The sequence below is a fragment of the Dokdonia sp. R86516 genome, assembly GCF_044596715.1.
GTDB lineage: Bacteria > Bacteroidota > Bacteroidia > Flavobacteriales > Flavobacteriaceae > Dokdonia.
This window is the reverse complement of record NZ_CP138998.1, coordinates 2,279,449-2,394,791: the sequence shown is the minus strand read 5'-3', so window position 1 is coordinate 2,394,791 and position 115,343 is coordinate 2,279,449. Positions and strand designations below refer to the sequence as shown.

At 36.9% G+C, this 115,343-nt stretch carries 94 protein-coding genes (2 of these 94 only partly in view); 48 read left to right on the top strand and 46 right to left on the bottom strand.

The features are described 5' to 3' along the window. On the top strand, positions 1-912 hold the 3' portion of the coding sequence (locus tag SJY23_RS10760; protein ID WP_396596341.1) for a serine hydrolase. Its footprint begins 204 nt before the window's first position; only the last 912 of its 1,116 coding nucleotides appear in the window; the start codon falls outside the window, past its left edge; its stop codon occupies positions 910-912. 101 nt (positions 913-1,013) lie between these two features. After that, the gene (locus SJY23_RS10755; protein WP_396596340.1) at positions 1,014-1,577 is read left to right on the top strand and encodes a PhnA domain-containing protein; all 564 of its coding nucleotides are present in this window, start codon (positions 1,014-1,016) and stop codon (positions 1,575-1,577) included. 76 nt (positions 1,578-1,653) lie between these two features. On the opposite strand, the gene SJY23_RS10750 is transcribed toward SJY23_RS10755, so the two are convergent. The 4 genes from SJY23_RS10750 to SJY23_RS10735 all read right to left on the bottom strand — a co-directional run bounded on the left by SJY23_RS10750 (position 1,654) and on the right by SJY23_RS10735 (position 6,307). Beyond that, positions 1,654-2,601 carry an NAD(P)H-dependent flavin oxidoreductase gene (locus SJY23_RS10750; RefSeq protein WP_396596339.1) on the bottom strand — a complete coding sequence of 316 codons (948 nt, stop codon included), beginning with the start codon at positions 2,599-2,601 and terminating at the stop codon, positions 1,654-1,656. Continuing rightward, a complete protein-coding gene (locus tag SJY23_RS10745; protein WP_396596338.1) occupies positions 2,601-4,217 on the bottom strand; it encodes a S8 family serine peptidase in 1,617 nt (538 codons plus the stop codon). Before SJY23_RS10745 ends, SJY23_RS10750 begins: the two co-directional genes overlap by 1 nt. A 42-nt stretch (positions 4,218-4,259) precedes the next feature. After that, complete coding sequence (gene mnmA / locus SJY23_RS10740) at positions 4,260-5,453, bottom strand: tRNA 2-thiouridine(34) synthase MnmA (RefSeq protein WP_035337546.1); 1,194 nt, start codon at positions 5,451-5,453, stop codon at positions 4,260-4,262. 161 nt (positions 5,454-5,614) lie between these two features. Then, on the bottom strand, positions 5,615-6,307 hold the full coding sequence (locus tag SJY23_RS10735; protein ID WP_035337548.1) for a toxin-antitoxin system YwqK family antitoxin: 693 nt from the start codon (positions 6,305-6,307) through the stop codon (positions 5,615-5,617). Positions 6,308-6,381: 74 nt separating this feature from the next. Between SJY23_RS10735 and SJY23_RS10730 the strand changes: the two genes are divergently transcribed. Beyond that, on the top strand, positions 6,382-7,782 hold the full coding sequence (locus SJY23_RS10730; protein ID WP_396596337.1) for a fasciclin domain-containing protein: 1,401 nt from the start codon (positions 6,382-6,384) through the stop codon (positions 7,780-7,782). Positions 7,783-7,930: 148 nt separating this feature from the next. Here the strand turns inward: SJY23_RS10730 and SJY23_RS10725 are convergent, their stop codons facing one another. After that, on the bottom strand, positions 7,931-9,955 hold the full coding sequence (locus tag SJY23_RS10725) for a dihydrofolate reductase (RefSeq protein ID WP_396596336.1): 2,025 nt from the start codon (positions 9,953-9,955) through the stop codon (positions 7,931-7,933). Between the two features lie 88 nt (positions 9,956-10,043). Here SJY23_RS10725 and SJY23_RS10720 point away from each other — a divergent pair, with 88 nt between their 5' ends. Both SJY23_RS10720 and crcB read left to right on the top strand, forming a co-directional pair. After that, on the top strand, positions 10,044-11,075 hold the full coding sequence (locus SJY23_RS10720; protein WP_035337556.1) for a GyrI-like domain-containing protein: 1,032 nt from the start codon (positions 10,044-10,046) through the stop codon (positions 11,073-11,075). A gap of 6 nt (positions 11,076-11,081) precedes the next feature. Beyond that, a complete protein-coding gene (gene crcB, locus SJY23_RS10715) occupies positions 11,082-11,453 on the top strand; it encodes a fluoride efflux transporter CrcB (RefSeq protein ID WP_396596335.1) in 372 nt (123 codons plus the stop codon). Positions 11,454-11,485: 32 nt separating this feature from the next. On the opposite strand, the gene SJY23_RS10710 is transcribed toward crcB, so the two are convergent. Continuing rightward, positions 11,486-11,980: a YkgJ family cysteine cluster protein gene (locus SJY23_RS10710; protein WP_396596334.1), complete on the bottom strand. Its 495-nt coding sequence runs from the start codon at positions 11,978-11,980 to the stop codon at positions 11,486-11,488. Positions 11,981-12,003: 23 nt separating this feature from the next. Between SJY23_RS10710 and SJY23_RS10705 the strand changes: the two genes are divergently transcribed. Then, complete coding sequence (locus tag SJY23_RS10705; protein ID WP_396596333.1) at positions 12,004-12,714, top strand: class I SAM-dependent methyltransferase; 711 nt, start codon at positions 12,004-12,006, stop codon at positions 12,712-12,714. On the opposite strand, the gene SJY23_RS10700 is transcribed toward SJY23_RS10705, so the two are convergent. Continuing rightward, on the bottom strand, positions 12,707-13,237 hold the full coding sequence (locus SJY23_RS10700) for a DUF2059 domain-containing protein (RefSeq protein ID WP_035338330.1): 531 nt from the start codon (positions 13,235-13,237) through the stop codon (positions 12,707-12,709). The two genes, SJY23_RS10705 and SJY23_RS10700, sit on opposite strands and share 8 nt — an antisense overlap. A 43-nt stretch (positions 13,238-13,280) precedes the next feature. Between SJY23_RS10700 and SJY23_RS10695 the strand changes: the two genes are divergently transcribed. Further along, positions 13,281-14,057, top strand: coding sequence for a membrane metalloprotease (locus SJY23_RS10695; RefSeq protein WP_396596332.1), 777 nt, complete (start codon positions 13,281-13,283; stop codon positions 14,055-14,057). Positions 14,058-14,128: 71 nt separating this feature from the next. On the opposite strand, the gene SJY23_RS10690 is transcribed toward SJY23_RS10695, so the two are convergent. Together SJY23_RS10690 and guaA are read right to left on the bottom strand one after the other, a co-directional pair. Beyond that, positions 14,129-16,174 (bottom strand): LysM peptidoglycan-binding domain-containing protein, encoded by a 2,046-nt coding sequence (locus SJY23_RS10690; protein WP_396596331.1) that lies wholly within the window; start codon positions 16,172-16,174, stop codon positions 14,129-14,131. Between the two features lie 9 nt (positions 16,175-16,183). Further along, entirely contained in the window at positions 16,184-17,716 is a 1,533-nt protein-coding gene (gene guaA / locus SJY23_RS10685) for a glutamine-hydrolyzing GMP synthase (RefSeq protein WP_035337569.1), read from the bottom strand. A 373-nt stretch (positions 17,717-18,089) separates the two neighbouring features. Here guaA and SJY23_RS10680 point away from each other — a divergent pair, with 373 nt between their 5' ends. Beyond that, on the top strand, positions 18,090-18,665 hold the full coding sequence (locus SJY23_RS10680) for a hypothetical protein (RefSeq protein ID WP_396596330.1): 576 nt from the start codon (positions 18,090-18,092) through the stop codon (positions 18,663-18,665). A 13-nt stretch (positions 18,666-18,678) separates the two neighbouring features. On the opposite strand, the gene SJY23_RS10675 is transcribed toward SJY23_RS10680, so the two are convergent. Then, positions 18,679-19,113, bottom strand: a complete 435-nt coding sequence (locus SJY23_RS10675; protein WP_396596329.1) for an Lrp/AsnC family transcriptional regulator — start codon at positions 19,111-19,113, stop codon at positions 18,679-18,681. 108 nt (positions 19,114-19,221) lie between these two features. On the opposite strand from SJY23_RS10675, the gene SJY23_RS10670 reads away from it, so the two are divergent. From SJY23_RS10670 to SJY23_RS10645, 6 genes are all read left to right on the top strand, one after another. After that, positions 19,222-19,644, top strand: a complete 423-nt coding sequence (locus SJY23_RS10670) for a hypothetical protein (RefSeq protein WP_396596328.1) — start codon at positions 19,222-19,224, stop codon at positions 19,642-19,644. A 135-nt stretch (positions 19,645-19,779) separates the two neighbouring features. Beyond that, positions 19,780-19,938, top strand: a complete 159-nt coding sequence (locus SJY23_RS10665; protein ID WP_035337578.1) for a lmo0937 family membrane protein — start codon at positions 19,780-19,782, stop codon at positions 19,936-19,938. A gap of 29 nt (positions 19,939-19,967) precedes the next feature. Next, positions 19,968-20,108, top strand: a complete 141-nt coding sequence (locus SJY23_RS10660; protein WP_013749540.1) for a hypothetical protein — start codon at positions 19,968-19,970, stop codon at positions 20,106-20,108. A 437-nt stretch (positions 20,109-20,545) separates the two neighbouring features. Further along, positions 20,546-20,938 carry a cupredoxin domain-containing protein gene (locus SJY23_RS10655; RefSeq protein ID WP_035337581.1) on the top strand — a complete coding sequence of 131 codons (393 nt, stop codon included), beginning with the start codon at positions 20,546-20,548 and terminating at the stop codon, positions 20,936-20,938. Between the two features lie 81 nt (positions 20,939-21,019). Next, positions 21,020-21,718 carry a hypothetical protein gene (locus SJY23_RS10650; protein WP_396596327.1) on the top strand — a complete coding sequence of 233 codons (699 nt, stop codon included), beginning with the start codon at positions 21,020-21,022 and terminating at the stop codon, positions 21,716-21,718. Position 21,719: 1 nt separating this feature from the next. After that, on the top strand, positions 21,720-22,007 hold the full coding sequence (locus SJY23_RS10645; RefSeq protein WP_035337586.1) for a hypothetical protein: 288 nt from the start codon (positions 21,720-21,722) through the stop codon (positions 22,005-22,007). Here SJY23_RS10645 and SJY23_RS10640 read toward each other — a convergent pair whose 3' ends face one another. The 3 genes from SJY23_RS10640 to SJY23_RS10630 all read right to left on the bottom strand — a co-directional run bounded on the left by SJY23_RS10640 (position 22,008) and on the right by SJY23_RS10630 (position 24,858). After that, positions 22,008-22,901: a bifunctional 5,10-methylenetetrahydrofolate dehydrogenase/5,10-methenyltetrahydrofolate cyclohydrolase gene (locus tag SJY23_RS10640; RefSeq protein ID WP_035337588.1), complete on the bottom strand. Its 894-nt coding sequence runs from the start codon at positions 22,899-22,901 to the stop codon at positions 22,008-22,010. A gap of 76 nt (positions 22,902-22,977) precedes the next feature. Next, the gene (gene ffh, locus SJY23_RS10635) at positions 22,978-24,306 is read right to left on the bottom strand and encodes a signal recognition particle protein (RefSeq protein ID WP_396596326.1); all 1,329 of its coding nucleotides are present in this window, start codon (positions 24,304-24,306) and stop codon (positions 22,978-22,980) included. A gap of 300 nt (positions 24,307-24,606) precedes the next feature. Then, the gene (locus SJY23_RS10630) at positions 24,607-24,858 is read right to left on the bottom strand and encodes a type B 50S ribosomal protein L31 (protein WP_035337593.1); all 252 of its coding nucleotides are present in this window, start codon (positions 24,856-24,858) and stop codon (positions 24,607-24,609) included. A gap of 181 nt (positions 24,859-25,039) precedes the next feature. Between SJY23_RS10630 and SJY23_RS10625 the strand changes: the two genes are divergently transcribed. The 4 genes from SJY23_RS10625 to SJY23_RS10610 all read left to right on the top strand — a co-directional run bounded on the left by SJY23_RS10625 (position 25,040) and on the right by SJY23_RS10610 (position 30,216). Then, positions 25,040-25,579, top strand: coding sequence for a DUF4199 domain-containing protein (locus SJY23_RS10625; RefSeq protein ID WP_396596325.1), 540 nt, complete (start codon positions 25,040-25,042; stop codon positions 25,577-25,579). Between the two features lie 9 nt (positions 25,580-25,588). Further along, entirely contained in the window at positions 25,589-26,530 is a 942-nt protein-coding gene (locus SJY23_RS10620; RefSeq protein ID WP_396596324.1) for a glycosyltransferase, read from the top strand. A gap of 88 nt (positions 26,531-26,618) precedes the next feature. Next, a complete protein-coding gene (locus tag SJY23_RS10615; RefSeq protein ID WP_396596323.1) occupies positions 26,619-28,346 on the top strand; it encodes a phospho-sugar mutase in 1,728 nt (575 codons plus the stop codon). A 34-nt stretch (positions 28,347-28,380) separates the two neighbouring features. Beyond that, complete coding sequence (locus tag SJY23_RS10610; protein WP_396596322.1) at positions 28,381-30,216, top strand: ABC transporter ATP-binding protein; 1,836 nt, start codon at positions 28,381-28,383, stop codon at positions 30,214-30,216. 1 nt (position 30,217) lies between these two features. Here the strand turns inward: SJY23_RS10610 and SJY23_RS10605 are convergent, their stop codons facing one another. Next, positions 30,218-30,925, bottom strand: coding sequence for a hypothetical protein (locus SJY23_RS10605; protein WP_396596321.1), 708 nt, complete (start codon positions 30,923-30,925; stop codon positions 30,218-30,220). Positions 30,926-31,170: 245 nt separating this feature from the next. Here SJY23_RS10605 and SJY23_RS10600 point away from each other — a divergent pair, with 245 nt between their 5' ends. From SJY23_RS10600 to SJY23_RS10590, 3 genes are all read left to right on the top strand, one after another. Then, the gene (locus SJY23_RS10600) at positions 31,171-31,998 is read left to right on the top strand and encodes a VWA domain-containing protein (RefSeq protein ID WP_396596320.1); all 828 of its coding nucleotides are present in this window, start codon (positions 31,171-31,173) and stop codon (positions 31,996-31,998) included. A 93-nt stretch (positions 31,999-32,091) separates the two neighbouring features. Continuing rightward, on the top strand, positions 32,092-32,226 hold the full coding sequence (locus SJY23_RS10595; protein WP_396596319.1) for a hypothetical protein: 135 nt from the start codon (positions 32,092-32,094) through the stop codon (positions 32,224-32,226). A gap of 118 nt (positions 32,227-32,344) precedes the next feature. Further along, the gene (locus tag SJY23_RS10590; protein ID WP_035337609.1) at positions 32,345-32,776 is read left to right on the top strand and encodes a hypothetical protein; all 432 of its coding nucleotides are present in this window, start codon (positions 32,345-32,347) and stop codon (positions 32,774-32,776) included. Here the strand turns inward: SJY23_RS10590 and SJY23_RS10585 are convergent. Both SJY23_RS10585 and SJY23_RS10580 read right to left on the bottom strand, forming a co-directional pair. Then, entirely contained in the window at positions 32,766-34,313 is a 1,548-nt protein-coding gene (locus SJY23_RS10585) for a family 20 glycosylhydrolase (RefSeq protein WP_396596318.1), read from the bottom strand. The genes SJY23_RS10590 and SJY23_RS10585 overlap by 11 nt on opposite strands. A gap of 9 nt (positions 34,314-34,322) precedes the next feature. After that, on the bottom strand, positions 34,323-35,531 hold the full coding sequence (locus tag SJY23_RS10580) for a class I SAM-dependent rRNA methyltransferase (RefSeq protein ID WP_396596317.1): 1,209 nt from the start codon (positions 35,529-35,531) through the stop codon (positions 34,323-34,325). A gap of 73 nt (positions 35,532-35,604) precedes the next feature. On the opposite strand from SJY23_RS10580, the gene SJY23_RS10575 reads away from it, so the two are divergent. Next, positions 35,605-36,222, top strand: a complete 618-nt coding sequence (locus SJY23_RS10575) for a M15 family metallopeptidase (protein ID WP_396596316.1) — start codon at positions 35,605-35,607, stop codon at positions 36,220-36,222. Positions 36,223-36,224: 2 nt separating this feature from the next. Here SJY23_RS10575 and SJY23_RS10570 read toward each other — a convergent pair whose 3' ends face one another. The 8 genes from SJY23_RS10570 to aroC form a co-directional block, all read right to left on the bottom strand. Continuing rightward, positions 36,225-38,723, bottom strand: coding sequence for a zinc-dependent metalloprotease (locus SJY23_RS10570; RefSeq protein WP_396596315.1), 2,499 nt, complete (start codon positions 38,721-38,723; stop codon positions 36,225-36,227). A gap of 109 nt (positions 38,724-38,832) precedes the next feature. After that, positions 38,833-39,222 carry an acyl-CoA thioesterase gene (locus SJY23_RS10565; RefSeq protein ID WP_396596314.1) on the bottom strand — a complete coding sequence of 130 codons (390 nt, stop codon included), beginning with the start codon at positions 39,220-39,222 and terminating at the stop codon, positions 38,833-38,835. Between the two features lie 148 nt (positions 39,223-39,370). After that, complete coding sequence (locus SJY23_RS10560) at positions 39,371-40,057, bottom strand: HAD family hydrolase (protein WP_396596313.1); 687 nt, start codon at positions 40,055-40,057, stop codon at positions 39,371-39,373. Positions 40,058-40,100: 43 nt separating this feature from the next. Continuing rightward, entirely contained in the window at positions 40,101-40,937 is an 837-nt protein-coding gene (locus SJY23_RS10555) for a family 16 glycosylhydrolase (protein WP_396596312.1), read from the bottom strand. 217 nt (positions 40,938-41,154) lie between these two features. Next, on the bottom strand, positions 41,155-41,973 hold the full coding sequence (locus SJY23_RS10550; RefSeq protein ID WP_396596311.1) for a hypothetical protein: 819 nt from the start codon (positions 41,971-41,973) through the stop codon (positions 41,155-41,157). 6 nt (positions 41,974-41,979) lie between these two features. Further along, the gene (locus tag SJY23_RS10545) at positions 41,980-42,759 is read right to left on the bottom strand and encodes a hypothetical protein (RefSeq protein WP_396596310.1); all 780 of its coding nucleotides are present in this window, start codon (positions 42,757-42,759) and stop codon (positions 41,980-41,982) included. A gap of 117 nt (positions 42,760-42,876) precedes the next feature. Continuing rightward, on the bottom strand, positions 42,877-44,322 hold the full coding sequence (locus SJY23_RS10540) for a dicarboxylate/amino acid:cation symporter (RefSeq protein ID WP_396596309.1): 1,446 nt from the start codon (positions 44,320-44,322) through the stop codon (positions 42,877-42,879). Between the two features lie 132 nt (positions 44,323-44,454). Continuing rightward, positions 44,455-45,519 (bottom strand): chorismate synthase, encoded by a 1,065-nt coding sequence (gene aroC, locus SJY23_RS10535; protein ID WP_396596308.1) that lies wholly within the window; start codon positions 45,517-45,519, stop codon positions 44,455-44,457. A 172-nt stretch (positions 45,520-45,691) separates the two neighbouring features. Between aroC and SJY23_RS10530 the strand changes: the two genes are divergently transcribed. After that, positions 45,692-46,504, top strand: a complete 813-nt coding sequence (locus SJY23_RS10530; protein WP_396596307.1) for a UDP-2,3-diacylglucosamine diphosphatase — start codon at positions 45,692-45,694, stop codon at positions 46,502-46,504. 27 nt (positions 46,505-46,531) lie between these two features. On the opposite strand, the gene SJY23_RS10525 is transcribed toward SJY23_RS10530, so the two are convergent. Then, positions 46,532-49,447 (bottom strand): FAD-binding and (Fe-S)-binding domain-containing protein, encoded by a 2,916-nt coding sequence (locus SJY23_RS10525; RefSeq protein ID WP_396596306.1) that lies wholly within the window; start codon positions 49,445-49,447, stop codon positions 46,532-46,534. A 90-nt stretch (positions 49,448-49,537) separates the two neighbouring features. Between SJY23_RS10525 and SJY23_RS10520 the strand changes: the two genes are divergently transcribed. Then, entirely contained in the window at positions 49,538-50,032 is a 495-nt protein-coding gene (locus tag SJY23_RS10520; RefSeq protein ID WP_013749568.1) for a hypothetical protein, read from the top strand. Here the strand turns inward: SJY23_RS10520 and bshA are convergent, their stop codons facing one another. The 9 genes from bshA to SJY23_RS10475 all read right to left on the bottom strand — a co-directional run bounded on the left by bshA (position 50,033) and on the right by SJY23_RS10475 (position 59,986). Further along, positions 50,033-51,163, bottom strand: a complete 1,131-nt coding sequence (gene bshA, locus SJY23_RS10515; protein WP_396596305.1) for an N-acetyl-alpha-D-glucosaminyl L-malate synthase BshA — start codon at positions 51,161-51,163, stop codon at positions 50,033-50,035. 93 nt (positions 51,164-51,256) lie between these two features. Then, positions 51,257-54,178, bottom strand: a complete 2,922-nt coding sequence (locus SJY23_RS10510) for a glycoside hydrolase family 3 N-terminal domain-containing protein (RefSeq protein ID WP_396596304.1) — start codon at positions 54,176-54,178, stop codon at positions 51,257-51,259. A 148-nt stretch (positions 54,179-54,326) separates the two neighbouring features. Then, complete coding sequence (locus tag SJY23_RS10505; protein ID WP_396596303.1) at positions 54,327-54,821, bottom strand: ABC transporter ATPase; 495 nt, start codon at positions 54,819-54,821, stop codon at positions 54,327-54,329. A 70-nt stretch (positions 54,822-54,891) separates the two neighbouring features. Next, a complete protein-coding gene (locus SJY23_RS10500; RefSeq protein WP_035337645.1) occupies positions 54,892-55,683 on the bottom strand; it encodes a (Fe-S)-binding protein in 792 nt (263 codons plus the stop codon). A gap of 33 nt (positions 55,684-55,716) precedes the next feature. Then, positions 55,717-56,151, bottom strand: a complete 435-nt coding sequence (locus SJY23_RS10495) for a phosphoheptose isomerase (protein WP_035337647.1) — start codon at positions 56,149-56,151, stop codon at positions 55,717-55,719. Next, complete coding sequence (locus SJY23_RS10490; RefSeq protein WP_035337650.1) at positions 56,144-56,485, bottom strand: hypothetical protein; 342 nt, start codon at positions 56,483-56,485, stop codon at positions 56,144-56,146. The genes SJY23_RS10495 and SJY23_RS10490 overlap by 8 nt, the downstream gene beginning before the upstream one ends. Continuing rightward, positions 56,475-57,821 (bottom strand): 4Fe-4S dicluster domain-containing protein, encoded by a 1,347-nt coding sequence (locus SJY23_RS10485; RefSeq protein ID WP_396596302.1) that lies wholly within the window; start codon positions 57,819-57,821, stop codon positions 56,475-56,477. Before SJY23_RS10485 ends, SJY23_RS10490 begins: the two co-directional genes overlap by 11 nt. Before the next feature lie 25 nt (positions 57,822-57,846). After that, entirely contained in the window at positions 57,847-58,791 is a 945-nt protein-coding gene (locus SJY23_RS10480; RefSeq protein ID WP_035337656.1) for an MlaD family protein, read from the bottom strand. Positions 58,792-58,858: 67 nt separating this feature from the next. Continuing rightward, positions 58,859-59,986 (bottom strand): N-acetylmuramoyl-L-alanine amidase, encoded by a 1,128-nt coding sequence (locus tag SJY23_RS10475; RefSeq protein ID WP_396596301.1) that lies wholly within the window; start codon positions 59,984-59,986, stop codon positions 58,859-58,861. Positions 59,987-60,209: 223 nt separating this feature from the next. On the opposite strand from SJY23_RS10475, the gene SJY23_RS10470 reads away from it, so the two are divergent. Both SJY23_RS10470 and SJY23_RS10465 read left to right on the top strand, forming a co-directional pair. Further along, on the top strand, positions 60,210-62,930 hold the full coding sequence (locus SJY23_RS10470; protein ID WP_396596300.1) for a putative LPS assembly protein LptD: 2,721 nt from the start codon (positions 60,210-60,212) through the stop codon (positions 62,928-62,930). Positions 62,931-62,982: 52 nt separating this feature from the next. Beyond that, positions 62,983-63,363 carry a Rid family detoxifying hydrolase gene (locus SJY23_RS10465; protein WP_035337661.1) on the top strand — a complete coding sequence of 127 codons (381 nt, stop codon included), beginning with the start codon at positions 62,983-62,985 and terminating at the stop codon, positions 63,361-63,363. Positions 63,364-63,407: 44 nt separating this feature from the next. Here SJY23_RS10465 and holA read toward each other — a convergent pair whose 3' ends face one another. Beyond that, entirely contained in the window at positions 63,408-64,412 is a 1,005-nt protein-coding gene (holA, locus tag SJY23_RS10460; protein ID WP_035337662.1) for a DNA polymerase III subunit delta, read from the bottom strand. A gap of 36 nt (positions 64,413-64,448) precedes the next feature. Between holA and SJY23_RS10455 the strand changes: the two genes are divergently transcribed. The 4 genes from SJY23_RS10455 to SJY23_RS10440 all read left to right on the top strand — a co-directional run bounded on the left by SJY23_RS10455 (position 64,449) and on the right by SJY23_RS10440 (position 67,912). Then, complete coding sequence (locus SJY23_RS10455; RefSeq protein ID WP_396596299.1) at positions 64,449-64,904, top strand: type I restriction enzyme HsdR N-terminal domain-containing protein; 456 nt, start codon at positions 64,449-64,451, stop codon at positions 64,902-64,904. A 48-nt stretch (positions 64,905-64,952) separates the two neighbouring features. Further along, positions 64,953-65,945, top strand: a complete 993-nt coding sequence (locus SJY23_RS10450) for a glycosyltransferase family 2 protein (protein ID WP_396596298.1) — start codon at positions 64,953-64,955, stop codon at positions 65,943-65,945. A gap of 82 nt (positions 65,946-66,027) precedes the next feature. Further along, positions 66,028-66,909 carry an OmpA family protein gene (locus tag SJY23_RS10445; protein WP_035337670.1) on the top strand — a complete coding sequence of 294 codons (882 nt, stop codon included), beginning with the start codon at positions 66,028-66,030 and terminating at the stop codon, positions 66,907-66,909. Between the two features lie 244 nt (positions 66,910-67,153). Next, a complete protein-coding gene (locus SJY23_RS10440; protein WP_051583937.1) occupies positions 67,154-67,912 on the top strand; it encodes a hypothetical protein in 759 nt (252 codons plus the stop codon). Positions 67,913-68,012: 100 nt separating this feature from the next. Here the strand turns inward: SJY23_RS10440 and SJY23_RS10435 are convergent, their stop codons facing one another. Together SJY23_RS10435 and SJY23_RS10430 are read right to left on the bottom strand one after the other, a co-directional pair. Next, on the bottom strand, positions 68,013-68,630 hold the full coding sequence (locus tag SJY23_RS10435) for an L-threonylcarbamoyladenylate synthase (protein ID WP_035337672.1): 618 nt from the start codon (positions 68,628-68,630) through the stop codon (positions 68,013-68,015). Positions 68,631-68,702: 72 nt separating this feature from the next. After that, positions 68,703-68,915: a DUF2945 domain-containing protein gene (locus SJY23_RS10430; protein WP_396596297.1), complete on the bottom strand. Its 213-nt coding sequence runs from the start codon at positions 68,913-68,915 to the stop codon at positions 68,703-68,705. 105 nt (positions 68,916-69,020) lie between these two features. Between SJY23_RS10430 and SJY23_RS10425 the strand changes: the two genes are divergently transcribed. After that, complete coding sequence (locus tag SJY23_RS10425) at positions 69,021-69,920, top strand: alpha/beta hydrolase fold domain-containing protein (protein ID WP_396596296.1); 900 nt, start codon at positions 69,021-69,023, stop codon at positions 69,918-69,920. A 136-nt stretch (positions 69,921-70,056) separates the two neighbouring features. Here the strand turns inward: SJY23_RS10425 and SJY23_RS10420 are convergent, their stop codons facing one another. Beyond that, entirely contained in the window at positions 70,057-72,393 is a 2,337-nt protein-coding gene (locus tag SJY23_RS10420) for an ATP-dependent helicase (protein WP_396596295.1), read from the bottom strand. 203 nt (positions 72,394-72,596) lie between these two features. On the opposite strand from SJY23_RS10420, the gene SJY23_RS10415 reads away from it, so the two are divergent. The 17 genes from SJY23_RS10415 to SJY23_RS10335 all read left to right on the top strand — a co-directional run bounded on the left by SJY23_RS10415 (position 72,597) and on the right by SJY23_RS10335 (position 89,931). Then, complete coding sequence (locus tag SJY23_RS10415) at positions 72,597-72,980, top strand: VOC family protein (RefSeq protein WP_396596294.1); 384 nt, start codon at positions 72,597-72,599, stop codon at positions 72,978-72,980. Between the two features lie 155 nt (positions 72,981-73,135). Then, positions 73,136-75,019: a hypothetical protein gene (locus tag SJY23_RS10410; protein WP_396596293.1), complete on the top strand. Its 1,884-nt coding sequence runs from the start codon at positions 73,136-73,138 to the stop codon at positions 75,017-75,019. Positions 75,020-75,221: 202 nt separating this feature from the next. Continuing rightward, positions 75,222-76,001: a hypothetical protein gene (locus SJY23_RS10405; protein WP_396596292.1), complete on the top strand. Its 780-nt coding sequence runs from the start codon at positions 75,222-75,224 to the stop codon at positions 75,999-76,001. Positions 76,002-76,011: 10 nt separating this feature from the next. Then, positions 76,012-76,167 (top strand): hypothetical protein, encoded by a 156-nt coding sequence (locus SJY23_RS10400; RefSeq protein WP_396596291.1) that lies wholly within the window; start codon positions 76,012-76,014, stop codon positions 76,165-76,167. Further along, positions 76,149-76,808, top strand: coding sequence for a hypothetical protein (locus SJY23_RS10395; RefSeq protein ID WP_396596290.1), 660 nt, complete (start codon positions 76,149-76,151; stop codon positions 76,806-76,808). The genes SJY23_RS10400 and SJY23_RS10395 overlap by 19 nt, the downstream gene beginning before the upstream one ends. A gap of 137 nt (positions 76,809-76,945) precedes the next feature. After that, positions 76,946-77,740 (top strand): hypothetical protein, encoded by a 795-nt coding sequence (locus SJY23_RS10390; protein WP_396596289.1) that lies wholly within the window; start codon positions 76,946-76,948, stop codon positions 77,738-77,740. Positions 77,741-78,053: 313 nt separating this feature from the next. Further along, on the top strand, positions 78,054-79,541 hold the full coding sequence (locus SJY23_RS10385) for a TlpA family protein disulfide reductase (protein WP_396596288.1): 1,488 nt from the start codon (positions 78,054-78,056) through the stop codon (positions 79,539-79,541). A 34-nt stretch (positions 79,542-79,575) separates the two neighbouring features. After that, the gene (locus tag SJY23_RS10380) at positions 79,576-80,295 is read left to right on the top strand and encodes a suppressor of fused domain protein (protein ID WP_396596287.1); all 720 of its coding nucleotides are present in this window, start codon (positions 79,576-79,578) and stop codon (positions 80,293-80,295) included. Positions 80,296-80,345: 50 nt separating this feature from the next. Continuing rightward, the gene (locus tag SJY23_RS10375; RefSeq protein ID WP_396596286.1) at positions 80,346-80,588 is read left to right on the top strand and encodes a hypothetical protein; all 243 of its coding nucleotides are present in this window, start codon (positions 80,346-80,348) and stop codon (positions 80,586-80,588) included. Between the two features lie 116 nt (positions 80,589-80,704). Next, the gene (locus tag SJY23_RS10370; RefSeq protein ID WP_396596285.1) at positions 80,705-80,953 is read left to right on the top strand and encodes a hypothetical protein; all 249 of its coding nucleotides are present in this window, start codon (positions 80,705-80,707) and stop codon (positions 80,951-80,953) included. Positions 80,954-80,957: 4 nt separating this feature from the next. Continuing rightward, positions 80,958-81,800 carry an energy transducer TonB gene (locus tag SJY23_RS10365; protein WP_396596284.1) on the top strand — a complete coding sequence of 281 codons (843 nt, stop codon included), beginning with the start codon at positions 80,958-80,960 and terminating at the stop codon, positions 81,798-81,800. 241 nt (positions 81,801-82,041) lie between these two features. Then, positions 82,042-82,743 (top strand): DUF6090 family protein, encoded by a 702-nt coding sequence (locus SJY23_RS10360; RefSeq protein WP_396596283.1) that lies wholly within the window; start codon positions 82,042-82,044, stop codon positions 82,741-82,743. 27 nt (positions 82,744-82,770) lie between these two features. Beyond that, positions 82,771-83,058, top strand: coding sequence for a class I SAM-dependent methyltransferase (locus SJY23_RS10355; protein WP_396598116.1), 288 nt, complete (start codon positions 82,771-82,773; stop codon positions 83,056-83,058). Between the two features lie 89 nt (positions 83,059-83,147). Then, a complete protein-coding gene (locus tag SJY23_RS10350) occupies positions 83,148-83,984 on the top strand; it encodes a M23 family metallopeptidase (RefSeq protein WP_396596282.1) in 837 nt (278 codons plus the stop codon). A gap of 80 nt (positions 83,985-84,064) precedes the next feature. After that, positions 84,065-85,726, top strand: a complete 1,662-nt coding sequence (locus SJY23_RS10345; RefSeq protein ID WP_396596281.1) for a S41 family peptidase — start codon at positions 84,065-84,067, stop codon at positions 85,724-85,726. 132 nt (positions 85,727-85,858) lie between these two features. After that, entirely contained in the window at positions 85,859-87,745 is a 1,887-nt protein-coding gene (locus SJY23_RS10340; RefSeq protein WP_396596280.1) for a CocE/NonD family hydrolase, read from the top strand. Between the two features lie 356 nt (positions 87,746-88,101). Then, on the top strand, positions 88,102-89,931 hold the full coding sequence (locus SJY23_RS10335) for a cystathionine beta-synthase (RefSeq protein ID WP_396596279.1): 1,830 nt from the start codon (positions 88,102-88,104) through the stop codon (positions 89,929-89,931). Positions 89,932-90,015: 84 nt separating this feature from the next. Here the strand turns inward: SJY23_RS10335 and SJY23_RS10330 are convergent, their stop codons facing one another. From SJY23_RS10330 to SJY23_RS10295, 8 genes are all read right to left on the bottom strand, one after another. Then, entirely contained in the window at positions 90,016-90,468 is a 453-nt protein-coding gene (locus tag SJY23_RS10330; protein ID WP_396596278.1) for a peroxiredoxin, read from the bottom strand. A 2-nt stretch (positions 90,469-90,470) separates the two neighbouring features. After that, positions 90,471-90,881: a 6-pyruvoyl trahydropterin synthase family protein gene (locus SJY23_RS10325; protein ID WP_396596277.1), complete on the bottom strand. Its 411-nt coding sequence runs from the start codon at positions 90,879-90,881 to the stop codon at positions 90,471-90,473. Further along, positions 90,878-91,396 carry an isopentenyl-diphosphate Delta-isomerase gene (gene idi / locus SJY23_RS10320; RefSeq protein WP_396596276.1) on the bottom strand — a complete coding sequence of 173 codons (519 nt, stop codon included), beginning with the start codon at positions 91,394-91,396 and terminating at the stop codon, positions 90,878-90,880. Before idi ends, SJY23_RS10325 begins: the two co-directional genes overlap by 4 nt. An 82-nt stretch (positions 91,397-91,478) precedes the next feature. Then, positions 91,479-93,425 carry an OmpA family protein gene (locus SJY23_RS10315; protein WP_396596275.1) on the bottom strand — a complete coding sequence of 649 codons (1,947 nt, stop codon included), beginning with the start codon at positions 93,423-93,425 and terminating at the stop codon, positions 91,479-91,481. Positions 93,426-93,437: 12 nt separating this feature from the next. After that, positions 93,438-94,382 carry a type IX secretion system membrane protein PorP/SprF gene (locus SJY23_RS10310; RefSeq protein WP_035337712.1) on the bottom strand — a complete coding sequence of 315 codons (945 nt, stop codon included), beginning with the start codon at positions 94,380-94,382 and terminating at the stop codon, positions 93,438-93,440. A 209-nt stretch (positions 94,383-94,591) separates the two neighbouring features. Next, complete coding sequence (locus SJY23_RS10305; protein ID WP_396596274.1) at positions 94,592-101,806, bottom strand: gliding motility-associated C-terminal domain-containing protein; 7,215 nt, start codon at positions 101,804-101,806, stop codon at positions 94,592-94,594. A gap of 42 nt (positions 101,807-101,848) precedes the next feature. Next, positions 101,849-105,265, bottom strand: coding sequence for a beta strand repeat-containing protein (locus tag SJY23_RS10300; protein ID WP_396596273.1), 3,417 nt, complete (start codon positions 105,263-105,265; stop codon positions 101,849-101,851). 49 nt (positions 105,266-105,314) lie between these two features. Beyond that, on the bottom strand, positions 105,315-115,343 hold the 3' portion of the coding sequence (locus SJY23_RS10295) for an Ig-like domain-containing protein (RefSeq protein WP_396596272.1). 15 nt of this gene lie beyond the right edge of the window; 10,029 of the gene's 10,044 nt are visible here — the last part of the coding sequence; its start codon lies beyond the right edge, outside the window; the stop codon is at positions 105,315-105,317.

The window sequence follows — 115,343 nt, the reverse complement described above, 5'->3', positions numbered from 1 at the left end:
CAATATTTCTACCCTGCCAGCACTGTAAAACTCCCAGTAGCGCTACTAGCCACTGAGTTTATGGATAGAAATGAACAACTTCATATTGATACTCCATATATTGAAAACAACAATGACAACCTACACACAGTGTCTAACGATATTAGACAGATTTTTGCAGTAAGTGATAATGAATCCTATAACAGACTTTATGAGATTTTAGGTAGAGATTATATTAATAACCGCTTGCGCGAAAAAGGGCTTAGCAAGACCCGTATCGTCCATAGACTATCTACACCAGATGCTGATAAAGCTAGAAGAAACGATATTCATTTTTTTCCAGGATATACAGAAGAGGTAATTGAATTAAAAAATCAAACAGATAGCGATATTACTCCAATTACCATTCAAGGAATTAACAAAGGTAAAGGCTATAAAAAACATGGAGTTTTAAAAGAATCTCCAATGGATTTTAGCAAGAAGAACTACTTCCCACTAGAAGAGCAACATCTATTAATGAAAAAGCTTATAGCTCCAGAGATATTTCCAGCATCTGAACAGTTTGACATTACTGATGAAAGTCGGGCTCGCTTTTTAAATGCCATGAAAGCACTACCTCATGAGGCAAAATACAATGCACCAGAGTATTATGACAGCTACGTGAAATTTTTCATGTATGGAGACTCAGAAGATAGTATACCTAGCAATATCAAAATTTACAATAAAGTGGGATCTGCATATGGAACGCTTACAGAGACTGCCTATATTGTTGACACAACAAACAACATACGCTTTATACTTTCCGCCACCATATTAGTAAACGAAAATGCAATTTTTAATGATGATACCTATGAGTATGAAAATATAGGTATCCCCTTTCTCGCGCAACTAGGTCGTGAGTTTTATAAACAAGAAAAAGAGCGTAGGGAATAAAGCACCTTAGATGGAAATTTTGTTACTTCGCAGCACTATCAAGGCAATGCCTTAAAACGACAGCAAATTAGTTTGCTGTTACAACCTATAAATTGAGTACTGTGAGCTTAAGAGAACTTAACAAACGCACCATTATATGCGAACTATGTAGTAATGAATATGATCTTTCTCCCTTTATCGTCGAACCAAGGGAGGATGATATTCTTGCTTGTAAAACATGTATCAATCAGATCAATAATCCAGAGGAAGTAGATGTAAACCACTGGAGATGTCTTAATGACAGCATGTGGAGCACAGAACCTGCAGTACAGGTTGTAGCGTGGCGTATGCTTACAAGATTACGCAAAGAAGGTTGGCCACAAGATCTTCTCGACATGATGTACCTAGAAGAAGAAACACTTGAGTGGGCAAAGGCTACAGGAGAGCACATAGAGGAAGATGAAAATACCATCATCCACAAAGACTCAAACGGCACAAGACTGGCTAATGGCGATAGTGTTGTATTAATTAAAGATCTAGATGTAAAAGGAGCCAACTTTACTGCAAAACGTGGAGAGTTTATGCGTAATATTAATCTGGTACATGATAATGCTGAGCACATAGAAGGGCGCATACAAGGACAACAAGTTGTGATTGTTACTCAATACGTTAAAAAGAGTAACTAGTCTCTCTTCAAACATATTATAACAAAAAAAACGCTCTGGTAAACCAGAGCGTTTTTTTAGTTCGTTTTGTACAAAACTACCAGTTATCAAAATTAAGTAATGCGTTCTTTGCCTCCGTATATTCTGTTATCATGTCTGAGACTATTTGACTAGCTGGCTTTATATCATGTATAAGTCCAGAAATCTGACCTATTTCTAGTTCGCCATCCTCGAGATCTCCTTCAAACATACCACGTTTTGCACGCGCACGCCCTAACAGTTGAGAGAGTTGCTCTTTTGAAGGTGCCGTAGTGTATAATTCTGCTACCTGCTCATAAAATTTATTTTTTATCAGTCTAACCGGCGCAAGTTCTTTAAGCGTTAGTACGGTATCTCCTTCTTGCGTATCGACTATCGCTTGTTTAAATAATTGATGCGCACTAGACTCTTCACTTGCGGCAAAACGGCTTCCTACCTGCACACCGTCTGCACCTAAAGTCATTGCTGCAAGCATACCTCTACCTGTTGCGATACCACCAGCAGCGATAAGAGGTATATCTAGTTTTTCTTTAACCATAGGTATCAGTGTAAATGTTGTAGTCTCCTCTCTACCATTGTGACCTCCTGCTTCAAAACCTTCGGCTACTACTGCATCAACTCCTGCTTCTTGAGATTTTAAGGCAAACTTTACACTACTTACTACATGCACCACTTTTATTCCGTGCTTCTTTAATTCTTTAGTCCATAGTTTTGGATTACCAGCGCTCGTGAAGACAATAGGGACTTTGTAGTCTACTACCGTTTTCATGTGCTCTTCTATGTTAGGATACAACATAGGTATATTTACCCCAAATGGTTTATTAGTTGCTTCTTTACATTTCTCTACATGCTCCACTAGAACATCTGGATACATAGAAGCAGCTCCTATTAACCCGAGACCTCCAGCATTACTCACGGCACTTGCGAGACGCCAACCTGAGTTCCATATCATTCCACCTTGTATAAGCGGATACTTAACCTTAAATAGGGATGTAATTCTATTCATTATGCTTTTATAAATTTTTGAGTAACGATTGAGGCTCCATCGTTTATTTGGATGAGATACACCCCTTTTCTAAGTGTTGAGATAGGAAGTTCATTTACCTGTTGTGACATGCGTATGGTAGTAATCTTCTTCCCTAAAATATCAAAAATAGTTACTTCTACTTGTTCTACCTCCTTAGGCAAGACTAATACTGCCATCTCAGATGCAGGATTAGGTAAAATTTGGAAATCATCATATTCTTGAGCCTCACTAGTTTCTGAGGTATTTGCAACCTCAGCTAATGCCTTTCCAAAATCTGGAATACCATACCCCAGCCGTTCATTGGGATTGTCATATATACTTGCACTCTCCCGAACGAGCTGCATTACACGAGCATTTGTAAGCTCTGGATTTGCCTGCCAAAAGCTTGCGATTGCTCCGGCAATTATTGGCGAACTAAAGCTTGTTCCGTTATTTGTAGTTACATTATCATATTGATCTATAACGGCACTACCCTCACCCCTTGCCATTACATCTGGCTTAACCCTACCATCACTTGAAGGGCCTAAACTGCTAAAGCTTGCATAGTCACCTCTAGCGTCTACGGCCCCTACCGCAAATGAGCCGGCAGCATCTGCTGGTGCACTTATCCTTCCTGCTCCACTATTTCCTGCACTAGTTACCACGACCATACCTTTTTCAAAAGCAATTGTCGCTCCTCTTGAAATGAAGGTAGTCTCACCGTCCATGTCATCGTAACTGTAATCATAATTGGGATTGTCAAAAGTTCTATACCCCAGTGATGTGTTTATTACATCTACACCTAGACTATCTGCTCTTTCTGCAGCCTCGACCCAGTAAGATTCTTCTACCGGATTCTCACTTGCCACATCTTCTGTTCTAAAACAGTAAATCGCAGCATCTGGAGCCGTCCCTACAAATTGATTTTCAATAAAGCCCACAATATCACTTGCTACTCTAGTACCATGACTATCATTTGAAAAATCAAATTCATTGTTATTTCTACCTACAAAATCATATCCATCTAATAAGTTCCCTGCATTTCTCAATCTTGAAAATCCTGCATTTACATCAACCCCTGGAAAACCAGAATCCATAATGGCAATTACCATACCTGCTCCTGTAAAATCTTGCTCATGCAACTCTTCTACAGAGAGCATAGTCACTTGATTATTTGTAGCCCCGTAATTAAATGTCAATCGTGAATCTTGTGGCAAAGGATCATCTTTTAAAAACTCAAACGGACTAGGTTGTCTATTTATGCTTCGATCTGCATACTCTATATAATCTACAATTTGCAATGCTTCTAATGCTGCAATCTCTGCTTCTGCACCTCTCACGTGAACGCAATTCATCCACTTAGATTTTGCTAGTACAGTTACGCCAGGTTGAGATTTAATCTGAGTGATATAACCCTCATTTACGGGCACATCTCGTTCATCTACAGCTATACCGTGAAGTTCTTTGCGGTCTAATGCTTCTTGAGAAAGAATTGAAATAGGGTTATCAAGACTTGTGGCAACGTTTTCTTTATCTACAAAAAACACCCAAGCATCCTGCTGGGCGTTTCCATAAGCCGTCATAAAAAGCAGTACAAAGAGTAATTTTAGATTCATAAGCGAGACGTTGAGCTAAGCTCTACGAAATGAGTACGTAAGTTACGAAATAACTCCAGAACCCAAGCACTCTTCTCCATGATGCCATGCCACAAACTGACCTTCGGCTATGGCGGTCTGAGGATTATCAAAAATCACATACATACCACCTTCTACTCTATAAAGTGTTGCTTTTTCTAGTGGCTGTCTATAGCGTATCCTTGCTTCTACTTCCATAGTTTCATCTATAGCAAGCGTGAGATCTTCTCGTATCCAGTGTATTTCTTCCTCTTTTACAAAGAGCCCTTTGCGGTATAATCCTCTGTGATTTTTCCCTTGACCTGTGTAAATTACATTTTCATTTACGTCTGTATCTATCACAAAAAGAGGCTCTACAGTGCCACCCACTGCAAGTCCCTTGCGCTGGCCTATTGTGAAGTAATGTGCTCCTTGGTGCTTACCTACTACTTTCCCTTCGGCAACGCTGTATGTTGGTTTTTTTACAAGGTTTTCTAAGTCCGCTTTCGCGAAAGCGTTACTAGCCTCCATACCACCTGCAACTTCTGGAATAGTATCTTCCATCACCTCAACAATAACACCTTCCTTAGGTTTCAACTGTTGTTGTAAAAAGTCTGGTAATCGTACTTTACCTATAAAACAAAGTCCTTGAGAATCCTTTTTTCCTGCAGTCACCAGGTCTTGTTCTAGAGCAATCTCGCGCACTTTAGGTTTTTGTAAATGACCTATTGGAAACAAGGTTTTTGCCAATTGCTCTTGCGATAACTGACATAAAAAATAGGATTGATCTTTATTATTATCTGCCCCAGCTTTAAGCTGATAGATAGTCTTACCGTCTACTTCTATCGATGTTTTTTGGCAATAATGTCCAGTAGCTACAAAGTCTGCACCGAGTGAAAGTGCAATTTTCATAAACACATCAAACTTAATCTCCCGATTACAAAGAACATCTGGATTAGGAGTGCGTCCCATCTCATATTCTTTAAACATGTAGTTTACGATACGCTCTCTGTATTGCTCGCTTAGGTCAACTGTTTGAAATGGAATTCCTAACTTTTCGGCCACGAGCATTGCGTCATTGCTATCATCTAGCCAAGGACACTCATCAGATATCGTTACAGAATCATCGTGCCAGTTCTTCATAAAAAGACCTATCACGTTGTATCCTTGCTCCTTTAATAAGTGAGCCGTAACACTACTATCTACTCCACCACTAAGACCTACTACTACCGTTTTCATTTTCTAATATATGTTTGCAAAACACTACTTATTATAGCTTTACTTTGCCATTATGTGAGCTGTTACTACTGCTCATAATTGAGGATGCAAATTTACACAATAAGAGTGCATTATTTTACACAAGAAGTAGTTGATATTTATACTCAAAACTTGCACCTTGATTACTGTACTCCTATTTTATTACGAGGATATTTAATTTCTTTATCTACAGTTCCATTTTTATAATACTTCCAGAGACCATGCTTACGGTTATTCTTGTAAGCACCCTCTATCTCTAGTTGTCCAAAGCCATTATACAATCGCACGGGTCCTTCTAATTGATCATTCTTATATTGTAATTCTTTGAGTACTTTTTTTTCTTCTGAGTAATAAATGGTTTTGCCTTCTTTTAAACCACGTTTATAAAACTCTTGCTGGGCTAGTAAACCATTTATAAAATAAACCATGCGTTCTCCTTCTAATTTCCCATTAACATAACGCTCTTTTATCATAATTGACTTTCCATCTTGATGATATGACAGCCATTCCCCTAAGCGCTCTCGACCGTTCATCTTTCCTTTACTTACAATTTTTCCATCTGTTGTAAAAAAGGTTACATCTATATGAGGTGAATCTGGCGTATATATTTTTACCGCAGTGGGATGACCTCCCTTAATATCATAAAAATTAAAGGTGCCTTGCTCTTTGCCGTGGTCAAATGTTCCTGTGTATCGTAACTGCTTACTTCCATCAAAAAACTTTTGCCATTGCCCGTGACGCTTACCTTCATCATCATATTGATTATAGCTTTGTGCCATACTTAACTGCTGATATTGCGCTACTAGAATTACTAAAAGAATTGTTAATCTCGTCATTTTAACTGTTTATTGGGATTTTACTTTGTTTACTCATTATAGCTTTGTGTTAAACAAAATCAAACTACATTACTATGAAAAATTTAATGAGCATTACAAAATTAGCGTTTATTGCATTAACGCTATTAGTTACAGTTTCTTGTAACGATGATGACGATAATGGTAACATTATTGAGGGAGAGAGCAACACTATTGCAGACTTTGTAGCAGGTAATGAGAATTACAGCTCTCTACTAGCCGCTTTACAACGCACCAATCTTGATGCTACACTAGCAGGCAGTGGAACATTTACTGTATTTGCACCTGATAATGCAGCTTTTGAAACATTTTTAAACGGAGCATCTCTTGAGGATGTAGATGACGCAGTATTAACCCAAGTACTATTAAATCATGTACTTAATACAACAGTAACTTCTAGCGAACTATCAACTGGTTACGTAAGTAACTTAGCTACTGAGCCTTCTTCTAACGCAAACATAAGTTTATATGTAGATACAACAGATGGTGTTGTGCTTAATGGACAATCTACAGTAACTACTGCAGATATAGTAACAGATAATGGAGTGATACATGCTGTAGATACAGTAATTGATTTACCAACTGTGGTAACATTTGCCACTACAAACCCAGCTCTTACATCACTCGTTGCAGCCCTTACAGATGAAGGGAATACAACATTTACAGATTTACTTAGTGACACAGAAGCAGACTTTACAGTCTTTGCTCCCACTAACGATGCTTTTGGAACATTTTTAGGAGATAATACTCTTGAAGATGTAGATAATGAAGCACTAGCACAAGTATTATCAAACCACGTAGTACCAGGAGCTGTAGCGATATCATCTACTTTAACTAATGCATACGTTAATACCGCAGCTACTTTTGAAGGAAATGATGACGCACCAATAAGCCTTTATGTAAACACAGGTAATGGTGTAACATTAAACGGAAGCTCGAATGTAATTATAGCAGATATTGTAACTGTAAATGGAGTAATACATGTAGTTGATACCGTAATCGGACTTCCAGACATCACAACATTTGCTACTGCAGATCCTAACTTTTCTACACTTGTTGCAGCATTAACTGCAGATGAATCTTTTGGGTATGTAGCTGCATTGCAGACACCTTTTGGAACGTCACCAGCACCCTTTACAGTATTTGCACCAACTAACGATGCTTTTGAAGATTTACTAGCAGACTTAGAATTAGAGATGTTATCAGATATTCCTACAGAAACTCTTGCTGCAACATTAGAATTACATGTGATTCCTAATTCAAATGTAAGAGCAGAAGACCTTGCAGATCTTGATGGTACTGCAGTAACTCCATTAGGAGGAGCAGATGTGACTCTACAAGCAGATCCTGCAGCGGTTATTGACCCAGATGGCGATGCAAACCCAATAGTCGCTACAAATGTACAAGCTACAAATGGTGTAATACACGCTGTAAGTAGAGTACTAAGAGATTTGTAAAAATAAACTTACCCAACTATTTAAAATCTCCACTGCAATATATAGCAGTGGAGATTTTTTTTGATATTACATTATAAAAAAACCTCCCATCTTTTTCAAGACGGGAGGTTTTAGGTATTACGCTTTCGCGAAAGCGTACTTATTACACTTAATCTAAATGACCGTATTTGCTAGAATACTCAAGCATTTGATTTTCGAAACTTTCTGGTTGCTCAATAGTGAAGCCCGTAATTTTCTCACCTTCCATTTGCGGAACGATTACAGGATTTACAAAACCACTGTAAGGTGCGCTTTTAAACTGGCTATTACGATCAAGTACTTCCTTATGTATGTTCTGATCTACTTTTACACCATAATTCTCTACAAGTGCCTTTGCAGCTTCATAATCACCTTCTGAAGTAATGCGCTGTGTCTCTCTCAGTAATTCTCCAAAGATTGCACGAAGTTTCTTGTAATCTGTGATATTAAAGTAAGTCTTACCATCACGAGTTACTTTCTCAATTACATTCTCATTTGCACCACGCTCAAAAGCCCAAGCACTAACCCACTGACGATTTACCATATGCGCTTCTTCTACATTATCTCCTAGCTCAAGGCGTATAAGTTGCGTCATCAAACCATTACGGATGTAGCCATCATAAGCAGCCATTCCTGTTTTTTCCCAGTCTTCTACTAATCCTATTTCTTGAAGTTTTGGATCCATAAGATAGTATAGCCCAAAAAGATCTGCGCGTCCTTCTTCTATAGTAGATTTGTAACGTTTAAGTGTTTCCTTAGGAGTTCCTACTCCTTTATTAATCTGTCCAGAGGCATGACCTACTACTTCATGTAAAGCTGTGTGTAACTTATCTCCTAATTGTCCATATTGCTCTTCTAATGCTATCTCCTCTTCGTCATGTGCAAACTCTTTAAGACGTCCAGATCCACCAGCGTTGTTGTAAGCATTGATTATGTTACCTAGAGAAACCGATTTACTACCATGCGTCTGGCGTATCCAGTTATTGTTAGGTAAGTTTACACCTATAGGCGTAGATGGTGAGGCATCTCCTGCTTCTCCTGCTACAATCACTGTTTTGTAAGATACTCCTTTTACTTCCTTCTTCTTATGCTCTGGCATTAATGGTGAGTTATCTTCAAACCATTGTGCATCTACAGATAGTGCTGCCATCTTTTTTGACATATCAAAATCTTTAATTTGAACTATAGTCTCATAAGAACCTTTATACCCTTTTGGATCATTGTAAACTTCTATAAATCCGTTAATCCAATCTATATTTCCTTCTGTAGAAGTTGCCCAAGCGATACAGTAATCATCCCAAGTATCGAGGCTTCCTGTCTTGTAATATTCAATAAGCAGTCCTAAAGCTTTTCCTTGCTGCTCATTTTCGGCAACGGTTTGGGCTTTTTCTAACCAACCGATTATATTATCTATAGCCTCGCCATATAATCCTCCACTCTTGTACACTTGTTCTACAAGCTTACCGTCTTCTTTTACAAGGCGCGTGTTGAGTCCTTTTTCTATAGGCTCATTTTCATCTACTTTAATCGCATCATAAAATGCTTCTGCCTCTGCTGTAGTTACATCTGGGCCATAAAAGTTAATCGCGCTTTCTAGTACGATATCAACATCTTTAGCTAGGTTTACTTTCTTGCTATCCTTATCATTAAAGAGTACTTCAAAAGCTTCTCCTTCTAATGTTGCTCCACTTTCGGCAAGTAATTGTTTCAAGTAATCCAGAGAAAAATCAGGTTTCATCTTAGCATTACTGTAATGATGGTGTATACCGTTTGCAAACCATACACGCTTCATGAATGTTTCAAACTGCTCCCACTCTTCTCCGGTTTTTGAAACCTTGTCAGATGTATAAATCGTCTCCAGAGCGTTTCTAATCTCGAGATTGTGACGGTAATTTTGAGCCCACATGATATCACGTCCAGCAAGTCCTGCCTGTGTCATGTAGTACACCAGCTTTTGCTCTTTAAGTGTTAGGTCTTCAAAACCTGGTATCTGGTAACGTAATATCTTGATATCGGCAAACTGGCCTACTGTAAAATCAAAATCTGTTGTTGTTGTTTCCGCTTTCGCGAAAGCGTTATCATCTTTCTTTTCTTCTCCACATCCTACTGCGAGAACCGCTGCAATTGCTAGCGTATATATTCCTTTGTAACTCATAAGTTATGTAATAATTTGTGCACGTAAATATAGGGAAATTCCACACGATGAATTTTGTTATCTTTACTGCAAAACCAAACTACCTCCAATGAAATTTTTAAAATTTTTACTCTTCGTTATTCTTATTGTTGTTATTGCTGGAGCTATATACTTTGGTACTCAAGATGGTACTTATCAAATAGAAGCAACAAAGGAAATTAATGCCCCACGAGAAGTGGTTTACGATATTGTAAACGAATACAAAACATGGGAAGATTGGGGTCCTTGGAAAAAAGAAGAGCCTACTATGGTTTTTAATTACAGTGATAAAACTTCTGGCGAAGGAGCTTCATATAGCTGGCAAGGTGAGGTAGATGGTAGTATGACTACAACAGAAGCTGTGCCTCATAATTCTTTAAAACAAGATATGACGCTACAAACACCAGGAGGCGAACGTAAACCGGAGGTGTACTGGACTTTTGAAACTACAGAGCAGCTTGCAACTATAGCTACATGGGGAATAAAAGGTGAGCATACACTTATGGATAAAGTATATTTTGCGTTTACAGGAGTTGACTTTGAGGCCGATATGCAAGAAATGTACGAGAAAGGACTTACTGGTCTTGAGGAAGCTGCTCGTGAGGAAATAGGAAAATATGAAATCAATATAGATGGAATAACCCAATACAGTGGAGGGTTTTATCTTTACAGAACTACTTCTGCCAAAGCTTCTTCTGTACCTACTATCATGTCTCAAAATTATAATGGCATCTCTACATTTATGTCTGAAAATAATATTGCAGTAACTGGGATGCCTTTTACTATCTACAATGAGACATTTCCTAATGGTGATGTAATTATGACCAATGCATTACCCGTACGTGAAAAGATCATTGTAGCTGGAGATACAAACGTTTTTAGCGGTTACATGCCTACCGTGACTGCCGTTAAGGTAACACTTCGTGGCAATTATATAAATCTAGGGGAAGCATGGACTACTGCCATGAAACATGTGAAAGATAAAGGATATACTCTTTCTAAGGAAAAGCCTTTTGAAGTCTACGTGACAGATCCTCAAGATCATCCTAATCCGGCAGATTGGATTACGGAAGTTTATGTACCTATTGAAGATTTAAAATAAACATCCTTGAAAACTTTAATACTCGTTTTTATAGGTGGTGGTACGGGAAGTATTGCAAGATACCTTCTAGGTAAATTTATAAATGACCCTAGTTCTGGTATACCTTATGGCACATTTGCCGCAAACATTATAGGCAGCTTATTGATAGGTCTTATTTTAGGATGGGCACTTAAAAATAACACGCTCAATAGCAACACTACATTGCTACTAGCAACAGGTTTTTGCGGTGGCTTTACCACCTTCTCTACTTTTGCTTATGAGAATCACGTACTTCTTAAATCTGGAGATTTTATGACATTTGCGCTGTATGCCATTGCAAGTTTTGCACTTGGTATTCTTGCCGTGTTTGGAGGTATTGAACTAGCTAAGAGCTTTTAAGATATATAGCTGTTCGCTTTAAAGTCTATTGGCTACACTTTGATTCTTTTTTTCATCTCCTCTACAATATTAAAGGCAGCCGGACACATCTTTATGTTCTCCATAGTGAGCTTAGAAATTTGCTGAAATTTCTTTCTATCCGTATGAGGAAACTCTCTACAAGCTTTAGGCCTTACCTCATAGATAGAGCAATAATTATCTGCTCCTAGAAATGTGCATGGTGTTTCTTGCAGGACATAATCCTTCTCTTCATCGATACGTAAATACGTCTTAATAAAGTCAAATTCCTTCATGCGGAAGTGCTTTGAGATACGCTGGATATCCTTATCTGTAAAGAGTGGTCCCGTAGTTTTACAACAGTTTGCACAAGAGAGACAATCTGTTCTTTCAAACTCCTCTTCATGGAGTTCTTGCATGATGTAATCTAACTTTTTTGGAGGTTTACTGCGTAGCTTTGCAAAGAACTTTTTATTCTCATTCTGCTTATCTTTGGCAAGCTGCGGGAGGGCCTTAATAAAATCTTCCATGACGCAAAGGTAATCATAAAGCTATGGCAAAAGAGGTAGATATTTTTGGGGCTGCGCTCCAGGATTTTATTGATAACAAGTACACAGAAGATATCGTGGTGCACTCCTCTATTGCAGAAGATGATGTAATCCCCGTTCCTTACTTATTTAGGCCATTTGAAGAGATGCCAGCTATAGAGCAACAAGCATTATCACTTTCTAAGGGTGCCATACTTGACATAGGTAGTGGCGCTGGCAGCCATAGTTTATGGTTACAAGAACAAGGTCTTGATGTTACTGGAATAGATATAAGTGAGGGTGCTGTTACGCTTTCGCGAAAGCGTGGTTTACAAAAAGCCGTAAACTCTAATATTCTAGAACATAAAGGCAGCTACGATACTCTTTTATTACTCATGAATGGCACAGGAATTTTTGAACGTATATCAAAAATAGACAGCTATTTACAACATCTTAAAACATTACTCAACAAAGATGGGCAGATACTTATAGACGGATCAGACATTGCATTTATGTTTGAGGACGAAGATGGAGGTTTCTGGATGGATACACATCGTGATTACTATGGAGAAGTAACATACTCGATGAGCTATAAAGGAGCGCAGAGCTCTAGCTTTGACTGGCTTTATCTAGACTATGAAAGACTTGCATGGTATGCAAAAAAAAATGAGCTCAACTGTGAGCTCATTTTAGAAGGTGATCATTATGAATATTTAGCAAGGCTTAGCCTTACATAGTATATCCTTTTTCGGCAAGTTTATCTACCATCATTCTGTATAGATCTCTACTCCAGATTTCTGATATTTCACCAATATTTTGAGCAATATCTTGTTCGGCTGTCAGTATTTTTTGTCCTGTAGGTGTATTATAAAATACAGATACTTCTTTTTGTTGTTCGTAATCTAATGCTGTTTTGTCTATTAGTATTTGACGTCCAGCACCTGTTTCATAAAAAGCAAGCATATTCTGTATATCCTCCTGATTATAGGTTCCTCTATATGCAGAAACCAGCATATTTAAGATACGATCTACTTGTTTTGGCGTTTCTGTCTTTAATTCGTTCCACACAGCGTCTGGAACATTCTTACTAGCGTATTGATTTTTTAATAAATCAAAAAGACCATTTGTTGCGTTACTATACTGATCTGCAGTACCATTCACTTGAAAATATCTCAAAACTTGCTCGTGGTAGGTTTTCTCCTGCGAGTATCCAACTAAAGAAGTAAAGAGAAATACGGCTATAAATATTTTTTTCATCATTTTTGTTGTTATAATAAGGGCATAAATATAGAACATTATACACATGAAATCATTGAAACAGCTTGCATTTTTAATACTATCACTTATTTTTATTATAAGTTGTGACGATGATGACCCAACCACAATATCATCTGACCCAGCAGAGAATGCTGCAAATAAGCAACCTCTAGGAACCTCAGCAAATGAATTGCTATCTAGTGATGAGTTTACTAGCCTACGGGTTGAGATTGCATATCCTGCGGGTTTTAGACCAACAGATAGCACTATAGAATTATTAATTCCATTTCTAGAAGAGCGACTTAACAAACCAGATGGTATTACAATCGTAGAATCTACAATCACAACTGATACCGAAGGTCCTTATGACATAAATGACATCGTGGCCATAGAAGATGCAAATCGATCTGTTTTTAATAATGGTGATGAGATAGGAGTATGGTTATTCTTTTCTGACGAAAGTAACCCTACTGACACTGATACTTCTGTGGTATTAGGCACTGCCTATAGAAATACCTCGATGGTTATTTATGAGAAAACACTAAAAGATATCAGTGAGAATACAATAACTCCTGGAAATAGAACTGCGATTGAAACAGGTACTATACGTCATGAGTTTGGTCATATTTTTGGACTTGTAAACGGTGGGACACCACTAACCTCAGATCACCATGACGAGGAAAATGGTAGACATTGTAGCGTAGAAGATTGCTTAATGTATTTTCAAACCGTTACTACTATCTTTAATTCTAGTAATACAGCATCACTTCCTAATTTTGACGCGTTATGCATTCAAGATTTACAAGCAAATGGAGGATTATAGAATTTTATGCTAGCAACTAAAAAAGGGATTGACTTACGTCAATCCCTTTTTTTAATTCAATGTAAATCAATTTATTCTTCTACAAATGGCACTTCTTCAAGTTCTAATGTATCTGTATATTTCATAAGATACACGGCATTGTTTGAAAAGCCTCCTTTAGCTCTTGTTCCATACTTGAACTTATTTTCCACATAATCTGTCTCCACACCAGTAGCTGCTGCAGCATATAAGTCTGACGAGTATGCAAGACGTAGTAGTGTGTCATACATAACATCATAACCTCTTATTGCTGCCTCACTAGGACTTACACCATACATCGTCTCATAACTGTCAATAAAAGCCTTTGCTTTATTGTACTCATACTCTTTTTCTACAGATGGAAAATGGAAAGCAAGATTCTTTAGGTGATCATGCTGTATCTCATCACTATCATAAGCATTACCCCTGTTTGTAGTAAACATTACAACCTTAAGAGCACCTAACTGGCCATTAAGACTAGTAGTTACACTGCTAATTAATGGCACATCATTAGTCTCTACAATTACCCAGTTTTCTAGTTCGCTAGAAAGTTGTGATGGTATATCATCTGGATATAGATAATATCCTTTATCGTTAGAACGAGGAGTTACCGTCTTAAGATTTGGAAAAATAGCTCTCAATTTTGACAATGTTGAGCTATTTTTCTTATCTGCTATTACCACGATATTTTTACCGGATCCATTAGCCTTTAAATAAGAAAGCATCTTTTTACTTAATAGTTTATCCTCTGGCCATGACACAAAAATATTTTTTCTTCCAGCTACCTTGTTAGACCTAGGGGATATCACGGGTATGTTGCGTGAATTGAGTAGTGATGACACTCTATCTATATTATTTCCTAAAAGCGGCCCTATTACAGCATTAACCCCAGAAAAATCATTTGACTGTATAATAGTTTCTACTTTGCGTGCATTTGTTGCCGCGCCATCTTTACGATTGTATGAGGTATCATAGGTATCTACCGTAGTAGAAATACCAGCTTTTTTTGCATCTTGAACTGCCATAAGCATACCACTGTATAAGTCTAATGATAGTCTAAGAATACGATCATCTCTAAGTAAATTTTCATTTACCTCTGTATTCCCTGTATTTACACGCCCCACTCCAAAAGGAAGCATTACAGCAATACGTTTTGGTGAGAAGTCTGTTAATTGATTGAGCAAAGATCCTTTTTCACCTTCTAGAATGGTAACCTCAGGATTCCCTTGGTTTTCTGCAACGGCCTGTGTAGGCGTGCCAGATCCTGGGCTTCCTTTAGGCACTTTGAGAATCATACCTTCCTTAAGACCTTCGTCTAGTGCAGGGTTTAATGCTATCAGCTCGTCTGCTTCTAGCTTAAAAATGCGTAACAGGCTATATAGTGTATTTCCCTTCTGTACTTCATAAAAGGCATACTCATCATTATCAATGATAGTACTCTTTGCAAAATTTGCTTTAGGAACCCTAAGTTCATCCCCTATCTTTAGCCCATCTCTAAGCGACGGATTTGTACTTTCAAGCTCTGCTATAGTAATTCCATACTTTCTAGCAATTCCGTACTTAGTCTCTTTTGCAATTACATTATGCGTTATGTATGACACCTGTGTTTCTGGTAAACTTACCACCGCATCTGGCGTGCTAGTTTCTGAATAATTAACAGGTATGCGTAGCTTATCACCTTTGCGCAACACTTCACTATATAAAGACTTATTAAAACGTTTTATCACATCTTGAGAAACGCCATACTTTTTAGAAATGCTATAAAGTGTCTCTTTGCGCTTTACCTTGTGCGTCTTAAACTTTAAGTTGTCTTGATCAACGGTCTCTGTTTTATTTGCAACAGTTGCTGTAGATGGCAAGATTAAAACTAAGCCTTCGTAAACCTCCTCACGAGCATCTGGATTGAGTCTTGTGATATCTTTTGTGGTTATACCATACTTATCGGCTATATCATTTAGTGTTTCACCAGCTTTTACTTGGTGGGAAACAAACTTTTGAACAGTAGCAGTATAGCTAGATAATGCAGCTGCTGGTGTTGAGCACGCTTTCGCGAAAGCGCTAAAAACAACAATCGCAATTACAGTAATATATTTTTTCATAGTTAAGAATTATTCCCACTCAATAGTAGCAGGTGGCTTAGAGCTTATGTCATAGACTACTCTATTAACGCCTTTTACCTTATTAATTATATCGTTAGAAACTTTTTGTAAAAATTCATAAGGAAGATTTACCCAGTCTGCCGTCATTCCATCTGTACTCTCTACAGCTCTAAGTGCCACACATTTTTCATACGTGCGCTCGTCACCCATTACTCCTACTGAGTTTACTGGCAATAACATAGCACCTGCTTGCCATACTTTATCATATAATCCCCACTCACGTAGACCGCTAATAAATATATGATCTACCTCTTGTAAGATACGTACTTTCTCTGCGGTGATATCTCCCAGAATTCTAATCGCAAGACCAGGTCCTGGAAAAGGGTGTCTTCCTAAAAGTTCTTGTGACAACCCCATGCTCGCTCCTACTCTACGCACCTCGTCTTTAAATAACATTCTTAAAGGCTCAACTACTTGAAGTGTCATATAATCTGGTAATCCACCTACATTGTGGTGAGATTTTATAGTTGCACTAGGTCCTCCCGTTGCACTTACAGATTCAATTACGTCTGGGTAAATAGTACCTTGACCTAACCACTTTGCATTTTCTACAAGTTTACTTTCGTCATCAAATACTTCTACAAAAACGCGTCCTATAGCCTTACGCTTAGTCTCTGGATCACTCTCTCCTTCTAGCGCTTCCAAGAAACGTGCCGAAGCATCTACACCTTTTACATTAAGCCCCATACCTTCGTACTGCTTGAGTACTTGAGTGTATTCGTCTTTACGTAACAATCCATTATTTACAAAAATGCAGTATAAATTCTTGCCTATTGCTTTATGAAGTAATGTAGCTGCAACAGTACTGTCTACACCTCCAGAAAGTCCTAAAATCACACGATCATCATTAAGCTTTGCTTTTAGATCTGCAACCGTAGTATCCACAAAGGCATCTGGTGTCCATGTTTGTGCTACTCCTGCAATTTTCACTAAGAAGTTTTCTAAAATCTGCTTTCCATCTGTAGAGTGATATACTTCTGGGTGAAACTGTATTCCATAAGTTTCTTCCCCCTCAAGTTTATATCCGGCATTTTCCACATCATGAGTAGATGCTATGCGCTTTGCTCCTGCTGGTAATTTCTTGATGGTATCACTGTGACTCATCCACACCTGACTACCTGCAGAAACACCTTCTAAGAAAAGTTCGCCTTCGTCTACCACTGAGAGTTTTGCTCGCCCGTACTCACGAGTGTTAGATTGTCCTACCTCACCATCATAAAAGTGAGCTAGGTATTGCGCTCCGTAGCAAACTCCTAGAAGTGGCTTTTTACCTTTTATTTCTGAAAGGTCTGGATGCGGAGCATCCTCACCTCTTACAGAATGCGGTGATCCAGATAGGATTACAGCTTTGTAAGAAGACAAATCTTTAGGCGGATTATTAAATGGCTTTATCTCGCAGTATATATTTAATTCTCGCACTCTACGTGCTATTAACTGCGTGTATTGAGACCCGAAGTCTAATATGAGGACGTTATTTTGCATAGACAAAAATAGTATAATTTGACAGAGTACCTATAAAGACAAAAGGAGAAATATTAGGATTTTTTTTTAGAGCACTTTTAGTATTTCTGGGCATTTCTTACAATAGCTTAACCATGCCATAAATTCAACAATAATCATGTAACTCTGTTGATGATTTAATAACTATCAATAATTTAAAACATAAGATCTATAGCCACCAGTAATTAAAAAGACCCTCTAATCGGATTTTTTTATCGACTCAACGAGAAGTTGTAGGGTATCGTAGAGAGTCGATTTTGACGATAATAAAAAGTCTAACTTTGGTTATATATGTCTTCCTCTCATTATAAAATTATACAGTAAAGGTCATATAAATAATGTAATATTAGGCGCTATGACCGAAGATGAAAACAATCGCTATGACAAAGGAATTGATGAGTGGCGCAAACTTCCAGTTTTTAGACAAGGTGTTGTAATCCTGCATCTAGTGGAACATATTATAGAAGGTATAAAACTAGAGGACAGTAATCCTAACTCTCAATATAAAAAAGCGCTCTACCAGCGATATACACAACAAATGATGGATAATGCGATTCTTATTCCATCTGCCATAGCCACTGCTCATGGGGTAGATCTTTATGACCTCAAAATGGAGAATGCCACTGTAGTAAGAAAGGCAGCTAGAGAGATTATTCAAGACTCAAAAGGCTTACTAGCCTCTGGCTATAAAGATGTAGAATATCTCGATTTACTAGGAGATGCCATTGAGATGCTCAGACCTATCTTTGCACGATGGGTACAAACTTTTGATACCGCACAGTATATTATTGATAGATGGGGCCTATTTAATCCACCAGGTATAAATTTTGATGATCCGGCTCAAGCAATGAGCTCAGATTTCAATTCATTTTTAGACAACCTAGATGAAGATGAGGACTGGGACGATAATGACGAGAAGGACTCTCAATAATAGCACCTATTACTTATTTGAGAATGGGGTTTTGAGCAACAACATGTGATAATACGATTTGTGTTTTTGACTCTCCGTAAGATATAACTCTATCTATAAATTGCTCAAGGTGCTTTTGATTGCGCAACACGACTTCCATCACGATATTTTCATTACCAGTAATACGATAACAATTTACCACCTCTTCCCATCCTTTTACATTTTCTAAAAAGGGTTTCAATTTCCCCATAAAAGCTCTAATCGTAATAATTGCCTTAAGTTGATATCCTAGCGCTTCTTCTGATACTTCTGCCTTATACCCTAGTATAATTCCTGAGTCTTCCATCTTTCTTATGCGCTCCCCCACAGCAGGAGAACTAATTCCCACCTGAGTTGCGATTGCAGTATTAGACTGTCTTGCATTTTCTTGCAAACATTTTAAAATACGATTATTAAGTGTATCTACCATACAATTTAAACTTAAGAGCTAAAAATACAATTTTATTAAAGCAAAAAACCTCTTTTGCTTAATAAACCAAATTTACAATAACCATTCTAATTGTATTTTTACTTTACGATGAAAATAGTACAAGAACCTAAACTTCAACAATCTTTTGATATAAAGCGTCTTGCTTTGTACAATGAAGCTATGGATCTTTTTACGCTTTCGCGAAATCTTTCTAAAGGAAATTTGCAACAAAGCATTTTAAACTGTCCTTCAGAAAAAGAGCTGGCCACAAACCTATCTGAGTTTATTTCGCACACAGCATTATCACTACCCATGTCTATTGCTGAAGCCTCTATAACAGCCGACTATTCTAAGAAGCTGCACTTTCAAAAGCATATAGAAGAGCGTATAAGCCAACTTTCAAAGCTTTGCAAAAAACTAGAAATACTTTATCGTAATCGCTGTCATAGTGTACAACAGCTAGCACATACTGCTCACAAACTCGAGACAGGATTTAAAAAATGGTCTTTACAATTGACTAGACAGAACTAGTGCCTCAAGGACACTAAACTCTTTAAAGAAAATTGTCAATACATTAAGAGGGCTATGTTAAATAGCGTTAAGCAAATACTTCAATCTCAGTAAGCTAACTACTTTTAATATCAAATAACTATAAAACCAATTGTTATGAGAGATATTATATCACTTATTGTAGTACTTCTAATTATAGGCTGGCTCGTAGGCTATTTTGGCTTTGGAGATGCAGTTGGAAGTTTAATTCACATCTTACTTGTACTAGCTGTAGTAGGTATTCTCTACAGACTAGCCACTGGAAAAAAGTTATAAAAACAAATTAATCAATAAACCATAAAACAATGACTAAGAAATTTTTAACACTAGCAGCAATCGCAATTTTCACACTTTCATTTTCAAGCTGTAGAGAAAAAACTACTGGTGAAAAAGTAGGAAACGCAGTAGAAAATGCAGTAGATGATGTAGAAGACGCAGTAGACTAGCATCATTAAAAAGTTAAATAGAAAAGCCTTTCCATAACGGAAAGGCTTTTTTTGTTTCCACTGTTTACAAATGAAATGTTCTTAGCATTTCTTTACCAGACAGTTTTTAAAATGAGGGATTCATTTAGGAAACTCGTTGCATTCTATTTATCAATCTCAAATGACTCAATCCATTTGAGAACCACTATATAAATTTATATACGTTATAAAAACTGTTTTTGGATTACTTAGCATAAAAAAAAGCGCTATTTACAATTGACTTACAACTAGTTACCACCTAATCAAAAAAATATCGCTATTGAAATGTAAGCGTTGCCATAAAGCTCCGTCCAACCGAGCATAAGAATTTCAAATGGTAAAGCTTTAGTGATCACTATAACCAACATGAAATTACTAAACTGATTTTTAAAAAACATTTACGTTCAAAATCCAAAACAATGAAAAAAATAATTTCAATTTTCGTACTTATTTTAACAGTAACTTTCTCTGCACAAGCTCAAGATAAAATGATGAAGGAGAGCTCAAACAAAGTAATCGCATTAGAGCAAACTAAAGGAGAGTTTACTCAAAAGCAAATCGTAGTAAGTGAAGGTACTTACACGTTTTCAATTGCAAATAACAATGTAGGTACAGATGTAGGTTTTGTTTTAGTACCTAAAGGAAAAGATATTTCTAATCCAGAAAATCACATCAAAACTGCTTATGTAACTGCAGTAGTACCTAACAATACGACAGGAACTTCAAACGTTACAAAACTCACTAAAGGCGAGTATGTTTACTTCTGCCCACTTAACAAGACATCTACAGACAACGTTCTTGTAGTACAGTAATCTATAATAAATATAGCAAAGCCTTGTATAATCTTATACAGGGCTTTTTTTTAGTTATTTTTGTAATTCAAAAATAACACTATGAAATTATACTCAATGCTTCTAGCATCTTCTCTAGTTATCTTAAGCTGTAAAGAGAAGAATACTACTTCTACAAGAGATACAAACAACTTAAAAGTTGAAGCTACATTTACACCAACGACAGAAGCAGAAAAAATTGCTTATGCAAACGGTCTTGCAAACTGGAAAGATGTAAAGCAAATTGACTTTACATTTAATGTAGATCGCAACGGCGCTACTGTAGCAAATCGTTCATGGTCATGGAAACCAGTCACAAATGATGTGACTATGATTGCCGCTGGAGATACTATTTCATACAATCGCGCTACTGTAGACAGCACATCAATGCAAGCAGACCAAGGGTTTATAAATGACAAATACTGGCTTCTTGCTCCTTATCAACTTGTTTGGGATGAGGGAACTTCAATAAAAGTAACCGATAGTGTAATGAGTCCGCTTTCGCGAAAGCAAACTAAAAAACTCACTCTTCTCTACGGAAATGAAGGAGGTTACACACCAGGAGATGCCTACGACTTTTACTACGGAGATGATTATGTAATTACCGAATGGGTTTTTAGAAAAGGAAATGCTACAGAGCCTTCTATGATTACAACTTTTGAAGGTTACAAAAATATCGAAGGGCTCTCTATAGCAACAGATCACAAGAGTGAAGATGGTAGCTTTAGGCTATACTTTACAGATGTAAACGTCATCAAATAATATGAGCTTTACACAAAAAAAGAACAGCCCAAAGTGGAACTTAATCACTTTGGGCTGTTTTATTATCATCTGTACCGCAATGCTCTACTATGGCGATTATGGTACGCTAAGCAAGAACGCAGCTTCGGTTGCTGGGATTCCACTTATTCTAGGAGTTGCAACAGCTTTGCTATATGTTTTATCAAGATTAATTGGCAAACGATATAACTGGATTATTACTATCCTAGGAATTATGAGCATGCTCATGATTGCGATTCCTATTTTCTTTGGAGCCGCAAGAAATGCCTAATTACTTTTTCTTAGACATCGCTCTGTGACGCTCACGTGCAAGCAATGTGTTTTTAAGTAGCATTGCGATAGTCATAGGCCCTACTCCTCCTGGTACTGGCGTAATAAAACTCGCCTTTTTACTTACAGGCTCAAAGTCTACATCACCAGTAATATAATATCCTCTCTCACGAGTTTCATCTGGTACACGAGTGATTCCCACATCTACAATTACAGCTCCATCTTTTACCATTTCGGCTTTAAGAAATCCAGGAACTCCTAGTGCAGTAATAATGATATCTGCTTGTGATGTAATTTGCGTTATATTCTTAGTATGACTGTGTGTTAGGGTAACCGTAGAGTTTCCTGGGAAACCTTTACGCCCCATTAATATACTCATAGGTCTACCTACAATGTGGCTACGTCCTATAACCACGGTATGTTTTCCCTTAGTCTCTACACCGTAGCGATCCATAAGCTCAAGGATACCAAAAGGCGTTGCAGGGATAAATGTACTCATATCAAGAGACATCTTTCCAAAGTTTGTAGGGTGAAAACCATCTACATCCTTATCTGGATCTACTGCTAGTAATACTTTTTGAGTATCTATCTGAGGTGGTAGTGGTAGCTGCACTATAAAACCATCGATATCTTCGTTTTGGTTAAGCTCTTCAATTTTATCTAGTAATTCAATTTCACTAGTCGTGTTTGTCATGCGCACCATAGTAGACTCAAAACCTACACGCTCACATGCACGTACTTTGCTCCCTACATATGTGAGAGAAGCTCCATCATTACCTACAATCACAGCAGCAAGATGAGGAACCTTCTCACCATTTGCTTTCATTTTATCAACTTCGGCTTTGATTTCGTTTTTAATGTCATTTGATGTTTTCTTCCCGTCAAGAATAGTCATAGGTAATAGCGTTATGGTTTAGTTTGTATTTGTAAAATTAAAAAGGCACCCGTTAAGGCGCCTTTTTAGGATAATTTTATTTCATTTGATTCATCATCTGCATCATCTTGCGGCCTCCGCCTCCTTGCATCATTTTCATCATCTTACTCATCTGATTAAATTGTTTAAGTAGCTGATTTACTTGTTGCACAGATGTACCAGAACCTTTCCCTATACGTTTTTTACGACTGGCGTTTATCGTAGCGGGATTTTCACGCTCACTAGGCGTCATAGAGTGTATGATTGCCTCTATATGCTTAAAAGCATCATCATCTATATCTACATCTTTGAGCATCTTTCCGGCACCTGGGATCATTCCCATAAGGTCCTTCATGTTACCCATTTTCTTTACTTGCTGTATTTGTTTTAAGAAATCATCAAAACCAAATTGGTTTTTTGCAATCTTCTTTTGCAGTTTTCTAGCTTCTTCTTCGTCAAACTGCTCTTGAGCTCTTTCTACAAGAGATACAACATCTCCCATTCCAAGAATACGATCTGCCATACGTGAAGGATAGAATACATCTATCGCCTCCATTTTCTCCCCAGTACCTATAAACTTAATAGGTTTGTTTACTACAGATTTAATAGAGATTGCAGCACCACCTCTAGTGTCACCATCTAGCTTTGTAAGGATAACACCATCAAAGTTAAGGATATCATTAAAAGCTTTTGCTGTATTTACAGCATCTTGACCAGTCATCGAGTCTACTACAAAAAGTGTCTCTTGTGGTTGTATTGCAGTGTGTACATCTGCAATTTCTTTCATCATTGCCTCATCTACAGCAAGACGACCTGCTGTATCAATAATTACTACATTGTGACCGTTTGCTTTTGCAAAAGCGATACCATCTTGAGCAATCTTGACTGGGTTCTTCTCATCACGATCAGAATATACATCTACCTTGATCTGATCTCCTACTACGTGTAGCTGATCAATTGCTGCTGGACGGTATACATCACAGGCAACTAGTAAAGGTTTCTTTGTTTTCTTGGTTTTAAGGAAGTTTGCAAGCTTACCTGAGAAAGTTGTCTTACCAGAACCTTGTAATCCTGACATTAAAATAATAGACGGTGTACCAGAAAGGTTAATTCCAGCTGCATCACCTCCCATTAATTCTGTAAGCTCGTCTTTTACTAGCTTAACCATTAACTGTCCAGGCTGGAGCGTAGTTAATACATCTGCTCCAAGAGCTTTTACTTTAACACGGTTTGTAAATTCCTTTGCTGTCTTAAAGTTAACATCTGCATCTATAAGAGCACGACGCACTTCCTTAAGCGTCTCTGCAACGTTTACTTCCGTAATGCTACCGTGACCTTTGAGTACGTGTAGGGCTTTATCTAACTTATCACTTAAATTATCAAACATAGTTATCTGCTATTGTAAAGGTTGCAAATTTAAGTATTTGTAGTGGTTTATCAGTCGTATAATAATTACAGATTATATAAAAATGTCTATAAAAATCATAACAACCAGAACCAGACTACTAGGGTTACAAGTATAATTTAATCACACTTGCCCTTGTCCCACTCAAAAATAACACTGTAGTAAAGTACTACTGCCTATCTATACAACAAACCACCGAAGCATTAGCGCCACCTACTTAACTATTACAAATAAAAAAAGCCTCCTAAAAAGGAGGCTTTGTACTTAAATAAGATCAAGAAATTACTTCTTGAACTTAGCGTATTTGTTTTTGAACTTATCAATACGTCCAGCTGTATCTACAAGCTTAGCTTTACCTGTATAGAATGGATGTGACGTTCTAGAGATTTCTAATTTTATTAAAGGATACTCAGTTCCTTCGATCTCAATAGTTTCTTTAGTATCTGCAGCAGATTTTGTTAAGAACACCTCATCATTAGACATGTCTTTAAATGCTACTACTCTAAAATTTTCTGGGTGTATATCTGCTTTCATTATAATCGTACTTAAAATTATTCTATTTTTCGAGGTGCAAATTTACACAAATTTTAAAAACGAACAACTATTTTTTAAAATAAATATCACCTATTTCACGAAGTTACGATTTTTCTACGCTCGGTGTAACGATATTGTATATTTGTGTACTAACTGACCATAACCCAAAACAACCATTATTATGATATTAGAAGACAAACCAACATCTGCAAAAGATGTAATGCTCAAATTTGGTCTAGTACTAGGTATACTAGCCATTCTCTTTAATGTAATATTATACGTAACAGATAACTTCCTTGCCCCTCATTGGTCATTAGGGGTTCTCAATTTTATAATGACAGTAGTAGTTATTATTCTAGCTTTAAAAGCTTTTAAAGAAAGTAACGGAGGTTTTTTAAAACTTGGACAAGCGATTAAAATTGGCTTAGGAGTATCACTAATAGCAGCACTTTTAGGTGCTCTATGGGTTCTCGTACTCACTCAAGTTCTGGAACCTAATTACTCAGAACTAGCACTTGATGCGCTACGTACTCAAATGATTGAGATGTATCCAGACATGACAGACTCACAAATAGATCAGACTATTTCTTTTCAAGAACCTTTTACTAAGATTGGCTTTATGATTCCTATTGCTATCATGCTGTCATTATTTTTCGGCTTCATTATCTCTTTAATAGGAGGTTTAATAATGAAAAAAGAAAACCCATACGCAGACGCTTAAAAACTATTTATGCAAATATCTGTTGTCATACCTCTACTTAATGAGGAAGAATCACTTAAAGAACTACACCATTGGATTTCAGAAACTCTGGAAACCAATGGTTTTTCTTATGAAATCCTATTTATAGATGATGGAAGCACAGATGGTTCTTGGGAGGTGATAGATACGCTTTCGCGAAAGCGTGATAACATCAAAGGAATTCGCTTTAACCGCAACTACGGTAAATCACAAGCACTACACGCAGGTTTTGAAGCTGCCGAAGGTGATGTGATTATCACTATGGATGCAGATTTGCAAGACAATCCAGAGGAGATTCCAGACTTATACCGAATGATTACCCAAGATAAGTATGACCTAGTCTCAGGGTGGAAAAAGAAGCGCTACGACTCTGTCATCGCAAAAAATTTACCTAGCAAACTCTTTAACGCAGCAGCGAGAAAAACTAGCGGACTCAAACTACACGACTTTAATTGTGGTTTAAAAGCTTACAAAAGAGAAGTAATAAAAACCGTAGATGTATATGGCGAGATGCACCGCTACATCCCAGTGCTTGCTAAGAATGCAGGATTTTCAAACATAGGTGAAAAAGTAGTACAGCATCAAGCTCGAAAGTATGGTGAGACTAAATTTGGTATGGAGCGCTTTTTAAATGGCTTTTTAGATTTACTCACAATTTGGTTTTTAGGAAGTTTTGGAAAGCGACCTATGCACCTTTTTGGAGCCTTAGGTGTACTCATGTTTGTAATAGGTTTTGGGTTTGCCGGCTATTTAGGTGTAGATAAACTATTTGTGAATAGAGCTGGTAGACTTATTACGGAGAGACCACAATTTTACATCTCACTTGTTGCGATGCTTATAGGTATTCAACTATTTATTGCTGGCTTCTTAGGAGAACTCGTACTAAGATCAAAACGTGATAAAAAGAGATATAATATTAAAGAGACTATATAACACGTAGCTCACCACGTAGACAACAATCGTGGGAGCTTTACAAATTATAACAAAATCGTATTTTTGTTAGTAAACAACACTTATCCTTATGGTATACCACGATCCCGCTATTTTAGAGAAAGCAAATGCATGGCTTACAGCAACCTTTGATGAGGAAACTCAGCAAGCCATTAAAGAAAATATCGCTCACAATCCAGAGGAGCTAGCAGATAGTTTCTATAAGAATTTAGAATTTGGTACTGGCGGTATGCGCGGTATCATGGGAGCTGGGACTAACAGAATTAATAAATATACATTAGGAAAAAACACTCAAGGTCTATCTGACTACTTGCATAAACAATTTCCTAATAAGGACATAAAGGTCGCTATTGCTTATGATTGCCGTCATAATAGTAAAGAACTTGCCCAAGTGGTTGCAAATGTATTTTCGGCAAATGGCATTAAAGTTTTCTTATTTTCTGATCTAAGACCTACACCAGAATTGAGTTTTGCTGTGCGTCATCTAGATTGCCAGTGCGGTATTGTACTCACTGCAAGTCACAACCCTCCAGAATACAACGGTTACAAAGTGTACTGGGAAGATGGTGGACAACTTGTGCCACCACAAGATGCCGAAATTATAGCTATGATTGAGGCGCTTGACTTTAGTGCCATAAAATTTGAAGGAAATGATTCCCTTATTGAACTTGTCGATAAGGATGTAGATAAAGCTTTTATAGATGCAAGTGTTGCAAATGTATCTTTTGGTCTTACTAGTAAAACAAAGAAGGACCTCAATATTGTATTTACCTCATTACACGGCACCTCTATCACGCTCGTTCCAGATACGTTGAGACAAGCTGGTTTCACCACACTTAATATTGTAAAAGAACAGGAGGTTCCAGACGGTAATTTCCCTACAGTGGTTTCTCCTAATCCAGAAGAAACTGCCGCTCTTAAAATGGCGCTAGAGCTTGGTGAAGAAAAAAATGCAGATATAGTCATAGGTACAGATCCAGACTGTGATCGCCTAGGTATTGCTGTGAGAGGTGATGATGGCAAGCTTACCATTTTAAATGGTAATCAAACTATGATCTTAATGACTGATTATTTATTAGAACGCTTTCGCGAAAGCGCAGATCAACACACAGCACCATTTATAGGAAGCACCATTGTGTCTACACCTATGATGGATGTACTTGCAGATGCCTATGATGTAGAATGTAAAACAGGACTTACTGGCTTTAAATGGATTGCCAAAATGATTGTGGATTACCCTAACCAGCACTTTGTAGGTGGTGGTGAAGAAAGTTTTGGGTACATGGTAGGAGATTTTGTAAGAGATAAAGATGCCGTGACCGCTACCCTACTCGCCTGTACGATTGCTGCGCAAGCAAAAGAACAAGGACAAACACTGTTTGAAAAACTGAAGTCGCTGTACGTAAAACACGGTTTTTACAAAGAAACACTCATTGCCCTTGTAAAAAAAGGACAATCTGGCGCAGAAGAAATCAAGCAAATGCTCAAAAATCTTCGCCTAGAGCCTATGAAAGAAATTAATGGAAGTAAAGTGATACGTGTAGAAGATTACCAATCGTCTACTAGTCGTGACCTGCTTACGGGAGAGACCACTACCATTGATGTTCCTAAGTCTAATGTGCTTATATTTTATACAGAAGATGGCAGCAAAGTGGCAGCACGACCAAGTGGTACAGAACCTAAAGTAAAGTTCTATATAAGTGTAAATGATCCGCTAGCTTCGCTGAGTGAATATGACACAATTTCTGCTTCACTAGATAAACGTCTTGCTGGTATAAAAAATGCATTAGGCGTTTAAACAACTCAATAGTTCGCGCAAGCGGAAACACCCTATGGAATATTTTAAGAAGATTCTCAAGTTTGCCATTCCTTATAAGAAATACGGATTTTTAAATATTTTGTTTAATATTTTATATGCTCTTTTTGGTACGTTAGCTTTCGTCTCCCTTATACCCATGCTTACAGTGCTACTTAAACAAGTGGATCCTGTGAGAATAAGACCTACTCTTGAATCTTCTAGCAGCTTAAAAACCTTTCTAGATGACTCTCTTAACTACTTTATCAATACGCAAACTGATCTGCATGGAGACGTTTATGTATTGGGTATCATGGTTGGCCTTGTCATTGTGACCTTTTTATTAAAAAACGTCTTTGGATACCTAGCAAACTACTTCATTACCTATCTTAGAAATGGAGTACTTAAAGACATTCGTAATAAGATGTACAACCGTATTGTCCATCTTAACTTGAGTTTCTACTCAGAAAAAAGGAAAGGAGATACTATTGCAAGAATCACCTCTGATGTTCTTGAAGTACAACATTCCTTTTTATCGATACTAGAACTTTTTATAAGAGAACCTCTCACTATTCTATTTGCGATAGGCACTATGTTATTCATGAGTGCACAGCTTACTCTGTTTGTTTTTATTTTTATTCCTGTAGCTGGATTTATAATTTCAAAAATTGGAAAAAGTCTCAAAAAGAAATCAGGTCAAGTACAGACAGAACAAGGATATTTCTTGTCCCTCGTAGAAGAAACACTAGCCAATCTTAAAATTATAAAAGGATTTGCAGCCGAAGATAGAATGGAAACCAAGTTTCAAACCTCTACTAGCAATTTTGAAAAATACAGTAATACACTTACACATAGGCAAAACTTAGCATCTCCCGTAAGTGAGTTTCTGGGAATTACAGTTATCGGAATCTTATTATGGTACGGTGGTAATATGGTATTAGATGGTTCTGGAGGATTAGATGGGGCTCAGTTTATTGTTTATATGGGTTTAGCTTACCAAATTTTAACCCCTGCAAAAGCAATAGCAAAAGCAAGTTATTCCGTTAAAAAGGGAGACGCTGCTGCCGCTCGTATTCTAGAAGTTTTAGAAACTGAAACAATTATAAAAGATAACCCCAAAGCCGTTAGCAAAGATACTTTTAACAGTCGTATAGGTTTAGAGGGCATCTCTTTCAAGTATGATGAGGAAAGTGTACTCAAGAACTTCACACTCAATGTAAAGAAGGGACATACTGTAGCACTAGTAGGGCAATCTGGTTCTGGAAAAAGTACTATTGCAAATCTAGTTACTCGTTTTTATGATGTTAATAAAGGAAACATAAAAATAGACGATACAGATATAAGAGATATTTCTAAAAAATCCCTACGTAACCTCATGGGCTTAGTCACTCAAGACGCTATTCTCTTTAATGATACCATACGTAATAATATTAATCTAGGTAAAGAAAACGCCACTGACCAAGAAATTATTGATGCATTAAAAATTGCCAATGCATGGGAGTTTGTAAAAGACCTTCCAAAGGGGCTTGATACTAATATAGGTGATAGTGGTAATAAATTAAGTGGAGGGCAAAAACAACGCCTCTCTATTGCTAGAGCGGTTCTCAAGAATCCGCCTATTATGATTCTAGATGAAGCTACCTCAGCATTAGATACAGAAAGTGAACGACTCGTTCAGAAAGCGCTAGAAAACATGATGAAGAACAGAACTTCAATCGTAATTGCTCACAGACTTTCTACCATTCAAAATGCAGATGAGATTGTAGTCATGCAAAAAGGAGAAATTGTAGAGCAAGGAAAACATCAAGAGCTTATTGATAAAAAAGGTATGTATCACAAACTAGTGTCGATGCAATCTTTTGAAGAAGCTTAGACTAGTCGTTTTCTTTTACGATGACAACGGTTGCTGTGTATCCAGATGCTAGAAACCAAGTGTTTGAAGAAATCACCTTTTTCATATCGTCATACATTACAAACTGTGCTGTATTTGCTCCTACTGAGCCTTGATTAAGTGCCTTAATTTCTATTTTATTAAATCCTTTTTTAAGATCGAGATAAAATCCTTGAAACTGGCCTTCAAGAAATATTCTAGGATGCACAATCGTATCATTGACACTCACACTTACTAGATCTCCATCTACAGCGCCGTGATCTCTATACGTAAAGTTTACAAATTTAGAACCGCTTTTAAAGTCTCCTAGATTTTGGTTTCTAAAATATTCTGGACGAAGTTTTTCTATATCTTTTTCTTGAGACTTATTCATTTTATTCTCTAGAGCAGTATACGTTTTCTCTGCAAAGTCGGTGCCTTCCATAAAATTGATCTCTCTTTTCTCATTTGATTTAAAAGGATCTTTAAGCTTTACTTTACTCTTAAAAATAAGGGAGCCCGACTGTACATCACTGCTCTTTTCTCGTGCCATAGGTGCTATAAACACAGGCGCTGGTACATCATTAGGCTGCTTCCCCTTAATTTCTATAGAAGCACTAGGCGCATCTATTTGAGCCTGTGCACTTAGAGTAACCAAGAGTAAGACTAATAATGGAACAACCTTAATTGATATGGGGAAAGTAGTTTTCAAATAGTAAGTGAGTCGATGTAACATTTTAAAATTATGGCTTCCATGCATATTTACCATAAAGTATGCCATTGTTTCTTAAAAGTACGCTTTCGCGAAAGCGTACCAGCAAACAAACGCAATCAAAGATAAAATATTTGAAATTTATAGCTCAATATATCAGTTGGCAAAATTTCTTGTTCATTACAACATATTAAGAAATAAATTAAAATGTAATGCGTTCTTACCTCATCAAACAAATGATATTTATGAAACTACGTGCACTACTTGCTATTTTTATCTTAGCCTCCTTGTCTTTTTCTTGTAGCTCAAGAGATGATGATGGAAATAGCGCAACAGATATAGATTGTCTTAACTTAGGAACCCAAGAGCTTGATATTACGATACAAGAATCGTTTACAACATTACCTTCAAAGGTGTCGGTATTCTTTAAAGTCAACGGTAGCGACGGAAGTCCTGTGGCAGGGTTAACGCCTTCTAATTTTACGATTTTTGAACAAGGTCGTAATAATGATTGCTACAATGAAATTTCAAATTCTGAGGCATCAGGGGTTATATCTCCAAATGCTCAAATTTTTTCAAATAATACATTACTAGTTTTAGACTTAAGTAATAGTGTATTGAGCACAAGCTTGCAAGAGCTTAAACAAGCTTCTAGCAGTTTCATATCTAATGTGATGCCAGCAATCTCAACAGATTCATTTAAAATGGCTATTTACTGGTTTGATGGAGAAGATGTTCTTCATGAGCTACAACCACTTACCACGAGTGCAGCTGTACTTCAAGAAGCTATAGATGGAATTACAGAAAACATAAGCAATGATCCTTCTACAGATTTATATGGGGCCGTAATTAAGGCTTCTGAAATCGCAAATAATATTATTGATACTTCTGAAAATGAAGAACTATTTGCTGCAGCATCTGTCGTAGTTTTTACAGATGGAACAGATCAAGCAGCAAGATATACAGAACAAGAGGCGGTAGATGCAGTTTCAAATGCAGATGATGATATAAGCTTTTTTACTATAGGCTTAGGCTCAGAGATAGATGAAGGCATACTTTCTAAAATAGGATAAACAGAAAGTGTTTTTGCAGCTGATGCTGCAGAGTTAGAGTCTGTATTCAATGATATTTCTAATGGAGTAGCAGGACAAGCAAATAGCTTTTACTTGTTTGAATACTGCAGCCCAAAACGTGATGGAAGTGGGATGAGTAATCTTGTAATTCAAGTAATTAATGGCGGGCAAGATGGTCTAGTGCAAACTTCTTTTGATGCAACAGGATTCACTAGTGGTTGTGAATAGGTATTTAAACCCTTTAATTTGAGTACTTAATCGATATAAAACGCATATTTACAGATTGATACGATTGCATATTACTGTTATCATATAGTATTTTTGATAATAGTAATATCTTTGTAATATGTTAGTATCAGAATCAAATCTCAACAATGTATTAGAAGACGTGTACATCTTAGACACAGGGACTTACTATTTTTTTGAGGATTTTATCATCTCAGAAATTAATGAAGGTTTACTCTTTGACTGGAATATGGCTCAAGAACTTATCAATCTAGCCGAAAACCATTACGGCAAAAATAATAAGGTAGCTTACATATCTAACCGCGTACACTCCTACTCTTTAGTGCCTCAAGACTGGCTTAAATTTTTTAAGGCTCGCAATTCTATTAGTGCTTTTGCTGTAGTATCTTATAATGAAAAAGAAAAGTCTGATATACTTATAGAACGTCTTTTCTTTAAATCTAAAATTAAAAAATTCTTTAACCTCAATGATGCGGTTGCTTGGGCGTCAGAGCAGCAAAGAGAATATAATGTAAAAAAGACTACGGCTTAATCTTAGTTTTAAGTACTGGGGATTTATAATAGTTTATTCCTAAGATATTCATCCTATTATAATGCTTATTTAATCGCAACTTATAGGAATCCCAGTTATAATTTTTACGCTTACTCCAGCCTAACTCGGCGTGACCTATAAGCCTAGGAAAAGCAAGATATTCAATATCATCAGAGGATTTTATGGTCTCAGACCACAAAGGAGATTCGATTCCCAACACTTGTGAAGGCGGCACATCCTTAAAAATTTGTGATGGTTTCCAGATATAAGCACTATCCACCTCAACCGTTCCAGCCCAAGTAAGACCTACAGGTGATTTCTTAGTATATTTCATATCCAAGTACATGCGCTTTGCAGGAGATAAAATAACTTTTGCACCTTGAGCAAGTCCTCGTGATGCGGTAGTGGTTCTTTGCCAGTGTTGTACTATGTAAGTACTATCTACACCGGCACTTTCTATCTCTTCCCAACCTATCACTTGTTTTTTATATTTCTTTACTATTGAAAATACTTTATTGAGAAAAATATTATAATCCTTTTTTGAAGTGACATGAGATTCATCACCTCCTAGATGTATATATGTTCCAGGTGTCATTGCTGCTATTTCCTTTATCACATCCTCTACAAAGGCGTACGTAATATCTTTATCTACGCACAAGGTGCTAAAACCTACACGCATTCCCCTATACAACTTAGTAGCTTTACCATTACAGTTGAGTTCTGGATAAGATGCCAGTGCTGCGTTAGTATGTCCAGGCATGTCAATCTCTGGAATCACCGTAATAAATTTTGACTGAGCATAAGCTACAATGGATTTATAATCCTCTTGAGTATAAAACCCTGGGCGTTCACCACGTACAGACGAGCTCCCTCCTATTTCTGTGAGTTTAGGCCATGATTTTATTTCTATACGCCACCCTTGATCATCGGTTAAGTGTAAGTGCAATTTATTGAGTTTATACAATGCCATTTGATCAATGAGACGCTTTACTTCATCTACGGTAAAGAAGTGACGCGCAACGTCTAGCATCATACCTCTATACTCGTACTGCGGTTCATCAATAATTTTTAGACCTGGGATGACTAGACTATCAATCTGCTTGCCTGCGATAAGAGCATCTGGTAATACTTGCAATAGCGTTTGCATACCTCTAAAGACACCAGTAGGTGTAGATCCAGCAAGTGACAGCCTCTTGTTATTTATAGCAAGTACGTATCCCTCTGGAGAAGGTATACTGTCACTGGACACTATATTAAATGAAACAACATTTTCATCTACTTCATTATCTAGTATTAATGGAAAAGGCGTTTGTTTTAAAAGACTTTTAAACTGCGTGGCAATTGCTTGCACTTCTGGCAATGTATCACTCATCACTCTCGTTTCTTGATCAAAGAGAAAACCGTAATCCTCCTCAACTATCTGATCTGGAATTGGGATAAGAACGAGCTTATCAATATTTGTAGATACCAGATTTTTTTCCTTTTTACAAGAAAAAAATGAGATACAAATAAGAAGCATGAAAAATCTAAAAGCCATAATCCAACACTAGTTTAATCTATAATAACCACACTTGAGATATGCTCCTTCTGGAAAACTAATAGGGTGATCACTATCATGATACGTCTTTCCTTCTACTGTAAACTTGCGATCTGCCTTTTTAATATTGAGTTCACAGATGTCAAAAAACGCCTCTGCTTCTACTCTAGATGAGCAAGATGCTAGAACAAGCATCCCTCTTTTGGCTGTTAATTTGGTTCCTAATTGAGCCAGTCTAGCATAACTATTTTTAGCTGTGTTAACTTCTTTTGCACTTTTGGCAAAACTTGGTGGATCTATCACAACAATATCATACTTTTCCCCATCATCTATAAGTTGCTGTAAGCCTACAAAAGCATCTATGGCTAGAATCTTATGTTTTCCTCTATGTTCATTGAGTTTACCATTTTCTAGTGCAACTTGCAATGCCTGGGCACTTATATCAAGGCTCAACACCTCTTTTGCTCCTCCAGCAAGTGCGTGTACAGAGAATCCTCCAGCATAGCTAAAAACATCTAGCACCGTCTTACCTTTTGCCATGTCTCCTACTCTTTTTCTATTGTTGCGGTGGTCTAAAAAGTATCCTGTTTTATGCCCATGAATCACGTTTGCCGAAAAATTCACTCCATGTTCTACAAAACGAATCACTTCATTACTAAGAGTTCCATATATAATCTGGCCATCTGTAAATCCATGTGACTTACCTTTGGCTACGTTTCGACTTAAGCGCAATACCATTGTATTTGCTTTTGAGGTTTCAATAAGCTCAGGTAATATTTCTTCGAGATATGGAAACCAGATAGCGCTGTAAATTTTTACAACAATGACATCATTATAAACATCTGCTATGAGTCCTGGAAAACCATCATTCTCTCCAAAAATGAGACGATAACTATTGGTGTTTGTCCTTAATAGCTGTTTTCTCAAGAAGAATGCTTCTTTTATTCTAGTTTTAAAGAACTCCTCATTTATTGTTGCCGGTACGTTACTAAGAACCTTTATTCTTATAGGAGAATCTGGATCATACAATCCTATTCCAAACACTTTATCTGATCGATTATCAAAAAGAATGGCAATGTCACCAGAGGTTCCAGCTTTATTAAGCTTTGCTATACTATTTTCAAAAATCCAAGGATGTCCTTGTTTTACAAGCTTTTCGGCATTTGTAGTGAGGTGTACTGCAAGTCTCTTTGTCTTTATTTGAGGTAAATCTATCATGTAAGATGTAGTATTATGTAATTACGCTTTCGCGAAAGCGTGAAAAAAACCAAATTAATCGTAATTTTCCAGTATGAGAATGTATCGCACGCTTTTTTTAGTAGTATCGGCCCTTTTTTTTCTAACCTTTCAAAGTGATGATGAAAGTCCGCTGGTAAATATAGACCAGTTTGACTCAACTTTTGCATACGATGTACGTTATGCTACAGATGATAATTTTTTAAAACAAACAGTTTATGACTGTGTGCAATGCTTACTCATACCAGAGGTGGCAGAGGCGCTTGTAGATGCAAATAATTACTTCTGTGAGTTAGGCTACATGATAAAGCTATATGATTGCTACAGACCATTATCTGTACAGAAGAAAATGTGGGAAATTTATCCTAATCCAGGTTACGTAGGAAATCCATATGGTAGTGGTTCCATACATAATCGTGGAGCTGCCATAGATATGACTATTGTTAAGCTTGATGGCACTCCGCTAGATATGGGGAGTGACTATGACTTTTTTGGTAAAGCTGCTCATATTGATCACCCACATAATGAGACCATAACTGCAAATAGAAAGCAATTATGGTCTGTTATGAAAAAATTTGGTTTCTCACCTATTCGTACCGAGTGGTGGCACTTTAATTATAATGCAAAGAACTATGGTCTCAAAGTGCTCGACATCGATTTTGACTGTGAGTAATTTTATTTAGGATCTAGCAATTGCTCTATGCGTGCAAGGGCATCTTCATAGTGATATTTTGTAATCGTATTTACATTACTATTACGCGCTGAGCGTAGTTTGCTACGCAGTTTTCCTAGCTCACCTCTTACTAGCGGTCGCACATCTGATACACTTACATCATAGTATAGAGTTCCTTCAAAACCTGGTCTACTAGCTCTCGCTCTCGGTCCTTGGTCTGTCATTAAAAACTCCATTCTATCTAAGTAAGAACGCTGTAAATTACGACGGTACAAATCTACCGAAGTGCCTCTGCTAGTTTCTGACCAGATACCATTTCTAAGGTCTGAAAGCATTTCTAATGCGCTATAATAATCTGTTTGCGTAGTCTCTGCATCAATAAGACGGCCTATTCTGTCAAAACTCAGGATTCTATTAAGATAACGTGATTGTGTTCTTCTCACCTTCTCTGCATATCCTGCGTGATCTATGTTTTGCATGATTGCCGGATCTACAAGCCATGTAGGAGTTTCAAAAAGATTGTTTTGTAACCAGCTCATAGATTCTTTTTGCACAGCTTTATCTAGGTGCGTATACACGACTCCGGATTGTGAAGGCATTTTAATATCTTCAAAAACTCCTCCTATATTTGTTACCACATGACCTACAAATCTGCTATACACACCTACAAGCTCTCCATAAAGTTCTTCTAGATCTCCGTAGTCGTTTGTTTTATCTGACGTCCAGCTAGGAAGATTTTGTGCTACATAACGCAAGTTCTTGAGTCCGTAGGTACTTGCTTTTACTGGGTCATTACCTATAGATTCTGTCTGTGATTGCGGATCAAAGCTACTAGACTGTCGTCCAAATTTAAAACGAGGATCTCCCGCTTTTTCTTGAATCCATTTATTAAGAGTTGCTTTTTCCATTAACGGTGAAGAAGCGTCTGGTAACCAGCGGTAACCCCAGTTAGTCGCATAATGATCATAAGGTCCCATCTGGCGTACAAAACGAATGTTTGTATCTCCTGGTTGTGCTATATAATTATATCTAGCATAATCCATAAGACTAGCTGCAATACCATTTTCTTGTGTAAAAGCTCCGTCTCTGTAAGACTCTACATCATAGGCATAACTAGCTGCCATGTTATGAGGAAAACCTAATGCGTGACCTACCTCATGGGCAATAACCATACGCATCATCTCTCCTATTTCTTCATCTGGTGTATTTAAAGTTCTAGCACTTGGATTTGCTGCTCCAGTTTCAAGAAGGTATCTATTTCTATAACTACGCAGGTGATTATGGTACCAGATAATATCACTTTCTATAATCTCACCACTACGCGGATCTGAAACACTTGGTCCCACAGCATTACGCGTAGTACTCGCCACATATCTTACAACAGAGTATCTTATATCTTCTGGGCTAAACTCTGGATCTTCTTCTGGCGTAGGAGCATCCTTTGCGATAATTGCATTTTTAAAACCTGCTGTTTCAAAAGGTTTCTGCCAGTCTTCTATTCCTTGTTTTATGTACTCTTTAAGGCTTTCTGGTGTTCCTGGATCTAGGTAATAAACTATTGGTTTTACAGGCTCTACAAGCTCGCCTCTTTTATATGCTTCTGGATCACTAGGCTCTAGTCTCCAGCGACGAATGTATGTTTTCTTATCTGCTTTTAAGGCATCGCTTCCATAATCATACTGATTTACAGTAAAGAATCCTACCCTTGGATCATATAATCTAGGTTGCATTGCTACTTCTGGAAGCAGAATCATAGATTGATTCACTTGTAAACTTATACTCTCTGCCGAACGTTCTGTAGGTGGCTCTGAGGCATCATATGTAAAGTCTTGCTTTACTTCAATATTTTCTGGAAAACTCTTAACGCTATTGATAAAGCTACGACTACCGTCAAGTTTCTTTACTTTATATTGTTTGCGCAAGCGTCCAGATAGCGGACTAATTGCTTTTACATCTGTAGAAAATAATTTTGTTACATCTACTACTACGGCAGTAGAGTCTTGATTAAAGGCTGCTACATCAAAGGCATATAATGTAGGTTCGTAATTATTTACTCGTACAGAGTTGCTTATTGCCTTGGTGCTATCTGCAACATTTGTATATGATTTTATCTTAAGTAACACCTTATTTTGAAAACGCTGCCAGTGCACAACTTGCTCGTTAGTTTTTGAGCCAGCATTCATGTATCCTCCACCTAGTCCATTAGGAATTTGAGCAATACGAGTAACCCACAGCATGTCTTTTTCAAGTGCTGTAAATGGGATTTCATAGTAAAAATTATTCTTTACTTTGTGTACTTGAAATAAGCCAGAATCTGTTACTGCTTCTTTTGTAATTACCTCAGCATAAGATTTGATTGCATCCTTATTAGCTTTTTTTGGAGGTGAGACCTGCTCTTTTTTGTTTTTTGACTTACGTTTTCTCAATTCTTTGCGTTGTGCAAATGAATCTTCAACGTTTAAAAATGTGGCAATGAGACAGAGAAGTAGTATTCTTTTCATGGAGTTTATTTAAAGTACTCCGAAAATAAGAATTGAGTGCAACGAGCAAGATTAATTTTAGATAACATTAACAGAATACGGACGTATTAACATTAGTGTTTATCACTCGCTATTTGTCCAGTCTATCTTTTACAAATTCTATTTGCGTTTTACCATGTGCCTGCGCCTTTCCATCTTCATCTAGACCTACCATCACAATACGTTCAATACTAATAATAATCTCTCGAGTCATCTTATTGCGCACCTCACATCTCAATATAAGAGATGCAGTGCCAAACGCCGTGGCTTCTATCCCTATTTCTACAATATCACCTTTTTTTGCACTTGAACGAAAGTCTATCTCACTCATATACTTTGTAACCGTCCTAGGGTTTTCGAGTTGAATGATGGCATAAAGTGCTGCCTCTTCATCAATCCATTCTAAGAGCCTTCCGCCAAAGAGTGTTCCATTAGGATTTAAGTCTTCTGGTTTTATCCATTTACGTGTGTGAAAATTCATCATATTTGGGTTGAGATTTATCTAAAGTTAACAAAAAGATGTGTCACGCTTTCGCGAAAGCGTAATTAAATAATTCATTTTATCACATCATCAATAATCTTCATAAATATGAAGAGTAACTCATAAAATGACTCTTATAAAATAGCAATTATAAATGCTTGAGAATATCGCTAGAAGCTTTAAATGACTTAAAACGCTCGTGAGTAATCTCTATATCTACCTGCTCATGCGCCCATGTAGTATGGAAAGGAATATGAAATGCATGCCCTCCTATTTCTAAGACTGGCAGCACATCAGACTTTAATGAATTACCTATCATTAGAAAAGAATCAGGTTTGATATCTAGGTGCTTCACTAGCTTAAGATAATTTGCTGGCTGCTTGTCTGACATCACTTCTATGTGATGAAAGTATTTTGAAAGTCCAGATTTTTCTAGTTTACGCTCTTGGTCGAGAAGATCTCCCTTAGTAGCCACTACAAGTTTATACTTATCAGATAACTGCTCTAGCACCTCTTCAATACCATCAATAAGATCTACAGGAGCGTTAAGCATTTCTTTACCTATATCTATAATGCTTGCAATAATCTCATTAGTTACCTTCCCTTCAGAAACTTCTTGCGCACATTCAATTAGTGATAAAGTAAAAGGTTTTATCCCGTATCCGTAAAGAGAGAGATTGCGCATTTCCATCTCAAAAAGTCGTTGCTGGCATGCATCATAATCTATATAAGGGCTCAGTAACTTACACACCTCATCTTCGGCATCACGGAAGAACGTTTCATTAACCCATAAGGTATCATCTGCATCAAAGGCGATTGTTTGAATATTGTTCATGGTATTGTTTTAAGTATGCTTTCGCGAAAGCGTAATAGTCCCTTTAATCCATTTCGTACACACGTACATAATCTACCTCCATTGATGCTGGAAAAATGAGGTCGTCTACCTTACCTCCAAGATTACCTCCTACGGCAATATTGAGTATAAAATAGTACTCCTTCATAAAAGGCCAGTTTTCATTATTATAATCTTCTGGACGATCTATGGTAAGCGTTATATTATCAGGGCTATCTATATAAAATTGAAGCTGGTCTTCTTTCCACAATAATCCATAGATATGAAACTCCTCCTCAATAGTAGGAAGCGCGATAAAATCTGTTGAAATTTGTGTTCCATTAGAGTGATTATTTGCAACACTATGTATCGTTTGTAGTACTTGATCTGGATTTTTACTTACATATTCCATCACATCGATCTCACCACATTGTGGCCATCCTATCTCTGTAATATCTGCACCTAGCATCCATAATGCAGGCCAGATACCTTTTCCTTTATAATCTGGCATTTTTGCTCTGATAGCTACGTGACCGTATTGCACTTTCTGAGTACTAGTTATTCTAGCAGAAGTATAATCACCTACTTTTTGACCTTTGCCCTCTTTTTTTACAATGATTTTGAGAGACCCGTCTGCCACCTCAACATTATTCCCATCTGTATAGTTTTGTAATTCTTCATTTCCCCAGCCAGTAGCACCTGTCTTGTAATTCCACTGCGAAGTATCTATAGTTGTACCATTGAATTCTTCACTCCACTTTAACTTTTGAGTTTCTGTTCTTTCTTGAGAAGAGGTTACTACTTGTTCAACTTTACTCTCTAAGTCATTATTGTTTTGATTTTGCTCTTTACAGCTCAAAATTGTTATATAGAGAAATGCCAAAAGAATACTATTTTTCATGATAATGGGGTGTGAATTTATAAAGGTTAAAAATACAATATAACTGTAACAATAGTTAAGACTATAAATTGTAATTGAGACTTGCTATACACTAAAACTTTATCTCAAGATATTATTTGTAGATATACAGAAGAAGCACGCTTATAATTTTAAATAAAACTTACGTACTTGAAAAGAGTGGTTGAATAGTTAAAGATGCCTAATCGAAACTCTGATCATTATTTGCTGCTCCAGGAGTACTAATAGCAGAAGTTATCCAGTTAAAGTTAGCATAGACATTTCCAGGACCACCTCTCAGCTGTAGAGATTGGCCTATAGGTGTTGCGGTATTTTCTTCTACACCTATATCTATGGAAGTTATACCATCTGCTACGCCACCTACCGCTGTAAACACACCTTCATAACTTAAAAACTGGATTATCTTACCTGCTGGATTTTCAAGTGCAAGGCCATCTGGAAGGGCGCCGCCATTTTGAATTCCATTAGGTGGATAATTAATAGTTACAAAGCCGAAACCATTCCCAGTATCATTAGGTATGAGTCCGGTTAAGAATTGGGTATTATATGCAGAATTATTGTTGCCATTATAGAGCACAATTGAATATCCGTTAATATCTAAACCGGCGACTCCTGCGATCTCAATAAACTCTCCTGTATCTGGGCCTGCGTTTTCATAATGTATTTCATTTATCCAAATATCTGTCCTTACTGGAATCTCTGATGCACATTTTAAATGACCCCAGAATTCTCCATTAAAAATATCGATACAGCCCGTAGCCTCTACATAGACCATCATACCTTTATCTGCAATAGTTGTTGGTATGCCATCTCTTGCTGCGTCAGATGGAACCCGTGGTGGCATAAAACCTAAATAAACACCCGCACCATCTATTTGACTAGTTACTTCTAGCATCGCCTTTTCTGAGGGATTTCTAGTGCCTACCCCTACTTGACTTATTAAAACAAATGAATAGAAAATCATTCCAATTACACACAAAGACTGTTTTGATAAACTCATAATCTCCTAATTAAAAGTTTGCCCTACATTTTTTGTTCCTGCTGTACTTTGTCCTACAGCACTAGTACTCCAAGTAAAATCTATAAAAGAATTGCCTGTTCCTGTAAGATGTATAGATTGCGTTGCGGTTGTACTTGTAGTCTCTATGACGCCCACATCAATTGATGTAAGTCCATTTGCTGGACCACCAGTAGCTGTGATAGTTCCTTCATAACTTAAAAACTGTATCACTTTACCATCCGGACCTACTAGCGCAAAACCACTGGTGTCATTTCGTAAATTAGCATCTACAGAAATAGCTCCATAGCCATTTTCCTCATTGTCTATAGTTCCAGAAAATGTAAGGATTACACCATAGGGTTGTCCTGTATCTGCACGGTATCTTACTAGGTAATAACCAGAGATATCTAAACCAGCAGGTCCAACAATTTCGATAAACTGATTTACATCTGTACCGTTATTTGCATAATGAAATTCGTTGATCCAAATGTCTGAAGGTCCGCCTGAACAATAAATACTTTCCCATGCGGTACCAGTCCAAAAGTCTAGACAACCGGTTTCCTCCACAAAAACCATAAGACCTATATCTGTAGTGGTAGGTGCAATACTAATTTGATTTGCCGTGGTCGCCACTCTTGGAGGAATAAATCCCTTATAGTCACCTCTGCTAGTAACACCGCTTATTTCGAGCATAGCAGCATTAGAAGGTGTAGTTGTGCCAATACCCACTTGAGCATGTAAAAAAGACGTTGCTAGTAGCAACAATGAACACGTAAATACTTTCATAACTATGATTTTACACCATAGCTAAGTAGCTAATATACAGAATAGTAGTCTGGGATTATGAAAGTAATGAAGATTTCCCCTACAAAATGTTTTTAAGCCATTTTTTCGCCTAACTACCTATTTATCAGGATTAAAGGCGTCATCTGGATTTACATTCTCATCATAATTAAGCATTCCCTCCGTTTTTGCAATTATAGAAGAAACTGTTGCATCTCCAGTTACATTTACAACCGTTCTACACATATCGAGAATACGGTCTACAGGAAAGATAATCGCAATCCAAGCTGGATTTAAATCTACAGATCCCAGCACGATAATAAGCATCACAAGTCCAGCACTAGGTACCGCTGCAGATCCTATAGATGCTAATGTTGCAGTAAGTACAATAGTAAGCTGTTGTCCTAATGTAAGATCAATCATGTGAAGCTGTGCAAGAAAAACTACTGCTACAGCTTGATATAAAACAGTACCATCCATATTTACTGTAGCTCCTATAGGAAGTACAAAACTCGTTACCTTCTTATCAACTCCTAAGTTATCCTCCACACACTCCATCGTTACTGGAAGAGTCGCAGCACTACTTGAGGTAGAGAAAGCTGTTGTTTGTGCTAGACCCATTGCTTTAAAGAATCCTCTGTAAGGAATCTTACGTACAATGAGCTTTATAATCAATGGGTACATCACAAAAATCATTAACATCAAGCCCAAAAATACTGTAAGCGAATACCAAGAAAGTCCTTTAAATATTTCAACAACCTTTCCTATATCATCTCCCGCCATTTTACTAATGACACCAGCCAACAAAGCAAACACAAAAAATGGAGATGCTTGCATTACAAAATCCACCATCTTTAAAAATACCTCCATCACACTGTCTACTAGCTTAATTACCGGTCCAGATTTTTCCTTAGGAATAAACAACAAGCTGATTCCAAAAAATATAGCAAAAAAGATAATTTGTAACATTAACCCATTATCTGTAAGCGCTTTAAAAAAGTTTTGAGGAACGAGATCAATAAGAGGTTGTAAAGGACCTGCGTCTTTAGTCGCGTTTGCAGTTTTCATTTTTTCGGCAACGGTTGCATCTTCCCCTTTTGATTTTACGAGTTCGTTTACACGTCCAGCACGCTCCATAAACTGAGGATCTTGTAAATAATTTACACCATCCTTTATTTCAACACCTTGTTCTTGAGCCCAAAGTTCATAACTTATTCTGTTATCTATACGACTTTCTTGATCTACAAGTGCTCCAGGTTGTATAATGTTTACAAGTGTCAAACCTAATCCTACAGCTAGTAATGTAGTAATAAGATAAGCTAGAAGTGTTTTTCCACCCATTCTACCTAAACTAGATGGATCACCTATACCAGCAACTCCTGCGATGATAGAAAATAGAACTAAAGGAACTGCAATAAGTTTTAACAGATTGATAAAAATCGTTCCAAAAGGGGCAATCCAATTAATTGTAAAGTCACTTAATCCCACCGAAGAAGATATCAGTGCCCAAACCACACCTAAAATTAAACCAATAATAATCTTCCAGTGTAGTGCTAATTTTTTCATAGGTAGTAGTTCCTTCTTGAATAAAAATCCAACTAGTGAGTTGAATATGTGATGTTTAAAATTATTTCAAATTACTATTAATTCCTTGGTAACAAATAGCCTTACTAGCTATCCTCCTTAGAAATTTTATTTCTACAATCTAACAGATTTATTTCGTAGTACAAAATCTGCTATTACAAGTGCTGCCATTGCTTCTACAATAGGTACTGCACGAGGTACAACACACGGATCATGCCTTCCCTTTCCTTGCATTTCTACCACTTCTCCAGATGCATTAATAGTTTCTTGCTTTTGCATTACGGTTGCCACTGGCTTAAACGCTACCTTAAAGTAAATATCCATCCCGTTAGATATACCTCCTTGAACCCCACCACTTAGATTGGTTTTTGTAGTTCCATCGGTATTAAAGTGATCATTATGATCACTTCCTTTCATAGTTGCCCCTTCAAAACCACTTCCGTATTCAAATCCTTTTACAGCATTTATGGATAACATTGCTTTTCCTAGCTCTGCATGAAGTTTATCAAATACCGGCTCTCCAAGACCTACAGGTACATTTTGAATTACACAAGTGATCACACCTCCTATGGTGTCTCCTTGTTTTTTTATTTCCTTAATTTTTTCTTCACACGCTTTCGCGAAAGCGGGATCTGCACACCTCACATCATTTTTTTCAATCTCGCTAAAATCAAGATCTTGGTATGGTGTATCCATAGTTAAGTCGCCCACAGCACTTGTAAATGCGTGAAATGATATCCCTTTCAAAAATTGCTTTGCAATGGCTCCAGCAACTACGCGACTAGCTGTCTCTCTAGCCGAAGATCTTCCTCCACCACGGTAATCACGGTTACCATACTTCTTGTCGTACGTATAATCTGCGTGACTAGGTCTATAGGTATCTTTAATGTGACCGTAATCCTTAGATTTCTGATTAGTATTTACAATCTGAAAACCTATAGGAGTTCCCGTTGTTTTCTCCTCAAAAAGACCTGACAAAAAATCTACGGTATCTGGTTCTTTTCGCTGGGTTACAATTTTAGACTGTCCAGGCTTGCGACGATCTAAGTCATGCTGGATCGCATCAAAATCAATACTCAAACCGGCAGGGCATCCATCTATAATTCCACCTATAGCCTTACCATGTGATTCACCAAAAGTGGTGACCTTAAATATAGTTCCGTACGTATTACCTGCCATCGTATGTGTTTTTAACAAATGTAAATTGAAAAGGCCATAATCAAAAACTAAAAACTCACTTAATGATTAATTAACTTGATCTCTATTATATAACTATAACTTTTATACTTCTTAACATCTACTTTACCATCCTCTCTTAAAATCTAAAGACCTTACAAGCAAAACAATCTCGGTGAAAAGACCCGTAGAAATTGCAGTACTATCAGACATACATCTAGGCACTTACGGTTGCCACGCTACAGAAGTCTGTCAATATTTAAACTCCATCGCACCAGAAATACTCATCTTAAATGGTGATATTATTGATATCTGGCAGTTTAGAAAACGTTTCTTTCCTAAAGAGCACCTTAAAGTGATTAAAAAAATAATCACACTTGCCTCAAAAGGAACTCACGTGTACTATATCACTGGTAATCATGATGAGATGCTTAGAAAATTTAGCGATGCAACCATGGGAAACATCCACCTCATAGATAAACTTGTTCTTAATCTAGATGGTAAAAAAGCTTGGTTCTTTCATGGTAACGTATTCGACGCATCCATACAGCACACTAAGTGGATTGCAAAACTAGGCGGATGGGGTTATGATTTTTTAATTCTATTTAATAGACTCCTCAATAAATGGCTCGTAAGTATGGGAAGAGAAAAGTATTCTCTCTCAAAAAAGATTAAAAATAGTGTAAAAGGAGCTGTAAAGTTTATCAATGACTTTGAAAAAACCGCAACAGATCTCGCTATCGAAAATAATTTTGATTACGTTATCTGTGGTCATATACATCAACCAGCAAAACAACAGGTAAACACTCCGAAAGGAAGCACACTTTACCTAAATAGCGGCGACTGGATTGAAAACTTGAGCTATCTAGAGTACCATAACCGTAAATGGAGTCTCAACTACTATAGAGAAATCCAGCCTAAAAAATCGCATAACAGCTCAAAAATTCTCCTAGAGCCCAGAATGTTCAAACTAGATATTCTTAATTAATACTCAATAGTCACGTACCATTAATTACTACTCTAAAAGCGCATCGCGTAACACGCTTACAGGATGCATAGCGACTCGTGCTGTACCGTCTTTAATCTGATGCCTACAGCTTGTACCATTGGCTACAATAATAGTCTCACCATCTGCTTTTCTTATCGCAGGAAATAGCGTTTGCTCGCCTACTTTCATACTCACCTCATAATGCTCTTTTTCATACCCAAAACTACCCGCCATCCCACAACAACCAGAAGGTATAATAGTAGGAGTATAATTTAAAGGAAGATTAAGAATGGCAAACGTATGTGACACAGAGGAAAGTGCTTTCTGGTGACAGTGACCATGTATTTTTAGTTTTTTGGCTTTCGCCGAAAATTGCTCGGAGGTAATAACACCTCGTTTGATTTCACTATGTAAAAACTCTTCAATTAAAAATGATTGTGCCGAAAGCTTTTGGGCAACCTCTACATCATCTGCAAGCCGAAGATATTCATCTCTAAAAGATAAAATAGCCGAAGGTTCAATACCTAGAATTATAGTGTCTTCTGCTAAATCCTTTAATAGTTCAATATTCTTATTTGCCAGCGTCTTTGCCTCCTCAAGAAATCCTTTAGAAATGTAAGAGCGGCCACTATCATGGTTAGTCACAACTTCCACCTCATAACCAAGGTGACGTAACAGCGTTAAAGCATCTTGACCAATGTTTCCATCTAGAAACTGAGTGAATTCATCAATATATAAAATGACTTTTGTTTTACTTTTCAATTTCTGATTTACACTAGAATTAGCTTTTCCAGATATATCTGCAGGATCTGAAAATACATTTAATAAAGGTAGACTTCTCTCTTGTGCTATTCCCAAGCTAGCTTTTGTTATCCCTGCAGTTATTTTAAGAAGTGTATTATATATTCTAGGAGAAAATGCTCCTAGTTTATTGATTTTTGTCGTGTTTGCAAACAGCTTTGTACGAAGACTGCTTCCATTAGCTTTCTGATATTGATACTCAAACTCAGCTTTTAGCGTGGCTACGTCTACATTACTAGGACACTCACTAGCACAGGCCTTACAGCTTAAGCAAAGATCAAAGACCTCCTTTAACTCTGTATGATCATATTTATTAGACTTATTTGATGTAGTAAGAAACTCCCTTAAGGCATTTGCTCTTGCTCTAGTAGTATCCTTTTCTTCTCTTGTTGCTCTGTAACTAGGGCACATCGCACCTCCTGCACTTGGTAATTTTCTACAATCGCCACTTCCATTACACTTTTCGGCAAGTCTTAGGATTCCTTGATTATCCTCAAAATTCATGAGTGTATCTACCGCTGGCTCCTTGCGATCTACTTCATACCTCAAGCTTTCATCCATCGGGAAAGCATCGATTACTTTTCCAGCATTAAATATTTGATGAGGATCAAAAGCTCCTTTTACGGTTTTCATTACCTCATAATTCTCATCGCCTACCATCATAGAGATAAACTCTGCGCGCACGATACCATCACCGTGCTCGCCACTCATAGAACCATTGTATTTTTTAACCAAATGCGCTACATCTGTAGTTATCTGTCTAAAAAGTGCTACATCTTGAGAAGTTTTTAAATCAAGAATAGGACGTAAATGTATTTCTCCCGCACCAGCGTGGGCGTAGTACACGGCATCTTGCTCATGTTTTTTCATGAGCGCAGTAAATTCACTTATATATGGCGCAAGATCATCTAGCGCGACCGCTGTATCTTCTATACATGCTACGGCCTTTCTATCTCCTATCATATTCCCCAGCAAGCCAAGACCAGCTTTGCGCAGGTCCATTGCTTGTGCAATCTGATCTCCTTGTAATATAGGATATGCATATCCTTGCCCATCCTGCTGCAAACTATCTATAAGCTCTTCTACCTGCTGCATGGCTCCTTCAAGAGTAGCATCCCTTAACTCGAACATTAATATTGCTGCTGGGTCGCCTTCTATAAAAAATCTATTTTTCTCTTGCTCCCGATTGTTCTTAGTACAATCTAAGATCACCTTGTCCATCATCTCACAAGTATATAGATCATGCTTCATGGCAGGAACTACAGCTTGTAAACATGAATCTAAATCCTTGTAATGCCCTGCAACCATAACGCCATAAGCAGGTGGCAACACATCTAACTGCAAGGTAATTTCTGTGGTAAATGCAAGTGTACCTTCACTCCCAGATAATAGTTTGCAGAAATTAAAAGGCTTTCCGTGCTCTTCAAATGGCGCAGCATTAGCAATTTCATCAAGTGCGTAACCCGTATTTCGGCGATGGATTTCAGGTTTTGGAAACTGCTCTTTGATCTCATTGCGAACGGCACTTTGAGAAAAGTAATCGTTTGCTGTCTTATAAATGGAACCTTCCAAGTTGTCAAGGTTCAATTTTTGGCGAAAGCCAGTTACATCTAGTTCTTCAAAAATAGCTTCACTACCATCTGATAATACCGTCTTTAATTGAATGACTTTATCCCTTGTAACACCGTACTTGATACTGGTGGTTCCAGATGAGTTATTTCCCACCATGCCACCTATCATACATCTGTTTGCAGTAGAGGTATTAGGTCCAAAAAACAAACCGTGGGGCTTTAAAAATAAATTGAGTTCGTCTCTTATAACACCAGGCTGTACTGTTACCTGCTGCTTTTCTTTATCAAAGTGAATAATCTCTGTAAAATGCTTAGAAACATCTACTACGATACCATCGCCCACACATTGGCCAGCAAGGGAGGTTCCCGCGGTTCTTGGGATAAGGGTGATGTGTTGCGCTTTCGCGAAAGCGCATAATTTCTTAATATCATTTACCGTCTTAGGAAATGCAACAGCAAGCGGAATCTTGCGATATACAGATGCATCTGTGGCATAGATAATTTTATGTAGTTGATCTACATGTAACTCTCCATCAAACTCGATTTCTAATTTTTTCAAACTAATTTCCATTAAGATAAAAGTAACTAAAACTTTATGTAGCCCTTAACGTTATGACTATATAATTACTAATAGTTTTGCCAATTCAAACAAACAATTACAATGAAAAAAACACTAGTTATTGCCCTACTTTTTCTAGGATTAAGTGGAATAGTTTATGCTCAAGAAATCTCTCCTAATGCAATAGGTCTGAGAATAGGAGACAACGACGGATTCAGTACAGAAGTAAATTACCAAAGAGCTTTAAGTGAAAACAACAGACTAGAATTAGGACTAGCTTGGAGATCTGGAAACAACTTTGACGCAGTAAAAGGAACAGGAATTTACCAGTGGGTATGGAACATCGATGGCGGTTTTAACTGGTATGCAGGTGTAGGTGCCGCTGTAGGTGCTTTTGATGTAGATAACGACGCTCCTTTCTTTGACGATGATGACAATGAGTTTTTTGTAAACGCAGCTGGAGATATAGGTATTGAGTATCGTTTTGATATCCCATTACTATTATCGCTAGATTTTAGACCAGAAATAGGGATACTAAATGACTTTGATGATGATCTAGAATTTGACGTAGCGTTAGGGATACGTTACCTATTTTAATCAAGAGACTTTTTCTAAAGCTCTCTTATAAAGAGATTCATAAAGCGGCACAATGTTTTGTATATCAAACTTGGCCGCTTCTTTTCTTGCGTTTGTTTTGAACTTTGCAAGCGTATCATCATCTTCTAAGATTCTAATAGCGTTTTGAGCCATATCTGCAATGTTACCTACATTAGATAAGTAACCAGTCACTCCATCTACATTTACTTCTGGAATACCGCCGGCGTTACTTGAAATCACAGGCACACGATTTACCATCGCTTCTAGCGCCGCAAGTCCGAAGCTTTCTGCCTCAGATGGCAGTAGGAATAAATCAGAAAAACATAAGATTTTATCTACTTCATTACTGTTTCCTAAAAAGCGCACTTTATCTTCTATACCTAGTTCTTTTACGCGCTCTTCTGCTGCTTCTCTTTCTGGGCCTTCACCTACCATAAGTAGCTTAGAAGGAATTTCTAATTGTAAACGATAGAACACCTCGATCACATCTGAGATACGCTTTACTTTTCTAAAGTTACTTACATGCGTAACAATGCGCTCATCTTCATTTGCCATCAAATCGCGCTGGCAATCTGTAAAGGTATCTGTTTCTGCGCCAAAATCTATAAAGTTAGGCACCACATCAATCTCTCTAGAGATTTCAAAGAGTCTCAGTGTATCTTGCTTTAAGCTTTCTGAAACTGAAGTTACCACATCACTATTATTGATGCTAAAACTTACTGCCGGGCGATAAAATGGATGACTACCTACAAGCGTAATATCTGTACCGTGTAACGTCGTTACCATAGGCACATGAATACCTTCCTGCTTGAGCATTTCCTTTGCCATATATCCTGCATATGCGTGAGGAATTGCATAGTGTACGTGCAAAATATCAATTTTTTCTTTCTTGATGATTTTGACCAGCTTGCTAGAAAGTGCTAGTTCATATGGCTGATAATGAAAAAGAGGATAATCAGGAACGTTTACCTCGTGAAAATGAATATTGTCATTTAATAAAGCTAGGCGTACAGGTTGCTTATATGTTACAAAATGTACTTCGTGACCTCTTTTTGACAAGGCGATTCCTAGTTCTGTTGCTACTACTCCACTTCCTCCGAAGGTTGGGTAACAGACAATTGCAATTTTCATAACAGGATTTTTGGTAGATTTCTTTTTTGCTTTCGCGAAAGCGTACTCACATCATATCACTTACAATACGAGTATATAAATAGCACTTCAAATTTAATCAATTAAAGCATTATAAATGACTTCTTGAATTTGGGTTCTCAAACCAGATTTTATGAGGGCACGGTTATCCATAGTGGGGAATGTTCTATTAGATAGAAATACATAAACAAGTTCGTTTTCTGGATCTGCCCAAGTGTATGTACCTGTAAAACCGCTGTGCCCAAAACTGGTCATAGGTACACATCCACATGTAGGGCCACCACCGCTTAGCTGTGGCTTATCAAAACCTACGCCTCGTCTCACATTATTATCACAGTAATAACAGGTATTAAAGCGATCCATAGTCTCTTTTGAAAAGTAGCGCTTACCACCGTAGTATCCGTTTTGAAGATACATTTGCATCATTTTGGCAACGTCATTTGAGTTTGAAAATAATCCAGCATGACCACCCATATTACTCTGCATAGCCGCTCCCATGTCATGTACATAGCCTTGCACTTTCTGATTGCGCCAGTAAGAGTCATTTTCTGATGGTACAATCATATCTTTAGCATACTTACGCAATGGTCTGTAGCCTGTGAAATTTGCTCCTAAGGCATTATAAAAGTGTGATCTTGTAATTTCATCAAGATTATCATTGTAGTGATCTTCTAAAAATTTTTTCATCAAATAATAAGGAAGGTCACTGTACTTATAGGATAGTCTAGAACGAAGGTCACTATCTGCTATTTTCTTAACTAGCGTATCACCGTACCCTGTACGCAGGTACATTTTTTCGGCAACTTTGATATTATAATTTTCTGAGTATGCCGTGCTATAATAATCATCAAGTGGCTTTTTTGTAACAGAATCTAGTGTGCTGATATAAAAAGGGATCCATGCCTTGAAACGACCATAGTGTGATAGCGCATCTTTGAGTGTAATATTTGCCTTATTACTCCCTTTAAGTGCAGGAATTAGAGCGCCTAGTTTATTTTCTAATGCAATAGCCCCTTCACTCTCAAGCTCCATCAATAAAGGTAAAGAAGCGAGTATTTTTGTCATAGAAGCGATGTCATACATGTCTTCTGGACGTACAGCGCGCTTTTTATTGTAGGTGTGATATCCAAAGCTTTTATCGTAAATCACCTTACCACGGCGGGCCACTAGTACCTGAGCACCTGGCATCATTGCTCTTTTGATCCCTAGATTTACAAGGGAATCAATTTTGATATTAAGCGTATCTGAATCTACCCCTACCTCTTCTGGAATTCCATATGAAAGCCTTCTTAAAGTTCCAGATTGTAAACCTGTCCTGATTGGCGTTTTACCAAGAGAAACTGGTAGCCTTCCTTTACTAGGTATAGCTCCAAAAATAAGTTGCGCACTTTTTTCTTGCGCTAGCTGGCTATTCTGATAGCTGTGAATTATAGCCTCAATATCTGCGCTATTTTGCAAATCTAGCATTGCATAAGGCCTTACAAAAAGGTCTAAAACAACAGTTTTAGTTTTTGCAATCTCCGTAATCCATCTAATCTCTTCTGCCGAAAATTTATAGGACTTCCAAGGGTTTGCATTAGATCTATGAAAACCTATAATGACATAATTATAATCTTCTAATGCCTTCTGAGCAGCTTCAAGAGTTTTTGATTTTATCTCATCTACCTGCGAATACTTGCGTAGTTGGAATTTAAATGCAGATCCATCATCATCACCTAAGCCTAAATAAGCAATCTTTTTCTGATCAATATTTACAACAGGAAGGACATTATTGTTATTCTTAGTAACAGTAATTGCGTTTTCTATTGCCTCACTATAAACCACGTCATCTAGTCGAGAGTTTAGATCATCAAGAAGATATTTGGTAACAACGGGTTTGTATTTGTTTAAGCCCACTTTATACTTAGCGTATAATATTTTCTTTACCGAGTGTGCTAGTCTTTCCTCAGTAATTTTTCCAGATTCAAGAGCCTTCATAATTTTGGCAGATGCAGAGGGTACATCTTCACTTATCAATAAAATATCATTTCCTGCCTCAAAAGCTGCAAGGTCAATATCTCCAGGCTCTTTAAAATTTGCAGCGCCTTTCATATTCAAAGCATCTGTAAATATAAGACCGTGAAAACGGTAATCTTCCTTAAGCATCTTTGTCACGATAGTAGGTGAGATACTTGTAGGCACTCCTACTTCTGGCACAAGTGCTGGCACATTAAGATGTGCAACCATAATACTTGCTATACCATTTTGAATAATAGGCTTGTAAGGATACATCTCTACGCTCTGAAGGCGTTCCTTGGTAAAATTAAGTGTAGGTAGTGTTTTGTGACTATCTTTATCTGTATCACCGTGACCTGGAAAGTGTTTTGCACTTCCTAAAACTCCAGCTTCTTGCATTCCTTCCATGAAGGCAATTGCTTTTTCTGTAACGTTGATTTTATCTTCGCCAAAAGATCTATTTCCTATTATAGGATTTGCTGGGTTGATATTTATATCTACCACTGGAGCAAAATTAATGTGCACTCCCAATCGCTTAGAATGTTCTCCTATACGCTTTCCTACTTTCCTTACGATATTATTATCTTGTATAGCTCCTAGGGTCATATTCCAAGGGAAAGCGTAGGTACTATCTAATCTCATCGCAAGTCCCCACTCTGCATCCATCCCTATGAGAAGCTTCGTTTTTGCAAGGTCTTGAAACTCATTATTGAGTTTTGCTTGACGCATAGGCCCACCCTTAGAAAATATAAGTCCGCCTATGTGTTCTTCCTTGATAAGCTTTTTAATTTTATCAATTTTAGCCTTAGGATCACTAGAGAACACATCAACCATAAATAACTGCCCCACGCGCTCCTTTGGCGTCATTTGCTTGTAAACAGAATCTACCCATTTACGCTGAGCAATAATGTCATTTGCATAGAGCGGGTATCGCTCTTGGGCATAAGAAATTATAGAAACAAATAAGAAAAATAATATGGTGATAATGCGTCTAGGCGCCATAAATGCAATATTTTAAGTTGTAATTAGGATTGCAATAATAACGCCAGACAGCGCCTATGACAATCTAATATAAAAGTAAAGGGTTTGAGGTACGCTTTCGCGAAAGCGTGCAAATCTTAACAACATCTTAAGAAGCTGCAAGATTCTTCTATTTTCCCTTCTTGAGAAAACGAGCGTGCCAGCTATCTATTGCTGGAATCTCCCAATTAGTTTTATACTCACCAACATTTGCAACAAGGTTATTAAACACAATGGTGTTTTTACCTACTGCCCCATCTTTCACCATCTTCTTAAACTCTAGCAGTGTTTTGTAGTGAATACGATCATTCTGATAGTAGGTCACATTCATTTTATCCAATAAATCTACCCCTAGCTCCTCTTGTTGTGCAATGATAAAACGCACTTGACTATCTATTGAACAGCCTGTTGCAGCCGCTTCAGATTGATCAAGACCTATCACAATAAAGCGGTCATATTTAATTTCAAAACCAGCTTTTAGGCTTGCTCCGTGAGCAGTCCAGCTTGTTAAAAAAGTAGCCATATCTTTCTCTAGTTGAGCCACTTGTTCTTCTGTAAATTTTTGATCAGATTGATATAACCAGATTCTCGATGAGTCAGAAAGTGAATTAAAATCTACAAGCATAATTTATTATTTAGGTAAAAAAGCGGATTCTTTCGAAATCCGCTTTTCTAATATTTCAAAAAATATAATTTTATAATTCTTCGGCAGATGCTATCATTTCGGCAACGTCCATTACCTCGATGCTACCTTCTTTTTCTTTACCTTTTATTCCGTCTGTCATCATTGTATTACAGAAAGGACATCCAGCAGCAATAATATCAGGCTTCACTTCAAGTGCTTGCTCTGTGCGCTCTATGTTTACATCTTTATTTCCCGGCTCTGGCTCTTTAAACATTTGTGCTCCACCTGCTCCACAACAGAGTCCGTTAGTTTTACACTTACGCATTTCAACAAGCTCAACATCGAGTTTACGTAGCAAATCTCTTGGAGCCTCGTATACTCCGTTTGCACGACCTAAGTAACATGGATCATGAAAAGTGATACGTTTTCCTTTAAATTTACCTCCCTCTACTGTAAGACGACCATCTTCTAGTAAAGATTTTAAAAACTGTGTGTGGTGTACAACTTCATAATTACCACCTAATGATGGATACTCATTTTTAAGTGTATTAAAACAGTGAGGACAAGCCGTTACTATTTTTTTAACTTCATATCCGTTAAGCACTTCAATGTTTGTTACTGCTTGCATCTGGAATAAGAACTCATTTCCAGCGCGTTTTGCTGGATCTCCAGTACAACTTTCTTCTGCTCCTAATACTGCAAAATCTACATTTGCTTTATTTAAGATACGTGCAAAAGCCTTTGTTATTTTTTTTGCTCTATCATCAAAACTTCCTGCACAACCTACCCAAAATAATACTTCTGGTTGCTTTCCTAGCGCCACATACTCGGCCATAGTGGGTACTTTAAGTGTCTCGCTCATATTCTTGTATTCCGTGTAAAAAACGGTATTTAATTAATCTTCAAAAACTTCAATAGTTACTTTCTTCTCGATAAGGTCTGTAAACTTCCCTTTATAACGAGTTGCTTTTACTAAGTGATTATCTACCCAGTGATAGTTACCTCCTCTAGGTTTCCCCATAAGTAAGCTATGGAATTTAAACCCATGACGATTAAGCCATTCTGTAGTAACTGCTCTATGCTCTTCTGTTCTAGAGGTAAAGAAGCAAATAATATGACCTTCATCATGCCATTTATTTAATGTTTTAAGCGCATCTGGAAATGGCTCACATGTACTCATACGTTCTGGTTCCTCGTTAGGAACATCTTCTGTAATAGTACCATCTATGTCAATTAAGTAATTTTTGACTCCCTCTGGAAGCACCGGACTTACGTGTTCACCATCCTCTAGTTTCTCACTTAACATCTTGTCTACGTCTTCTTTATTCATGGTTGTCGTTTAAATTCTTAAAATCTTCTTTACTAAATCTCACATAAAGTGCCAGTCTGTGTTCTCCTGGTTTATTATACTTAGGATTATAACGCTCTATAAGGGATTGTCTCATTGCTTCGTCACGTAGTACACCCATTTGAGAATCACTACAATAATCACAAAAAATCTTTTTTACAGTAACGCTATCTACTTGTAACTGTTCATTTACAAATAGACGTGTATACATTTTAAATTGTAAGCTGTCAATTTTATAATTCTTTGTAGGAGATTGCGCTTTCGCGAAAGCGAAACTCAACAATAACACTACAACTATAAAATATCTATGCTTCATTTATCCAGTTACCTCTATCCATCTGGTTAAACGGCCATGGCGCTCCATTATTTTCAATATTGGTCATCGCATTGTTTAAATCTGTAGGCGCTGCACTTTCCTCCATTACCATATAACGACGCATGTCAACAATAATACTTAAAGGATCGATACCTATAGGACAAGCTTCTACACATGCATTACACGTAGTACAAGCCCAAAGCTCTTCTTTTGTGATATAATCATCAAGCAACTGCTTGTTATCCATCACAAATACTCCGTTATTTTCATCTATATTTTTACCTACTTCCTCAAGACGATCACGTGTATCCATCATGATTTTACGAGGGCTCAATTTTTTTCCAGTTTGGTTTGCAGGACATTCACTTGTACAACGACCACATTCTGTACAACTATATGAGTTCATAAGTTGTACCCAGTTAAGATCTGTCACATCACTAGCTCCAAATTTTCCAACCTCAACCTCCTCAGCACCTTCGGCTGGGGCTGCAAAAGGATCTGCATTTGGATCCATCATAAGCATTACCTCATCTGTTACAGCCTTAAGATTATTAAACTCTCCCTGTGGCTTAAGTTTAGCATACCAAGTATTTGGGAACGCAAGTAGAATGTGTAAGTGTTTTGAGTAGTATAAGTAGTTTAAGAAAATTAAGATACCTACAATGTGTAACCACCATGCAACACGCTCTACAATAACGAGTGCGCTTACAGACATACCCTCAAAAAGTGGAGCAATGAAGCTACTTATTGGGAATGAGCCAGTGATACTTCCATCTGCCGAGGCATAATGATCTGCACCCATCATTTGTAATTGTAAATCTGCGGCATTCATTGTGAGGAATAACCCCATTAATACTACTTCAAAATAAAGAATAATATTACCGTCAGACTTAGACCATCCTTTAAGTTCTGGACTTAAGAATCGTTTTATGTTCATCACATTACGACGTAGCCAGAAAATAATAACAGCAACCAGTACTAAGAAAGCAAGAATTTCAAAACTTCCAATTAAGAAGTCATATACTCCTCCTAAGAAACTAAAAATTCTATGTGTACCAAAAAGTCCATCTATGATAATCTCGAGAACCTCAATATTGATAATAATGAAACCAATATAAACAACGACGTGTAAAATACCAGAAACTGGTCTTTTTACCATTTTATATTGCCCTAAGGCAATTTTTGCCATATTCCGCCAGCGTTGTGGCTTGTTATCGGATCGATCTACGTCCTTTCCTAGGTTAATATTACGTAGAAGTTTCTTGATGTTTTTAACAAAAAAACCAACTCCTAAAACTAGAACAATGAGAAAAATGATGTTTTGTACGTATTGCATATAAATTCGTTAGTTAAGCTCCCGCCTACTGTAACGAATCTTTAGGCGGGGTATACTCTCCTGGCTTTTTCCCGAAGAGTGAAAAATGTACATAACGTTTTGGGTTGAGCTTCATATCTTGAAGAAGATCTCCCATCTGGTTTGCTGTACGATCCAAATTTAAGTAAAGTTGGTCATCATTCAAAAGTTTACCTACGGTTCCTTCAGGAGAATTTAACTTATTAGATAATTCTTGGAAATCTGCGATAGTTTTTTCTAAATCTGCAACCATTTGTCCCATTTGAATTTTTGAGAGCGAATCTGATAATGTAGCAAAGTTGCCACTCATCTTATCTAGGTTTGTAATGGTACGGTCAAATTTATCTTGATTAGAAGCTAGTAACCCATTTACAGACTTAGAGATTCCCTTCATCTCACGTGAAGCATCTGTAAAGTTTGCTATGGCGTCTCTTAAATTTGCCCTCGTATCTCTATCTAACACTGAGTTTACGTTTACAAGCAACGAGTCTGTATCTCCTATAACTTTTTCAACTTGATTTTGAAGTGGAGTAAGACGTTCATTTACAAGCTCCATGATCCCTTCACCCATTTCACCAGGTAAGGTATCTCCAGTCTTAGCATTTCTTCCCTTTTCGTAAGAAGGAATAATTGCCAGAGATTTACCACCTATAAGACCTCCTCCATATACTCTCGCAAGACTCTTGTTTGAAAACTCAAAGTCTTTTTCTACTACAAATTTAACCACAAGTTTACCGCTACTATCTGCAAAGTCTATAGACATTACTCTCCCTACTGGCAATCCATTTATAGTCACTTGAGATGAAGGCGCAAGACCTTCTACATTATCATACTTAGCATAAAGGATTTTACTCTTATCTAAAAGATTATTGCCTTTGAGGTAGTTGTAACCAAATATTACAAGCAGCAGCGCTGCGATAACTAAAATGGCGGTTTTTATTTCTTTAGACATTAAATAAGATGCTTATTGGTTAAAACAAATGTAGGTCAATTGTTAAAGGCAATCCTCACGTATAAGACTAATTTAACACTTGATTAAGCGGTACTTTAATATTATCCTTATTAAAGGATACGATAAAAGCTTCTTTATAGCCTTTATTCTTTGCTTCTTGTAATTGCTCGCGCGCCAAATTATAATCTGAGGTTGCTCCGTAATAATATTTATAAAGACGCCCATCTTTGGAGCGGCTTATAGACCTGAGCCCTTTAAAATTATAAGATTTTGTTTCTAGCTTACGTTTACTCGCTGCAAGTTGTACTTTAAAGGTCACGCCTTCTACTACCTTGGACTTAGGTGTTGCAATAGGTGTCGTAGTTTTTTCAATCACATGATCTGCAATTTCAACACGCTCGTTCATCTGTATACTCTTCTTATAATTTGTAACAGCTTTACTAATTGCCTTTGCCATTTTTTCTTGACCAGCACGAGAGTTTAAAAATTTTCCTTCTTCGTTATTAGTAAGAAAACCTGTTTCTATAAGTACACTAGGCATTACAGACCTGTGCAGCACCCAGAATATAGCTTGCTTTACACCACGACTGCTGCGCTTCACGCTTCCTGTAAATTCATTTTCTACAAAGCTTGCTAGGTTGATACTTTGATCTAAGTATTCCTCTTGCATAAGCTCAAGACCTATACTCGTTTCTGGACTATTAGGATCAAAACCTGCATATCGCTTCTCATAGTTTTCCTCTAGTAGGATTACTGAGTTTTCTTTTTTGGCAATGGCCATATTCTTTGCATTACCGTCTATACCAAGTACAAAAGTTTCTGTTCCCTTGGCTTGTGAGGAGTGTGAATTACAGTGTATGCTTATAAAAAGATCGGCATTTGCATTGTTTGCAATATCTGCACGTTCCCATAATTCTAAAAAAACATCTGTTTTCCTTGTATAAATTACTTCTACATCAGATTGTTTTTCTAATTCTTTCCCTAAGGCTAGCACTACATTAAGCGCTATGTTTTTCTCATAGTAACCATTCCCACGGTTACCACTGTCGCCTCCACCGTGCCCAGCATCGAGAACAACCTTGAATTTTTTAGAAGTATTATTGGATTGCGCTTTCGCGAAAGCGACTGAAAAACAACTCACTACAAGAAGCACAGTTGTTAAATAAATATTAAAAAAGTTTTTTTTACGCATCATTTATATCAAATATGACTCTTTTGAACGTTAGGTATTAAATTGAACTCTATAAACAACGTAACGTGCATTACACGCTTGTTATTTTCAAAATTGTATTTCTAGGGCTGTAGCCGAAAAAAATATACGTAATTTTGACACTTTAATTGATAATTATTTGCACAAAAATAGGCTAATCGCATTGCAAACAAAAACTGCACACTTTCTTATTGTATTCGCTCTTTGCTTGCTACCATTGCTTACAGCAAGTGCACAAGAACTTCCACCCAAGAATGATGCCAGACGTGTACCAGCGAGGGATACAACTTTAATTCAATCGGCAACAGAAGGTTTTGCTAGGCTTGATTCTATCGCTCCTACCGTAGTTGCTATAGAAGACACTACTAGAACCACACAAGATTCTATAAAACGAAAGCCAGAAACCCTTACAGATAAGGTTGTTTACAAGGCAACAGACTACCAGCGCATATCACAACGTAAAAAGAAAATCTACCTCTATAATGAGGCAGAGATTGTTTATGAGGATATGAAAATAAATGCGGGAGAAATCATTCTTGATTATGAAACTAACACCGTTTTTGCTCGAGGAATCGAAGATTCTGCTGGAAACTACTCCCAAATACCTTATTTCGTTCAAGGTCCTAATGAAGTAAAGCCAGATTCAATAAAATTTAATTTTGATACACAACGAGCTCTTATTTATGGCTCGCGTGTAGAAAAAGCTGGCGGACAGCAAATAAATTTAAAAGCAGAGCGTAGTAAAAGAGTCAATGACTCTGTAATTTTTATGAGTAATGTAAAGATTACCACCTCAGAAGATCTTGATAATCCAGAATATTACTTTCTAGCTCGTAAAGTAAAGTTTGTACCTGGCAAGAAGCTTGTTGCAGGACTTACTAATATGTACATCGCAGATGTTCCTACTCCTATAGGGTTACCATTTGCATTTTTCCCCATGGAAAAGGAAACAAGCGTATCTGGATTTATACTACCTGGACCTGGAGAAAGTACAGAACGTGGCTATTCCTTAACAAATGGAGGTTATTATTTTGCGCTTAGTGAGTATTTTAACCTAGCGCTTACCGGTGATTATTATACAAACGGTAGTTATGCCTTTAGAGCAGACTCAGATTATAAAGTGCGCTATAAGTTTAATGGTAGGTTTAGCTTTAGTTCAGAACGTATCTTGTTTAGTGAGCGTGGCCTTCCAGACTTTTCTGAGACTAATACATATAACATACGATGGAATCACAGTCAGGATACAAAGTCTAGCCCTAACAGTAGATTTTCGGCATCTGTAAACTTAGGTAGTAGTAACTTTTATAGACAATCACTTAATCAAGCAAACACAGGTAACTTCTTAAATAACAACTTTAGTTCTTCTGTTTCTTATTCACGCACATTCCCTGGTACAGTGCCTGTAAACTTAACGGTTGCAGCTACTCATAGTCAAAACTCACGTACGGAAGAAATTACGATGTCACTTCCTACTACCCAACTTAACGTAGATAGAATTTATCCTTTTGCTGGCAAGTCTGGATCTAAGAAAGGTCTTATCAAAAATTTGAATCTGAGTTATGCATTACGCGCAGATAACCGTTTTAGAACAAATGATGATGAGTTTTTTACAGCTGCTATGTTTGAAAGTGCAGAAACCGGTATAAGACATAGTATTCCTATTGCAACCAACTTTAAACTATTTAACTACATCAGTGCTTCGGTAAGTGGTAGTCTTGAGGAGAGCTGGGTTTTTAAAACGATAGATCAAAGTTTTGATGAAGAGACTAATACCGTAGTAAGAGATACAGTAAACGGCTTTGATGCGTATAGAACCTACAGAGGAGGATTAAGTCTTGGTACCACGGTCTACGGAACTTTTAATTTTAAGGAGACCAGTAAGATTCAAACCATACGTCACGTAGTAAGACCATCGTTAAGCTGGTCTTACACCCCAGCTTTTGATCAGTTTTACGAGACCTACACACGACCTGACCCTAATGATGTGACAGACCCTCAAAATGTAGATGTAGAGTACTCAAGATTTGAAGGAGGATTCTTTGGCGCCCCTAGTAATCGCGTTTCTAATTCGCTCTCATTTAGTCTTGCAAACACACTCGAAGCAAAAGTCAGGAGTAAGGATAGCACAGATACTGAGCCCAAGAAGATAAAGCTCATCAACAACCTCAACATAAGGACCTCTTATAATTTTGCTGCAGAGGACCTCAAGCTCTCGCCTATTTCTGTAAATGGATCTGTTCCTGTTTTACAAGATAAACTTGACATCAACTTCAGTGCAAACCTAGATCTCTACGCGCTTAATAGTGCAAACCAGCGCATAAACACGCTTAATATAAATAATGGTGGTAGCCTCTTTAGACTTACCAGCGGCCAGGCGAGTTTTGGGTACAGTTTTTCTAGTAGAGATTTTGACAAGGATGGGCAAGCGGGTGTTAATAAAGATCGCACAGAAAACGAAACCTTTGCTGGTGGTGGACGTCCAGATGACTTATTAGGAAAAGGCGTTGACATTACTGGAAACACAAATGCTGGAAACAGAGAACCAGAAGACGAAGAAGAAAAAGAGATTGAATTTTATAGGTTTAAAATTCCATGGAATTTACGCTTTGGGTATCAAGTAGGATACGCAAACAATGCTCGTCAAAATGACGTGAGCTCTCACTCTATCGTTGTAAGTGGAGATGTAAAATTAGGAAATAGATGGACCGTAGGTGGGTCTACTGGATATGATCTTGCAAATCCAGGTATTACCTTTACCTCTCTTAACTTTGCGCGTGATCTTGAGAGTTGGAATATGCGTTTCAGTTGGGTTCCTCCTGTAAATTCAGACCCTAGTAGAACCTCTTGGAATTTCTTTATCGGGATTACAGGTAATCTATTAAGTGATATTAAGTATGACAAACGTCGTACACCAGATCAACGATTATAAGCGATAAATGTATAATCACGCTTTCGCGAAAGCGTAACAAATACCATTACTCATGAAAAAAATTATCACCACATCAAATGCTCCGGCTCCAATAGGCCCTTACAACCAAGCAACATTAGTAAACGGAATGCTATACACTAGCGGACAGATTGCTATCATACCTGCAACGGGAGAACTATTTAAAGGTAGTATCGAGGAAGAGACTGAACTTGTTATGCAAAGCGTCAAAGCGATTCTTACAGAAGCTGGGATGACTTTTGAAAACGTGGTGAAGACTTCTATTTTCATCAGTGATATGGAAAACTTCGGGAAGATCAATAGTGTGTATGGAAAGTATTTTGATGAAGCTACAGCTCCTGCTAGGGAAACGGTAGAGGTAGCAAATCTTCCTAAATATGTGAATGTAGAAATAAGTGTTATCGCTGCAGCATAAGCTAGCATACACTTCAAATAATTCTGAGAGCTGCTCGTAAAATCTTAATTCATGATTTTTACAAGCAGCTCTTTTAGTAAGTCATTACTTGCAAAGGCGCTCGCTCCTACCCCTTTACTTTTTACATCTACCTCTCTTATTAAGGAGATACATGCGCTCACTTTTTTCATAGGGTAATTGCGACCTGCAGTAATATATTCTCCCACAAAAAATGGAGAAACACCAAGCGCTCTGGCTACGGTAGTCTTATCTTTTTGCGGTAATCCATGATATTTAAGAATACTTGAAAACAAACTAAACAGCTGGCTTACCGTCAGCACTAGCGGATTGTCTTTAGGGTTCTGTGTAAAATATTGAGCAATGCGCTGTGCTTTTACAATATCTTTTTCTGAGATTGCCTTACGTAACTCAAAAATATTGAAGTCTTTACTTATCCCAATATTTTCCTCTATGGCCTGTGGTGTAATCTCACTTCCCTTAGGTAAAATAAGCATCAACTTATTGAGTTCGTTTACCACTTTGCTCAAATCATTACCAAGGTAATCTACTAGAATTTGTGCCGCCTTAGGTTGGATATGATATCCCTCATCTATAAGCACACGTCGTAACCAGTCGCCTACTTGGTTTTCATATAGCTTCTTACTTTCATAATGCACTCCGTATTCCTTTAAGGCTTTTGCGAGTGCTTTACGCTTGTCTAGCTTCTTATATTTATAGGCCACCACAAGCACCGTAGTAGGTTGCGGATTTTTTACATAATCTACCAGCTTCTCGATCTGTCGTGAGAGATCTTGCGCTTCTTTTACAATTACCACCTGACGCTCTGCCATCATAGGATAGCGCTTTGCATTGCTCACAATATCTTCTATCGTCACGTCACGACCGTATAGTACCACTTGATTAAAGCCTTTCTCGGCTTCATCAAGTAGATTATGCTCTATATAATCTGAGATTTGATCTATAAAATAAGGCTCTTCCCCACTTAAAAAGTAAATAGGTTTTATGATTCCTTTTTTAATGTCTTCAACTATGTTTTTTGCGTGCTTCACCTTTGGGTTTTCCTGCAGAACTCGTACTATTGTGGTATGCAACAACTCTCTTTTCCTACATACTCTTTCAGGCTCAAAAGTAGCGAAAACAAACGGTATATTTTTGACGTCATTCGTAAAAAGTTCTTGGTACTTACTCCCGAAGAATGGGTGCGACAACACATCTTACAATGGCTTCTTACCGAAAAAGGATATCCGCTAAGCCTTATCAATGTTGAGAAAGAAATAAAAGTAGGAAATACTCGCAAGCGTTATGATATCGTCATTTTTAATAAAGATGGCTCCCTCCTACTCATTGTAGAGTGTAAAGCTCCTGCTGTAAAAATTACCCAAGAAACCTTTGACCAGATTGCTCGTTATAATTTGCAATTACAAGCAGATTACCTGATGGTGAGCAACGGACTTTCACATTATTATTGCCAAGTAGACACAGTTGCAGAGCGTTATGACTTCTTACGATCGCTTCCAGATTATAAGCGAGAAGTAAAATAAGTACGCTTTCGCGAAAGCGGAATCCCATAAAAACCTTTTATTTGTAGTGTGAATACAGCCATCGTCATCTTAAACTGGAACGGAAAAGAACTACTAGAACGATTCCTTCCCACCGTTATTGAGCATAGTGCAGACCTCGCTACCATCTATGTAGCTGATAATGCAAGTACAGATAACTCTGTACGCTATGTGCAAGATCACTTCCCAAGCGTGCACATTATAAAGAATGTTGAAAATGGTGGTTATGCAAAGGGCTATAACGATGCACTTAAAACCATTAAGGCAGATATCTATGTACTCCTTAATAGTGATGTACAAGTAACTAAGGGCTGGCTCGCACCTATGATTGCTCTTTTTGACGATCCTAGAGTATCTGCGGCGCAACCAAAAATTAAAGATTTAAAAAAACCTACGCACTTTGAATATGCAGGTGCAGCTGGAGGTTTTATAGACAAGTTAGGCTATCCATATTGTAGAGGTAGGCTTTTTGATACTTGCGAGGAAGATACAGGCCAGTATGATACTACTATAGAAGTGCAGTGGGCAAGTGGTGCTTGTCTCTTTGTGAGATCATCTACCTTCTGGGAGGTAGGAGCACTAGATGAAATATTTTTTGCTCATCAAGAAGAAATAGATTTATGCTGGCGTATTAAAAACAAAGGATATCGTGTACTCGCCTGTGGTAATAGCGAAGTGTATCATCTAGGCGGAGCTACACTACCCTCTGCAAATCCTAAGAAGACTTTTTATAATTTTAGAAACACGCTTTTTAATGTTGTGAAGAACATTAATGGTTTTAAGGCGCTATTTATTATACTCTCAAGACTTGTACTTGACGGTGTTGCAGCACTAAAGTTTCTATTATCTGGGCAGCCTAAGCATCTTTTGGCTATCTTGAAGGCTCATTTAAGTTTTTACGTGCACATTCCTGCGCTATTGCAAAGGCGCTTACGCCTAGTATCATCAAGACGTTATGCTGATACAACTTCCATCATATGGAGCTATTTTGTGCAGAAAAAGCACACGTATAAGGACTTATGAAAAACCATAAATTACTGTTAAGAAGTATCTATGGCATCGCTGTTTTAGTACATTTATCACAAATTTAAAAGTTACACAAACTATGAAACGATTATTAATTGCTGGTATTACCAGTGCCCTATTGCTTACTTCTTGCGTTTCTAAGAAAGAATATGCTGCGCTTGAGGCTAGACAACAAGAAACTCAAGACCTTCTTAACTCTGCGACGGTAAAGTTAAACTCTTGTCTAGAAGAAAAAGCAAGTGCAACTACGCGTGTGCAGTCACTAGAGGAGCGTATTGCAGAAATGAGAAAAGACAGAAACGACCTTATACAAAGTTCTAAAGACCTTACTATGCTTACTAAGCAAGGAGCGTCTAACTTAGAAAAGTCTCTAGAAAGCTTAAAAGAAAAAGACCTTAAGATTAATCGTCTTCAAGATGCACTTACTAAAAAGGACAGTGTAACACTGGCGCTAGTTACAAGCCTTAAGAAAGAGGTAGGTATCAATGATACAGACATTGAGGTTAATGTAGAGAAAGGTGTGGTATTCATATCACTTTCTGATAAAGTACTATTTAAAAGCGGAAGCTATAACATTACGTCAAGAGCAGAAGAAATCTTAGGAAAGGTTGCCACTGTTATTAACGGAAAGCCAGACTTTGAAGCGCTTGTAGAAGGACACACAGATAATGTACCTTATAATAAAGGAGGTGTTCTTATAGACAACTGGGATTTAAGTGCAAAGAGAGCAACCGCTATCGTAAGAAAACTAGTAGACTTAGGAGCAAATCCTGCACAGCTTATTGCTGCTGGACGTAGCGAGTTTGTACCTCTAGTAGATAACAGCACTGCAGCAAACAGATCTACGAACCGTAGAACGAAGATATATGTACTTCCTAAGATTGATCAATTTTATGATATGATTGAGCAAGAAATGAAAAACATGTCTGGAGAAGATGTAGAGGTAGAAGAAGGGAACTAAGGATCTCATTAGACAACTCTTACAGAACAAAAGCGACTATCGGCAAGATAGTCGCTTTTTTCGTTTAACTACACAGATGAGATTTGAATAAGTGCTCTTAAACGTCAAAATCATCGCTCAAAGACACAATTTATACGTTTAAATGTTAAAATTTAGTGTACTTGGTCGATTATCGTCTTAATTGTGTGTTTCATAGAGGTTTTCGCCATACTTTCGATGTATCGCAATATTAAACAGCCCCATTATGAAAAATATTACTCTTATTATCTTAGCTCTTTTCTGCTCATCAATACTTGTAGCAGAGATCTCTCCAAAAGAAAAGCAAGCTCTTGTAGATTTATACAATAGCACTAACGGAAATGAGTGGACAAACTCTTGGGACCTTTCTCAAACTCCAGAAAACTGGACAGGTGTAACTATTTTTAGAGATAAAGTATTTGCGGTAAGTCTTAAGGACAACAATCTTACTGGTACAATCCCAGCGAGTATAGGTGACCTTACAGGACTTAAAATATTAAACCTTCAAAAAAATGATTTACACGGAGCGATACCAGCTTCTTTAGGATCTATAAAAGGTCTTAAGACAATCAACTTATCTTTAAACAAACTTGAAGGGAACATCCCTAGCGAAATCCTTGCGATGGGAAGCCTAGAGTACTTAGACCTATTCTTTAATAACTTAAGTGGAGAATTAAAGAGCGATGTAGCTGGATTAAAAAACTTAAAAAGATTAAGTCTTGCAAATAATGACTTTAAAGGTCAACTACCTGTAGCAATCACTTCATTAGAAAAACTTACAGACTTACAACTTAGTAGTAACAACTTCTCTGGTAACTTGCCTAATGGTATTGCTGCATTACCACAATTAAAGAAACTTAACCTTTTTGATAATAACTTCACAGGTGCGTTTCCTACAAAGCTTAATGCTCTTAACTTAGATGAGCTTACATACAATAACAATAACTTTACAGAAACAACTACCCTACTAGCTGGTGGCGAATAAGTTACTAGTCTTTAGGTTAGATTAGTAAGTACCCCAAATCTTTAATTAGATTTAGTTAAGAGCCTCTCCTTTTGGAGAGGTTTTTTAATAGGTATCTATTTTATAATTCCGGGCTTCCTTTTCCTTCTCTTATGAGAATAGGCTCATCACCCGTAAGATCTATTACGGTAGAAGGAACGTTACCTCCATAGCCACCGTCTACAATTACGTCTACGCGGTTCTGCCACTTCTCAAAAATAAGTTCTGGATCTGTGGTATACTCTATCACCTCATCTTCATCATAGATTGACGTAGAGATAATAGGGTTCCCTAGCTCTCTCACAATGGCTCTAGTAATCTCATTATCTGGTACACGTATTCCTACTTCCTTTTTCTTTTTAAACACACTAGGCAAGTTATTATTACCTGGCAATATAAACGTATAAGGTCCTGGTAATGCTCGTTTCAATATTTTAAAGGTCTTAGTATCTATCTGCTTTACATAGTCAGATAAGTTACTTAGGTCTTCACATACAAAGGAGAAATTTGCCTTAGCTAACTTTACTCCTTTTATCTGTGCTACGCGTTCTAGTGCTTTGGTATTTGTAATGTCGCAGCCCAGCGCATACACGGTATCACTTGGATAAATGATAAGTCCGCCGTTTTTTAGAATTTTTACGATTTCTTTTAAATCCTTTGGATTTGGATTCTCTTCGTAGAGTTTTATAAACTTTGACATGGCTGTAATTTTTTGTGAATGTACGAGTAACAATTAATATGCTCATCACGCTTTCGCGAAAGCGTAACTTACCTAATCTACGCGCTCTACTTCGTCCTCAAGTTTGAGTACTTTATCACCATCTTCTTGCTCGATGTATAGCGCCTTGTTTCCAGACTCACCATTGCGAGTGACTTCATTGCCTTTGATAGTTTTGGTTACTTTCTCTGTAAAAGTTTCGGTTACTTTTCCTTCTGCGGTGCCGTTACCCCACTTCCACTGTACTTTTGTTCCTTCCTTAATCATAACTTTTTTATTTAAAGTTACTTATAAGCTTAAAATATCTCGCAGAAACTAACGCAACCTTAACATAAAAGTAAAATCTATGCGTTATACCTTAAAATTGTCTTAATGAAACTACTATATATTCTTTTTGTACTCGCTGCCATGAGCTGGAGCTGCACAGATAGTGATGAGACTAACACAGATGTCATTACTCCTGATATGGAGATGGAAGAAGCCGTTGCGCTCGAGGCGCTTACTCTTACAGATGTTCCCTACGGTAATGACCCTGCGCAGGTGTATGACATTTATTTACCTGCAGGACGTAGTGCTGCCAAAACGAAAATGATTATCCTCATACACGGTGGTGGCTGGACAGAAGGAGATAAGGAAAACGTATCTTCTTTTATAAATCTTGTGCAATCACAACATCCAGATTATGGCGTGGTAAATATGAATTACATACTGGCAAATCCTCCAGCGATACCTGCATTTCCTAATCAGTTTCTGGATGTGCAGGCGGTGATTAATCAGCTTAATGATACGAGTAGCGAGTTGCAATTTAATAACGAGTATGCTTTTATAGGGCTGAGTGCTGGTGCGCATATCGCAATGATGTATGACTACACCTATGATGTGGATGACCAAGTAAAATTTGTAGCCAACATAGTAGGTCCAGCAGATTTTACAGATCCATTTTATGCAGACGGCCCAGGTTTTGAAACCTACATAGCCGCACTTACTGATGAAACTGCCTATCCCGAGGATGCAAATTACAGCGAACTGTTAAGCCCTGCCAAAGTAGTCACTGCAAGTGCTAGCCCTACCCTTCAGTTTTACGGAGATCAAGATCCGCTGGTGCCGCTTACTAATGGTCAGCGACTAGACACGGCGCTTTCTAATGCTGGTGTTCCGCATATCTTTACAATTTATGAAGGTGGTCATGGAGATTGGGATGCTACGAGCTACCTCGATGTACAACAAAAAATAGGCGCTTACATCGACCTCTACTTACCTATTGAAGATTAAATACATATTGTTCAATAATATTACGGGATAGAAGGTGTTCCTGTATAGCTTTCGCGAAAGCGTACTTATCACCATAATAAAATGCTGACATCTTGTGGACGTCAGCATTTGTATTTTTTATCAGCTTGTGTGCGTACTAGCTTACAATCTCAAGCTTAGCAAAACGTAGTAACAATTTTTTGAGACCGCCGTTTTCAAAATTTATTTCTGCTTTTTGATCTTGGCCTTTTCCTTCTAGTCCTACTACAATCCCTTTACCAAAACGGATATGCTTTACCACCGTACCCGGTTCTAGCGCTCCCGCGAGCGAAGATACTGGCTCATTACCGCTAGTAGGTCTTATCTTACGCAACTTGCGTAGCTGGTCTTGTGATGGGTTACCCACTCTAGGTGGCGTACCGCTCACCGGCTTCTTTAATCGTAATTTACTTTTATCTACCTCGCCAAATTCATCTATATCCATGAGTGACTTATAGCGGTTTCTCATCATAGGCGTCTGGTAGTCCAGATACTTATCATCTATTTCCTCTATAAAACGGCTAGGCTCTGCATCTACCAGTTTACCCCAGCGATATCTAGACTCTGTATAAGTAAGGTATGCCTGCTTCTCTGCCCTTGTAAGTGCCACATAAAACAAGCGGCGCTCCTCCTCTAGCTCACTACGCGTGCTCATACTCATACCAGAAGGAAAGAGATCTTCCTCCATACCCACGATGTATACAAATGGAAACTCAAGTCCCTTTGCTAGGTGGATGGTCATTAACGCCACGCGGTCATCATCACCCGTATCATTATCCATACTTGTGGCAAGTGCCACATCTTCTAGAAACTCTGCTAGCGATCCTGTAGTATCTGCCAGTTCCTTTTGCTCCTCTACAAAGTCGCGCATACCGTTGAGCAGCTCCTCTATATTTTCTATACGAGCAACACCCTCTGGAGTTCCATCCTTTTTAAGCTCTTGTAAAAGTCCTGTTTTCTTTGCCACCGTTTCTGCCACGGTAAAGGCATCACTTTGCTCATTAAGAATCTGGAAACTCTTAATCATCGTGACAAAATTCTTAAGCTTGGTCTGTGTACCGCGATTTATATTCATTGAGGGACCCAGTTGTTCAATTTTATCCATCACCTCAAACATAGAGCGGCCATAATGCTTTGCCGCCACCGTAAGCTTGTCTAAGGTAGTACCACCTATACCACGCGCCGGGTAGTTTACCACACGCTTGAGTGCCTCCTCATCTTTAGGATTAACAAGCACGCGCAGGTAGCCCAGCACATCCTTAATTTCCTTACGTTGATAGAATGATAATCCTCCATAAATACGGTATGGGATATCTCGCTTGCGCAAGGCGTCCTCCATCGCACGTGACTGTGCGTTTGTTCTGTAAAGTATCGCAAAGTCACCATTGTTGAGCTGGTGGTTCATTCTATTTTCAAAAATAGAACTCGCCACATAGCGTCCCTCCTCACCATCTGTAGGAGAGCGGTGCACGATAATCTCACCACCATCTGGGTTTGCCGTCCAGACCGTTTTATCCAGTCTGGTTTTGTTTTTTTCTATCACACTGTTTGCCGCCTCCACAATCACTTTTGAAGAACGGTAGTTCTGCTCCAGGCGGTACATTGCTACATTCTCATAATCCTTCTGGAAGTTCAAAATGTTATTAATATTTGCCCCACGGAAGGCGTAGATACTCTGCGAGTCATCTCCCACCACACAGATGTTTTGAAACTTATCAGACAGTGCTTTTACAATAAGATACTGGCTATGGTTTGTATCTTGGTACTCATCTACCAGTATGTACTTAAAACGATTCTGGTATTTATTAAGCACCTCTGGAAAACGATTAAGCAACTCATTTGTGCGTAGTAGTAAATCATCAAAGTCCATCGCCCCTGCCTTAAAACAGCGATCTACATACTCTGCATAAATCTCTCCCATACGCGGGCGTTTTGCCATTGCATCTGCCTCTACCAGCTCAGGATCATTTTGATACGCACGTACCGTAATCAAGCTGTTTTTAAAAGAAGAAATACGGTTTTGTATCTGCTTGTACTTATAGATATCTTTATCCAGCTGCATCTCCTTTATAATCGCGCTTATTAAACGCTGCGAGTCTTGGGTATCATAAATCGTAAAGTTAGACGGGTACCCCAGCTTATCTGCTTCAATACGTAAGATTTTGGCAAAAATGGAGTGAAAGGTTCCCATCCATAAATTCTTTGCCTCAGAGCTACCCACAATATCAGAGATACGCTTTTTCATCTCACGTGCCGCCTTATTTGTAAAGGTGAGTGATAAGATGTTAAAGGCGTCTACTCCCTGTGACATGAGGTAAGCAATACGTAAGGTAAGCACACGCGTTTTACCAGATCCCGCACCTGCAATTACAATTAATGCTCCGTCTTTATGTAGTGTGGGAGCGCGTTGGGCCTCGTTTAAGCCCTCAATATATACTTCTAATTTTGAATCCATAGCAGGGGTACAAAGTACGGATTGATCACAAGAATTAAAACCACAATCTATGATTTTATAGCTCTTTTGTAAACAAAAACAATAGATACGCTTTCGCGAAAATTTGACACCTCACACCTCCCGCGTTCCATGATAACTATTGCTAGCGAGAAGAAGTGTATTTCATTAAAAATGAAGATATTTAGCCTCCAAAACCAATCATCATGAGCACATTCTTTATAAATCACGTTGCTATTTCTGTACAAGATGTAGCCGTCTCCATTGCCTTTTACCAAAAGGTATTTGGGCTTACCGAAATAGAAAACACCGCCTCTGTCTCTCCTACTCGCTGGCTCGCCCTAGGTGATAGCAAGCAGCTGCACCTCATCCCAAGACCAGGCGAAACCGTAATCACAAACAAAGCAGTACACCTTGCACTCGCCACCGCAGATCTTGCTTCCTTTATCACGCACCTTAAAAGTCTCAACATAGATTATGCCGACTGGCGAGGAACACCCACTAAAGATTATGTGCGCAATGACGGGATACAGCAAGTGTACTTCCAAGATCCAGATGGCTACTGGATAGAAGTAAATGACGATGCCTAGCGTCCAGATTTATCATACTGAAACTAAATATTTTACATTTTTTCACCCAAAATGAGGAAATGCGTAAAGAAGTGTGAGTTTGAGGTTGTAGATTAGCTTTTTAGAAAGTGAATGAGTGATTTTACTTTTTTAAATTGAAGACTTAATAATTGTATATGAATAAGAAATCAAGAATAGTAAATGCATATTGGCCTATCATTGGAATCACTGGAATAATTATCAGTCTTACTTTTTTTAATTTTACTAGCAAATGGTATTTAGTAATTATAGGAGGCACCTTAAGCGTTTTGTTGGCATTTCTTTTGGAATACATAATGAACAAGCTGTTCTACATAAAACCAATTGAAACGAAAGCGACAGTAATTACGAGAAAAAGACCAAAACTTAATCCAATAAAACCAACAAACCACGAGGACTTTCAGCCAAATACTAAGCAGAACATTACTACAAAAAAAGAAACAGTTACTGATCTTAGAGAAATCATATCTTCATACGAGGTTGAAGTAAAGACTACAGAGCAATTAAAACAAGAAATAGCAAAAAAAGAAGTCCTTCCAACTTCAGTTAAAGAAATACCACAAGCAGTCTCTAATATTAAACGTGTCAATTATAATTTAATAGAAACAGAAAGCGAGACTGATTTTCCAATCTTAAAAATACCAAATCAAAATTCTATTGTTCGCAAACACAGAAATGGTTCTACTAAAAGACGGGGTTTTAAGGAGACTTCATTTCAAAAATCAATTGAACATTTCTTTTCAGAAAATTTTGAAATATCAGGAAATACTAGATTAAATACTGGAGAAAACACAAGACCTTATGAACCAGACATAGCAATTATTGGTTATAGTGACTACAATATCAGAATTGATATTGAAATTGATGAGCCATACGCAGGTATTACTAGGCAGCCAACACATTGTACAGGCGATGATGTAAATCGAGACAACTATTTTAAAAACAGAGGTTGGATTGTTATAAGATTTTCCGAATACCAAATACATACACAAGAAAAGGAATGTTTGAAATACATCGCAGAGATTATTTCAAGCATTGATTCATCCATTCAAATTCCGTCAGAATTAAAAACAGTCAATAAGATAATTGTTGAAAAAGTTTGGGATGTTGTACAATCCCAAAAATGGGAAAAATTAAAATATAGAGAAGAATATTTAAACCATGAATTTCAAAGAATTGAAGAAGAAAAAGAAATTCTTGAAAGAGGTTTTGACCCACAAGAGATCGAAGAAGAAAAATTTGTGAAAAGCACAAGTTTTGGGAAAGAAGAAATAAGCAGAAAAATCAGTTTTAATCACCATAATACACATAATAGAGATCAACGAATTAAATTCTTTTCTGATAAACATATTTACACAATTGATGGTGTTACGTTTCCATCAGCAAGTACAATTGTAGGACGCTTTTTTCAAGAATTTGATTCATGGGGTATCGCAAGTCGCTTAAGTCCGAACAATCCATTGTTTGGTTTAGATATTGAAGAAATTGTTCGCATATGGAATCAAAAAGGTCAAGATGCGGCAAACTTGGGAACTTTTCTTCACGAACAAATTGAAAATTTTTATCTGAAACAAACATACGAACGAACAGAAGAATTTTATCAATTTGAAAATTTTGTCAATGACCATCCTAATTTAGAACCTCACCGTTCAGAATGGCGAATTTTTGATGATAATTTTGGTGTAGCTGGAACGATAGATCTAATCGTTAAGAATGAACAAAATTTTGATATTTACGATTGGAAACGAAGTAAAAAAATAATAAATGTATTTGACGGTCAACCAATCAAAAATAACCGATGGGGAAAATGTGGTGTCGGAAAATTAAGTCATATCCCTGATACTACTTATAATAAATATTGTTTACAACAAAGTCTCTACAGGTTTATACTTGAAGAAAATTATAATATAAACGTTAACAATATGTATTTAATAATAGTGCATCCTGAATATACAAATTATTACAAAGTTAAAGTTCCATACTTACGAGATGAAGTTAAGAAAATATTGAACACTGTGTAATGAAAAATACTTTCTAAAAGCTTTTATAAATAACTGAAGAATTAATCTTTAAGAAAATGATACCGTCATTTATTATTGATCTTCAAATTTTTAAAAAACAAAATAATAGTAAAATTGAAAAATTCGGCTTGTGTTTAATTCGAAAAGTAACCTCTTATTTTCAGCGTTACTATTCATGTACAAGACCGTTACCATTAATTAAATGAAACACGTCAAAAAGAAATTTTTAGTATCTCATAATGTAGCCGATGATGGCTATAAACATATGCAAACGGTTAAACCGACCGAAGATGATATTAAAAAATATAAAGCAGGAGATTTTGACGATTATATACCTCATATTCTAACTGATAGTCAAAAAATTATTCAATGTTTTAAATACCGAACTGGTAATAAAACATTTATGATTCCAGAACCAAATCCGATTATAATTTATTTCTCAAATGCTCAAAATAACCTTGCGGATATTTTCGAGCAAAGAGAAAAGATGTTTGTCGCACTAAATACAAAAGGAGGAGATATTGGTAATGTTATGAATGCATTTTATAATTTTTTTGGATTCGTTTCAAATTATGTTACATCGTTGTTTAATTCTTTAGAAGCATTTATGAATCACCAGATTCCTAACGACTTTGAATATAAAAGATTTTCAAAACAGAAAACAGAATTGTATAATAAAGAACAGATTCAAAGACAAATTTCCTTTGAGGAGAAGATTAAAAAAGTAATACCACAAGTAAAAGAAAAGAGTTTTCACAGACACCAATCTCATAAATTTGAAACAATATTAAAATTTAAAGAATTTAGAGATGATATAGTGCATACCAAAGTAGACGAAAAAAGCGCGCCGAATTTATATCACAAATTATTCGCTAAATCTTTAGATTATAATTATAACGAGACAATACAAACAGTAAAAGATTATCTAAATTATTATGAATCAGAATTAATAGAAAAATGCAATTGTGGTTCTGACTATTAAACAAAAAAACATGAGCTTATTAGAGTCAATTTTTGAAGGTTTAGCAAAAACCTCTCGCGGAAAAAATAAGTTTCACCTTTTTAAGGGGAAATCTGGAAGTTATTTGAAATTTGGAAGTGAATCAAGTGGAAGAAAAGGCAAAACATTATGGTGGAAAAAAAAATGATTCGCCAATATTTTAAAGGCATATATTTCTTTATTCTTTTTTGTTTTTTAAATGCTTGTAACGATGATGATACTTATCATGAAAAAGTCAATGAAATTAGCGAGGAATATAAAGAGGACAAAAAAGAATTAATATCCGAAATAGTTGTTGAACGTGTTAAAAATAAATCTAACACCGAAAAATTGGTTAAAGAACTTAACCAATTAGAAGGAGATTATGAGGAGAATTTAAACGAGTTAAATGATTTGTTTAAAGGACAAGATCTTATTACGCCTTTCAAAATAGAAAAAACAACTGAAGTTGAATTATCTGGATACGCAATGCAAGTTGAACTAAAGATTAAAAATAGAACGGTCTTCAATGCTATTCTTAACAAAGCTGCTGGTTGGCTTTTTGAAGTATTAATTTTGACTTTGTTCGTGATTTTATTAGGATTTTTTGTTAATTACAGTAAACCATTTGCGTTAATTAGAGTTCTTTTGTCTCATTGGGTAATTATTATAATATTTTTTGCGATTGGAATATTTTTTAGTCCAGCAGAGTATTTTGGTTTAATAGCTTCCGATTTAGAGAATGAAATCGAAAAAATTATTGATTTCAACTTGGATAAAAAACAAAATAATATTTCAGAATCTGAATAGAGAGCACAGACTATCTGTGTAGAACAGCGTATATAAAAACTAACTCGAGTAATTACTAAAACTGCGGCTTGAGGATTTTTGAAAGTTCATGTTATTTTTCTTGCAAGAAATTGTTATTTAAAAATCTAAAAAAATATATGAAAGCTAAATTAAACGGAACATACAAAAGTAGTTTACCTTTAATTGATATTTTTCAAATAAGTAAATTAGTATTGAGGAGATTGTCGGCTTTAGGCAACGAGAGACACAATAATTTTTCCGAAGAACAACTTATTTTTCCTCAGAAGATTCAAGTAAATTCAACTAAATACATAAATAGGATTTCAGAACAAGAACTTAGGTTACTATTTATCGAAGAGTTTGTAAAACTACATCCCACATTCTATTACTCAATAGAAACTCCTACAATTGGTAAATTTTATTTTGGCAAAACCTACGAAGATATTTCTGCAATTAAAACTGGCCAATCTGCATCATTAGACATGTGTATTTTCGAAAGAGATGCTGAAGTCTATAAACGAATTCTAAATATAGAATTTAAGCATCGAAATTCTGGAATAAAAAATACCGGCAAGGACATCCTAAAACTTATTAAAGAGAAACAAGATGGAGCTTTTATACACCTGTTAGAAAACACAAATATTGGTACTATTTGCAATGATAGAGGAACTGGTATTTTTAATAAACTTCATAAATGTTTCCATGACTTTCAATCGAACTGGGTTAATGATAGCAAATCCATTCAAATAATCATTTTCTCTTTAAAACAAAATATTTTATTGTATCGAAATATTTCAAAAAAAGATTTGATGTATTTGAAAGATATTTTTTACATAAATAATGAGCGAATTAAAATGAGTGAAATAAAAGAAAATGGCTGGCAAATAGAAAATTTTGACAAAAACCACCTACCACCTACCACCTACAAATAACTAAATCAAAAAACAACCTCAAACAATATGGAGAATTCTGCATCAGGTGCGCCTGTTTATCGTTATACAAGATCCAGCAGAAATGATTTTGAGTTAGCTACTGGAGGAGATCATACAGCATATAACCCAAGCATTTAAGGAATTAAAATACATTGAATTTCCTCATGTTTTATTCCGAGATATAATAATAAACGAAGAGCGTTTCATAAAAGCATTGGGTAAGTAATTAGGGTTGTGTTCAATCCAAAAACAGACCGCATATTACCAGCGCTACTTTTCATACACGAGAACGTTGTGCATTATTAAATAAACTATGAGAACATTATTTTCCCTTCTGATTTTATTCATTTTTTTGACTTCTTGCAAAGAAAAGGAAACAGAAAACCGTGTTAAAAATTACACCGAAGTTAATTTGAATTTTAGAGATTATGATCCAAGCGAGCATAAAAGCTTTATTGACTTGAAAATTGAAAACGGAATTAATCCTATTGAACAACAGCTGAAAATATCTGATAGCGGAACGGTTTCGTATAACTTCATCAATGAGAAAAAACGAGAGTTAGTATTTAATTACGAGAATAGAGAATTTAGTCTCATCGTTTCACCTAATGAAGAATTAAATGCAGAATTAACGATAGCAGAACTGACTGATTGGCAATCTAAATTCAATGGTTTTAAGATAACTTCAGGCGTAAATGAAGTTACGAACAACCTTATTCTTGCCCATATCTCTTATATAGACAGCTTGATTACACAAGCACCTGACGGATTTAGCAATGACGGAAAGTCTGTTGATATGGACTATAAAAACAAACGAGTTTCTGAAATGCAGGAACAGTTAGCAACATTTGACTCATTTGTAAAGGAAAAGAATATCAATGACAAAACTTTTATCGATTGGAGTACATCACAAATCAGATATCGTGCGGGAAATGATTTGAGTTTATATCCATTTTATGGAACATTCAATAAAGAAATTGACGATGAAAATGATTATTTCAATTTCATTCAAGAAATCAATCCAAATATGAATGATGAATTAACTTATCAATCATACCTGAACTATTTAAAAACATTATCTACAGATTATAGGATAATGAGCAATATAGCAGACAAGTATTCAGATAAAAGAGAACAATTAAAAAACGATAGCCTGTCAAATTTTCCAATCGCATTTAATATGCTTAAAAAGCGTCCGAAAAATGATGAGCGTGAATTATTGATGGCTTATTTATATCGCAAGAATAATAAAGTGCCAGAGACTTATAAAGATAGTCTGGCAAGTTATGTAAACGATGATTTATTAAACCAAGTGAAGTCACTAGAAAAAAATGAGAAATTAGATATAATAACTCTTATTAAAAATTACGACATAACAGAAAGTGAAAAGATGGAACTTTTATCACTTTATAATAATGCAAAAGGGAAAGTTATTTATCACGACTTTTGGTTTAAAAATTGTGCGCCTTGTATGCAAGAACTTCCCAACTTCAACGATTTAATGGCAACAACTAATGAACAAGAAGTTGAATTCATTTTTTATGGAGTTTATATGGAAAATGAGGAATGGGAAAAAACAATAGATGAATTTAAACTCAAAGGCCAACATCATTTACTTACGAAAAACCAATTAGCCTTTTTCGAAAAATATTTTGGAGTTCATGGATTTCCACATCATCAAATAATAAAATCCAACGGACAAATTGGTGATAAAGTTCGTTTTGGAGCCTATCCAAGCAATTTTGACGAAATAAACAAACTGATAGATAAAAACCTCGTTGCGAATAATAACGATGCCTAACAAAGAACTGAGCTAAAAAACAACCCCAAACAATATGGAAAAATCTGAATCAGGTGCGCCTATTTATCGTTACACAGAATCCAATAGAAATGATTTTGAGTTAGCTACAGGAGGAGATCATATAGATGATATATCAGATCATATTGAAAAACATATTGGAGAGATTCATATGGTATTTCACGAACTTGTATCAAATCAAGTTCACATTGATATACACTGGGTAAGGCCTACAGAAGAAAGACCATTTCATACACTCGTTACTTCTGGCATGAGTGATAAGGCAATGAATACACCAGACGATGTTATAAATTGCGATTATGCAGAAATAAGTATTTGTCTACCGGCATCCTGGAAAATCTCTGAAGAAGACTTTAAGGATGAAAACAACTACTGGCCTATTAGATGGTTAAAACAAATAGCTAGATTCCCTCACGAATACAACACCTGGGTTGGTTACGGGCACACCATTCCCAATGGCAAACCCGCCGAGCCTTTTGCTCCAAACACACAGCTTAACACCATGGTACTCTTACCAACTATTGTTTTTAAGGAAGATTTCCATTCACTAAAGTTGGCAAACAAAACCATTGACTTTTACTCATTAATACCGCTATATACCGATGAAGTTAATGTAAAGATTAAAAAAGGCGTAGAAGCGCTTTTTGACGGTTTTGACAAGCACGCCGTGACAGATATATTAGAATTAAACAGGCCTAATACTGCCAAAAGAAAAAAGCTTTTTGGGTTGTTTTAGGGAGGATAACTTTTAAATCAATGTTACTAAAAAGGAAAAAAGATAAATCGATGAAATTAAAAAACAAACCTACAGAAGCGCTACAAACTAAACTCAATAGCACCAAAAAAATCATGCAAGTGCTATCTACACTTACCATAATTGCCGCTGTTTTTTTTGTTTACAATTGGATCATGAATGATGATGGAATTGATTCTTCTTTCTCACTAATTACTATCGCAATGGTTTTAGGGATTATATTTTTGGATAAAAAATACAAGAACATAAAGGCAGAATTACAAACACGAGAATAGTATACCTATTAAAATTTGAGGATTAGGGTTGAGTTTAATCTGGAAAGTTAGTATTGTTTAAAGTGATGCTATTCTTAAAGGAGACCATTGTGTGAAATAATAAGAAATTGTAGTTAATGTATTTAAAAGGGTATAGATTAAAAACATCAATCATTAATAATTCAATCACACTCCCAAAATGGGACTTTGGCGGTGACAAACCTTGGACGAATAATTCTTGGAATAATACAATAGCGTCTATTAGGAAATTTAGTGAAGCTGATTATCCTCTACATGTATTAGACTTGGACAATCCAGATTTATCAGAAACTCATTTAAAAGATAAATCAGCTTTTGAAGAATGGTTAAAAGAATCAATGAAATAAACATATGAAAAACAATATCCTAATCTTCATCATCCTCCTAGTAGCAACTATAAATAAAAGCTACAGTCAAGAAACTGTTCATTTTGATAGAGTGTTTCACTATAGAACTGACGATCTAAAAAGCACTAACAAAAGAGAATACATAACTACAGATAGTATTATTGAAATAAAGGATTACAACAAGCACGGCCTCTTTAGAACAGGGAAATTTTACGGGTTTACAAACCTCTATAACCTTGAGGAATTCATTTATTTTAATACAACAAATCAATATGACAGAAATCCCAAACTAAAAACAGAAAACAGAGAGGGAACCGTAATATATTACAGTAAAGATGGACATAAAATGTCTGAACAATTTCTTGTAGGAGAACAAACAAAGCAAATACAGCTCTGGAATAATCAAAAACCTTTTCTAACCAATGGCACTGGAACTTTTAAATGTGACTCCGAGAAGAAGAATGAAAAGATCGTTAGAATTTATAAAGATTCATTAGAAATTGAGGGCTTCATTGTAAGAGAATCAAGAAATGATACTATTTATATCAAAACGGATACAAAGGCATACCCAAAATCAGGGCTACAGTCTTTTTACAAACAGATTGCTAAAAATTTTAAATACCCAAGTTTTGCTCAACTACTAGGAATAGATAAAAAAATCACCATCAGCTTTGTGGTAGATGAAAATGGAAAATTGACTGATTTTGAGCCTCTAAATAGTACTAGTTTAAATTTTGAAAAAAAAGCAATCCGCCGACTTGAACAATTACCTAAGTGGAATCCAGCAACCCGGAATGGTAAGGGTGTTAAAACAAAATTTCAAATACCGCTTACTTTTAAGCATTGATAATGCATTGGAGTTAAAATTTATTAAAAGTGTAGACAAAAAACGAATTGAAAATGAATTGCTTCCTATTTGGTATATGAAGATGATATACGGAATACAACTATCCTCTGAATATGAACATATAGAGCAAGTAAAAAATTGAAGTGAAGGAATTAGGGTTGAGTTTAACCTGAAATGATAGTATTGTTTAAAGTGCTACTTTTCTTAAAGGAGACCGTTGACTATAATTAAAAAAAACTTTGTGAAGAGAAAAAAAACCACAAACTGGAAGAATCGAGGATTTGAATTCTTATCAATATTCATAGCCGTAATTTCAGCTTTTGCTTTGAATAATTGGAATGAAAATAGAAGAGATGATAATTCTGGGAATAAAATATTAATTGAAATTTCTAATGGATTAAAGAAAGATTTAGATGATATAAAACTAAATAAAATGGGGCATCAGATGGGGATTTCAGCTTGCAAATATTTCGGAGATTTAATCTCTGGGAAAAGAATTGATAAAGACTCCATAGTATCTAATTACTTTATTTTGACTAGAGATTTCGTGTCTATTCAGAATGTAGCAGGTTACGAAACTTTAAAGTCACAAGGTTTGGAGCTAATAAACAATGACAGTTTAAGACTTCAAATTATATCATTATATGAATACAACTATAATACTTTACAAAAATTAGAAGAAGAATACTCAGAAATGCAATTTCAAGAAAGCTATTTTAAAGAGATAAATAATGAATTAGCGCCAAACTTTAATTTTGATGATAATGGTAAAATTTCAGGAATCAATTTACCATTAAAAATAACAGAAGATAAAAAGAAGATTTTACTCTCGTATTTATGGAAAATACAAACAAATAGAGAATTCATATTAGGGTTTTATGGCGAAATTGAGAATAAAATACTTGGAATACAACAACAAATAAGTACGAAAAATAATAGCTAATAAATTGTAAATAAATAGGACAATGAAATTGACCGGATTCTAAAGCCAAGCGGAAAGTTCTCATTGATTGATGTTTCTGTACCGAAAATCAGAATTTTAAAACCTTTTTATATGTTTTACTTAAAGAATATTATTCCGATTTTAGGGAAAGTATTTTTAGGAAGTCCTGAGACCTACAAGATACTAGGTATTTACACTCAAGAATTCGGGAACTCTAAAAATGTATATGGTATTTTTAATAAAGCCAATTTTGAAGTTGAGTATATTGAATATTTTTTCGGTTGCGCCAGCGGAATTAAAGGTGTAAAAAAATAACCTTATGTAATTAAGAACAGAATTAAAAAGAGTATCAAAACATTGGAATTCTAAGTGTTCTCTCCAAGTTTTAAACAGATTAAAAATATATGAAAAAACTTATTCTTTTACTATCTATCGTTTGCCTTGCAGCTTGCAATAGCCTAGACAATTTCCCTAAATTGGAGCACTCTGCTAAATTAAGCTTTAAAGATGCGTATGAAAATGACACCATATCTTTTCAATTAAAGAACCCTCTTATGTGTCCCATAAGCGTCAGGCTTGTTAAAGATGCTACGTATCCTGACCTAGCAACACTATTCGGGCATGTAACCTTGAGAAAACAGCAAGACACCATCATTAAGATTCATTATCCTGATGTAGAATCTACTGTAAAACCAAAATACAGCATTGAATATGGAGATTTACAGCGTAAAATTAATAAAAGCAGCATAGGATTACCATTTCCAAAGGGCAAACAATACAAAATCATACAAGGCTTTAACAACAGCTTTTCTCATAATAAAATCACGAGTAAGTATGCTATTGATTTCGATCTAAGCATAGGGGATACCATCGTAAGTGTAGATGATGGATATGTGGTAGCCTTGATTGAGAAATACAAAGATCATGGTACAAGCCAGCAATGGAGGGACAATGATAGAAGTAATTACCTAACCGTTTACCATCCTGACAGTGGTTTGTACTCTCAATATGTACACTTAAACTATGAAGGAGCAATCGTTGAGCTTGGTGATTATGTGGAGAAAGGGCAACCCATCGCTATTAGTGGAATGACAGGTTTCACCACCGTTGAGCATCTACATTTTAATGTTAGAATTCCATCTGAAACTAATGGTCTCATATCTACCGAGTATACATTTGACAATGCCGTAGACGCAAGTACATTAAAAAAAGGTGATGTAGTCAGAAATTACAATGAATAGAAAAATGTCTACCCATTTACTTGATACGGTTTGAGTAATTACGCTTTCGCGAAAGCGTGCCTGAAACAATTAATACCTTCATGAAACATATTTTAGTTCTCCTAGTCTGCTTACATCTTACCAGTTCATTTAGTCAAATAGATGAACATGAAAAAGAGGAGCATTTTATTAAAATCTGGGGCTTACTAAAATATTACCACCCAGATATAAGTAACGGCGCCTATAACGTCAATACAGAATTTATTCAGGAATATCAAAAACTGACCTCACTAAAGACAAGAGAAGCTTTTGACAAGGAAATGATTGCTTGGATAGAAAGTTATGGCACCTCAGATTTTGACATAAAAGAGGACTTTGAACAAGAGCTTTTTACCAAAAACTATAATTTCAAGTGGGTTCTTGAGTCTGGTTATAGCGTTCAGCTATCGCAGCTACTTAGTGACTTAAAAAATAACACCAACTATAAAAGTCATTATGCTGATATTAAAAAACTAAACAGTTCTATTGATTTTAGTAATGATGGTGCCCTAGCAGATTTTGATTACACTAATAATGCACATAGGCTACTCTTTCTTGCTTCGTTCTGGAATACGATGAATTACTGGAATGTGAATGTATACCTAACAGATACATCGTGGGAACAAACTCTTAGCAAACTAATACCAGCTTTTAGCGCTGAAGGAAAGGAGAATTTTGAAAAAGCCAAGGAGCATTTATTTAGCAAGCTCAACGATTCGCATTCCAATTATCAATATAGCTTCACGCTAAATTCATTAGATAAGTTCCCGAACTTTGGCGGGAGAATCATTAATGATTCCTTAGTGATTACATCTGTGTACAATACAAAGATATTTCAAGAAGACTCATTAACTAAAGGCGACGTAATTTATGCCGTGGATGGCGTTAAACTTGAAACCTATTACAACACTAAATTTTCTAATGTAATAAGTGCCTCAAACAAGAACCATCTAAGGCGCGCTATTGAAAAAACCTATTTACTGGCATCGACTAAAGATTCGGTTCTTGTTAGTATTTTAAAAACAAATGGTCAAAACAGAGAACAGTATATCCAACTAAGCCCTTTAGCATATCCCTACCAAAAGTATGAACGCTTAAAACCTACTGAAAGTGAGGATTGGAAAGAAATAAGTGATAAGATTGGATATATAAATCTAAATAAGATTGATAAAAACCAACTGAAAGCAGCTTTTCACGATTTTGAGCTATTTAAAGGTGTCATCATAGATCTACGTAACTACCCAAAAAATATAAGTACTGCAGATATCGCAAAGTACCTGTATCCAGAGAGAACGAGATTTTTAAAAACGCTAACCGCCGTAAAACCTGCTTATGGAAACTATGGAGCAAATGCGGCGACAAGTTTTATCATGGACCCATTTAAAGCGGGAAAGAAAAATAAGAACTACTTTAAAGGAAAAGTAGTATTGCTAGTAGATAGAACAACGGCAAGCATGGCAGAATGGATGGGAATGGCTATCCAAGCATCACCTAACTGTATTACCATAGGTGAGAAAACCTTTGGTGCGGTTATGAATAGAAATGAAGTACCACTCATGGACGGTACTAAAATTGATTTTACAGCAGTGGGTGCTTTCTATCCAAATGATGAAGGTGTGCAACGTAAAGGATTACGACTAGATCATGAGATAAAAGAGAGTGCGCTACACTATGATAATGAACTATTTATTAAGGAAGCAATAGGTTTAATTAGGGAGGAGTGACACCTTACCACCCTCAAAACTAAACACTTGTTGCCACAAAAATTATCAGCCCCAATAAATTCATTGTATATTTAGAATCATATTTATTGATTAATTATTGTAATACTTATTACAATCTAATATCCCTATACGATGAAGAAAATTACGTTTTTTCTATTTCTTGCGCTTGCGATGTCTATGATATCGAGCGACACCCTTTACGCACAAAACGATGTACTCGCCGAACTTGAACGAATAGCTATTGTAGATCAAAAGGTCATGATGCCTATGCGTGATGGCATACGCCTCGCTACTGATATTTATAGACCAAAGACGAGCGGTAAGGTGCCTATAATTTTCTCGCGAACTCCTTATAATTTTAATTCTTGGGGTGATGGAAAACAAAGAACAAGAACAGCACAAAGAGCGCTAGAAGCTGTAAAAAGAGGATATGCTTACGTGGTTCAAAATGAAAGAGGAAGATACTACTCTGAAGGCGAATGGGATATTCTAGGAGTACCGCTCACAGATGGATATGATGCATTTACATGGATGAAAAATCAATCCTGGTCTAACGGAAAGATTGGCACACTTGGCTGCTCCTCTACTGCAGAGTGGCAAATGGCGGTTGCAGCATTAGACCATCCTTCACATGCAGCTATGGTACCGCAAGGCTATGGAGCTGGCGTAGGGAGAATAGGCGATATTCAAGAGCAAGGAAATTGGTATCGCGGTGGTGTTGAGCAAATGCTCTTTTTCTCCTGGTTATATGGTGTGGAACATGATAAATTTAAACCTCGTATTCCCGCAGGAGCGACACAAGAGGATTTAATTAGAATTTCACGATTTTATGATTTAGCACCAGAAAATCCGCCAGTGGATATGGCAGAGGCTTTGAAGCACTTACCTATTCAAGATATATTAAAAAACATCAACGGTAAGAACGAGATTTTTGACAAAATGATACGTCGTAAACCTAACGACAAAGCATGGTTTGAAGGAGGAATCTATCATGACAACAAAGATATTGGTGTCCCTAGTTTCTGGTTTGCCTCTTGGTATGATGTTTCTATCACTCCTAACCTAGCACTATTTAATCACGTTAGAAATAATACTAAGGATGCCACTGTAAGAGATAATCAATATCTCGTGATTGCTCCTACCCTACACTGTGCATACACAAGAGCAACCGAAAATACAATTGTGGGAGAGCGCAGCGTAGGTGATGCAACACTCAATTATGAAGAGCAGATTTATGGCTGGTTTGATTTATGGCTCAAGGGCGAAAAGAATGATTTCAAAGAAAAAACACCTAGGGTTCAGTACTACACAATGGGTAGCAATAAGTGGCAAGCTGCCGAAACCTGGCCACCTAAAAAAGCAAAACCTACCACCTATTATTTAAAGAGTAATGGAAATGCCAATAGCCGTTTTGGAGACGGAACATTATCTACAACTAAAGCTACTGCAGATAATGCAGACGGCTTTACTTATGACCCAATGCAACCAGTTCCTTCTTATGGTGGTAATGTATGTTGTACAGGCAACGCCGTTCAAGGTGGTGCTTTTGATCAACAACAAATGGAAACTAGAAACGATATCTTAGTGTATACCACAGATCCGCTAGAGGAAGGTGTAGAAGTATCTGGTTTTATAAATAGCACCTTATACGTATCATCTGATGTAAAAGACACCGACTTTACTATCAAACTAATTGATGTTTATCCAGACGGTACAGCTTACAATCTGGATGAAACGATACAGCGTGCAAGATACCGAGAAGGATATGACAAAGAGGTATTTATGAAGGAGGGCGAGGTGTACAAACTAGACCTCACACCAATGTCTACTAGTAACTATTTCAAAAAGGGACATCGTATTCGTGTAGAAATCTCAAGCAGTAACTTCCCACGTTTTGCTCGCAATCTAAATACAGGAGGAAATAATTATGATGAAAAAGAAGGTATTGTAGCGCATAATAAGATCCATCACTCTGCGGTACACGCATCATCTATCGAACTGCCGATAATCAAAAATTAGATAACAATCATCACCATAAGTTTTCAATGTACAATAGCTTGACTATTTACTAGCTCTGCCATTTCATTGTTAAACCTTCATTAAAAAATAATAATTCACAGTGCGAGTCTTTGCTATTGCAAGCGACTCGCATACTTTTGTAAAATCGTTTTATCTGCTCATACTTTACGTGAATTTTTAAGTAAATTAATGGTTTACATTACTTGTAATTAGCCACATTTACACTAATTGAAATAAGTACTATTTGAGAGTATTTACTGTTAGGAATAGCTGATAAAAGCGTCTAAAATTATCCTTTAAAAAATTAATATTCAAGGTGTCTTTATGTGATGAAGACACACTTTTAAAACTTATAAATGTTACACTACATCAAAGAAGTACTCGATAATATGCCCAACGACTGGATAGGTCTCACCACCCATCGATTGGATATTTATAATGAACAGCTTGCAAAATCAGAGTTTTTAGATGAATTTGAAGCTTTATACAACGAGAAAAATGCAACTACTGTTGCTCTAGCAAATCTTCCTACAGCTTATGATTACATAAGGTTAGGCCACCCACTTTCTAGTATTCTAGAATGGAGCGTTGCGAGATTACTAGACCTTGAAGCAGATAGTGTTATTAGCTTTGACTCTATTACCGTTCCAGTACTTGCCGTGCTGAGAAAGAATTTATTAGACGGTAAAAAGACACAAATCAACTATACGGGAAAACTTCCTGCTATTTTTGATGCAGAAGCCTTGAGAAAAGTTTACGGATACCACTTTGAACTTAATCAAGTGGACGGCCCAGAAGATATTTCGGCTTTTGACGGGAGTACTGTTTATCTCTCGCAAGAGGACCAAATAAAGGCAGAACCTATAGCAAACAGTGTTGATTTTCACGTAAGTGTATATGAAAATATAGGGAGTCTACTCGTTATAAATGGTGAGAAGAACGCACACTATATTTCAGATATCCAACATGTGCGCAGAAGAGAGACTATCGCCATGACGCCATCAAATTCTTTGGTAGCATTAAAATCATTAGTAAATAATGCTCCTATAGATTACACAGCAGGTGATGTAGCAAAAGACAAAGCGCGTGTACATGAACTCATCAAAGAAGTAAATGGAACCGACACAGAGCCTCTAGTGGCTTCTAGCGGACTTTCTATACAATATGCTATCATGATGGGATTAGTAGACGATGCTATCAATAAACACCCTGGAAAGGCGATTAAATTTATTGTCCCTCCTAACTGTTATGGAGGTACAAATGATCAGGCTAGACGTGTTGCTGCTTGCCTTGATAATGTAGAAGTAGTAGATCTACCGGTAGATGGTGATAATGATATGGTGCAAAGCGTAGACAGTGTGCTTACCAAAATAGCTGCAGAGGACGCAGTACCCTATATTATTGCAGAAATACCAACGAACCCAAGAGTAGAAGTTCCAGATCTTTTACAACTAAAAGAGGCGCTTAGTAAAAAACGCACTACCCCTACTGGAGCAACGGCAATAGACCCTGTTTTTATTCTTGACCAAACGTTTTGCCCTAATGTTCATTTCTTAGGAGAAGATAAGATACTATCTACCGTGCGCACTATTTCTTATGCCAGCGGATCAAAATTTCCAAGTGGTGGTAAGTGTACTGCAGGCTATTGCGTAGTTAATAATAAAGCAGAAGACCTCATTAAGAGCATTTCTTTTCACCTTGAGCTTTGTGATAACGAGGCGACAGATTTACAATATGAGATTCTAGCCGCACAATTACCTTCTATGAACGAGCGCATAGCCGCAGCTTATGTAAATACGCGTGAGTTTGTGACCTTTATAGAAAAAGAACTTCCAGATGCAAAAATTAATTTTGTATCAGAAGAGCTAGCAGCACAAGGATTTACTCCTTCTGTATTTTCTCTGGACTTACCAACTAAAGGAGCCAATGATATAGAAAGAGAGCAATATAAAAGAGCTCTCAATCTTAAACTCATTAACTTAATGATTACAGAGATTCCTAATGAAAGTAAGTTTTGTGTAAGTTACGGCCAGCTCAAAGGCTGTTACTGGACAATTCCAGCGACATCCACACAAGGAACTACAAAGGAAGGTGATAAAGATTACATCGTGAGAGCTTCTCTCTCGCCAGATTTAGATCTCGATCTACATAAAAAGGTATTTTTAGATTTTGTAAAATCTATATAACATAAAAAGGGAGATGCTTAGCATCTCCCTTTTATATTTGTGGTGGTATAAAATAATTACGCTTTCGCGAAAACGTTATTTACATTACAATCCTTTAATAACTGCAAGCGCTTTAGGTATATGCCTTGCAGCCATCATACTGTTGAAACGCATCTTTATGATTCCGCTTGCGTCTATTACGAAAGTTTCTCTACCAGGCAACAGTCCTAATAGTTCATTCTTAACACCATATTTTTTACGCACCTTATTACTGGCGTCTGAAAGCGTGTCAAATGGCAAATTATGTTTTGCTCTAAAGCGTTTATGGCTCTCTACACTATCTGCACTGATACCGAATACTTTTGCTCCTGCATCTGTAAAATCTTGGTATTGATCTCTAAAGCTACAAGCCTGAGCAGTACATCCAGGTGTAAAATTTTTAGGGTAGAAATAAATGACCATAGGTACCTTCCCTATTAATTCGTCTACTACAACTGCCTCGTTATCTTGATTTTTTAGTGTAAAACCAGGTGCTCTATCTCCTATTTTTAATGCCATACTTATTCGCCTTTATAAGTTACAAAGTTACGCGGTGTCTCATATAAGGTGACTTCTAAATCAAACTTATCTTCTAGAACAGCTGTTATACGATTATGAATAACAACAGCTATATTTTCTGCAGTAGGATTGAGCTTTTTAAATTCTGGAACTTCGAGATTGAGATTTTTGTGATCTAAGTAATCCTCTACCTCTGCTTTAATAATATCTTTTAGAATTTTTAAGTCAATGAGAAATCCCGTTTCAGTGTCTATTTCTCCACTTACACTAACGGTGAGATCATAATTATGCCCGTGGAAATTGGGATTACTACATTTCCCAAATATTTGCATATTTTTTGCGTCGTCCCAGTCTTCTCTATATAATCTATGAGCAGCATTAAAATGCGCCTTTCTATGTGCTGTTATTCTCATCTCTTAATGTGGGTATAGAATTTATCAAATATGATTTTAAACCACTCCGTATATAGTTCTGGATGATTTGCGATATCAGTTTTCACATCTTCTAGATCCATCCATTTCCAAGCCCCTACTTCATCTTCATTGATGACTGGCGATTGCTCAGAGTGACCTATAAGAATATGATCTAGTTCATGCTCTGTAAGGCCATTGTCAAATGGAGCTTTGTAAATAAAAGAGATGGTCTCTTCTAATGGGACCGAAAATCCCATTTCCTCTTGTAAACGTCGCATACCAGCATCCACATTGCTTTCACCTTCACGTTGATGACTACAACAGGTATTTGTCCAAAGACCGGGGCTGTGGTATTTATGTAATGCTCGTTGTTGTAACATAAGTTCGTTCTTATTGTTAAAAACAAACACTGAAAAAGCTCTATGTAATACAGCCTTTTCATGAGCTTCCATTTTGGGCATAAGCCCTATTTGATTGTCATTTTCATCCACAAGGATGACTAATTCTTCTTTCATAAGCATTGTAAAAATACAAATAACTCATAAAAAAAGCGCCTCAATTGAGGCGCTCTTATTATTAATATATGAGATTCTAGTACTAATTGCTTACTACTATAAATTCACTACGTCTATTTAATTGATGTTGCTCTTTGCTACAACGTACACCATTACCACAGTCGTTAACAAGTTGTGTCTCTCCATAACCTTTTCCAGTTAATCTAGAGGCACTTATTCCCTTTGAAATAAGCCAATCTCTAGTTGAAATATTTCTATTTTGTGATAGGTTGAGGTTATATGCATCTCTACCTCTACTATCTGTATGAGATCTTACGTCTATACGTACAGAAGGATATGTTTCCATGTAAACTAACACCTTTGCAAGTTCAACCTCTGCGTCAGGACGTATGTCGTACTTATCAAAGTTAAAGTAGATAGGATTAAGGTCTAATATTTTTGCAATGTCATCACCTGGAACTACAGGCTTTAATGTTTTCTCTAGTTGTAATATCTCTTCTAATTCAGATGAAACATTAGGTGTTGTCACCATTTTTTCAGAAGTATTGTATCCTTCCTTCTCTGCGCGAATAAGGAAAATTTTATCACAATCAGGAATAAAAGCAAAAGCTGCCGATGCTCCAGTCACTACAGATTTAAAAAGATTATTATTTGTATCATATAAACTTACTGTAGCACCTTCAAGATATGCTCCTGTATTTTTATCAGTTACAACACCAGATAACAAAATATCACAAGGAATAGAAGGTTTGTTTATTTGCTTAAGCATATAAATATCATCGTCAATACCTCTATTACCACGGTTAGATGACAAGAAACCTACATTTGCTTCATTATTAATTACAAATGCAAAGTCATCTTTTGAAGTATTTGCTGGCTCTCCTAAGTTCAAGATTTCTGCAGTTTCACCGTTTTTTCCTAAAGCAGTGACAAACAGATCTAAACCTCCTAAACCTGGATGACCATCTGAGGCAAAGTAAATATCATTTTCTGAGCTAATGAATGGAAATGATTCTCTACCTTCAGTGTTGATGTCACTTCCTAAGTTCACAGGAGTTCCATAAGTATCATCTTCATTGATTGACACATACCATAAATCAGAAAGTCCAAAACTACCAGGCATATCTGATGAAAAATATAAACGCTTACCATCAACGCTTAATGCTGGATGTGCCACTGTGTATTCATCACTATTAAATGGAAGCTCTTGAGAATCTGTCCATTTACCTTTTACTAGTGATGCCTTGTACAGTTTTAATTTATTTGTTCCGTCGTTATCTTCTCTATACTTCCCATTGTTATAATTATTACGGGTAAAGTACACAGTTTTACCATCTTCTGTAAATACAGGAGTACTTTCATGGTATTGTGTATTTAAATAAGCACTAAATTTCTCCACATACCTATTACCAGCGTCTTGATCTACTTTATTTAAACTTACTTGATATAAGTTTAAAAAAGGCTGACCGTTCCACTTATGAATACGCTTTGTAAAAGATCCAGTATCCCTATTTGAGGCAAAAATAAGTTTATCCTTATATAGCATAGGGCCAAAATCAGAATAACCAGAGTTAATTGTCGTTATTGCAACATCATAAGAACCTTTTTGATAATCTATTTCCCTAAGGTAATCCGGAGTTTCTTTGAATAGCACTGCTCTTTTATCATCTTCCTTGATATCAAAAAATCTAGACATCATTCTATCCGACAATGCGTAATCTTTTGTAGCTCTTAATGAAAGTGCGTATCTAAAGTATGCTTCTGCTTCTGCTACTTCTGGAAATTCTTTAATTAGTTTACCAAAATATACAGCAGCTTTATCATAACGTGCATTAAGATAATAAGAATCACCTAATCTTTTAAATAAGTCTGCAGACTCGTAACCTTTATCTGCGACTTTTTGGTAAATTTTTTGAGCATCAACAAAATCATACTGATTAAAATTTTTTGTTCCTCTCTCTATTTTTCCTTCTTGAGCATTTCCTACAATGCTAGTTAATAAAAGGAGTGCAATAGTAATATATTTCATAGTAGACTTTTATTAAAAGAATCTTGGGGTTAACATTCTGTCATACTCGTTGAAAAGTTCAAAACGTAAAAACACTTCAAAACTTCCGTCATTATAGACTGTATTTCCTAAATCAGTACTTTCTCGGTCATAAGCAAGACCTATAAGCATACTATCTGAAACTTGGAAACCTACAAGTCCGCTCAAAGCAGCACTCCATCTATAAGCCGCTCCTAAATGTAATTTTTCCATTACTAAAAAGTTTGCAGTAATATCAACTTGCAACGGTGCCCCAGACACAAGTTTAACTAAAGTACTAGGCTTAAACTTAAGCTGATCATTAATATCAAACGTATATCCCATGATACCGTAATAATTGATACGCTCTTCAGCCACAAAACTAGCTGAGTTACTATTATTACTTTCATCGAAATGTTCTGTCTGAATAAGGTTTGGTGCGCTTAATCCAGCATAAAATCTATCCGTATGGTAGTAAAGTCCTGCACCTATAATTGGTGAGATTTTATTATCTATACTTTGAGAAAAACGAGGGTCAGAAACATCAAAAAGTGTAAGCTTTGAAAAATCAACATCAAGAACGTGTCCTCCTGCTTTTAAACCGAAACTTAGTCTGCCACTATTCGATGTGTTTATCGTATAACTAAAGTCTGCTCCTATGTAAGTTTCTTGTGCTGGTCCTAGTGCGTCATTCACGATTGATAAACCTAGTCCAACTTTACCTTCACCTATTGGAGAATGTATACTTAAACTTTGTGTACGTGGAGCCCCTTCAAGGCCTACCCATTGACTTCTGTGTAATCCTACTATACTGGTAACTCCTCTGTTACCTGCATAAGCCGGATTTATAGCTACAGTATTATACATGTATTGTGTATACTGAGGGTCTTGTTGGGCACTTACTTCTGTAAGACTCAAACCCGTAATAATTAATAGGACTATAAGATGTAGTTGTTTCATTCTAACTTTATTTGTTGCACCTATAATAAGTGACTTTTTGGTAAAAATAGCTCAATTTGAATAATTAATAATTTAAAAGATGTTTCACGCTACCTTAGTGTACTTCATCTAGAAATTTGATTATTTTATCCTAATCTCATTAAAATTTCAAAAAGTCAAATATTATTTATGATAGTTGTTATGACGCTTTCGCGAAAGCGTGATTTATATTAACGATTAATGTATAAATATCCACTCTTTCTCTTCAGACCGTCTGGTGTCTGATAAGTAATAAGATAATAATACGTTCCAGCTGGTAATCCATCATCTGATCCAATAGTAGCTCTACCTTCAGAGATACCTTTAAAACCAGTACTTGGGTCATTTGTATAGCCATCTTGTTCAAAAACTTGAACTCCCCATCTATTAAATATCTGAACGTTGTTATCCGGGAAGGCATCTATTCCTTCAATAATGAAGAAGTCATTCACTCCATCACCATCTGGTGAGATCCCATTGAACACTTCAACATCAAATATATTAAGAACACCTTCAAAATTAGTGAGTGTTGGATCATCCGGGTTACCATCCATATTAGGATCAACATTTTCATCGTTGTTAGGGTCATCAGATAAATCTGTTACACTTTCACCGTTTGAGTTTGTTGCATCTACGATAGCTTGATTTAGTACAAATCCATTTGCTATATCAAAAGGAGTTACAATGTAAGTTGCTGTAAATGTTGTGCTGTCTGACTCTCCTGGCAATAGTGATATAGGTCCTCCATCAACTGTTACTAATGGGTCAGTTATCATAATGTTATCCAGTGGAAGTGATCCTGTATTAGTCACAGTAAATGTGTACTGAATTACTTCTCCATCTTGAATTAAGCCATCACCATCAATATCGAGAGTTGTTCCTACTTTCTCTAAAGCTATTGAACTTTCGATTGGAAGATTAGTAATCGTTTCATCATCTTCGACACTGTTATTATCGTCTGAAATATCAACAACATCATTACCATCAGGATCTTGCCCTGTTGCAATGGCTTGATTAGTTACAAAACCTTCATCTATATCACTTTGAACAATAGTATAAACAGCTACAAATGTACTGCTATCTGTTTCACCAGGCTCTAAATCGATAGGTCCGCCAGATACAATCACTAATGGATCTTCAATAATAATGTTTGTCACCGTTACATTTCCAGTATTAGATACTGTGAAGTTATAAGTTATGGTTTCGCCTACTTGTGCAAATCCGTCACCATCTACATCATTAAATACACCTGTTTTGATCAAACTTATGCTAGCTCCTTGCGGTAAGTCTGTTACAGTAATGTCATCTTCAAGGTTACTATCATCATCAGAAGTATCCGTTACAGTATCACCATCAGGATTCTGTCCTGTAGCAAGTGCTTGGTTTGTTACTCCACCTGCATCCACATCTGCTTGTGTAATTGTATAAACAGCGCTGAACGTATCCGTGTCAACATCTCCAACTGCTAAATCAATTGGTCCACCAGCCACAGTTACCATTGGATCTGTAATCACAATATTTGTGATTGTTACATTTCCAGTGTTTGTTACTGTGAAGTTATATGTTACAGTTTCACCTACTTGCGCGAAACCATCTCCACTTTCATCATTAAAGAATCCAGTCTTGATTAATGCAATCGCTCCTTCGTCTGTTGGGAAAGTTGTGATCGTATCATCATCCTCAAGGTTACTATCGTCATCAGAAGTATCGGTTACGTCATCGCCATCAGGATTCTGCCCTGTAGCAAGTGCTTGGTTTGTTACTCCACCTTCATCAACGTCAGCTTGAGTAATAGTATACACAGCATTGAAGGTTGTAGCATCTGAAGCGCCAGCAACTAAATCAATAGGTCCGCCAGTTACAGCTACCATTGGATCTGTAATCACAATATTTGTGATTGTTACATTTCCAGTGTTTGTTACTGTGAAGTTATATGTTACCGTTTCTCCAGCTTGAGCGAAACCGTCTCCGTTCACATCATTGAAAGTACCTTCCTTTATTAATGCAATCGCTCCTTCGTCTGTTGGGAAAGTAGTAACTGTTTCATCATCCTCAAGGTTACTATCGTCATCAGAAGTATCTGTTACGTCATCGCCATCAGGATTCTGCCCTGTAGCAAGTGCTTGGTTTGTTACTCCACCTTCATCAACGTCAGCTTGAGTAATAGTATACACAGCATTGAAGGTTGTAGCATCTGATGCGCCAGCAACTAAATCAATAGGTCCGCCAGTTACAGTTACCATTGGATCCGTGATTACAATATTCGTAATCGTTACGTTTCCAGTATTTGTTACTGTGAAGTTATATGTTACCGTCTCTCCTGCTTGAGCGAAACCGTCTCCGTTCACATCATTAAATGTTCCAATCTTGATTAATGCAATCGCTCCTTCGTCTGTTGGGAAAGTAGTAACTGTTTCATCATCCTCAAGGTTACTATCATCATCAGAAGTATCTGTTACAGTATCACCATCAGGATTCTGTCCTGTTGCTAGTGCTTGATTTGTTACACCTCCGTTATCGATATCTGCTTGTGTGATAGTATAAATAGCGTTGAAGCTCGTAGCATCTGATGCGCCAGCAACTAAATCAATAGGTCCGCCAGTTACAGCAACCATTGGATCTGTAACCACAATATTTGTGATTGTTACATTTCCAGTGTTTGTTACTGTGAAGTTATATGTTACCGTTTCTCCCGCTTGCGCGAAACCATCTCCATTCACATCATTGAAAGTACCTTCCTTTATTAATGCAATCGCTCCTTCGTCTGTTGGGAAAGTAGTAATTGTATCATCATCCTCAAGGTTACTATCATCATCTGAAGTATCGGTTACAGTATCACCATCAGGATTCTGCCCTGTAGCAAGTGCTTGGTTTGTTACTCCACCTGCATCAACGTCTGCCTGTGTGATAGTATACACAGCAGTGAAAGTCGTAGCATCTGAAGCACCAGCAATTAAATCAATAGGTCCGCCAGTTACAGCAACCATTGGATCTGTAATTACAATATTTGTAATTGTTACATTTCCAGTGTTTGTTACTGTGAAGTTATATGTTACAGTCTCTCCTGCTTGCGCGAAACCGTCTCCGTTCACATCATTGAAAGTACCTTCCTTTATTAATGCAATCGCTCCACCATCTGTTGGGAAAGTTGTGATCGTATCATCATCCTCAAGGTTACTATCATCATCAGAAGTATCTGTTACAGTATCACCATCAGGATTCTGTCCTGTTGCAAGTGCTTGGTTTGTTACACCTCCGTTGTCTATATCTGCTTGTGTGATAGTATAAATAGCGTTGAAGGTAGTAGCATCTGATGCGCCAGCAACTAAATCAATAGGTCCGCCAGTTACAGTTACCATTGGATCTGTAACCACAATATTTGTGATTGTTACATTTCCAGTATTTGTTACTGTGAAGTTATATGTTACCGTTTCTCCCGCTTGCGCGAAACCGTCTCCGTTCACATCATTAAATGTTCCAATCTTGATTAATGCAATCGCCCCTTCGTCTGTTGGGAAAGTAGTGATTGTATCATCATCCTCAAGGTTACTATCATCATCAGAAGTATCTGTTACAGTATCACCATCAGGATTCTGTCCTGTTGCAAGTGCTTGGTTTGTTACACCTCCGTTATCGATATCTGCTTGTGTGATAGTATAAATAGCGTTGAAGGTAGTAGCATCTGATGCGCCAGCAACTAAATCAATAGGTCCGCCAGTTACAGTTACCATTGGATCTGTAACCACAATATTTGTGATTGTTACATTTCCAGTGTTTGTTACTGTGAAGTTATATGTTACAGTCTCTCCTGCTTGAGCGAAACCATCTCCATTCACGTCATTGAAAGTACCTTCCTTTATTAATGCAATCGCTCCTTCGTCTGTTGGGAAAGTTGTGATTGTATCATCATCCTCAAGGTTACTATCATCATCTGAAGTATCGGTTACGTCATCGCCATCAGGATTCTGTCCCGTAGCAAGTGCTTGATTGGTTACTCCACCTTCATCAACGTCAGCTTGCGTAATAGTATACACAGCATTGAAGGTTGTAGCATCTGAAGCGCCAGCAACTAAATCAATAGGTCCGCCAGTTACAGCAACCATTGGATCTGTAACCACAATATTTGTGATTGTTACATTTCCAGTGTTTGTTACTGTGAAGTTATATGTTACCGTTTCTCCCGCTTGCGCGAAACCATCTCCATTCACATCATTGAAAGTACCTTCCTTTATTAATGCAATCGCTCCTTCGTCTGTTGGGAAAGTAGTAATTGTATCATCATCCTCAAGGTTACTATCATCATCTGAAGTATCGGTTACAGTATCACCATCAGGATTCTGCCCTGTAGCAAGTGCTTGGTTTGTTACTCCACCTGCATCAACGTCTGCCTGTGTGATAGTATACACAGCAGTGAAAGTCGTAGCATCTGAAGCACCAGCAATTAAATCAATAGGTCCGCCAGTTACAGCAACCATTGGATCTGTAATTACAATATTTGTAATTGTTACATTTCCAGTGTTTGTTACTGTGAAGTTATATGTTACAGTCTCTCCTGCTTGCGCGAAACCGTCTCCGTTCACATCATTGAAAGTACCTTCCTTTATTAATGCAATCGCTCCACCATCTGTTGGGAAAGTTGTGATCGTATCATCATCCTCAAGGTTACTATCATCATCAGAAGTATCTGTTACAGTATCACCATCAGGATTCTGTCCTGTTGCAAGTGCTTGGTTTGTTACACCTCCGTTGTCTATATCTGCTTGTGTGATAGTATAAATAGCGTTGAAGGTAGTAGCATCTGATGCGCCAGCAACTAAATCAATAGGTCCGCCAGTTACAGTTACCATTGGATCTGTAACCACAATATTTGTGATTGTTACGTTTCCAGTATTTGTTACTGTGAAGTTATATGTTACTGTCTCTCCCGCTTGCGCGAAACCATCTCCACTTTCATCATTGAAAGTACCTTCCTTTATTAATGCAATCGCTCCTTCGTCTGTTGGGAAAGTTGTGATCGTATCATCATCCTCAAGGTTACTATCGTCATCTGAAGTATCGGTTACGTCATCGCCATCAGGGTTCTGTCCTGTTGCAAGTGCTTGGTTTGTTACTCCGCCTCCATCAACGTCAGCTTGTGTAATAGTATACACAGCATTGAAGGTTGTAGCATCTGAAGCGCCAGCAACTAAATCAATAGGTCCACCAATTACAGCAACCATTGGATCTGTAACCACAATATTTGTGATTGTTACGTTTCCAGTATTTGTTACTGTGAAGTTATATGTTACTGTCTCTCCCGCTTGCGCGAAACCATCTCCACTTTCATCATTGAAAGTACCTTCCTTTATTAATGCAATCGCTCCTTCGTCTGTTGGGAAAGTTGTAATTGTATCATCATCCTCAAGGTTACTATCGTCATCTGAAGTATCGGTTACGTCATCGCCATCAGGGTTCTTTCCTGTTGCAAGTGCTTGGTTTGTTACTCCGCCTCCATCAACGTCAGCTTGCGTAATAGTATACACAGCAGTGAAGGTCGTATCATCTGAAGCACCAGCAACTAAATCAATAGGTCCACCAGTTACAGCAACCATTGGATCTGTAACCACAATATTTGTAATTGTTACGTTTCCAGTATTTGTTACTGTGAAGTTATATGTTACCGTCTCTCCTGCTTGAGCGAAACCGTCTCCGTTTACATCATTGAAAGTACCTTCCTTTATTAATGCAATCGCTCCTTCGTCTGTTGGGAAAGTAGTGATTGTATCATCATCCTCAAGGTTACTATCGTCATCTGAAGTATCGGTTACGTCATCGCCATCAGGATTCTGTCCTGTAGCAAGTGCTTGATTTGTTACTCCGCCTCCATCAATATCTGATTGTGTAATTGTATACACAGCGCTAAAAGCATCAGTGTCAACATCACCAACTCCTAAATCAATTGGTCCTCCAGTAACATCCACTATTGGATCGGTAATTACAATGTTTGTAATAGTTACGTTTCCAGTGTTTGTTACAGTGAAGTTATACGTTACAGTCTCTCCCGCTTGAGCGAAACCGTCTCCGTTCACATCATTGAAAGTACCTTCCTTTATTAATGCAATAGCTCCTTCATCTGTTGGAAAAGTTGTGATAGTATCATCATCCTCTAAATTACTATCGTCATCAGAAGTATCTGTTACGTCATCGCCATCAGGGTTCTGTGCTGTTACTAGTGCTTGATTAGTTACTTCACCAGCATCAACATCTGCTTGCGTGATAGTATAAACAGCATTAAAGGTATCCGTGTCAACGTCACCAACTGCTAAATCAATTGGCCCGCCAGATACAGCGACCAAATCATCTGTAATGACAATGTTGGTTAAAGTACTCGTTCCAGTATTTGATACTATAAAATTATATGTTACTGTCTCTCCTGCCTGAGCGAAACCGTCGCCATTTACATCATTAAAAGTACCTTCCTTAATTAATGCGATTAAATCAGATCTTTCTATAACAGTAACTGTAGGGTCATCCGTCAAATCATTATTAATAGTACCATCTCCATTTGGAGTTTCAATAGTTTCTGGGTTTAAAATTTCTATTCCATTTACATCTGTCCCAGCATCTGAAATATCGTTAACATCATTCACTCCAATTGGACTACTACCTGTGGCAGAAGCACTATTTTCTAAATAGCCTAAATCAACATCTGCTTGGGTAATCTGATGTTCTGCAACAACGGTTACACTATCGCCAGGAGCTAACTCAGCAATAGGATTCCCCGAGATTATAGTGGCATTATCATCCGTAACAACAATATCTGTAAGATTTGTATTCCCTGAATTTGTAACAACAATATCATAGGTAATCACATCATTCAATACACCAGAAGGACTTGTCTGACTTTTAATAAGACTTAAATTATTATCTGCTGTATAAGTAAATATACTTGCACTTCCTCCAGCAAATGTATTATCATCTGATGCAGATATAATAGTTTGAAAACCATTATTAGCATCTTCTTGACTCGAATTTTCGATCACACTTATTGGGAATGTCAAAGATCCAAAATCATCCCCCGCAATAGTGGCATATTGACTTAAAGTCAAAACATTACTCACCGCATCGTAAGATGGTGTAAAATAATTTAATAGTGTTCCAGTGATTGCACTAGTATCGCCGTCAGTTAACTCAACTAATTGAAATACAACCTCAATCACAACATTCGGCGATCCTGTATTTGGATCTAATGCTGGAACCTCTAGACCAGAAGACTCTGCAAGTATAAAACTTCCAGTACCTGTTCCATTCAACTCAAGAGTCTCCAGTGGTGCAGGGTTGATGTTTGCTTCCGGAATCGAAACAGATTGACCAAAGCTCGTTAAGCTTAAAGTAAATATGATTACTATTATTAAAATTTTCTTCATCTTATGAATTTTCTACGTAAATAATAAGGATATTTTCAACTACTAGTTGTTGTTATACTCTATGTAATCGAAATCATCATTATTTGAATTATTAACCTCTCCACCTGAAAAATAACGAACGGTTGCCTGAATCGGGAATATACCATTAGTATTTGGTAGTGGATTATAGACAGCATTAATACCAACTATAGATGCTGTTAAGCCTTCAAATACACCTCCATTTCCAACATATATGAATTTATATAAGACTGGATTAGAGTCATCAAATATCCAATCAGAATTACTAACTGGAGCTCCATTTAATGTAGTAAGACTCGAATCGTAGGTAAGAATAAATGCCGAATTTTTAGGTATTCTTAACTCAACAGTATCAGTACCATTTGATTGCCTATCATTATACTCTGCTACAAAAACTCTGAAGTCTACATTACCAGAATCACCAGCAACTGTTGTTGTACCTGTGAAAATCACTGGACCAAAATCTGGTAAATTGCCCACCGTATTTGTATCTGTAATTGCGTCTGGATCAGACCCTATTTCATCAAACTCATCATCATAAGTTACTGTAATAGTATCACCAGACTGAGTATTAAATATACCATCATCGTCAGTACCTGCTGTTACGCCATACTCTGTATCCACAGTCCCTGTAAAGATTCCAGTATCGACTCCAGTTTCAGTTAATGTGATAGTTTCAGATTCACCTGTGACATCATTTACAACAATAACCTCTATATTTTCTATACTATTATCATCTTGATTTAGGTCGTTATCTGTAACTACAATATCTAATGTATCACCGGGTATGGAAAGATTTGTAATATCCACAGTACCAGTCACGCCACCAAAGACAGTATCTGAATCTGTAACAGGGGTAGGATCACTACCTGTTACATCTAATATATCATCATATGTTACGGTTACTGTATCACCAGCTTGTGTATTAAATACTCCATCATTATCAGTTCCAGCTATTATACCTGATACTGTTCCTACGGTACCTTCAAATATACCTGTGTCAGCACCTGTTTCAGTCAAAGTAATTATTTCCGACTCTCCAGTATTATCATTAACAACAACAACTTCGATAGTTTCGATTACATTAATATCTTCATTCAAATCATTATCAGTAACAGATATATCTAAAGTATCCCCTGGAACTGATGTATCAGTAATATCTACAACTCCAGTCACCCCTCCGAGTACATTATCGGTATCAGTAATTGGATCTGGATTATTACCATTGCTATCCAATTCATCATCATAAGTTACAGTTACAGTATCACCAGCTTGGGTGTTGAAAATTCCGTCGCCATCTGTACCAGCAGCATCACCAAATACGGTATCCACAGTTCCTTCAAACACACCTGTATCAACTCCTGTTTCTGTTAAAGTGATTGTTTCTGTTTCACCAGTTTCATCGTTTATAACAACGACATCAATTGTGTCCACACTAGTAATGTCTAGATTCAAATCATTATCAGTTACAATAATATTCAATGTATCTCCTGGTATTGAAGTTTCAGTTATTTCAACCTTACCTGTTACTCCTCCGATTACGTTGTCTGTATCTGAAACAGCTGTTGGATCATTACCTAAAGTATCTAACTCATCATCATAAGTTACCGTTACAGTATCTCCAGCTTGAGTGTTGAAAATCCCATCGTTATCTGCACCAGCGTTATCACCAAATACAGTATCAACAGTACCTTCAAATATTCCCGTATCAGCACCTGTTTCTGTTAGAGTAACTAATTCAGATTCGCCAGTTTCATCATTTACAACAATTACCTCAATCGATTCAATATTATCAACATCCTGATTTAAATCGTTATCAGTTACAACGATATCCAGCGTATCACCTGGTATTGAAGTTTCAGTAATAGTTACTTCACCAGTAACTCCACCAATAACATTATCAGTATCTGTTACAGGAGCAGGATTACCACCTGTATTATCAAGCTCGTCGTCGTATGTTACGGTCACAGTATTTCCAGCTTGAGTGTTCAGTGTTCCATCATCATTTGTACCAGCTATCTCACCAAATGCAGTATCAACTGTACCAGCAAAAACACCTGTATCAGATCCGGTTTCCGTTAAAGTCACAACTTCAGATTCACCAGTCTGATCATTTACAACAACCACATCAATTGTATCTATAATATTGACATCTAAATTCAAATCATTATCAGTCACTACAACCTCTAAAGTGTCCCCTGGAATTGAAGTATCTGTTATAGTAACTTCACCAGTAACTCCACCAAGAACTAGATCTGTATCTGTGATTGGTCCTGGATTGCTACCAACTTCATCAAGTTCATCATCATAAGTAACAGTTACCGAATCACCTGCTTGTGTATTGAATTCACCATCATTATCTACTCCAGCAACAACACCATAGACCGTATCAACTGTACCAGCAAAAACGCCTGTGTCAGGTCCGGTTTCGGTTAAAGTAACTACTTCAGACTCACCAGTGTCTTCGTTTACAACAACAACATTCAAAGTTTCAGCTACTGAAGCGTTTTCATTAAGATCTCCATCTGTAACAACCACATCTAAAGTATCACCAGGAATTGATGTATCAGTTATATCTACTATTCCAGTAATTCCACCCAATACATTATCAACATCTGTCAATACCGTTAGTGTTCCGTTCTCATCTAACTGATCATTATAGAAAATTGTCACTGTATCACCAACTTGGGTGTTAATTAGCCCATCATTATTAGCACCCGCAGAAACTCCATATATGGTATCCACAGTTCCGGTAAACACACCTGTATTTGGACCTGTCTCTGTTAATATAATCACCTCTGATTCACCTGTAATATCATTTTTCACAATCACGTTGACAGTTTCTGCAATTGAAGGATCTTCATTCAAATCAGCATCTGATACAGATAAATCCAAAGTATCTCCAGGAAAAGAGGTATCAGTTATATCTACATCTGCTAAAACACCTCTAGTATGCGTAAAGTATGCTGTACTTCCAGGAGCATCAGTTGGGCCATCAATTGCTGCAATATTCACGTTAAATCCATTGAAACTTTGATTCTCTGTTGAGTTTTGAGTGACAGTTAATGGTATTGAAATATTTCCTGAAAAATTAGCAGGAATTTCAGATGATTGTTGAAAAACAAGGACATTGTTCCCAGCATCATAATTAACTGTGAAATATGACAGTACAGTTCCTGTTATACCAGCCAAATCGGCATCTGTTAATTCTACATACTGTAAACTAATACTAATAGTAACATTAGGCATTCCAAATGCAGAGGCAGGGACAGCCACACCATCATTCTCTGTAAAAACAAATGTTCCTATACCTTCTCCATTTAAAGACAAACCATCAAGCGGATCAGGACTTACGTTTGCATCAGTTACTGTTACCGTCTGACCATAGGTTACAAGCGAACATAGAAAGGTAAAAATGAGTAGAAATAGATTTTTTTTCATTGTAGGTATTTAAGGTTGTTGAGATTGGAAATTCTTTATAGTTAATATATTAATCGTCATCATCATCATCATCATCATCATCATCATCATCATCATCAAGTATGTCATTATCGAATTCTACATAATCCACATCATTATTATTAGAATTATTAGTTTCACCTCCAGAGTTAAATTTGACTGTGACTTGCAAAGGAAACTCTCCTTCAGTGCTTATAAGTGGTAAATAAACAGCATTTAAACCAATTATTGACGCGCTATTTGCTGGAAAGATACCGTTATTCCCAATATATATAAATTTATAAAGCGTAGGACTAGAATTATCAAACAGCCAATCGGTGTTTGACACAGGAAAGCCGTTGACTAACACACTTGTAGGATCAAATGTTATTAATAAATCATCACTTTTGACTATCCTAAGTTCCACTGGTGTAGTCCCATTAGAATTTTGACCAGCAAATTCAGCAACTAATACTCTGAAATCTATAACTCCAGTATTACCCACAATAGTCGTCACTCCACTAAATATCGTCGGCGCAAAATCTGGAATTAATTCCATACCCACCGTCAGATATACAGTTGCAATATCGGTTGCACCTTGAACATCTATTACCTGATACACAAAGGAATCAGGACCTACATAATCCAAATTAGAAGTATATGTAAAAGTACCATCATCATTTAAAATTACTGTTCCATTTGTAGGATCAGATACTAACGATGTTGTCTGAGCATCTCCCTCAGGATCCGTATCATTATCTAAAACATTTCCTAAAATATCAGTATTTGAAATACCATTATAGGTATCGTCATTCGCTATTGTAATGTTTGTAGTATCAGCAATCACTTGAATAGTAACCGTTGCAGTATCACATTCAGCTGGATTACCATTATCACAAATTGTATATGTAAATGTATCTTCTCCTATAAAATCAGTATTTGGAGTATAAACAAATGATCCATTAGGCAGTAATACTACCAACCCATTAGCTGGATCGGTATTTCCAGTAACCGCTATTGGATCTCCATCTGGATCAAAATCATTAGGCAGAACATTACCTGACAAAGGTGTGTTCAACTCTGTAATACCTGAATCCGCATTAGCAACAGGTGCTTCATTATCAGGTCCACTTATTGGCAATACTTCTAAGTAAACAATAGCCGTATCACAAGCCTGTGGGTTTCCATCATCACACACTGTGTATGTAAAGGTATCTTCTCCTACAAAATCAGTGTTTGGCGTGTACTCGTAAGTTCCATCAGGATTGATTACTAATACTCCATTAGATGGATCTGTATTTGAACTTACTGTTTGTGTATCTCCTTCTGCATCATCATCATTCGTTAATACATTACCAGTTACAACTGTATTTACATAGGTGTTATTAATATCATCAATCGCTGTTGTTGTATTACTTAAAGGTGCAATCACTAATGAAACCGTAGCAGTATCTGTTGCTCCTTGTGCATCTGTTACTGTGTAAGTAAACTCATCTGGCCCAGTATAACCTGAATCAGGTGTGTAAGTGAAAGTACCATCTGAATTTAAAACAACACTTCCGTTTGATGGATCTGCTTCTAAAGATACTGTCTGAGCATCGCCTTCTGGATCTGTATCGTTATCCAATACATTGCCTAATACATCTGTATCAATAGAACCAATGTAAGCATCATCATTTGCTACTGTAATGTTTGCAAAGTCTGGAATTACTTGAATAGTAACCGTTGCCGTATCACATTCAGCTGGATTACCATTATCACAGATGGTATATGTAAATGTATCTTCTCCTACAAAATCAGTATTTGGTGTGTACTCGTAAGTTCCATCAGGATTGATTACTAATACTCCATTAGATGGATCTGTATTTGCAGTAACCGTTATTGGATCTCCATCTGGATCAAAATCATTTGAAAGCACACTTCCTTCTACAGGCGTGTTGATCTCTGTAACTCCAGTATCAGCATTTGCAACTGGTGGATCATTTTTACTCGTAGGCTCTGGTAATACTTCTAAGTAAACAATAGCAGTATCACAAGCTTGTGGGTTACCATCATCACATACTGTATATGTAAAGGTATCTTCTCCTACAAAATCAGTGTTTGGTGTGTACTCGTAAGTCCCATCAGGATTGATTACTAATACTCCATTAGATGGATCTGTATTTGAACTTACTGTTTGTGTATCTCCTTCTGCATCATCATCATTCGTTAATACATTACCAGTTACAACTGTATTTACATAGGTGTTATTAATATCATCAATCGCTGTTGTTGTATTACTTAAAGGTGCAATCACTAATGAAACCGTTGCAGTGTCTGTAGCTCCTTGAGCGTCAGCTACTGTGTAAGTAAACTCATCTGGTCCAGTATAACCTGAATCAGGTGTGTAAGTGAAAGTTCCATCTGCATTTAAAACAACACTTCCGTTTGATGGAGCAGTTGCTAAAGATGCTGTTTGAGCATCACCTTCTGGATCCGTATCGTTATCCAATACATTTCCTAAGATATCTGTATCAATTGAACCAAGGTAAGCATCATCATTTGCTACTGTGATGTTTACAGTATCAGGAATCACTTGAATAGTAACCGTTGCAGTATCACATTCAGCTGGAGTAGCATTATCACATATAGTATATGTAAATGTATCCTCTCCTACGAAATCAGTGTTTGGTGTGTACTCGAACGTTCCATCAGGATTGATTACTAATACTCCATTAGATGGATCTGTATTTGCAGTAACCGTTATTGGATCTCCATCTGGATCAAAATCATTTGAAAGCACACTTCCTTCTACAGGCGTGTTGATCTCTGTAACTCCAGTATCAGCATTTGCAACTGGTGGATCATTTTTACTCGTAGGCTCTGGTAATACTTCTAAATAAACAATAGCAGTATCACAAGCCTGTGGGTTTCCATCATCACATACTGTATAAGTAAAGGTATCTTCTCCTACAAAATCAGTGTTTGGCGTGTACTCGTAAGTTCCATCAGGATTGATTACTAATACTCCATTAGATGGATCTGTATTTGAACTTACTGTTTGTGTATCTCCTTCTGCATCATCATCATTCGTTAATACATTACCAGTTACAGCTGTATTTACATAGGTATTATTAATATCATCAATCGCTGTTGTTGTATTACTTAAAGGTGCAATCACTAATGAAACCGTTGCCGTATCTGTTGCTCCTTGTGCATCTGTTACTGTGTAAGTAAACTCATCTGGCCCAGTATAACCTGAATCAGGTGTGTAAGTGAAAGTTCCATCTGAATTTAAAACAACACTTCCGTTTGATGGATTTGCTTCTAAAGATACTGTCTGAGCATCTCCTTCTGGATCCGTATCGTTATCCAATACATTGCCTAATACATCTGTATCAATAGAACCAATGTAAGCATCATCATTTGCTACTGTAATGTTAGTAGTATCAGCAATCACTTGAATAGTAACCGTTGCAGTATCACATTCAGCTGGATTACCATTATCACAAATTGTATATGTAAATGTATCTTCTCCTACAAAATCAGTATTTGGTGTGTACTCGTAAGTTCCATCAGGATTGATTACTAATACTCCATTAGATGGATCTGTATTTGCAGTAACCGTTATTGGATCTCCATCTGGATCAAAATCATTTGAAAGTACACTTCCTTCTACAGGCGTGTTGATCTCTGTAACTCCAGTATCAGCATTTGCAACTGGTGGATCATTTTTACTCGTAGGCTCTGGCAGTACTTCTAAGTAAACAATAGCAGTATCACAAGCTTGTGGATTACCATCATCACACACTGTGTATGTAAAGGTATCTTCTCCTACAAAATCAGTGTTTGGTGTGTACTCGTAAGTTCCATCAGGATTAATCACGAGTGTTCCATTAGCAGGTTCTGTATTTGAACTTACTGTTTGTGTATCTCCTTCTGCATCATCATCATTCGTTAATACGTTACCAGTTACAGCAGTATTTACAAACGTATCATTGATATCATCTATAGCTGTTGTTGTATTACTTAAAGATGCAATCACTAATGAAACCGTTGCAGTGTCTGTAGCTCCTTGAGCGTCAGCTACTGTGTAAGTAAACTCATCTGGTCCAGTATAACCTGAATCAGGTGTGTAAGTGAAAGTTCCATCTGCATTTAAAACAACACTTCCGTTTGATGGAGCAGTTGCTAAAGATGCTGTTTGAGCATCACCTTCTGGATCCGTATCGTTATCCAATACATTTCCTAAGATATCTGTATCAATTGAACCAAGGTAAGCATCATCATTTGCTACTGTAATGTTTGCAGTATCAGGGATCACTTGAATAGTCACTGTTGCAGTATCACATTCAGCTGGAGTAGCATTATCACATATAGTATATGTAAATGTATCCTCTCCTACGAAATCAGTGTTTGGTGTGTACTCGAACGTTCCATCAGGATTGATTACTAATACTCCATTAGATGGATCTGTATTTGCAGTCACCGTTATTGGATCTCCGTCTGGATCAAAGTCATTAGAAAGTACACTTCCTTCAATAGGTGTGTTGATTTCTGTTACTCCAGTATCAGCATTTGCTACTGGCGGATCATTCTTACTTGTAGGTTCTGGCAATACTTCTAAGTAAACAATAGCAGTATCACAAGCTTGTGGATTACCATCATCACACACTGTGTATGTAAAGGTATCCTCTCCTACGAAATCAGTATTTGGCGTGTACTCATAAGTGCCATCAGGATTAATCACAAGTGTTCCACTAGCAGGTTCTGTATTTGAACTTACTGTTTGTGTATCTCCTTCTGCATCATCATCATTCGTTAATACATTACCAGTTACAGCAGTATTTACAAACGTATCATTGATATCATCAATCGCTGTTGTTGTATTACTTAAAGGTGCAATCACTAATGAAACCGTAGCAGTATCTGTTGCTCCTTGTGCATCTGTTACTGTGTAAGTAAACTCATCTGGCCCAGTATAACCTGAATCAGGTGTGTAAGTGAAAGTTCCATCTGCATTTAAAACAACACTTCCGTTTGATGGATCTGCTTCTAAAGATACTGTCTGAGCATCGCCTTCTGGATCTGTATCGTTATCCAATACATTGCCTAATACATCTGTATCAATAGAACCAATGTAAGCATCATCATTTGCTACTGTAATGTTAGTAGTATCAGCGATCACTTGAATAGTAACCGTTGCAGTATCACATTCAGCTGGATTACCATTATCACAGATGGTATATGTAAATGTATCTTCTCCTACAAAATCAGTATTTGGTGTGTACTCGTAAGTTCCATCAGGATTGATTACTAATACTCCATTAGATGGATCTGTATTTGCAGTAACCGTTATTGGATCTCCATCTGGATCAAAATCATTTGAAAGTACACTTCCTTCTACAGGCGTGTTGATCTCTGTAACTCCAGTATCAGCATTTGCAACTGGCGGATCATTCTTACTCGTAGGCTCTGGCAGTACTTCTAAGTAAACAATAGCCGTATCACAAGCCTGTGGGTTTCCATCATCACATACTGTATATGTAAATGTATCTTCTCCTACAAAATCAGTGTTTGGTGTGTACTCGTAAGTTCCATCAGGATTAATCACGAGTGTTCCATTAGCAGGTTCTGTATTTGAACTTACTGTTTGTGTATCTCCTTCTGCATCATCATCATTCGTTAATACATTACCAGATACAGCTGTATTTACATAGGTATTATTAATATCATCAATCGCTGTTGTTGTATTACTTAAAGGTGCAATCACTAATGAAACCGTAGCAGTATCTGTTGCTCCCTGTGCATCTGTTACTGTGTAAGTAAACTCATCTGGCCCAGTATAACCTGAATCAGGTGTGTAAGTAAAAGTACCATCTGAATTTAAAACAACACTTCCGTTTGATGGATCTGCTTCTAAAGATACTGTCTGAGCATCTCCTTCTGGATCTGTATCGTTATCCAATACATTGCCTAATACATCTGTATCAATAGAACCAATATAAGCATCATCATTTGCTACTGTAATGTTTGCAAAGTCTGGAATTACTTGAATAGTAACCGTTGCCGTATCACATTCAGCTGGATTACCATTATCACAGATGGTATATGTAAATGTATCTTCTCCTACAAAATCAGTATTTGGTGTGTACTCGTAAGTTCCATCAGGATTGATTACTAATACTCCATTAGATGGATCTGTATTTGCAGTAACCGTTATTGGATCTCCATCTGGATCAAAATCATTTGAAAGCACACTTCCTTCTACAGGCGTGTTGATTTCTGTAACTCCAGTATCAGCATTTGCAACTGGTGGATCATTTTTACTTGTTGTAGGAATCACTTCAACGTATACAGTGGCGGTATCACATGCTTGTGGATTACCATTATCACAAACTGTATAAGTAAAGGTATCTGAACCTACATAGTCAGCTGGAGGGTTATATGAGTAAGAACCATCTGGCGCTATATTCACAACAACACCTTGAGTAGATGTTACATTAGACGAAGTAACTGTTTGAGCATCTCCTTGAGCATCAAAATCATTAGTTAATACATTACCATCTACAGGTGTATTAACAAAAGTATTCTCAATATCATCAACCGCAGTTGTATTAATAAGAGCCCCTATATTTACTGAAACAATGGCGCTATCACAATCGTTATCACTATCACAAATTTGATATTCAAATTGTATAACAGAAGTGTTTACTAGTGGTGCAGTAAACTCTATAAAATCATCAGTTGGATCATTTGTTGTTCCATTGGTATTAACAATAGCAGTTCCAAGAGTTGGCTGAGTTATAATTGTAATTGGTCCACTAGCAGCTAGATCCGGACCAAAAATATCATTCACTAATACATTAACATTAATAGTTTCTAAAGGTAAAGCTACTGTTTCATCATTTACAGCATTAGGTCTACCATCATCTACAAAATCATTCCCACATGTAGACATCAAGTTTATCACGCGAGTTATTCTGTTGTCATTTGCTCCATCTACATCAGATAATGAAACATATCCTGAGTTATCATTCTCAATAACTGTATAGGTTACATCAACTAAAGCAGAAGGAATCGAAGTTGCATATCTATAGTTACCATTTATATCTGTTGCTACCGTTTTATTACTTCCGTCAGAACCAATAATATCAACTTCCACATTAGGAAGTGGATCCCCACCTTCATCAGATACGTTACCACAGATAACTGGAGCTGAAAGAATTGTAGATCTAGGGTTTAAATATTCTGCATTATCAAACACAAACGCATAAAATCTATCAAAATTACCGTTTTGCTTACCTATAGTATAGGATAACTTACTCTTCCCTTCCCAATAGTTACTAAAAGTAAACCTAGGATCTTCAGAAATATCGCCACCAGGAGCCGTTAAAGGGTTAACAGAAGTTCCTCTAACTCCATCACCTGTATCAATAATCTCAATGAGCGTATCTCCTGAGGTGTAGTATGAATCTGGAAGACTCAACTCCGCATATTCCCTTGTAATTACACTATCTCCATCAATATCAAAAGGACTACCGAAGAAAGAAATATTTACAGGTGTCATTGTACCAGAAGCAACAAAAGATATGTCAAATTTCACACTCTGATCACCGTTATTAGTACTATTAATTTTAGGCTGGAATGCTCTAGGGAGACCTTCATTTGCAACGTCAATATCAAGAAGTGTCGCTCCATTGTTAAAAGCTACAATTTCTACAATCGCATCAAGAACTACTCCATTTGCATTATTTGGGAAAATGTTTGAAAACCTATACTTGGCGCCTTCAGACAGTGCAACTCCTGAAATTAACACAGGGTTTGCAAAATTTGAATTTTCGTAAAAAGGTGCACAATCACAGCCTCTTTCTCCTGGAGGGACTATAAATACATCAGATACAGAAAGAAAAACAGTTGCTTCACTTTCATTACCATTTACATCTACAATTTTATATTTGAACTCATCAAACCCTGAGTAATCTTGATTTGGTGTATATATGATTGTATCATCAGATAAGTCACCTGGTGTATTATTATCGTTAATTTCAACAACTCCGTGTGCAGGATTTACAGTAACTATTACAGGCTCGGTTAAAGAAGCTCCATTATCACCATAGTCATCATTTGCAACTACATCTATATTCAAAGGAAGATTAAAGAACACGGTTCTTGTATCATCATCTGCAAGGATAGTCGCACACTGGTTTTGTGTTTTATCTTGACTAAAACCTTTTAATTGACCAGCATTAGCCACTAAAGGAACACCATAAGTAGCACTATTTGCATTCTCGTCAACAATAACACCTAAGTTATTTGTTACACTACCATTATTACCGTCTGATAAAGTTCCACTTGCTGCTAAACCATCACTACTCAAGAAAGAACCATTACCCTCTACAAAGTCGGGACATCCATCATTATCACTATCTAGATCTAGAGCGTTAATAATACCATCATTATCAATATCATTACTACAACCTGAGGCTGGAGCAGTTACAGGTACCAATGCAGCAGCACTAGTTAAAGGCTCAACATCAAAGTTGTAACCTGGAGTTCCTAAACGTTTTCTTAATTCAAAATTAATGCTTGATGTTGTTAAGAATCTAGTCCTCCACCATGCATCTTGTGTATTTGCATCAGTATTCTCTGTATTAACCTCTACCCCTCTAGCTCTAATTTTTCCGCCAGAATTACTTATTGAGAGACCAGAAGATGTTGATAATTGATAAAACTGTACATCTGTAGTATTCAATATAACCTCCTCACTAGAAGTTGGAATACCGTCCACATCCATCCACGTCACATCTAAAGGCATTGGCAGCAACGTATTAGTTCCAGATTGATAAAAATTCATCTGTAAGCCAGCAAGAGCGCCAACATTTGCTCCTGTTAGATATATTGTAGAAATTGGGTTGTTAATAGTGATATCTAAGGTAGCTGGTTCAGGATTAGAAATAACAACTAGTTCTAAATCAAAAGGTGTACCCTCAAAAGTACCAGCATTAACATACCTCATTTTATCACCCACCTCACTACTAGCTCCACTATCAGTAAACACTCCATTGCTAAAGTCTAAACTTAACGGTAATATGGCAGACGCAGCATTTACACACTCATCTGTATCTAATATACCGTCATTATCATCATCAAGATCACAAAGATCACTTATACCATCACCATCACTATCTAAGTTACCAGACACCTGCGCATTACAAGGGTCTATTGATGGAGTACAATCTGCGTCCACATTTACTCCTCCAGCTATAATCCATGATTGACCATTAACACTTTGACCATTTTGTCTATGCCTTGTATCTACTGTAATAGTTACTTGCGTAGCACTACCAGGTACATCTAATAATTCCAATGTAGGCATTATTAAACAACACGTACCACCAGGCAAAGAACTATCTGGACCAGTGATTATAATTTCTTCAGAAACTCCTCCCGCTTCTGCTCTTAACAGTAAGTACCTACCATCTGTTGTAATTTCAGAAATTGGTGTTTCAACAAATAAATCCCTAGGTTCTGAAAAAGTAGGAATATCAATTGTAAACTGCACCTTATTATTATATCCACTTAAATTTGTAAACACCCCAGAATTTGCAAATGCATCTACTGTATTTCTAAAAGCGTAAACAACTATCGATTGCAAATTGCTTTTATTAACGGTGTTTGAGTAGTTGATACGAGAAGTATTACCTTGAATGACACCTCTATAAACCCAAATATTACTACTTGAACCTGTAACATCAAACCTATTTAAAGTATGCATCTTGTTAGCATTATCTTTAATTTGTATGGTTGATCCAGGATTTGCTCCTTTGTAAACAATCTCAACTACGTATTGATAAATATTTCCCGAGTTAGGAAGCACAACATCTGTTGAGGCTTTTCCATTTGCATTTGCACCGTACTCATCAACAGTCTTGTTTTCTCCACAAGCAAAGTTCCAACCCGTTAAGGTATCAGCATCATCTACAAGTGTCTCAACAGTTGAAACTGTTGAAGCAAACATTTGATTAGACAAGAGCATAAACACAAACAAAACAACCACTCTAAACATAAAGTCGCTCTTTAATCTATTTAAATCTCCTAA

Excerpts from the sequence above, each read along its gene's own strand:
- SJY23_RS10625 (WP_396596325.1), top strand. The coding sequence starts at position 25,040 with ATGATATTAGAAGACAAACCAACATCTGCAAAAGATGTAATGCTCAAA.
- SJY23_RS10695 (WP_396596332.1), top strand. The coding sequence starts at position 13,281 with ATGAAATCATTGAAACAGCTTGCATTTTTAATACTATCACTTATTTTT.
- SJY23_RS10540 (WP_396596309.1), bottom strand. The coding sequence starts at position 44,322 with ATGAAAAAATTAGCACTACACTGGAAGATTATTATTGGTTTAATTTTA.
- bshA (WP_396596305.1), bottom strand. The coding sequence starts at position 51,163 with ATGAAAATTGCAATTGTCTGTTACCCAACCTTCGGAGGAAGTGGAGTA.
- SJY23_RS10640 (WP_035337588.1), bottom strand. The coding sequence starts at position 22,901 with ATGACTATTCTTGACGGGAAGAAAACATCAAATGACATTAAAAACGAA.
- SJY23_RS10560 (WP_396596313.1), bottom strand. The coding sequence starts at position 40,057 with ATGAACAATATTCAAACAATCGCCTTTGATGCAGATGATACCTTATGG.
- SJY23_RS10745 (WP_396596338.1), bottom strand. The coding sequence starts at position 4,217 with ATGAATCTAAAATTACTCTTTGTACTGCTTTTTATGACGGCTTATGGA.
- SJY23_RS10305 (WP_396596274.1), bottom strand. The coding sequence starts at position 101,806 with ATGAAGAAAATTTTAATAATAGTAATCATATTTACTTTAAGCTTAACG.
- SJY23_RS10400 (WP_396596291.1), top strand. The coding sequence starts at position 76,012 with ATGAGCTTATTAGAGTCAATTTTTGAAGGTTTAGCAAAAACCTCTCGC.
- SJY23_RS10325 (WP_396596277.1), bottom strand. The coding sequence starts at position 90,881 with ATGAGAATAACAGCACATAGAAAGGCGCATTTTAATGCTGCTCATAGA.
- SJY23_RS10495 (WP_035337647.1), bottom strand. The coding sequence starts at position 56,151 with ATGAATAAAGAAGACGTAGACAAGATGTTAAGTGAGAAACTAGAGGAT.
- SJY23_RS10550 (WP_396596311.1), bottom strand. The coding sequence starts at position 41,973 with ATGAGTTTATCAAAACAGTCTTTGTGTGTAATTGGAATGATTTTCTAT.
- SJY23_RS10570 (WP_396596315.1), bottom strand. The coding sequence starts at position 38,723 with ATGAAAAGAATACTACTTCTCTGTCTCATTGCCACATTTTTAAACGTT.
- SJY23_RS10445 (WP_035337670.1), top strand. The coding sequence starts at position 66,028 with ATGAAACGATTATTAATTGCTGGTATTACCAGTGCCCTATTGCTTACT.
- SJY23_RS10430 (WP_396596297.1), bottom strand. The coding sequence starts at position 68,915 with ATGATTAAGGAAGGAACAAAAGTACAGTGGAAGTGGGGTAACGGCACC.
- SJY23_RS10735 (WP_035337548.1), bottom strand. The coding sequence starts at position 6,307 with ATGACGAGATTAACAATTCTTTTAGTAATTCTAGTAGCGCAATATCAG.
- SJY23_RS10610 (WP_396596322.1), top strand. The coding sequence starts at position 28,381 with ATGGAATATTTTAAGAAGATTCTCAAGTTTGCCATTCCTTATAAGAAA.
- SJY23_RS10720 (WP_035337556.1), top strand. The coding sequence starts at position 10,044 with ATGAAATTTTTAAAATTTTTACTCTTCGTTATTCTTATTGTTGTTATT.
- guaA (WP_035337569.1), bottom strand. The coding sequence starts at position 17,716 with ATGCAAAATAACGTCCTCATATTAGACTTCGGGTCTCAATACACGCAG.
- SJY23_RS10590 (WP_035337609.1), top strand. The coding sequence starts at position 32,345 with ATGTTAGTATCAGAATCAAATCTCAACAATGTATTAGAAGACGTGTAC.
- SJY23_RS10575 (WP_396596316.1), top strand. The coding sequence starts at position 35,605 with ATGAGAATGTATCGCACGCTTTTTTTAGTAGTATCGGCCCTTTTTTTT.
- SJY23_RS10650 (WP_396596327.1), top strand. The coding sequence starts at position 21,020 with ATGAAATTATACTCAATGCTTCTAGCATCTTCTCTAGTTATCTTAAGC.
- SJY23_RS10585 (WP_396596318.1), bottom strand. The coding sequence starts at position 34,313 with ATGGCTTTTAGATTTTTCATGCTTCTTATTTGTATCTCATTTTTTTCT.
- ffh (WP_396596326.1), bottom strand. The coding sequence starts at position 24,306 with ATGTTTGATAATTTAAGTGATAAGTTAGATAAAGCCCTACACGTACTC.
- SJY23_RS10700 (WP_035338330.1), bottom strand. The coding sequence starts at position 13,237 with ATGATGAAAAAAATATTTATAGCCGTATTTCTCTTTACTTCTTTAGTT.
- SJY23_RS10730 (WP_396596337.1), top strand. The coding sequence starts at position 6,382 with ATGAAAAATTTAATGAGCATTACAAAATTAGCGTTTATTGCATTAACG.
- SJY23_RS10580 (WP_396596317.1), bottom strand. The coding sequence starts at position 35,531 with ATGATAGATTTACCTCAAATAAAGACAAAGAGACTTGCAGTACACCTC.
- SJY23_RS10385 (WP_396596288.1), top strand. The coding sequence starts at position 78,054 with ATGAGAACATTATTTTCCCTTCTGATTTTATTCATTTTTTTGACTTCT.
- SJY23_RS10680 (WP_396596330.1), top strand. The coding sequence starts at position 18,090 with ATGACCGAAGATGAAAACAATCGCTATGACAAAGGAATTGATGAGTGG.
- SJY23_RS10490 (WP_035337650.1), bottom strand. The coding sequence starts at position 56,485 with ATGAAGCATAGATATTTTATAGTTGTAGTGTTATTGTTGAGTTTCGCT.
- SJY23_RS10510 (WP_396596304.1), bottom strand. The coding sequence starts at position 54,178 with ATGGCGCCTAGACGCATTATCACCATATTATTTTTCTTATTTGTTTCT.
- SJY23_RS10410 (WP_396596293.1), top strand. The coding sequence starts at position 73,136 with ATGAATAAGAAATCAAGAATAGTAAATGCATATTGGCCTATCATTGGA.
- SJY23_RS10395 (WP_396596290.1), top strand. The coding sequence starts at position 76,149 with ATGGTGGAAAAAAAAATGATTCGCCAATATTTTAAAGGCATATATTTC.
- SJY23_RS10645 (WP_035337586.1), top strand. The coding sequence starts at position 21,720 with ATGAGCTTTACACAAAAAAAGAACAGCCCAAAGTGGAACTTAATCACT.
- SJY23_RS10380 (WP_396596287.1), top strand. The coding sequence starts at position 79,576 with ATGGAAAAATCTGAATCAGGTGCGCCTATTTATCGTTACACAGAATCC.
- SJY23_RS10500 (WP_035337645.1), bottom strand. The coding sequence starts at position 55,683 with ATGAGCGAGACACTTAAAGTACCCACTATGGCCGAGTATGTGGCGCTA.
- SJY23_RS10690 (WP_396596331.1), bottom strand. The coding sequence starts at position 16,174 with ATGAAAAAATATATTACTGTAATTGCGATTGTTGTTTTTAGCGCTTTC.
- SJY23_RS10435 (WP_035337672.1), bottom strand. The coding sequence starts at position 68,630 with ATGTCAAAGTTTATAAAACTCTACGAAGAGAATCCAAATCCAAAGGAT.
- SJY23_RS10350 (WP_396596282.1), top strand. The coding sequence starts at position 83,148 with ATGAAAAAACTTATTCTTTTACTATCTATCGTTTGCCTTGCAGCTTGC.
- SJY23_RS10705 (WP_396596333.1), top strand. The coding sequence starts at position 12,004 with ATGGCAAAAGAGGTAGATATTTTTGGGGCTGCGCTCCAGGATTTTATT.
- SJY23_RS10465 (WP_035337661.1), top strand. The coding sequence starts at position 62,983 with ATGAAAAAAATTATCACCACATCAAATGCTCCGGCTCCAATAGGCCCT.
- SJY23_RS10525 (WP_396596306.1), bottom strand. The coding sequence starts at position 49,447 with ATGGAAATTAGTTTGAAAAAATTAGAAATCGAGTTTGATGGAGAGTTA.
- SJY23_RS10615 (WP_396596323.1), top strand. The coding sequence starts at position 26,619 with ATGGTATACCACGATCCCGCTATTTTAGAGAAAGCAAATGCATGGCTT.
- SJY23_RS10425 (WP_396596296.1), top strand. The coding sequence starts at position 69,021 with ATGAAACTACTATATATTCTTTTTGTACTCGCTGCCATGAGCTGGAGC.
- SJY23_RS10485 (WP_396596302.1), bottom strand. The coding sequence starts at position 57,821 with ATGCAATACGTACAAAACATCATTTTTCTCATTGTTCTAGTTTTAGGA.
- SJY23_RS10475 (WP_396596301.1), bottom strand. The coding sequence starts at position 59,986 with ATGATGCGTAAAAAAAACTTTTTTAATATTTATTTAACAACTGTGCTT.
- SJY23_RS10455 (WP_396596299.1), top strand. The coding sequence starts at position 64,449 with ATGCAACAACTCTCTTTTCCTACATACTCTTTCAGGCTCAAAAGTAGC.
- SJY23_RS10330 (WP_396596278.1), bottom strand. The coding sequence starts at position 90,468 with ATGGCATTAAAAATAGGAGATAGAGCACCTGGTTTTACACTAAAAAAT.
- SJY23_RS10335 (WP_396596279.1), top strand. The coding sequence starts at position 88,102 with ATGTTACACTACATCAAAGAAGTACTCGATAATATGCCCAACGACTGG.
- SJY23_RS10415 (WP_396596294.1), top strand. The coding sequence starts at position 72,597 with ATGAGCACATTCTTTATAAATCACGTTGCTATTTCTGTACAAGATGTA.
- SJY23_RS10390 (WP_396596289.1), top strand. The coding sequence starts at position 76,946 with ATGAAAGCTAAATTAAACGGAACATACAAAAGTAGTTTACCTTTAATT.
- SJY23_RS10440 (WP_051583937.1), top strand. The coding sequence starts at position 67,154 with ATGAAAAATATTACTCTTATTATCTTAGCTCTTTTCTGCTCATCAATA.
- SJY23_RS10340 (WP_396596280.1), top strand. The coding sequence starts at position 85,859 with ATGAAGAAAATTACGTTTTTTCTATTTCTTGCGCTTGCGATGTCTATG.
- SJY23_RS10660 (WP_013749540.1), top strand. The coding sequence starts at position 19,968 with ATGACTAAGAAATTTTTAACACTAGCAGCAATCGCAATTTTCACACTT.
- SJY23_RS10710 (WP_396596334.1), bottom strand. The coding sequence starts at position 11,980 with ATGGAAGATTTTATTAAGGCCCTCCCGCAGCTTGCCAAAGATAAGCAG.
- SJY23_RS10620 (WP_396596324.1), top strand. The coding sequence starts at position 25,589 with ATGCAAATATCTGTTGTCATACCTCTACTTAATGAGGAAGAATCACTT.
- SJY23_RS10315 (WP_396596275.1), bottom strand. The coding sequence starts at position 93,425 with ATGAAATATATTACTATTGCACTCCTTTTATTAACTAGCATTGTAGGA.
- SJY23_RS10300 (WP_396596273.1), bottom strand. The coding sequence starts at position 105,265 with ATGAAAAAAAATCTATTTCTACTCATTTTTACCTTTCTATGTTCGCTT.
- SJY23_RS10565 (WP_396596314.1), bottom strand. The coding sequence starts at position 39,222 with ATGAATTTTCACACACGTAAATGGATAAAACCAGAAGACTTAAATCCT.
- aroC (WP_396596308.1), bottom strand. The coding sequence starts at position 45,519 with ATGGCAGGTAATACGTACGGAACTATATTTAAGGTCACCACTTTTGGT.
- SJY23_RS10420 (WP_396596295.1), bottom strand. The coding sequence starts at position 72,393 with ATGGATTCAAAATTAGAAGTATATATTGAGGGCTTAAACGAGGCCCAA.
- SJY23_RS10345 (WP_396596281.1), top strand. The coding sequence starts at position 84,065 with ATGAAACATATTTTAGTTCTCCTAGTCTGCTTACATCTTACCAGTTCA.
- SJY23_RS10370 (WP_396596285.1), top strand. The coding sequence starts at position 80,705 with ATGTATTTAAAAGGGTATAGATTAAAAACATCAATCATTAATAATTCA.
- SJY23_RS10480 (WP_035337656.1), bottom strand. The coding sequence starts at position 58,791 with ATGTCTAAAGAAATAAAAACCGCCATTTTAGTTATCGCAGCGCTGCTG.
- mnmA (WP_035337546.1), bottom strand. The coding sequence starts at position 5,453 with ATGAAAACGGTAGTAGTAGGTCTTAGTGGTGGAGTAGATAGTAGTGTT.
- SJY23_RS10675 (WP_396596329.1), bottom strand. The coding sequence starts at position 19,113 with ATGGTAGATACACTTAATAATCGTATTTTAAAATGTTTGCAAGAAAAT.
- SJY23_RS10630 (WP_035337593.1), bottom strand. The coding sequence starts at position 24,858 with ATGAAAGCAGATATACACCCAGAAAATTTTAGAGTAGTAGCATTTAAA.
- SJY23_RS10655 (WP_035337581.1), top strand. The coding sequence starts at position 20,546 with ATGAAAAAAATAATTTCAATTTTCGTACTTATTTTAACAGTAACTTTC.
- SJY23_RS10375 (WP_396596286.1), top strand. The coding sequence starts at position 80,346 with ATGAAATTAAAAAACAAACCTACAGAAGCGCTACAAACTAAACTCAAT.
- SJY23_RS10670 (WP_396596328.1), top strand. The coding sequence starts at position 19,222 with ATGAAAATAGTACAAGAACCTAAACTTCAACAATCTTTTGATATAAAG.
- idi (WP_396596276.1), bottom strand. The coding sequence starts at position 91,396 with ATGAAAGAAGAATTAGTCATCCTTGTGGATGAAAATGACAATCAAATA.
- SJY23_RS10365 (WP_396596284.1), top strand. The coding sequence starts at position 80,958 with ATGAAAAACAATATCCTAATCTTCATCATCCTCCTAGTAGCAACTATA.
- SJY23_RS10750 (WP_396596339.1), bottom strand. The coding sequence starts at position 2,601 with ATGAATAGAATTACATCCCTATTTAAGGTTAAGTATCCGCTTATACAA.
- SJY23_RS10545 (WP_396596310.1), bottom strand. The coding sequence starts at position 42,759 with ATGAAAGTATTTACGTGTTCATTGTTGCTACTAGCAACGTCTTTTTTA.
- SJY23_RS10310 (WP_035337712.1), bottom strand. The coding sequence starts at position 94,382 with ATGAAACAACTACATCTTATAGTCCTATTAATTATTACGGGTTTGAGT.
- SJY23_RS10665 (WP_035337578.1), top strand. The coding sequence starts at position 19,780 with ATGAGAGATATTATATCACTTATTGTAGTACTTCTAATTATAGGCTGG.
- SJY23_RS10520 (WP_013749568.1), top strand. The coding sequence starts at position 49,538 with ATGAAAAAAACACTAGTTATTGCCCTACTTTTTCTAGGATTAAGTGGA.
- SJY23_RS10505 (WP_396596303.1), bottom strand. The coding sequence starts at position 54,821 with ATGCTTGTAGATTTTAATTCACTTTCTGACTCATCGAGAATCTGGTTA.
- SJY23_RS10600 (WP_396596320.1), top strand. The coding sequence starts at position 31,171 with ATGAAACTACGTGCACTACTTGCTATTTTTATCTTAGCCTCCTTGTCT.
- SJY23_RS10725 (WP_396596336.1), bottom strand. The coding sequence starts at position 9,955 with ATGAGTTACAAAGGAATATATACGCTAGCAATTGCAGCGGTTCTCGCA.
- SJY23_RS10405 (WP_396596292.1), top strand. The coding sequence starts at position 75,222 with ATGAAACACGTCAAAAAGAAATTTTTAGTATCTCATAATGTAGCCGAT.